This window comes from Pantoea sp. BJFS-204 (genome assembly GCF_049310725.1).
Classification (GTDB): domain Bacteria; phylum Pseudomonadota; class Gammaproteobacteria; order Enterobacterales; family Enterobacteriaceae; genus Pantoea; species Pantoea agglomerans.
Genome location: NZ_JBMOWE010000001.1, coordinates 1153433 through 1266985 on the forward strand (window position 1 = coordinate 1153433; position 113553 = coordinate 1266985).

Here is a 113553-nt window from a genome sequence, read left to right on the forward strand (position 1 = left end):
TCCTCAATTGACAGATGGGACCCGTCATACATCACGGAACTGAATCCGGCATCAATCGCTGTCTGAATTGCCGCTAAATCGGAACAGTGATCGAGATGCAGACAGGTCGGGACATTCATACTCTCTGACAGCGATTTAATGGCATCGACCAGTAATTTATGGCCGAGATATTTTGCCGTGCCGGTGGAGATCTGAATCATTAACGGACTATTGGTTTTCTCTGCCGCTTTAAAATAGGCGGGCAGCATCTCCAGGCAGTGAAGATTAAAAGAACCCACCGCTTTAAAGTCGCGCTGTTTAGCCAGCTGTAACAGATCGGCGAAGTTATAAAGTTTCATGGATTTTTTCCTCTTGAGGTTTTGTGGATTTGCCATTAACAAACCAGGCAAGCGCGGTAACAAAGGCAATAAACAGAGCAACGAACAGCCAGTTATTCTGGAAGGCGTGGCCGAGCACCAGGCCGGTACTGATGACATCTGAGTCACTGAAGGTCACACCGGTGAAGCCATAGCTCTCCAGCATCGGCACCAGGATCGCGGGCAGAATGGTGATAAAGAGGCCGTGGACGAAGCCGCCGATCATCGCGCCGCGCCGTCCGCCCATGGCATTACCAAATACCCCGGCGGTGCCACCGGCAAAGAAGTTGGTCAGCAGGCCAGGCAGAATCATCGCCAGACCAAACATCGGGAAGACGAGCATGCCGACAATTGAGCCGAGCGTGGTGGCGAGAAAGCCAACAATCACCGCGTTCGGGGCATAGGGAAACATCACCGGGCAGTCCAGCGCCGGTTTGGCATCCGGCACGACACGCATGGCGATACCGCGGAAGGCAGGCACCAGCTCGTTCAGCAATAGACGAACGCCGCTGTAGAGCACAAAGACTCCGGCCACGAACTGAATCGACTGCATAAAGGCGTACATCAGGTAGTTCATGCCGTTGCTGTACTGGGCGATAAACGCCGGACCGGCCGCCACAGCGGGGATCAGGTACATCGGCACCATCACCAGCGCCATCGACAGATAGGTATCCTGCAGAAACTTGAAGTTATCGGGCAGCTTCAGATCTTCAGTGGATCGCGATCCTTTGCCGACCACTTTGGCGACCGCCGCCGTGACCAGATAACCAATGGTGCAGAAGTGACCCAGGGCAACATCGTCTGAATCGGTAATACGTCGTACCACCGGCTGCGCCAGCGCAGGCATCACCACGGCCATGATCCCGCCAAAGATACCGCCGGTCAGGATCAGCGGCAGACCGGTCAGCCCCGCTTTATAGCCAATCACCGCGCCAATCGTCGCCATCCACAGCAGGGCCTGGCCGGTGAGGAAGATGTACTTAAAGGGCGTCAGTCGCGCGATGATGATATTGACGATAAAGATCACCAGCAGCGTCAGTGCCACTTCAGACCCCAGCTCACGGTTAGCCAGCCCGGCAATGGCGGCAACATCGGTGATATAGCCGCGCATGCCAAAGCCGTGGGTAAAAATGGTATTGAGGAACGTCAGGGTTCCCACAATAATATTGATACCCGCCATCATAATTAAAAAACCGAGCAGGGTTTTAAAGGTGCCTTCCACCACCTTGCCTGCGGATTTCTTTTGCAGCAGCAGACCAATCAGGGCAATAAAGGCGATCAGAATAGACGCCTGCCCCAGCAGATCTTTTACCAGGAAGTCGATCACACTATTCATGGGCGGCGACCTTTACGTTGCGTTCTTTTAAAAAGGCCAGGATCTTCTGCTCTATTTCCGCTTTATCGGTGAGCCGGTTAAGAATAATGACCCGCTTAATCTGTTCCGGACTGGCGTCGGCATTTAACACATCGGCAAAGGCTTTTTGCGTCAGAATCATGTCCGACTTAAAGGCATTCGCTTCTGAAATGGTGGTGTGATCGATATCGGCCTCAATCTCCAGTTTTTTTAAAACCGCTTTTGCGCTCATCTCAATCGCAAAACTGGATCCTAAGCCACAACCACAGACACATAATATTTTCAGCATGGTTTTCTCCTCACAATATATTGAGTTGTTTAGCGAGTTTGTAATGGTGCCCGTCAATATCGACCAGGCGTTTTTGCATGCTTATTAAATCAATCGGAATCGGTTTATTGCTGCCGTTAATAATGACCGCTTTATTCCGCATGCCTGACTGAATACAACGCACCACTTCACTGGCCATAATGGTGCCCTGATAAATCTCTTCGCAGGTGGGATCACCATTCCGCAGCCCGTAACCGAGGATAGTTTTACGGACGCGTACGCCAATAAGCGGCTCAAGCTGTTTGATTAAGGTGTCGATAGCCCCCTGAAAACCGGGCGAATATTCGCGGGTGTAGCCTTCTGAACAGAGAATGATCACGCTGTTCTGTTCTGCCAGTCGCTGGGTGATGCGCTGCGCCAGCTGTGGCAAAGGAATCTGGCACTCCGGGATCAGCGCAATGTCCGCATTGGATTTAATCGCCGACTGCAGGGTTAATTCGCCGCAGTAGCCGCCGAGTAACTCCAGCATAAATACCCGGCCAGGTAAGGCGCGCCCGGTATTCCGCAGTTTCGCGACCTCTTTTAATACCTGCTCGCAGGCGGTGGAAAAACCCAGGGTGTAATCACTGCCGAAGACATCATTATCGATGGTCATGCCGACGCCGAAACAATTAACGCCAGACTCCGACAGGGTATGGAGAAATTGCAGCGACCCGTCACCGCCCGCCATAATTAACACTTCAATACGGGCGCTTTTCAGCTGGCGGGCAATACATTCATATTCGCTGCGCACCAGTTTCTTTTGCGTGCGTCCCGATTGCATAACCGGAATTGAGGCGATGGCAAAGTCGAGCAGATCACGCTGGCTGATATCACGATGGTTATTTGCCAGCAGGCCGGGAATGCCACCATCAAATATCACGATCTCCGCCTGCGTCAGACGCCCTAACTGGAAGACAAAATTATTAATGCCGGTTACATCACCGCCACTGATCACCATTCCAATTCGCATTTCCCTCACCTCGCTGGCTTAATCTGCTGAGGGCCATTCTTCCGGTTCGTGGGGTTGCTATTTGCAGAGGAGATCACAGTTACGAGCGGTATTTTTTGGGCGGGGTTATTGACAGGGGTGTCTGAACGGCGGTTTTTGAGATCAAAATCACACTATTTGCGGGAAGGCCGATTTGAGTGAAACGATATAAATCAATGAGTTAGTTCAGAGGGCATCTGAATTTTATTTCGCCACACAGCGGCACAGAGTGGCTTATTCCGTGCTGTTGCAAATTTGTGACTTTCGCCTCATTTTTCCCGGTTCCGGGCCAGATAAAGCGTTCACAAAATAGTTGATGAGGAGATATCCCGATTATTTTATGGCAGATAAACAGGCGGGAAGAATAGATTTCAGAGGGGAAGAAGGCGCGGAAAAAACGAATAAGGGACGTAGCTGCAAGCCACTACGCCCCAAAAAGCTTACTTGGCGTAGGCTTCAGTAGACAAAGTCAGAGTGACTTCGTCGCTTACCGCTGGGACATATTTGTCCAGCTTGAAGTCAGAACGCTTGATGGTGCCGGTGGCATCAAAACCAATCGCCTGCTTTTTCACCATCGGATGCTCGCCCTGCTTGTTCAGCGTCGCGTGCAGCGTAACTGGCTTGGTGATCCCTTTCAGGGTCAGGTTGCCTTCAACATCAAATTTGTTGTCGCCCTTCGCCACCACTTTGGTGCTGTGGAAGGTCGCAGTCGGATATTTAGCGGTGTCGAAGTACTCAGCGCCTTTGAATTCTTTGGTCAGCGCAGCCACGTGGCTGTCGATTTTGCTGACTGGCAGGGTCACGTCAACGCGTGATGCCTCTGGATGATCTTTATCAAACACCAGGTTACCGGTTGCATCAGGGATATCAGCGGTAGGGTTTGAGAAGCCGAAGTGGTTCCAGGCAACAATTACCGACGTATGCTCAGGATTCAGCTGGTAGTGCATCGCCTCAGCCTGAGACAACGGGGCGTAGAGGGTGGCAGCGGCTAACAGGGGCAGTGCAATACGTTTGAAGTTTTTCACGGTCAATTCCTTATGCGGACAAAGTGAATTGAGTGTGGTCCAGTTCGCCCGGAATAGACAGTGAAGAGATTTGTAGGTAATTTTCAAATAAATTCAGCAACTTTATACCGGGCGCTACACATTCTCGCCGCCGGTGAACAGCACCCGCCAGCGGCGGCGATCCTGAATCAGCGTGCGGTGAAGCTGTTGCAGATCCGCAAGTGTCAGCGCCTCAATCTGCGCCGCATCCGGTTCTGCCAGGCCATTGTCTGCGCGTAAGCACGCCAGTGGCTGATCCACTTCCCGGCTCAGAAGACGCGCTTTCAGTGCCGCCAGATCGTAACCCGCCAGCGTCTCGTTCAGTGACCGCAGGAAGTTGCGGCAGTAGCGCAGCAGTGACAGCGCGCTGTAATCGGGCGACTGCAGCGCAAACAGCACCCCATCTTCATCGGCACAGCGCATATAGCGGCTGCTCACCACATAACCGATAGGCTGCTCAACGCGATAGCGCTGGAAAAAGCGCGGCTCGTAGATCAGCGCCAGCGCGCGAAGCGCCGCCAGCTGTTCAGGTCGATGCAGCGGGATAAACAGCAGCAGAGCATTGTCCGCGCTGCCGTGTGGCAGGCGCGTCATACCGGTTTGCGTCGTCATGCGCTTTGGCGGCGTGTCAGGGTTAACCGGCAGCGACAGTGCGCTAAGCCGCCGGGCAATCAATGAATGCAGTGCCGCGTTGCCGCCTTTCAGCGCCGCCCGCCAGCAATGTGGCGTAATAGTGGCGGCCAGCTGCCAGGGCAACTGCCGCAGCAGTGCACGAATCGCGATGCTTTCACCCGAAGAAGGCTGCGCCGCCTCAACCGGCAGCGTCAGTGCGGCGACGATCTGGCTCAGCGCCCGGTCAGCCACTGCCTCATCCGGCGTCAGTTGTAGCGTCAGTTGCCACACGCCCTCCACTTCCTGCCAGCTGCCGTTGCCGCCCTGATGACGCAACGCGGCAAACAGCGGACGTAACCGCCGCCCCAGCGCTTCCCCTGTCGCTTCGGTGAACGTTGACCAGAACTCTGGTCGCAGGATCAGCGTCGCCTGCAGGTCGTCAGGCTGATAATGCGGCAATGCCACCGCCTGTGCGGGCAGCGGCTCAGACGTCAAGGCGGTCTCGAACGGATAGAATGTGAAATTCGCCGGAGGTAGCGCCTCAGACGGTGCTGGTTGCCAGGCGGTCAGCGCAAGGCTGAATCCCTGTGTCTGAAGGGTTTCCTCAGCCGGGTGCGACGTGCAGAACAGCAGCGTGCCCGGCGCGTCGGTGAGACGCGCCAGCAGCGGCTGTAACGCAGGCACGGCTTCATCTGGCGCAAAGCCGATTGCGCGCTGGCGTAACTGCTCCATCGGTGACAGTGTCACAAATCGCTGCTGCGCCAGATGGTGATAGTGTTGATGTTGTGGCTTATTCGTCTGGCGCAGTGCCTCCAGATAACGGTCGATCAAGACATTAACGGTTTCGGGTTGATGCGTTTCAACGCCCAGCGCCAGCCAGAGCGCGCCTCCCGCCTGATAGATCCACTTCAGCTCCAGCGACTCCGCCAGCCCCTGCTCACGAAGGGTAGCCAGCAGCGATCCGGGTGCTTCATCCAGCAGAAATTCACGCCATAACGTGACACCGTCACTGTTATCCAGTATCCAGCTGCGCCATAGCGCCCCAGGTGCGGTCTCTGCCAGCTGCCAGCAGGTATCGCTGGTCAGCTGCGGCGGTGGCAGATCCTGTCGCCACTGACCGGAGGGCAGCGCGGCAGCAACGTTACGCGCCAGCTGTTCCAGCTCATCCAGTGAGTGCGGCCCCTGCAGCCAGAGCCGCATATTGCTGGCGAAGTAGTAGCGCTGGTGGAACTGGCGCAGGGCCCGCTGTAGCGCAGAGAGCTCATCGCCAAAACTCGCCCGGCTGCCAATATGGAACCGGTGGAATTCCGCAGGTGACGCGGCGGCGTGCAGCAGTGCCGCTTCAATGCGTGACGGCTGATGACGCTGCAATAGCTGATATTCCGCATCAATCACCGCCACTTCCTGACCGATTGCCTGATTATCAAGCAGCGGATGGCAGACCATATCCTGCAGCCGCGCCAGCCCTTCAGCCAGCAGCGACGGCGTAACCTCAAAAAAGAACGCGCTGCGCCGGGCCAGCGTGGTGGCGTTAACCCTGCCACCCTGCGTCTGAATCCAGCTCATCAACCGGCCCTCATCAGGCCAGCCGGTGCTGCCGGTGAACAGCAGATGTTCAAGCAGATGCGCCAGTCCGGGCCAGCGATCGGGTTCGTCGTGACTCCCCGCGCCCACCTGAATCAGGGCGGCGGCCTGGCTGGCATCGGGCTGATGCACCAGTTCAACCGTCAGACCGTTTATCTCCAGGCAACGCGTTTTCATCAGAGGTTCCGTGTTTTATAGATCAATTGTGAGTTGCTGCGGTTACGGAACTGCAGCTGACCAATTTTAATGTCGCTGCAATCCGCCTCACGCCGGGCGTCAAGGATTTTGCCGTGATGCGGTGATTTGCTGCAGACCGGATCGGTGTTGTCGGCATTGCCGGTCAGCATGTAAGCCTGACAGCGACAGCCGCCAAAATCTTTCTCTTTCTCATCACAGGAGCGGCATGGCTCTGGCATCCAGTCAAAACCGCGATAACGGTTGAAGCCGAATGAGTTATACCAGATATCGTCCAGACTTTGCGTCAGCACTGAGGGAAATTCTACCGGGAGCTGACGCGCACTGTGACACGGCAGCGCGGTGCCCTCTGGCGTAACGCTGAGGAAGATGGCGCCCCAGCCACCCATGCAGGGCTTAGGGCGCTCTTCGTAGTAGTCTGGCGTCACAAACAGCAGGTTGGTCAGATTGCCGGTGGTGCTCATCCGCTCGCGGTAGGTTTTCACCACCGCCTCTGCGCGGGCGATCTGCTCGCGGGTGGGCAGCAGGCCTTCACGGTTAAGCTGCGCCCAGCCGTAGAACTGACAGGTCGCCAGTTCTACGTCATCCGCTTCCAGCTCAATGCAGAGATCGATGATCCTGTCGATCTGGTCGATGTTATGACGATGCAGAACAAAGTTCAGCACCATCGGATAGCCGTGGGCTTTCACCGCTTTCGCCATCTCCAGCTTCTGCTGAAACGCTTTTTTCGAACCGGCCAGCGCCGCATTCAGGGTTTCGTCACTCGCCTGGAAGCTGATCTGGATATGATCCAGCCCCGCCTCGCTGAACGCATCCAGCTTCTTCTCCGTCAGGCCGATGCCCGAGGTGATCAGGTTGGTGTAGAAGCCAAGGTCGCGCGCCGCTTTGATCAGCTCCGGCAGATCTTTACGGACCAGCGGCTCGCCGCCGGAGAATCCGAGCTGCACGCTGCCCATCGCCCGCGCCTGACGAAACACCTCAATCCACTGCTCGGTGGTCAGCTCCTTCTCCTGCTGGGCGAAATCCAGCGGGTTGGAGCAGTAGGGACACTGCAGCGGACAGCGATAGGTCAGCTCGGCCAGCAGCCAGAGCGGCGGATTCACGTCAGGTTTATGCGGGGTCACGGAACTGTATCCACTTCTGTTCATAGGCTGATTGCAGGAACTCTAAAACATCTGCACCCACGCCGCCCGCTTCCGGAAAACGGCTATCCAGCGTTGCGATAATCGCGGCGATATTCTGCTTGCCATCCACCAGCTCAAGGATGGCGGCGGCGGTTTCGTTCAGCTTCGCCATGCCTTCGGGATAGAGCACCACATGAGTATCCTGGGCGGCTTCCCACTGCATACGGTAGCCGCGACGAAACGCGGCAATCGAGTTTTCATTCATCTGTTATACCAGTCGGGTGGTGTGCCACGCCGCTTTATCAGTCACGGTGTGATAAGGCGGACGTTTCAGCTCGTATGCCATGGTCATGGCGTCCAGCATGCTCCATAAAATATCGAGCTTAAACTGCAAAATTTCCAGCATGCGGTTCTGCGTCTCAGCGGTGGTGAAATATTCCAGCGCCAGCGCCAGGCCATGTTCCACATCGCGGTTCGCCTGACCCAGACGACTGCGGAAGTAGAAATAGCCCTCTTCTTTGATCCACGGATAGTGCTGCGGCCAGCTGTCGAGCCGTGACTGGTGGATCTGCGGGGCGAACAGCTCGGTGAGTGAGCTGCAGGCTGCCTCCTGCCAGTTGGCGCGGCGGGCAAAGTTAATATACGCATCCACCGCAAACCGCACGCCTGGTAGCACATGCTGCTCTGAAAGTAGTTCTTCGCGCGTCAGCCCGACCGCCTCGCCCAGCCGCAGCCAGGCCTCAATGCCACCCTCTTCGCCGTTGCTGCCGTCGTGGTCGAGGATGCGCTGCACCCATTTACGGCGGGTAGCCGGATCGGGGCAGTTGGCCATGATCGCCGCATCTTTCAGCGGAATGGTGGTCTGGTAATAGAAACGATTCGCCACCCAGCCCTGAATCTGCTCGCGCGTGGCCTGACCGTTATGCATCGCGATGTGATACGGGTGATGGATATGGTAGTAAGCGCCTTTGTCGCGCAGGGCCTGTTCAAAAGCCTGCGGCGACAGCGTGTCAGTGATCTGCATGTTTTAGCCCTGAAGGTGGATCGCCATTCCGTCCCAGCTCACCTCTATTCCCTGCTCCGTCAGAAACTGACGCTGCGGTGATTGCTCGTTAAGGATCGGATTGGTGTTGTTAATGTGGATCAGAATTTTGCGTTTTGCCGGCAGCGATGCCAGCAGCGCCATCAGCCCCTGCTCTTCCGCCAGCGCCAGATGGCCCATCGCCTTGCCGGTGTTGTGTCCCACGCCGGTGGTCAGCAGCTCATCATCCTGCCAGACGGTGCCATCAATCAGCAGGCAATCCGCTTTTTGCAGCCACGGCAGGATCACCGCATCCGGCTCGCCCAGGCCTGGCGCGTAGAGCAGCGTCTGGCCATTCGCGCGGTTTTCAATAAACAGCGCCACGTTATGGCCCGGCAGCGGCCGGTCGCGATACGGCGAGTAAGGCGGTGCATTACTGATAATCGGAATCGCGGTGAACTGAAGATCATCACAGACATCGACGCTGAACGGCGTCAGTGGCGCAATGGGACGGTGCTGTAAGCCTCCATTCCAGTGGGTGAGCATAGGAAATATCGGGAAGCCGGTGCTGAGGTCACCATGCACTTCCGGCGTGCACCACACCTGATGCGGACAGCCCTCACGCAGGCTCAGCAGCCCGGTGGTGTGATCGATCTGGCTGTCGGTAAGGATAATCGCGCCGATCGCCGTGCCGCGTAACACCCCTTTGTGGGTCAGTTCTGGCGTATGCAGGATCTGCTGGCTGATGTCGGGTGAAGCGTTGCATAACACCCAATCTTCGCCGTTATCGCTGAGGATAATCGACGATTGCGTGCGTGCCTGGGCCTGAATCGTGCCGTTACGCACGCCGTGGCAGTTGGCGCAGTTACAGTTCCACTGCGGAAACCCGCCGCCCGCGGCTGAACCGAGGATTTTGATAAACATAGAGGAAAACCAGAAGTTGAAAAAAAATGCCCGCTCAGAGGGCGGGCAGAACGATTAACGGTTGGAGATGTAGAGAGTCACTTCCAGACCGAGACGCATATCAACGAAAGTTGGTTTTTTCCACATGAGTTACTTCCTCTTGGTTAACAGTAAATGAGCTGCCTGAAATCAGTGTGACCGGCATTGAATGAGACCGCCGTCACAATTTCCAGGCAGATGTTGCGCCAATGGCGCGTCGGGATCAAGCCCGGAACATCAGGAAATTGTTATCACAGCCCGGTCAGATGTAAAACCCGCTGCCAGTTTCCCCATGCCAGTTTCTCTGTCAGTGTCTGATCATAGCCCGCTTCCTGAAAAGCAGCGAGCAATCGCGGCAATCCGCTGACGTCGCCCAGCGCAGCCGGTGGGGTAATCCCGTCGAAATCAGAGCCAAAGGCTACATGGTCGCTGCCCATTATCTTCAACAAGTGATCACAATGCTTAACAATTTCTGTTAATGGCGTGTCAGCGTCGCGTTTACCGTCAGCGCGCAGAAAAGCGTTGCCGAAATTAATGCCGACCAGACCGCCGCTGTCGCGGATTGCCACCAGCTGATCATTCGTCAGATTACGCGGCTGCGGACAGAGAGCATGCGCGTTGGAGTGGCTGGCGACCAGCGGCGCGCTGGAGAGCCGGGCGGTGTCCCAAAAGGCTTTTGTATTCATATGCGACACGTCAATCATCATCTTCAGGTCACTCGCCTGCTGAATCAGCCTCTCTCCGGCGCGGGTCAGGCCTGGCCCGGTGTCGGGCGAGCCAGGAAAGGTGCCGCTAACGCCTTCACCAAAGCGGCTGGCCAGATTCCAGAATGGCCCGATGCTGCGCACCCCCGCCTGCCAGAAGGCGTGCAGCTGTTCGCCCTCCTCATCCAGCGCATCAGCACCTTCGATGTGTGCCACCATCGCCAGTACGCCTGCGGCGCGGCAGGCGGCGATCTCGTCATGGCTGCGGCAGAGTCGCGCCCGCCCGCCTGACGCATCAGCCAGCTGCTGCAGGATCTCAAGCTGTTGCCACATGATCTGAAGCGGTTGAAACGGCTCGTCGGCACGTGCCGGAACGGTGCGGGCAATGTACTCCTGCGGAGGCACAAAGATTGCAAACAGCCCGCCGCCGAGCCCGCCCTGCTGAATGCGCGGAAAATCGAGGTGGCCCCGTTCAATCCCCTGATAAAACGCCTGCGCGGGCGCATCACGATGATGCAGCCAGAGATTAAGCAACAGATCGTTGTGACCGTCAAAAATCAGCATATGAGTCCACCCAAATAAACAGGCGACCATGCTAACCCTGCCCGGCGGATTCACCAAACCAGAGCGCACGCAGGGCCACGCAGGGCCACGCAGGCCACGCAGGTCATGCAGGTCATGCAGGTCATGCAGGTCATGCAGGTCATGCAGGGTATTGTCACTTTTGCGCGTCAGGTTGTCAGCCCTGCGCGCGCGGACCCGGAGGCGTGTCGGCAGACTGGTAAAAAAACCACAGGAGACTCTTATGCTGACCCGACCCGCTGATAAATATCGTCCCTCCCCGCTGATCGCCCTGCCCGATCGCCAGTGGCCCTCACGCCAGCTGACCCAGGCGCCGCGCTGGCTCTCCACCGATTTGCGTGACGGCAATCAGGCGCTGGCAGAACCGATGGATCGGGAACGCAAAATGGCCTTCTGGGATCTGCTGCTGCGCTGCGGGTTCCGGGAGATCGAGGTCGCCTTTCCCTCTGCGTCGCAGACGGATTTCGATTTCGTCCGTGACCTGATTGAGCAGCAGCGTATCCCGGAGGATGTGACGTTACAGGTGCTGACTCAGGCGCGTGAGGACCTGATTGCCCGCACGTTTGTGGCGCTGCAGGGTGTGCCACGCGCCATCGTACATCTCTATAACGCCACCGCGCCGCTGTTTCGCGAGCGGGTATTTAAACAGAGCAAAGCGGAAATCGTGGCGCTGGCCACCGCTGGTGCACGGCAGATCCGCGCCGAATGCGAGGCGCAGCCGGAAACTCAATGGACCTTTGAATATTCGCCAGAGACCTTCTGCTTTACCGAGCCGGAGTTTGTGCTGGAGATCTGCGAGGCGGTAGCCGATGTCTGGCAACCGGACGCCCAGCGCCCGATGATCATTAACCTTCCTGCCACGGTAGAGGTGAATACCCCCAACGTTTATGCCGATCAGATTGAGTTTTTCTGCCGTCACTTCAGCCGCCGTGATGCCGTCTGCATCAGCGTGCATCCGCACAACGATCGCGGCACCGGCGTCGCCTGCGCAGAACTGGCGCTGCTGGCGGGCGCTGACCGGGTCGAGGGCTGTCTGTTTGGTAACGGTGAACGCACCGGCAATGTGGACCTGGTGACGCTGGCGCTAAATCTCTATACCCAGGGCGTTTCGCCCCAGCTCGATTTTAGCCAGATGCATGAGGTGATTGAAGTGGTAACCCGCTGCAACCAGCTGCCGGTTCATCCGCGCCATCCCTATGCGGGCGAGCTGGTCTTCACCGCCTTCTCTGGTTCTCATCAGGATGCAATTAAAAAAGGGGTTGCCATCCGCGCTCAGCAGCAGGAGACAGAGTGGCAGATGCCTTACCTGCCGCTGGACCCGGCCGACATTGGCTGTAGCTATGAGGCGGTGATCCGCGTTAACAGCCAGTCGGGAAAAAGCGGGGCCGCCTGGCTGCTGGAGCAGAATCACGGGTTACAAATGCCGCGAGCGCTGCAGCAGGATTTCAGCCGCTGTGTTCAGCAGGAGACTGACCGGCACGGCGGAGAGATGACGCACTACGCGCTGTGGCAGCTCTTCTGCCGCCAGTATGGCGTCACGCAGCCCGCGGTGGCCTTACAGCGGGCTGACAGCCAGAGTGACAGCGGCGGGCAGACGCAGATTAGCGCCAGCGTGGTGTATCAGACGCAATCGCTGATGCTGACCGGCAGCGGCAACGGCTGGCTGTCGGCGGCGGTCAATGCCCTGCGCAGCGCGTTTGATCTGCATCTGACCATTGAGGACTATCATGAGCATACGCTGGGACGACGCAGTGACAGCCGCTCGGTGGCCTATATCAGCTGCGTGGATGCCCGTGGCGCGCGAGCCTGGGGAGTGAGTATCGACAATGACACCGCCCGCGCCGCCCTGCAGGCGCTGCTCAGCGCGGCAGGCCAGTTTCTGCAGGCGGAAAATAGTCAGTCGGAGAGACGCCCAGCAGACGACGAAACATCGCACTAAACGCGCTGGGACTTTCATAGCCCAGTTCCAGCGCCACCCGCAGCACGGAGTCGCCCTGAGCCAGTCGCGTCAGGGCGATAGCCAGTCGGGCGCGCCGCACCCAGTCGCTGAACTGCAGGCCGGTTTCACGCATAAAATGGCGGGCCAGAGTGCGGCCCGAGACATTCAGGTGGGCACTGGCCCGCAGCAGCGTCCAGCTCTCACCGGGCGTCTGCTGAATCAGCTCGCACAGCGCCTGTAAACGGGGACTGTCGGGCGTTGGCAGCGCAAAGGGCAGCACATCCATGCCGCGGATTTCATCCAGAATCAACTCCATCACCCGCTCGGCCCGACTGCCTGCGGCGTAACGCTCTGGCAGGCTCAGCGCCGTGACAATCAGCTCGCGCAGCAGCGGTGAGATTTGCACCACCTGACAACTGGCGGGCAGATCGGCGCGCGCCAGCGGATCGATAAACAGCGTGCGCGCCGCCACACTGCCGGTAATCTGCAGCGCATGACGGGTAAATGCGGGCAGCCAGACGCCGCGACTCGGCGGCACAATCCAGCTGCCATACTCCGTCTCTACCCTTACCACGCCGCTCAGGGTGTGGATCAGCTGGGCACAGGCGTGCTGGTGCCAGGGTTCGCTGGCACCGTGCAGATAATCGTGCGCCAGCGGCACCAGCGGACGCGTGCTGAAGTCAAAATGCTGCTGACTCATTGCGCCTTCAGGTAGCGGTAGATCACCGCCAGATCCTCTTCACCGTGTCCGGCCTCCACCGCCTGCTGCCAGAGTTGTGCGATATTCTCCAGCGCCGGCAGCGGCGTCTCTGCGGCATCCAGCGCCAGGCGGGCATCTTTCAGCGCCCAGACCAGATGCATCTGCGGCGTGAAGTCGTCGCTGGCGATCATCCCGAGCTTCATTTTTGCATACGGTGCGGCCAGCGGACCGCCCTCCAGCACCTGCCAGAGATCGTCGGTGGAAAAGCCGAACTGCTCTGCCAGCCGGGTACTCTCCGCCAGGCTTTGCATCATGCCAATCAGCCAGCTGTTGATGACCAGCTTCATCCGGGTGCTTTTTCCCGCCTCACCCAGCCACTGGGTACCTTTACTGATGGCAGCAAACACCGCTTCTGCGGCCTGCGCCCGGCTCTGATCGCCGCTGGCCAGCACCAGAATCTGCGCATTCTCTGCTGGCGCTTTGGTGCCGGAGACTGGCGCATCGATCAGTAACAAATCGGGGCGTTTTTCTGCGAAAAAGGCGATCAGCGCGTCGGTTTTTTCTACGCCGATGGTGCCCATCTGGCAGAGCGTCGCGCCCTGCTTAAACGCCTCTTTGACCTGATGCAGCACCTGCTCAGTGGTGTCGCCATCAGACAGCATGGCGATCACGACATCTGCTTCACGCACCGCCTCGGCTGGCGAGTCAGCCAGCTGCAAACCCGCATCCAGCAGATCTTCGCCGCGCGCGCGGGTGCGGTTCCAGCCATGAACGTGAAAGCCTTTTTTCAGCAGGTTTGCGGCAAATGCGTGCCCCATTGCGCCTAATCCCAGAACCGCCACTTCAGGTTGTTTCATGCTGACTCCCGTGAGTTTTTTTGTCTGCATCCGGGTGAATCGGACGCCATATCACTGCAAAAGATGGATTCCAGCCTGGCGGTAAACAGAGAAAAAATCCAGCCCGAAACGATGTACCCCAGCGCATCAAACCCTTACCATATGCGGAAATTGTTCCACCTGGTTCATATCCTCTCTTTTTTCAGGCCACATATAATGAAAATAATCTCTCTGCGCCAGGCGACGCTGTTGATGTTGCCTGCCATTTTGCCGCTGCCGCTGCTGGTGGCGGCGGCGGATAATGACAATACCCTGGTCGTCACGGCCGCACCGCCGGAAACGGGCCTTAACGAACTCGATACGCCTGCGGCCCTGAGCGTGGTCAGTGGCGACGATATGCGCCAGGCAGCGCCGCGCGTTAACCTGTCGGAAAACCTCAGCAGCGTGCCGGGTCTGCAGATCCAGAACAGACAGAATTACGCACAGGACCTGCAGCTGTCGATGCGTGGCTTTGGCTCCCGCTCAACCTACGGCGTACGCGGGCTGCGCATCTATGTGGATGGCATCCCGGCCACCATGCCGGATGGTCAGGCGCAGACCTCCAATATTGATATCGGCTCGATTGATCATGTTGAGGTACTGCGCGGCCCGTTTTCTGCGCTGTATGGCAACGCTTCGGGTGGCGTGATCAATGTCACCACTCAGCAGGGCCAGCAGCCGACCACGCTTGAAGCCAGCAGCTGGTATGGCAGCTACGGCAGCTGGCGCAACAGCGTCAAAGCCAGCGGCGCGACCGGTGACGGCAGCCATGCCGGAGATGTTAACTACACCGTCTCCGCCTCCCGCTTCACCACTCACGGCTATCGTGATCACAGTGCTGCGCAGAAGAACCTTGGCAACGCCCGACTGGGCGTGCGTATTGATGATGTCAGCACCCTGACGCTGCTGTTTAACAGCGTTCACATTGACGCGCAGGATCCCGGCGGCTTAACCGAGGCGCAGTGGCGTGAGAATCCACGTCAGGTGGTCAGCAACGTCCCGCTTTATAACACCCGTAAGACTGTCGATCAGACTCAGGGCGGCCTGCGTTATCAGCGCCAGATGAGTGAAAATGACGACCTCAGCGTGATGCTCTATGCGGGCATGCGCGAAACTACCCAGTTCCAGTCGATCCCTGCAGCCGTGCAGCGCTACCCGTCTCATCCCGGTGGCGTAATCGCCCTGACCCGCCACTATCAGGGCGTCGATACCCGCTGGACCCATCGCGACACGCTGCTGTCGATTCCGGTGGCGCTGACCGGCGGACTCGACTACGAAACCATGACCGAGCGCCGCAAGGGCTATGAAAACTTCACGGTCAGCAACGGGGTGACACAGCTGGGCGAACAGGGCAATCTGCGCCGCAATGAGCGCAACCTGATGTGGACGCTCGATCCCTATCTGCAGACCGCCTGGGAGCTGACCGATAAGCTGTCGCTGGATGCGGGTGTGCGGTTCAGCACCGTTAACTTTGACTCTAATGACTTCTATATTCAGCCCGGTAACGGCGACGACAGCGGTGATGCGCGCTATCACAAATGGCTGCCCGCTGCGGCACTGAAGTATGCCTTTGACCCAGGCTGGAACGCGTGGATCTCCGCCGGTCGCGGCTTTGAAACCCCGACCATTAATGAGCTCTCTTACCGCTCGGATGGCGCGACCGGTCTGAATCTGGGGCTGAAACCGGCCACCAGCGATACGCTGGAGATTGGAAGCAAGAAACGCATCGGCAACGGCCTGATCAGCGCGGCGCTGTTCCAGACCGATACCCAGGATGAGATTGTGGCGGATGCCAGCAGTGGCGGACGCACTACCTATAAAAATGCCGGTCAGACCCGCCGTCGCGGTCTGGAGTTAAGCCTGGATCAGCAGTTTGCCTGGGACTGGCGGCTGAAGATGGCCTACACCCTGCTGGATGCGCGCTATCGCACTAACGCCTGCGGCAGCGACAGCTGTGACGGCAACCGCATTCCTGGTATTGCCCGTAACATGGCTTACGCCGGACTCGGTTATCTGCCGGAACAGGGCTTTTATGCAGGCAGTGAGGTACGTTATCTGAGCCAGATCGCCGCTGAAGATCAGAATAGCGTGAACACCCCGTCCTACACCGTTGCAGCGGTTAACAGTGGCTATAAGTGGCTGGTTGAGAACTGGACACTGGATCTGTTTGGCCGGGTCGATAACCTGTTTGACCGGCACTATGTGGGTTCAGTGATTGTGAATGAGAGTAATGGACGCTACTTCGAATCCGCGCCGGGCCGCAATTACAGCGTCGGTTTAACGCTGGGTTACGCCTTCCGCTAAAACAATTCGGGCCACGGCTGTGGTGGCCCGGATATTACCTTCACACGCGAATCAGGCGCGCGAATTGAATTTCTTTTAAGGATTGATTGTTATGGACAACGAGCTACAAATTGCAATGTCTCCGGTACATCTTGCTGCGGTGCTTTCCGATAAGTCAGTTACTGAATCCGAGGGAATGAGCAACCGTCTTATGGGTGGTCTTGACCTGCTCATGGGTAGTCTGGAGTTGGCTGGTGCAACCGCATTGTGTATGGCTCCCGAACCCACCGGGATAACCAAGGCAGCATGTATTGTCGTTGGTGCTCACAGTATGGATAGCATTAATGCTGCAGCTAACCGGGTGCTGACCGGCCAGAATACCCGAACTGCCACCTACCAGACGGCTGTTGCTCTCGCAAAGAAATTTGGCGCTGACGACACAGCAGCATGGAATATCGGTCTGGCCATAGATGTGGGTGTTCCAGCTGCCTTTGGACTTACTGTTAGTGCAGCCCGTGTTGTATACGTCCGGGCGGGTACGTTTAAAATTGCTGAGCATGAGGCTGTCAGCTCAGTAAGGGCTGGCGGCCACACCATTGCTAAGCACGTCGCAATTTCTGATAATGATTTACTCGCCAGGCTGGCCCTCAGCCCAAATATGCACTCAGTATCATCATATTATTCAGTTCAGATTGCAGAAAAAGCGATCAGCTCAGCCCTGAAAGCTAACCGACTACGGATCATTCATTGGGCGAACTGGGGGAATAACGCCAGTCCTCTGGAACTGGTATATCGTAGCAGGGCTGCTGTGGGTTATGGATTCAGGCAGGGTAAAGCGGCAAAAGAAACCTGTTACGCTGTGCGCGTGGTGCTGCTTAAGCAAACTTAGAACGGGAAACCTTACTATGTTCTCACGTCTTATCCGTGGATGGGGTGATAAACCCGAGAAACAATACCCGGCGCTAACCGGCATGTTAAGAGTGTTTTTAAGCTGCCACCATGACGACTTTGGCAATACCCTCGAAGAAATGCTTCAGAGCTATATTGATCATGACATGCCTGTTATCGAAGCGCGGAATGAAATAAACATCCTGCTTCAGAATGAGGATGATGATTTGAATGTCATTATGTCAGCAATTGCTGATGAAGAGTTTCGTCCGGCCCCCTGGGGAGAAACGTGGCGCAGTTTTTTGATAAGAGCTGTGGCTGCCCTCAACGGGCCACCGTCGCGGTGGCCCGACGCTTAACGTCACACGCCAATCAGGCGCGTGAATTCAGCTGCGCCTTAATATCCTCACAGCTGCCGGTTTCACCCAGGCGCGGGAAGATCAGGTTCACGCTATTGTTGTGCGTGTCGAGGTTGAGATCGGTCATCGCATCGGTCGCCAGCGTGACGTTGTAACCCAGCTCATACGCCTGTCGTGCGGTGGATTCCACGCCGATACTGGTCGCGATACCACAAATAACTACCTGAGTAATGCCGCGCTTTTGCAGCTCATCGTGCAACGCCGTGGCGTGAAACGCACCCCAGGTTTTCTTGGTGACCGTAAGGTCATTTTGCTGTGGGGTCATCGCCGGAACCAGCGTGGCCCAGTCGGCGGGCAATTCGCCGCTGTGACGTGCCTGCTCATTGCGGCCCGGCGCCCCACCAGCCACGTTAACCAGCACAACCGGCAGATCGTGCGCGCGAAACGCCTCAGCCAGTCCGGCACAGCGTTCGATCACCGGCTGCGGTTCATGAACCAGCGGCAGCGCCACAATGCCATGTTGCAGGTCGATAACAATCAGCGCAGTTTTTGCATCAAGTGTGGTTACAGCCATGTTGAATCCTCAGATTTAATAGTCAGTGAGTCGTTGCAGCAGAGGGAGAACGTCGGTCAGTTGCTGCTGTTCTGCCGGACTCAGTCGCGCTTCCAGCGTCCGGACCAGCCAGTCATCGCGCATCGCGCGACTCGACGTAATCACCGCCAGGCTGGACGTCGTGGGAAGATAGCGGGTTTTACGGCCATCATGGGGATCCGGCTCGCCCGTCACCAGTTCTGCCGCCAGTAACCCAGCGACGGTCGCGCCCATTGACTGGGTGCGTACGCCCTCGGCCGCCGCCAGTTGCGTCACCGTCATCGCTCCATCGCGAACCAGATGACCCAGCACCGCGACCTGCGACCAGGTTAATTCGCCAGGCGGTGCTGACTCGCGCAACCGGCGGCCCAGCTTGCCCACCAGCATGCGCAGCATTGCAGCGGATTCAGTCAGATCGCTCATTACACGTCTCCATCGATAAGCGAAAGTATAAAGATACGAAGGTAAACTGTGTAGTTTGCTCAGGTATCAATTTGTAACGTCCGGGCGCTGCAGATAGTGGATCAGACTGTGGAAGCGCAGCGGCGTGCTGAGCGGGTTCCGGTAGCTGTGCAGCACATCGGCCCTGAACTGGAATGCCTCCCCGGCGAGCAGACGTCGCCAGAGGTCACCGACGCCCAGCAGTAGTTCGCCCTCGATGACCACCACCTGCTCCACACAGCCCGCTTCATGGGGCGAAGAATGACTCTGCGCCCCCGCTGCCAGCTCCACCGCCAGCAGATCAAAACGCAGTTGCGGATCGTAAGGCAGCAGCGACCGTACCGACATGTCGGCATTGGGCTGACTGAATCCTGGCGCGGCGCCTGAAGGCAACACGCTGCCGTCGATAAAAAAGGAAAAGGGAACGTTGAAACCGGTGGCAATCTTCCACAGCGTCGCCACGGTGGGACTCGATTCGCCGCGCTCAATCTGGCCCAGCATCGCTTTACTGACGCCGGTTCGCTCCGCCGTCAGCGTCAGGCTCCAGCCATTGGCCTGCCGCAACTGTCTGAGCGCGCTGCTCAGGTGTTGCTGAAAATCCGCCATTTTTTCTCCTGCTTTCTCGTCATCCTGGTGAGTGACGTTATGGCAATAGTGTAACACTTGTGCGTTATAGCGCATCATGCGACCATGTGCGCTATAACGCACAACCTCATAAAGAGTCTGACCATGACGAGAGCGGAACCTCCCCGTTTTACCCTGCCGATGCTGGTTTCCGGCTTCGTGGCTGTGCTGGTGGGCTACAGCAGCAGTGGCGCGATTATCTATCAGATGTTTCAGGCGGCGGGCGCCACGCCCGCGCAGATTGGCGGCTGGCTGTCGGTGCTGGGCATTGCGCAGGGGATCGCCTCGCTGGGCCTGTCACTGCGCTACCGCATGCCGGTGCTGGCTGCCTGGTCAACGCCCGGCGCCGCGCTGCTGGCGACCAGTTTTCACGGCGTTTCGCTGAATGAGGCGGCAGGCGTCTTTGTTTTCGCCAACCTGCTGATCGTATTGTGCGGCGTCACCGGCCTGTTTGCCCGGCTGATGAACTACATTCCCGCTTCACTGGCAGCGGCGATGCTGGCAGGTATTCTGCTGCGCTTCGGGCTGCAGACCTTTGCCGATTTGCAAAGTAACTTTGTACTGTGCGGCAGCATGTGCCTGGCCTGGCTGCTGGCCCGCCGCTGGCTGGCCCGCTATGCAATTCTGGTCACGCTGCTGGTGGGTGTTGCCGTCGCGCTGGCACAGCACGCCATTCACTTTCCGCCGCAGCCGATTAGGCTGACAATGCCGGAAGTGGTGATGCCGCACTTTACGCTCACCACGCTGCTGGGGATCGGCGTGCCCTATTTCCTGGTGACGATGGCGTCACAGAACGCCCCCGGCATCGCCACGCTACAGGCGCACGGCTACCGTCCGCCCGTCTCTTCACTGATGAGCTGGACCGGATTAATTGCGCTGCTGCTGTCGCCATTAGGGGGTTTTTCGGTCTGCGTGGCGGCGATTACGGCGGCCATCTGCATGAGCGATGAGGTCGACCCAAATCCTCAGCAGCGCTGGCGCGCGGCGGCGCTGGCGGGGATCTTCTATCTGCTGGCGGGCGCGTCCGGTGCGCTGATCGCCGTGCTGTTCAGTGCCCTGCCTGTGGTACTGATTGAGGCGCTGGCGGGTCTGGCACTCCTTGCCACGCTGGGTGGCAGCCTCCACCGCGCACTGGATCTGCCTGCCGAACGCGACAGCGCGCTGATCACCTTTCTGATCACCGCATCCGGCGTTTCGCTGCTGGGCATTGGTCCGGCCTTCTGGGGACTGACGGGTGGCGTCATCGCCCACCTGTTGCTGGTGCGCAAATCCGGCTGATTGCGTCATACTCTCTGAAATAGCGGTGGTTTTTCCGTCAGCCGGTGAAAAAAACAGTGGATTTACCCCCTTTTTCTGCCGTTTGATTTGTCATTGCCCCGCGTAAAATCAACCTAATCGTCGATAACACGCGATTTTCTGCCTCAGACAACGACCGATAAGGGCCCAACAGGTGGCAAAAACTTTTCTGCGCAGCGGTAATTTAGATGCAGTTCTGGCGTTAGGTGAAAATGGCCAGCCGGTCTATGCCTCAGCATTGCAAATTCGTGAAACCCTGCGCCTGCGCCGTCAGAGCGCACTGGCAGATTGCCTGGCCATTCCTCAGGCCAATGAACGGGGCGATCGCCTCGACTGGTATGCCCCTTTTAGCGGCCGGGTCAAATCCTGGCTGGGTGCCAGCGATCATGAACGTCGCGCGGCGCTGCAACAGCTCACCGCCTGTCAGCAGGATATGCAGGATCTCAGTACGCGCGCGCGCGCGGCAGAGAACCCATCGATGCGGCTGTTTGGTGCGCTGCTGAGCAAAACCCTGCAATTCCCCGACCAGCAGTATGTCTATCTGGTTGATGGCAAACCGGTCATCACCTTCTGGGGCTTTGTCGATGCCCAGGCGCGTAGCCGCGATGACGCGCTGGCCTGCCTGCGTGACACGCTGGAAGAGAACCTGCCGGTGGCGCTGGTTGAACCGCTGCCTGAGCTGCCTGCCGCGCCGGTCATCGCTGAACCAGTGATGATCGCTGAGCCCGAACCTGAACCTGAACCTATGGCTGAACCGCTGCCGGTTGCAGCACCCGTTGAAGCTCAGCCGGCGACGCCTGTAGCGGCTCGCCGCCGTTTCCGCGTCTGGTATCTGTTACCGCCGGTGGCGATTGCTGCCGCCGTGACGGTGGCCGTGTTGCTGCATCGTTCAGAACCCGTAAAAACACCGGTTGCCACTGCGAAGCCAGCGTCAGCTCCGGCGACGGTATCCACTCCGGCCCCTGCTGCGACTCCGGCACCGGTTGCGGCGACACCGTCCGTCACCCCACCTGCCGAGCAGGCAGCACCGGAAAAACTTCCCGAATCGCAGCCGCAGAAACCGGCCAACACCACCACCGATACCGCACCGGCAACCTCATCTGCTACCCTTGCCACAACGGTGACGGCGCCGGTTCCGGCCAAACCCGATGACCTGATCGTGACGCCGGATGCGGTGCGCGATGGCCAGGTACGGGTGATTGATGGCCGCTGGCGTGTCACTATCGACCAGATGCCGACGCCAACCGGTAAGCCTCCGGTAATGCGCTTCCAGTTTAAAAACGGCAAAGGCAGCGTGCAGATCGCCCAGGGCAATACTACCTGTAAAGCGGATGTCAGCGCGGCCATGACCAGCGCCGGTAACCTGGTGATTGAGAGCCGCTACACGGCGAAGTGCCAGAACAGTTCGCGCTACCGTATGCCACTGCTGGTCTGCCATGCGAGTATCGGCGCCGCAGTGTGTGAAGCGCAGTATGCTGATGACCGGGTCTTCCCGATGACGATTAAGCGTGAGAGTAAATAACGATGCTGGCTCCCCTGATCGATGACAAACAAAAAATTTCGCTGATTGAAAACAGCGGCGTGCAGTTTCTGGATTTCGGCCTGCAACTCTCAGATACCCCGGCGCGCCGCCAGTTTGTGCGCCAGACCGCCAACGGCCCGCTGCTGCGCCTGAACGTCGATGGCAACAGCGGTAAGTTCCTGCTCTATCCGGAAGATGGCGGCGCTGCGGAAGTGGTGCGCCCGGAGTCTGATATCGCGCTGGCGGACTCACTGTCCCTGCTGTCAGCCTGCTGGCTGCCGCTGCCGATGCTGCGCTGTGCCAGCGGACGTCGTTTTATCGGCGGTCCTGAAAACTGGGCGCGGATGCGTCTGGTTGCGCTGCCCGCGCCCGATGCAGCGGGCAATACCCATCGCGTCAGCCTGGCCTTTGATACCCGCTGCGTGGCGGAACAGGATGGCGGTGAACAGCTCGGCCTCAGCACGGCTGATGCACAGAACGGTGTGACCTTTGCGCTCGCCTGGCACAACTACGAGCTGGGTGATTTTCTTGACCTGACCTGGGTTGACGGCTGGCTGCGCGAATCCTTTACCGACCGCGTCTCCGATCGCCGCGAACAGGCGATTAATCAGGCGCTGCGCGAGTTTGAGTATCAGGCGCACTACCTCAATCTGCTGGAGCTGCTGGGCGAACAGCTCGACCTCAGCGAGATCCATGTCCAGGCCGCCACGCTGCAGACCCCGGCGGTCAACGTCGATATCATTCTGGATGTCGGTAACTCCCATACCTGCGGCATTCTGGTGGAAGATCATCCGGAAGAGAGCAACGGCCTGAAGCAGACCTATGAGCTGCAGCTGCGCGATCTGTCGCAGCCGCATCAGGTTTACAACGAGCTGTTTGACAGCCGTCTGGAGTTTGCCGAGACCCGTTTTGGCAAAGCGAATTTCTCGCTGGAGAGCGGTCGTGAGCAGGCCTTTATGTGGCCTTCTTTGACGCGCGTCGGCCGTGAAGCGAGCCGTCTGGCCCTGCAGCGTGTGGGACTGGAAGGCAGCACCGGCCTCTCCAGCCCGCGTCGTTATCTGTGGGATGAGGCGCGCTATCAGCCAGGCTGGCGTTTTAACACGCCCGGCGAACAGACTGAACCGCTGGCCTATGCCGCGCCCTTTACCACCCTGCTCAACGACGAAGGCCAGCCGCTCTCGACGCTGGCACCCGACGATCGTCTGCCGGTCTTTTCTCCGCACTACAGCCGCAGTTCGCTGATGACCTTTATGCTGTGTGAGCTGCTGGCTCAGGCGCTGATGCAGATGAACAGCGCGGCACAGCGTCAGCGGATGCCGCAGAGCCACGCGCCACGTCAGCTGCGCCATGTGATCCTGACGCTGCCGTCAGCGATGCCGAAGCCGGAGCGTGAAATTTTCCGCCGCCGGATGCAGGAAGCGCTGGCGCTGGTCTGGAAAGCGGAAGGCTGGCTGGCTGACGAAGATGACTTTTCACCAGCACTGCCACGTCAGAACCCGAAACCGCTGCCGGATGTGCAGATGGAGTGGGATGAAGCAACCTGTGGTCAGATGGTCTGGCTGTTTAATGAAACCCAGGTCAACTTTGCCGGTCGCGCCGAAGACTTTTTCAGCAGCATGGCCCGTCCGGATCGCCCGCGCGATGCTGACGAACTGCCAGGCAAGAGCCTGCGCATCGCCTCGATTGATATCGGCGGCGGCACTACCGATCTCGCCATCACCCAGTATCGTCTGGATGATGGTCAGGGCAACAACGTCAAAATCACGCCGCGACTGCTGTTCCGCGAGGGTTTTAAAGTCGCGGGCGACGATATCCTGCTGGACGTGATTCAGCTGTGGATTTTACCGGCGCTGCAGCAACATCTGCAGAAAGCGGGCCTGACGCTGGCGGAACCGCTGATGAACAAGCTGTTTGGTCACGACAGCCGCATGGACGGTCAGGCCACGCTGCGTCAGCAGATCACCTTACAACTGTTTATTCCGCTGGCGCAGGCGGTACTGGAACGCTACGAAAACTGGGATCCGCTGGAGAGCCACGCGGAGATCAACGCACTGTTTGGCGAGCTGGTCGATCAGCCGCCGGGCGAAGCGGTACTGGCGTTCGTCAACGGCGAGATTCAGCGCGAGCTGGGCGGTAACAGCCGCTTTGACCTGCTGCAGGTACCGCTGGTGGTGAGCCTGTCACAGCTGCACGGCGAATTTATGCAGCACCGGATGGCGATTATCCCGGCGCTGCGCTCAATGTGTGAAGTGGTGTCGCTCTACCAGTGTGACGTGCTGCTGCTGACCGGTCGCCCGTCGCGCTTCCCGGGCATTCAGGCGCTGGTGCGTCATCTGCAACCGCTGCCGGGCAGCCGTATACTGTCGCTGGAAGGCTATCACACCAGCGACTGGTATCCGTTTAACAAACATGGCCGCATCGACAACCCGAAATCGACCGCGGCGGTCGGCGCGATGCTCTGCCTGCTGGCGCTGGATCTGCGCCTCAGCAGCTTCTGGTTCCGCGCAGGCGATTTTGAACCCTACTCGACGATTCGCTATCTTGGCATGCTCGACGAAAACCAGGCGCTGACGGACGAGAACCTCTGCTACAGCGAAATTGACCTCGACGATCCCGGCTATGTGCTGGATAAAAAGCGCAGTTTCCGTATTCGCGGCAACGTCTGTCTCGGCTTCCGCCAGCTTGATAACGATCGCTGGCCCGCCTCGCCGCTCTATAGCCTGACGCTGAACGACGCTACCCTGGCGCGTAAAGTGGCCGGTGAGAGCGTGCTGCGCATCCGGCTGGCGGTAAAAGCCGGACCCGACGCGTCCGGCCCGGAAAGTCTGGTGCTGAGCGATGCCCGCCTGGATGATGGCACCCGCGTGCCGCTGGAGCAGTTGAGTCTTAAGCTGAATACCCTGTCGGCGACCGGCAATGCCAATGCGCAATACTGGATTGACAGCGGGAGCGTGTGTAAACGATGAAAGCCCTGAAACCCCGTCAGCCGCAAACGCTGGCAAAACGTCTTGGCCTGTTGCAGGACGCCCTGAATAACAGTCTGGCCTGGATTGAGAGCAGCCGTGAGCAGTCGCCGCGTCTGGCGCTGGAAGCAGAAACCCTGACGCTGCAACTGCGCCAGGCGCGCGTGCAGACTCAGGCGCTGGCGCAGCAGGTGGCGCGTCCGGTGACGCTGGCGCTGTTTGGCCAGTCGCAGGCGGGTAAAGCCTGGCTGCTGAACGAAATGGTGGCCGATGCACAGGGCCAGTTAGTGACCCGCATGGGTGATAAACTGCTGAACTGGTTTCAGCATATCAATCCCGGCAACCTCGATTTTGCTACCGCCACCCGTTTCAGCCATCAGCGCGAGCCGCTCTCAAACGAGTGGCCGGTTGAACTGACGCTGCTGAGTGAAGCGGAGATCGTACGGCTGATAGTCGCCTGTGCCGGCGCGACAACGCCCGACACCGCACAGATCGACAGCGCACTGCAGCGCCTGCAGCGTCATCGTCTCGCCACGCCGCTGGCGGGTCTGGAAGGCGATGCGCTGGTGACACTCTGGTCCTGGTGCCGTCGCCGTGCGCACCACGATGCGCGGCTTGATCGTCATTTCTGGCCGCAGGCGGTTGAGCTGGCGCCCTGGCTCAGCGTTGACGACCGGGTACAGCTTTTTTCACTGCTGTGGCCTGGTCAGCCTGAACTGAATGAGATGCTGCGCACCCTGCTGCATCTGCGTCACCAGTTGCGTAACAGCAGCCGGGTGCTTGCTCCACTGAGCCTGCTGACCGACACATCACTGCTGCCGGCCGAGCAGCTGATTGTGCCGGCCAGTGAGCAGGATCAGCAGCAGCTGGTGGAAGTCTGCCCGCTGAATGGTAACCGCATCGGTAAGGCGCAGAACGTGCCACTGGGATTACTGGCGCTGCTGACGCTGGAAGTGCTGGTCCCGCTGAGTTCCACACCGCGAACCGCACTCTATGATGATGCTGATATGCTGGAACTGCCCGCGCCAGGCCAGTCCGGTGACGCGGCAATCCAGGAAGATCGTCAGCGCCTGCAGCAGCAGGATCCGCTGCGTGCCCAACTGCTGGAACAGAAACGTGCCCTGCTGCCCGGTTTTTACGCCGCGCGTCAGGCAATTGATCTGCTGCTGGTCTGTACCGCAGCCAGCCAGCGTCAGGATGCCGACCTCGCCAGCGAAACGCTGCGCGAATGGCAGCGTCAGCAGCCCGCACAGGAATCCGCAGAGAAACCGCGTCTGATCTGGGCGATTACCCCTTTCGATGCCCGCCATCAGCAGGTCAATGTAGATGAAGCGGTGCAGCGTCAGATGGGACAGCCCGGTCAGCACTGGGGATCGATGCTGGCACTGGATCGCGCGGGCGTCGACCGCATGGCGAGCTGGTTGCAGGATGAGATGCAGCCGGAAGCGCGCCGCGACATGCTGCTGGCTCAGCTGGCGCAGATTCAGCACACTGTGGTGGAGCGGCGTTTATTGCCCTGGACCGAAGCGGGTGCCAGCCCGGAACAGGCGGCACGCAAACAGAATATCGCCGATACGCTACTGAAGTGTTTACAGCATCGGACCGGCCTGCATGGCGAGCTGCTGGAACGCCTGCAGCCGCCGCGTGAGGCGCTGCGTCAGCTGTGGCTCAATCAGTCGGCCTTGCAAGGCAGCAAACCGGCCAGTATTCAGGCCCCGGAAAATCAGTTTGGCATCGGGTTTGAATTTGATCTGTTCAGTGAGAGCCCGGCTGAAGCGCCGGTTCAGCCGCGTCAGAGTCTGCAGAGCGCGCAGCAGTATCCGCGTCAGGTGCTGCTGCTGTGGCTGGATCATCTGCGTCAGCTGCCGGAAAACCGCAGCCTGCTGGCGTTGCTGAACGTGGATAAGCCAACGATGGAGTGGCTGGTTGAAGAGCTGATCACGGCCGGATTCCGCACCGATATCGCGCAAAAGCTGCAGCAGGCGCTGCATGAGCCCGATACGCAGAGCGTCAGCCATGAATCACGCGCGGATCGTCAGGTGACGCGGGCGATGACGGTGCTGGGGGATTTTGTGGCCTGGCTCGGCTTTTTACAGCGTCCTGAAAATGAACGCCCTTCCAGCCGCGTTAACCGGGGTCAGGTGATTTTCTCGCGGCCTCCGGCTCCCAGCGTCAGCTTCAGTTCCGGTCAGCGTCTGACCAGACTCTCCGCTGCCCCGGCCAACCACACGGCCTACTATATCTACGACTGGCTGGTGGGGCTGAACCAGGTCATCATTGAGAACAATGGTTACACCGGCGGCGGCGATCTGCCGCTGGCAGCCCGCGAAGCACTGGTTGCGCTGCTCAAGCCGCTACGCGCTTAATCAATGATCAGGCGCAGTTCGCCCTCCAGCGACTGCGCCGCCTCTTCCAGCAGCGCCAGCACCGGCGCTAAATCGGCCTGATGCGCGGCATAGTGCTGCAACCACATTGTCGCAGGCAGCGCCATCCCGCCCGTCAGCCAGTCCCATAACGCATCCAGATTATGTCCGAAGGTCTGCGGACAACCGCTCTGCTCAGCAAACTGCTGATAAAACGCCGCGCGCGTGGTGAGCTGACGCAGGTCAAAGGTCAGATTAAGCATGATCAGGGCACCTGCCTGAAACTGCGGTAGTGATCGGTGGAGAGAAACACCAGCCCGTCAGAGGAGTAGACCAGGCGATCGGCATCGCGATGCCCGCAGCGATAATTCACATCCGCTTCATACCACTGACGCCCCGCACGCGCGGGCAGACGTTTTTCACGGTTCGTAAAGCGATCGCCGCCAATGGCTCTGCCTGGCAACACGTCACACAGGTTGCCTTTGGCCGGATTCCAGCCACGCTTGCGCGCGTCGTTTTTGGTGAGGTAGTAGTCCGGCAGTTGCTGATGCTGCAGCACCCAGCGCGCCACGGTATGGGCGTCAGTCAGGGTGGCGATATCCGCCTGGGCAGGGGCTGAAACGGAATTCAGATAGGGTTTAAGGCCGAAGAAACAGGCCGCGAGGACGAGAAAAAGTCCAATCCAGAGTTTTTTTGACATGATGGCATCCGTGACGACAGGACGCAGATGATACCAGTTTTGCGCGCAGAGAAAAGCGCGGGCCAGACAAGCTGGCCCTGGCGAGGTTATGCTGCGTGCGAATCCCCGCTGTGCCGACGCCATGCACCCGGCGCGACGCCATACTGGCGTTTGAAGCTGCGGTTAAAGGATTGCTGGGAGTCGAAACCTAACGAGATAGCCACATTGAGAATCGGTTCATCAGTGCTGGTCAGGCGGTCGGCTGATTTCTTCAGCTTCTTAACCCGGATGTATTCACCCAGTGGATAACCGGTGTGCTCTTTAAACATGCGCTGCAGGTGCCATTTGGAGTAGCCCGCGCGCTCTGAAACGGTATCCAGATCCAGACGTGCTTCGATGTTGTTATCAATCCAGTCGATTAAATCGTGAATAAAAGCATCACTCATCATTCCAGTCTCTCCTGTCGCCGTGGCGAAAAGTATTAGTATCAGTTGCAGTTACACTTAAGGGTGGCTGACTATGCCATTTAATGCAAGTTTTATTAGTACATTAAATGCCGCACTATTTGTGGGGTTTTAGCTAAGTTGTTCAGGCTTTAATTGCCCTGCCCTAAACCGCACATAAAGTGTATCTGTTATTCTTGCAGTTGCCAGCCACGCAAGCCTACACTCACCGCGATTAATTGCAATCTTAAAAGTTGCAAATATTGGCCTGCAGGCCGCCTGTTTATATCTATCGCGGAATAACAACAATGATTACGAACCGGGTTCGTCAGGGTTTAACCCTCTTAGGGATGGTACTGCTCATCACGCAACTGAGCGGCTGCGATAAAGGTGTGGCGCAAAACGCCGCTCCCCCGCCGCCTGAAGTGAGTGCCGCACCCGTGCTGATCAAACCGGTCAGTCAATGGGACAATTTCAATGGCCGGGTTGAAGCGGTGCAGAGCGTGCAGTTGCGTCCGCGCGTCTCTGGCTACATTGATGCCGTTAACTATCGTGAAGGCGATGAGGTCAGAAAAGGTCAGGTACTGTTTACCATTGATGACCGGAGTTACCGCGCGGCGCTGGAGCAGGCCAAAGCGGAACTGGCCCGGGCGCGCAGTCAGGCGAGTCTGGCCCGCAGCGAATCGGGCCGCAGCGAGAAGCTGATCGGCACGCAGGCGATTTCCCGCGAAGCGTGGGAGCAGCGTCGTTCTGCCGCCAGTCAGGCGCAGGCGGATGTGCTGGCCGCAGAGGCCGCGGTCGATATGGCGCAGCTGAACCTCGACTTCACCCGCGTTACCGCGCCGATTGATGGCCGCGCCAGCCGGGCGATGATCACCGCCGGTAACCTGGTGACCGCCGGCGACAGCGCCAGTGTGTTAACCACGCTGGTGTCGCAGCAGCAGATGTATGTCTATTTCGATGTCGATGAGAACACCTTCCTGAACTATCAGGCGATGGCGCGTCAGGGCCAGCAGCGCCATGCGCTGCCGGTTGAGATTGCGCTGGTCGGCGAACAGGGTTTCCCGCACCAGGGCAAAATTGACTTTCTGGATAACCAGCTGACCGCCAGCACCGGCACCATTCGTATGCGCGCCCTGCTCGACAATCAACAGCGTCAGTTTACGCCTGGCCTGTTTGCCCGCGTGCGTCTGCCCGGCAGCGCGCAGTTCGAGGCTGTGCTGATCGATGATAAAGCGGTATTGACCGACCAGGATCGCAAATATGTCTACGTGGTGGATGGCGAAGGTAAAGCGCAGCGGCGCGATATCCAGCCTGGCGCGATGGTGGATGGTTTGCGCATCGTTAAATCGGGTCTGCAATCCGGCGACAAGGTCATCATCGCCGGTCTGCAAAAAGTATTTATGCCCGGCATGCCGGTCACTGCTCAGCCGGTCGCCATGCGTGCGGCAGCCGCTCAATAACCCGAGGCCGCTATGGACTTTTCCCGCTTTTTTATCGACCGGCCCATTTTTGCTGCGGTGCTATCGATCCTGATTTTTGTGACCGGGGTGATTGCCATCCCACTGCTGCCAGTCAGTGAATATCCCGACGTGGTGCCACCCAGCGTACAGGTGCGCGCCGAGTATCCAGGCGCTAACCCGAAAGTGATTGCGGATTCCGTGGCGACGCCGCTGGAAGAGGCAATCAACGGCGTCGAAAACATGATGTACATGAAGTCAGTGGCCGGTTCTGACGGCGTGCTGGTGACCACCGTCACCTTCCGTCCAGGCACCGATCCTGATCAGGCGCAGGTGCAGGTGCAGAACCGCGTAGCGCAGGCGGAAGCCCGTCTGCCGGAAGATGTGCGTCGGCTGGGGATCACCACCCAGAAGATGTCGCCGACCCTGACGCTGGTCGTCCACATGTTCTCACCGAACAATACCTACGATTCGCTCTACCTGCGTAACTACGCCACCCTCAAGGTGAAAGATGAGCTGGCCCGCCTGCCGGGTGTCGGTCAGATCCAGATTTTCGGCGCAGGCGAGTATGCGATGCGCGTCTGGCTTGATCCCAATAAAGTGGCGGCGCGTGGTCTGACCGCCTCTGACGTGGTGACGGCGATGCAGGAGCAGAACGTGCAGGTCTCTGCCGGTCAGCTGGGTGCCGAGCCGCTGAAAAAACAGAGCGATTTTCTGCTGTCAATCAACACCCAGGGACGACTGGAGAGCGAGCAGCAGTTTGGCGATATCATCCTGAAAACCTCGGAAGATGGTTCGCTGGTGCGGCTGCGCGATGTGGCGCGGATTGAGATGGGCTCGGGCAGCTATGCCCTGCGCTCGCAGCTGAATAACAAAGATGCGGTCGGTATCGGCATCTTCCAGGCACCTGGCGCCAACGCCATCGACCTCTCCAATGCGGTTCGCGCCAAAATGGATGAGCTGGCGACCCGCTTCCCCAACGACGTGAAATGGGCCGCGCCTTACGATCCGACGGTGTTTGTCCGCGACTCGATTAAAGCCGTGGTGCAGACCCTGCTGGAAGCGGTCATTCTGGTCGTGCTGGTGGTGATTCTGTTCCTGCAGACCTGGCGCGCCTCGATCATTCCCCTGCTGGCGGTGCCGGTTTCGATAGTCGGTACCTTTAGCGTGCTCTATCTGCTTGGCTTCTCGCTGAATACGCTGAGCCTGTTCGGGCTGGTGCTGGCGATTGGTATCGTGGTGGATGACGCCATTGTGGTGGTGGAGAACGTCGAACGTAACATTGAGATGGGGCTGTCGCCACGCGCCGCTGCGCATCAGGCGATGCGTGAGGTCTCCGGGCCGATCATCGCCATTGCGCTGGTGCTGTGCGCGGTGTTTGTGCCGATGGCGTTTCTCTCTGGCGTCACCGGGCAGTTCTACAAGCAGTTCGCCACTACCATCGCCATCTCTACAGTGATCTCTGCTATTAACTCGCTGACGCTCTCGCCTGCGCTGGCGGCGATGCTGCTGAAAGATCATCACGCGCCGAAAGACCGGCTGACGCGGATCATTGATGCGCTGTTTGGCTGGCTGTTCCGGCCGTTTAACCGCTTCTTCCAGCGCAGTGCCCATGGTTATGAATCGCTGGTGGGCCGTACGCTGCGTCGCCGTGGCGCCGTGTTTGGCGTCTATATTCTGCTGCTGGCGGGTGCCGGATTTATGTTCCACACCGTGCCGGGTGGATTTATTCCGACGCAGGATAAGCTCTACCTGATTGGTGGCGTGAAGATGCCGGAAGGTTCCTCTCTGGCGCGCACGGATGAAGTGATTCGTAAGATGAGCGAAATCGGTATGCAGACCGAAGGCGTCGCCTATGCGGTCGCGTTCCCTGGCCTGAATGCATTGCAGTTCACCAATACCCCGAACAGCGGCACGGTGTTCTTCGGTCTTAAGCCGTTTAATGAGCGCAAACATACGGCGGCGGAGATCAACGCTGAGATCAATGCGAAGATCGCGCAAATCCAGCAGGGCTTTGGCTTCTCGATTATGCCACCGCCGATTCTGGGGCTGGGCCAGGGCTCGGGCTATTCGCTCTATGTGCAGGACCGCGCAGGTCTGGGTTATGGCGCACTGCAGACGGCGATTAATACGCTTTCGGGCAGCATCATGCAGACGCCAGGGATGCACTTCCCCATTTCCTCTTATCAGGCCAACGTTCCGCAGCTTGATGTGAAGGTAGACCGGGATAAAGCCAAAGCGCAGGGAGTATCGCTGACCGCGCTGTTCAGCACGCTCCAGACCTATCTTGGCTCGTCGTATGTGAATGACTTTAACCGCTTTGGCCGCACCTGGCGGGTGATGGCGCAGGCTGACGGGGATTTCCGCGACAGCATCGAAGATATCGCTAACCTGCGAACCCGAAACGATCGCGGTGAGATGGTGCCGATTGGCAGCATGGTCAACATTACCACCACCTACGGTCCCGACCCGGTGATCCGCTATAACGGCTATCCGGCGGCGGATTTGATTGGTGATGCCGACCCACGCGTGCTCTCCTCGGCGCAGGCGATGAGTCAGCTCGAAGCGATGTCCGGTCAGCTATTGCCAAACGGCATGAACATCGAGTGGACCGATCTGAGTTATCAGCAGTCAACGCAGGGCAATACCGCGCTGATTGTCTTCCCGATGGCCGTGTTGCTGGCGTTCCTGGTGCTGGCCGCGCTGTATGAGAGCTGGACGCTGCCGCTGGCGGTGATCCTGATTGTGCCGATGACCATGCTCTCTGCGCTGTTTGGCGTCTGGCTGACTGGCGGTGACAACAACGTCTTCGTGCAGGTCGGACTGGTGGTGCTGATGGGGCTGGCCTGTAAGAACGCGATTCTGATCGTCGAGTTTGCGCGGGAGCTGGAGATTCAGGGCAAAGGGATTGTGGAAGCGGCGCTGGAAGCGTGTCGCCTGCGTCTGCGTCCGATTGTGATGACCTCCATCGCCTTTATCGCCGGTACAATACCGCTGATTCTGGGTGAAGGCGCGGGTGCAGAGGTCCGCGGCGTTACGGGTATTACGGTCTTCTCCGGCATGCTCGGCGTGACGCTGTTCGGCCTGTTCCTGACGCCGGTGTTCTATGTGGCCCTGCGCAAGCTGGTGACGCGCCGGTCAGGTAGTGCATCGTCCGTGACGGCGTAAACCGTAAAAGTTAAAAGGGGCGACCATATGATCGCCCCTTTTTTTGCCTGTGATTCACTGATTCCAGCAGACCCCACCTTGTAGGCTAACGCCGCTTCAATCTTTCATTCAGCGTTTCAATGATAAACGCATTCAGCGAGGTTTCATTTTGCGCAGCAGCCTGAGACAGGCGCTCTCCCAGCGATTCAGGATAGCGCAGCGTAAAGGTCTTAATTTTTTCCTGCTCAGCATAGGGATTAATGCCGGAGGCTGCACAATCTTCCAGGTATTCGCGCAGCGAAATCTCACCCTCTTTGTACAGCCCCTGTACGCTGTCAGAGACAAAATCACAGTAGCCTGTCAGGCCAGTAAAGCGCCCACGGAACATGTTGAGTTCAGGAACATAGGTGATCACGGCGGGTTGCCCGGCGACATTAGCCAGATCTGAATTATTACTCATCTTTGACCTCCAGCGTTCTGCTTGCGGGCAGATGATCAGGTCCGAATTTCAATCCGGGCTTTGCGTCCCAGCTGAGCCAGCGCCAGTTCCACATTTTCGACTTTCGATGAGTGCTCCACATCCAGTAGTCGATCAACCTGTGGACCATTCACACCCAGCTGGCGTGCCAGATCGACTTTACGGGTGCCGGTTTCAATCATTGCGTTGTAAAGTGCCGCTTTCATTGCCACCAGTACAGGCACAGAGACGATGTACTCTCCTTCCAGCGGTTTACTGGCAACCGGAATCGGACGACGCGTATCCATCTCGAGAGAGATTGCCGTCACCAGTCCATCTTCGGCTTCTGCAAGTGCTTCCTCAACGGTGTCACCGACGGAATGCAGTAACGGCAAATCACGACACGAGACCTCATAGGTATCGGTTTTGGCGTCATGAGTTAATCTGACGGCATAATTAAACATAGAGTTACCTCTCTGATCGGGCTCACAGGCCCAGATCTTTTAAAATTTTTCTGCGCGTACCTTCAGGCATTTCTTTTGCTCCGTGATCCGGAAAAATGGATTGCCTGTCGCCCAGGAAGACCTTGAAATGGCTGCTTCCACTGCGGTGCTTAGTCAAAATAGCGCCCTGCTGAATGAGCCAGCGTCTGAATTCACTGTACTTCATCGCGTTCCCTCGCTGTGTATAACAGCAAGAATAACATTGGTGATAATCAATACAACATTAATGTTGTGATGGATGCTGAATTTTCAAATGTTTATCAGGTTCAGCGTGATAACCGACCCCAATAAAGTGAGTTATTGGCTTATGGCAGATTTGAGGCAGGAAGTTAGTGACCAGCAGGCATAAAAAAAGCCGCTAATCAGCGGCTCTTTTTGCAGAGATCATCAATCTCTTCGGGTTCAGGTTCCGGCACGGCGGTGCAGTTGCTGGTGTCGCGTTTCTTCAGTTCGTTCAGTGCGTCTGCCACGGTGCGTTTTGCCAGCACATCCAGCGACGCCTGCTCGGCTTCATCGGCTATCGACTTGAAGTACCAGCAGAGGTTGGCACTGACCAGACAGCGCGGCGCGACGTCAGGACGCGCGGCCCAGATTTTTTTGTCTTCGATCACTGAGACATAGATATCCCGCAGAGTAATTTCTGCAGCAGGACGGCCCAGATGAATCGAACCGGTACGGCCCAGCGTGGAGACGATAATGCCGTCACGGGTCAGCGGGACCATTAATTTTCGTATGAAACTGGGATTCGCTTCCAGCCCGTAGGCCAGAATCGCGCTGGTAGAGCGTTTTCCCATTTGCTCCGCCATCGCTACGCTCAGAACCATTTGCAAAGCTGTCGGGAAGCGGTAATCAAGCATTTCTTTATCCTGAGTTGCGGTGCATCTTATTGTTTTATTGCCGCATAAGTGAACAATCAATGAGCAATAAATATAACAAACACTGTTGCTTTTTTGAAGCAAACCGGCGGTGACAAGGCACGTATTCACCAAAGGCTGAGGCCCGATAGCACAAGGTGCTTAGCCTGCTAACTGCCCTCTTCCTGCGGAGCAGGAAGAACCGTTCCGTTATGCCGTGGTGGCCGATGCCGCCGGTAATCGCTGCTTCAGCGCAATAACCAGTACCACGTTAAAGATTGCCAGGGCGCAAAGCAACCACAGCGTCGCCGATGCACCCATCTTTTCAAACACATATCCACCTATCAGCGGCGTCAGTGCCTGCCCCATCAACGCCGGGCGGGCCATTTTACCCACCACAATCGCATAGGACTCTGGTTTGACCATCGCCAGCGGTAAAGTTCCCCGCACGATGGCACGTAAGCCATTTCCTGCGCCATACAACACCATGCTCAGCAACGCCATCTGCGGAAACAGTGCCAGCAACAGCAAGCCCAGTGCCACCAGCCCGACGGAAAAAAAGGTGGTACGGATGGGATGACTGCGTTTAAAGGCGATATCGACGAGTCGGGATCCCACCTGACACGGGCCAAGTACGGCGCTGATCGCCAGCGCCGAGGTCAGCGTATGACCACTCGCCTGCAACAAGGCGATAAGCTGCACGGAAATAGCTGTCATGATCACGGACGCCAGAGTGAAAATGGCACACAGCAGCCAGAACAGCGCAGGCGCAATCTCCGCCGTGCCAGGCTGCGGACTCAGTCGTTTCTCCGGCCGCTTAGCGTGACTGTCGGGTAAGGCAAACAGATAGGCAGGCAGCACGCAGATGACCATCAGTGCCGCAATTATCAGCGACGCGTTTCGCCAGCCGAATCCGTGGATTAACAACGCCGTTCCCGGCCAGACCAGCGTGGTGCAGAAGCCAGATATCAGGGTGATACCGGTGATCGCTGCACGCGCCTGACTGCCATAGCAGGTGCCGAGCGTGGCAAACAGTGCGTCATAAAGGCCCATCGCCATACCGATGCCAATAATTACCCAGGCAAACAGAAACAGCGGCAGAGAGTGGCTATAAGCCATGATCACCAGCCCCACCGCCATCACCATGCCACTTAGTGCCAGCAACAGGCGGCCACCGGTGCGGGCGATAATCCTGCCTGCCAGCGGTGACAGCAGGCCCGATACCAGAATCCCGGTCGAGAGTGCGCCATAAATCCACTGCTGTGACCAGCCTGTCTCAGCCGCAATCGGATTCGCCATCACCGCCATCAGGTAGAACGACCCGCCCCATGACAGGATCTGCACCCAGCCCAGGGTAATAATGGCGGCGATGCCGGGTTTATTGTTCTGATTCACAGGCAATCTCCTGGTTAGCAGGCGAACCGTTTTTATAACATGTTCTGCGATAAGCCAAAATGCGTGATGCCCTTTTGACTGGATAGCCATGCAGGTCGCACGGTTTTGAGTACAATCCTTTCAGTATGTTGTAACTATACAACGCTTGCATCCTCGCCAGGCTTCTGCCACATTGTGGACGTTGTAACTATGGAGGCACAACATGACGCGCTACGACTTAGTGGCTGATATGCATCAATGTGTAAATGACCTGGAACTGGCGCTGGGTGAATTGCGTCAGCAGATTGAAGCGCAGCCTCTGCTGATCGCCCGCGTCTTCAGCCTGCCGCCGGTGGTTAAAGGCCGCGAACATGAAGCGATCACCCGGATTGCCGTCGAGCAGCATCTCGGGGAGAGCGCGTTAAAAATGGCGCTTGACCACTACTGCCGCCTGTTTATGCAGCATCAGTCAGAACAGCTGAGCACCAAGGCTGCCGTGCGCTTGCCTGGCGCACTCTGTATCGAATGCGACGCGCAGCAGGAGGCGGAGATCGGCGCACTGGTCGACGTCATCAATCAGCTGAAGGCACGGCTGGAGCAGCTGATTACGGTGGACTCTGGCCTGCCGAGTGAGGCGCGTTTTGAGTTTGTCCACCAGCATTTGCGCGGACTGATCACCCTGAATGCCTATCGCACTATCACCCTGCTGAGCGCACCGGACAGCCTGCGTTTCGGCTGGGCCAACAAGCACATTATCAAGAATCTCAAGCGCGAAGAGGTGATCGCCCAGCTGGAAAAAAGCCTGAAGTCGGGACGTGCAAAAGCGCCGTGGTCACGTGAACAGTGGGCGGAAAAAGTGCAGGAAGAGCTGGCAAGCGTGCGTGCCCTGCCCGCCTCGGCACGATTGAAAATCAAGCGCCCGGTGAAAGTTCAGCCGGTTGCCCGCGTCTGGCGCGCGGATGATCAAAAACAGACTCAGCTGGCCTGTCCTTCTCCGATTCTGGTTATCTGTCGCGATCGCACGCAGGTTCCGCTACTGGGCGAATTGCTTAACTACGATGCCGATAATATTAACCATCGTTATAAACCTGCTGCAGAACCGCTGAATCTTTTGATCCCCAGACTGCATCTGTGGGTCGATTGTCCGATATAAATAAAAAGGCCAGCTTTCGCTGGCCTCTGACTCACTCAAACCTTACGACTTCATGCTGCCGACCATCTCTTCCGGCCGTACCCAGGCATCAAACTCCTCTTCGGTAAGATAACCCAGCTTCAGCGCCGAGCCTTTCAGCGTCAGCCCCTCTTTGTGCGCCTTCTTGGCAATTTCTGCCGCTTTGTCATAGCCAATATGGGTATTCAGCGCCGTCACCAGCATCAGCGATTCGTTAAGCAGTTGATCGATGCGCTCACGCACCGGCTCAATACCGACAGCGCAGTGATGATTAAAGCTGTCCATGCCATCCGCCAGCAGGCGAATTGATTGCAGGAAGTTATGGATTACCATCGGACGGAACACGTTAAGCTCAAAGTTACCGGATGCGCCGCCCATGTTGATCGCCACATCGTTACCCATCACCTGACAGCAGAGCATGGTCATCGCTTCGCACTGGGTCGGGTTAACTTTACCCGGCATGATGGAGCTGCCAGGCTCATTTTCCGGGATGGCGATTTCGCCGATGCCGCAACGCGGGCCGGAAGAGAGCCAGCGCACGTCGTTCGCGATTTTCATCAGCGAGGCGGCCAGCCCTTTCAGCGCGCCATGTGCATGCACCAGCGCATCACAGGTTGCCAGCGCCTCAAATTTATTTGGCGCAGTGACAAACGGCTGCTGCGTGAGATCGGCCAGCGCCTTTGCCACGCGCACCGCATATTCCGGATGGGTGTTCAGGCCGGTGCCTACTGCGGTACCGCCCAGCGCCAGTTCCGCCACGTGCGGAATGCTCTGCTCAATATGCTTCAGGTTATGCTCCAGCATCGCCACCCAGCCGGAAATCTCCTGGCCCAGAGTCAGCGGCGTGGCATCCTGCAGGTGAGTACGGCCAATCTTGACGATATCTTTGAAGGCGTCGGACTTCTGGCTTAAGGTCTTCTTCAGTACCTGAATCTGAGGGATCAGCTGTTCGCGCAAGGCGATAACGGCGGCAACGTGCATCGCCGTCGGGAAGACATCGTTGGAACTCTGGCTCTTGTTCACATCGTCGTTGGGATGAACCAGCCGCGCCATTCCGCGCTCGCCGCCAAGGATTTCACTGGCGCGGTTCGCCAGCACTTCATTCATGTTCATATTGGTCTGGGTGCCGGAACCGGTCTGCCAGATCGCCAGCGGGAATTCATCCGCATGCTTGTCAGCCAGCACCTCATCGGCCGCGCTGACAATCGCCTCGGCGCGGTCAGCGGGCAGCAGTCCCAGATCGCGGTTAACGCTGGCCGCGGCGCGCTTGGTCAATGCCAGTGCATGCACCAGCGCGGTCGGCATTTTTTCGGTTGAGATGCGGAAGTGTTCCAGTGAGCGCTGTGTCTGCGCGCCCCACAGTTTGTCTGCCGGTACGTCGATGGGGCCCATTGAATCTTTCTCAATGCGATTGGCTGCCATGAATACGTCTCCTTCATCTGGTTTTTAAAAGAATGACCGCCCGGTACGTCATTACGATCGACTGCCGGGCGGTCAGGATAGTAATACACAATAATTTAACATTATCAGAGCTTAGCGTCCTTTTGCGCTGGAGATGTATTTTTACCGGCAGTTTCTGCTTTAATACTGGCAATAATTTCCCGTGATAAAGGGTTATACAATGCAAAAAATGAACAATACGCTGCAAAACTACGCATGGGGCAGCAAAACTGCGTTGACTGAGCTTTACGGAATCGCTAATCCACAGGGGCTGCCGATGGCGGAACTCTGGATGGGCGCACATCCGAAAAGCCCCTCCACCGTGATTGACCAGGGCAGCGAGCGTTCGCTGCGTGACGTGATTGATGCCGCGCCTGCCGCCATGCTGGGCGAAGCGGTGGCACAGCGTTTTGGTGAACTGCCCTTCCTGTTCAAAGTGTTGTCTGCCGATCAGCCGCTGTCGATTCAGGTCCATCCCAGCAAACGCGCGGCCGAAGTGGGCTTTGCCCGTGAGAATGCGGCGGGTATTCCGCTGACGGCTGCTGAGCGTAATTATAAAGATGCCAACCACAAGCCGGAGCTGGTCTACGCGCTGACGCCCTTCCAGGCGATGAATGGCTTTCGCACCCTGACGGAGATGGTCTCACTGCTGGAGCCGGTTGCGGGCGCACATCCACAGATAGCCCATTTTCTGCAGCATCCCGATCAGGATACGCTGGCCGCGCTCTTCTCTACCCTGCTGTCACTGGAGGGTGAGGCGAAATCGCTGGCGCTGGGCATCCTGAAATCCGCGGTTGATGCACAACAGGGTGAGCCGTGGCAGACCATTCGCATGATTGCGGCAGAGTATCCTGACGACAGCGGCCTGTTTTCGCCGTTGCTGCTGAACGTAATCACGCTGCAACCGGGCGAGGCGATGTTCCTCTACGCGGAGACCCCGCACGCTTATCTGAAAGGCGTGGCGCTGGAGGTGATGGCAAACTCTGATAACGTGTTGCGGGCCGGTTTAACCCCGAAATATATCGATATCGCCGAGCTGATGGCGAACCTGAAGTTTGAAGAGAAGCCTGCCAGCACCCTGCTGACTGAGCCGGAGCAACAGGGCAACGCGCTGCGCTTCCCGATTCCGGTGGAGGATTTTGCCTTTGCCATTCATACCCTGAACGCAGAGCCACAGCCGCTGGCGCAGCAGAGCGCCGCAGTGCTGTTCTGCATTGAAGGCCAGACGGTGATCGCCAAAGGCGAGCAGCAGGTAACGCTGAAACCAGGTGAATCCTGCTTCATTGCCGCCAGCGAATCCCCCGTAACGGTCGCAGGCACGGGCCGACTGGCGCGGGTATTTAACGACTTAGGGTGAAGCGGCTGACGGAGTGCCTGTTAACTGCTATTATTTCAACCTATTAGCTTTTAAACGCCTGCGGGCGTTTTTCTTCAGTCGCTGGGGTAAACCTGCGGCATAAGCGGACTCAAGGATAAGGACGAATCAGCAATGAAAAAGACCAATGTTGCCGTAGGTGTCATCATCGCACTGGGCGTAGTCTGGACTGGCGCGGCATGGTTCACCGGCAAGCAGATTGAAAGCCACAGGGATGAGCTGGTGCAGAACGCCAATGCCCAGCTGAATGCTTATGCCCCTAACAGCCGACTGAAGATCAGCTATCAGGACTATCAGCGCGGCGTGTTCAGCAGCAAAGTGAATCTGGTGATTCAGGCCAACTCGCAGACGGAAGATAATCCCCTGCTGAAACCAGGCCAGAGCATCATCCTGAACGAAACCATCGATCATGGCCCTTTCCCCTTTGCTCAGCTGAAGCATTTCAATCTGATCCCAAGCATGGCGTCGGTTCATACCGAACTGGCTAACACCGATGCGGTGAAAAAGCTGTTTGAGCTGACCGGCAACAAGTCGCTGATTAATGCCGATACTCGTATCGGCTACAGCGGTGCCACCGATACGGCGCTGCGCGTTCTGCCGGTTGATTATCAGAATGCGCAAAGCGGCGAGCGTCTTGCCACCAATGGGGGCACCTTCAACGTCAGCGCGGATAACAAAGGCGACAAAGTGTCGCTGGACAGTGATGTTGATAGCCTCGCGCTGACCAGTAAAAATGAGATGGGCCAGCCAGTGCTGTTCACCATTAATGGTCTGAAGCTGAGCGGTAACACCCATCTCAGCCCGGAAGGCGTACGTATTGGCGACCAGTCAGTGGATATTGAGAAGGTCAATGCCAGCATCAATGGTCAGGACGCCCTGACGCTGCACAAAATGAAAGGCACCTCCTCTTTCGATAACAGCGCCGGTAAGATTGGCGGCAATATCGACTACAAGGTTGAAGGCATTCAGCTGCAGAAGCAGGATTTTGGTCAGGCAGCGCTGAAGATGAAACTGTCACAGTTTGATGCGCAGGCGGTAAAAGCCTTCTCCGATCGTTATAACGCGCAGATGCAGGAACTGCTGAGCCAGCCTGGCGTCGCGGAAGATCCTATCCGCTACCAGGCGGGTGTGCATCAGATTCTGATGAGCAACCTGCCGATGCTGCTGAAGGGCTCACCTGCGATCAGTATCGCCCCGCTGAGCTGGAAAAATGATAAAGGTGAAAGCACCTTTAACCTGAACGCAAATTTCAACGATCCCTCTGCGGTGACCGGCGAAGCCCAGACACTCAGCGCCATGGTTGATCGGGTACTGAAGAGCCTGGACAGCAAGCTGGTCATCAATATGCCAATGGCGACCGAAACCATGCATAAAGTGGGACTGGCTGAAGGATATCAGGCCGATGACGCACAGAAGCTGGCAGATCAGCAGGTGAAAGGACTGGCGGCGATGGGTCAGATGTTCCGCCTGACCCAGCAGCAGGATAACAATATCGTCACCAGCCTGCAGTATACCAACGGTCAGGTGAACATGAACGGCGACAAAATGACGCTGGAGCAGTTCCTCTCCCGCTATATGCTGGGTATGCCGACCAGCGAAGGGATGCCGCAGTAATTCTCTACTCTTCCTTTAAAGGCGACCTCCGGGTCGCCTTTTTTATGCCGAGCCGCGAATAACCAGCTGCGGCGGCATAATCACGTTCTGCCGGGCGGCATCGGGTTGCGCTATCCGTTGCAGGATACGCTCAGCTGCCACACGGCCAATCTCCCGGGCTGAACTGGTGACAAACGTCAGCGGCGGATCGGTCAGTTCCGCCTGCGGTTCATCGCCAAAGCCCATCAGAGCCAGCTGCTGATCGTAATAACTGTCGACTGCACCCCGCGCGAATGTTCGCCCGGTGCGCAACAGCCCAAAATAGCATCCCAGCGCGGTAGTGGCGTTATAGGCCAGCACGGCAGTCAGCCGCGGATGGTGCTGAAACAGCTGTACCGCGGCGTCAGCCGCCTCTTTTTGCGTGTTACCGCATTCAATAATCCACTCTGGCCGGAACGGCAGCCCATATTGCAGCAGGGTGGCGCAGTAGCCGCCAAGACGTTCTGCCCGGGTCAGTGATGCGCTATGGCCGCCCAGCCAGGCAATGCGCTGATGCCCCTGACGAATCAGGTATTCTGTGGCCAGACGCGCAGCCTGAGCATTATCGGGGCGGATAGCGTCCACCTCCTCCAGGCTACTGGCGCGCGCGGCACAGACTAAGGCCATATTCACCTCTCTGGCCCGTGTCACAATCTGGCTGGCCTTATCGGCACCGCCTCCCAGCACCACGCCATCCACTCCCTGAGCGACCAGTGACTCAAAGCAGCGATGCAGATGCTGTCCCTGGGCGCCGCTCTGCGTCAGGAACAGCAATTTGCCCTGCTTCTCCAGCGCTTCACTCAGACCTGCCGTCATTTCGGCATAAAATGGCTGGCTGAGATCGCGGACGATCAAGCCAATCACGCCACTCTCACCCCCGCGCAACATGGTTGCCGAACGGTTACGTACGAAACCGAGTTGCTCAATGGCCTCGTTCACGCGCGCCATGGTTGCCGCAGAGATCCGTCCTTTGCCGGATAACACCAGCGATACCGTGGTCACCGACACGCCCGCCGCCGCCGCAACATCATTGATGGTGATTTTACTCATCAGATTACTCAACTGAACTACAGCATTAGAAAACAAGGTAAAACGTTACACCTTATGACGTCAGAATTATATCGTCCATGACCTGAAGAGTGTGATTCAGCGCGCATAAGATCCAGGTAAAACGTTTTATCATCCCGCCACTTCACTCAGTGGTCCGTTTATCCAGGAGCGTTCATGTCACCCTCTCACCAAAAAATGTCCGTCTGGGAATTTTTCCAGAGTCTGGGGAAAACCTTTATGCTGCCGGTTGCCCTGCTTTCCTTCTGCGGCATCATGCTCGGGATTGGCAGTTCGCTGAGCAGTCGTGATGTCCTGACCCTGTTACCTGTGCTGGATCACCCCTGGCTGCAATATCTGTTTCTCTGGATGGCCAAACTGGGATCGTTCGCCTTTAGCTATCTGCCGGTGATGTTCGCCATTGCGATTCCGCTGGGTATGGCGCGCGAGAACAAGGGCGTGGCAGCGTTTGCCGGCTTTGTGGGGTATGCCGTGCTAAACCTCAGCATCAACTTCTGGCTAAATATCCACGGCATTCTGCCAACCACCGATGCCGCCGTGCTGAAAGCTAACAACGTTCAGCCGATCCTGGGGATCCCGTCGATCGATACCGGCATTCTGGGCGCGGTAATTGTGGGTATTGTGGTGTTCTGGCTGCATGAGCGCTTTCATAACATCCGACTGCCCGATGCGCTGGCTTTCTTTGGCGGCACCCGGTTTGTACCAATTATCACCACGCTGGTGATTGGCTTACTGGGACTGGTCGTCCCGCTAATCTGGCCTTTTTTCGCGCGGGGTATCACCGGATTAGGCTGGATGATTAACAGCGCGGGTGATTTTGGCCCGATGATCTTTGGAACCGGCGAACGTCTGCTGCTGCCGTTTGGCCTGCAGCATATTCTGGTCGCCATCATGCGCTTTACCGATGCAGGCGGCACACTGGAAGTGTGTGGCAAGAGCGTGAGCGGTGCCTTAACCATTTTCCAGGCGCAGCTCGCCTGCCCGGAAACCCACGGTTTTGCTGAAAGCGCGACCCGCTTCCTGTCACAGGGTAAAATGCCTGCGTTCCTGGGTGGTCTGCCAGGTGCTGCCCTGGCCATCTATCACTGCGCCCGCCCGGAGAATCGTCATAAGATCAAAGGCCTGTTGATCTCTGGCGTGGTGGCCTGCGTGGTTGGCGGCACCACCGAACCTATCGAATTCCTGTTTCTGTTTGTCGCCCCGTTCCTCTATCTGATCCACGCCCTGCTGACCGGCGTTGGCTTCAGCATCATGGCGATACTGGGCGTCACTATCGGCAATACAGACGGCAATATCATCGACTTTGTGGTGTTTGGTGTGCTGCACGGGCTGTCGACCAAATGGTACTGGGTACCCGTTGTTGCAGCGATATGGTTTGTTGGTTACTACCTGATTTTCCGATTCGCCATTCTGCACTTCAATATCAAAACACCGGGACGCGAAGTGGAAAGTGCCAGTGCGGTTGCGCAGCAGGTCAGCAATGCCGGTAAAGGTAAATCTGGCTATAACTCACCGGCTATTCTGGCGGCACTTGGCGGCGTGGAGAATATTACCTCGCTGGATAATTGTCTGACGCGTCTGCGTCTGACCCTGGCGGATATGAGTAAAGTGGATGATGCGGCGCTGAAAGCCAACGGCGCGATAGGTGTGGTCCATCTTAATCAGACCAGCCTGCAGGTGGTTATTGGTCCACAGGTGCAGTCGGTGAAAGATGAACTGTCACACCTGATGAATGTCCCTGCCTGATGTGCCGGAGCCGATAATGTTTAACTTTGACGAAGTCATCGATCGCCGCGGCAGCTGGTCTACCCAGTGGGATTTCGTGGCTGACCGCTTTGGCGTCCCCGATTTGCTGCCGTTTACCATTTCGGATATGGACTTCAGAACCGCGCCAGCGGTTCAGCAGGCGCTGGCCCAGCGCGTAGCACACGGCGTGTTGGGTTACAGTCGCTGGCAGCATGATGATTTTCTTTCCGCCTGCTGCCACTGGATGTCCAGCCGTTTCGGCTACCAGCCCGATGCTGACACGCTGGTTTATGGCCCCTCGGTGATCTATATGGTGGCGCAGATGCTGCGCCGCTGGAGCAATCCGGATGATGAAGTGGTGCTCCACACCCCCGCCTACGATGCTTTTTATAAAACGGTACGCGGCAATCAGCGACAGGTGCTGGAGATGCCGCTGCAGCGGGATAACGGTAGCTGGCGATGTGATATGGCCGCGCTGGAGACGCGGCTGGCGCGCCCGCGTTGCAAAATCCTGTTGCTCTGCAGCCCGCACAATCCCACCGGTAAAGTGTGGACAGCAGCTGAGCTGCAACAGATGGCGGCGCTCTGCGATCGTCACGGCGTGCGGGTGATCAGCGATGAAATCCATATGGATATGGTAGTGGGTAATCAGCCCCATACTCCGTGGGCCAGCGTGGCGCGCAGTGACTGGGCGCTGTTTACCTCGGCGTCGAAAAGCTTCAACGTACCAGGCCTGACCGGTGCGTGGGGAATTATCCCGGATGCGGCAGACAGAGCCGCCTGGTTTCAGGCGCTGAAAAATGCTGACGGCCTTTCTTCTCCGGCCGTGCTGGCCGTCACGGCACACGTTGCCGCCTACCAACAAGGCGCACCCTGGCTGGATGCCCTGCGCAGCTATCTTTATGGTAATTTCATACTGGTTGCCAATCGGCTTAACGCTGAGTTTCCCGCACTGAACTGGCACATTCCCGAGGCGACCTATCTCGCCTGGCTCGATATCAATCCGCTGGGCATTCCTGAAGAGGCCCTGCAACAGGCGCTGATCCAGCAACGGGTCGCAATTATGCCCGGATCGACCTACGGTGATGCAGGCAAAGGGTTTTTGCGTCTTAACGTTGGCTGTCCGCGCAGCAAAGTTGATGAGGGCGTTTCACGCCTGATTGCGGCGATCCATCAGTTGCAGAAGTGATATTAACCGGCGAGGCAACCATTGCTCGCCGGTTATGCGTAATTAAGCAGCATCCGGCGCGGCTGTTGCGCAAATAGCTGGCGCTGTTGCGCAAGATATTTTTATAATGCTCTGCACTTCACCGACAACTGAGCGAGTGCGCCATGATCGATTCTAAAATTCCTCTGACTGATATTCACCGCCACCTTGATGGCAACATCCGTGCACAAACCATTCTCGATTTAGGTCGCCAGTTTAACCTCGCCCTGCCTGCTTCCACGCTGGAAACGCTGCGTCCGCATGTGCAGGTCGGCCAGAATGAGCCTGACCTGGTGAGCTTCCTGCAGAAGCTCGACTGGGGTGTGAAAGTGCTGGGTGATCTGGATGCCTGCCGCCGGATCGCGCAGGAGAATGTCGAAGATGCCGCCCGCGCGGGCATTCACTATGCTGAACTGCGTTTTTCCCCTGGTTATATGGCGATGACCCACAACCTGCCGATTGCCGGTGTGGTTGAAGCGGTAATTGAGGGCGTGCGCGCAGGCCGTCAGCAGCACGATATCGACGTGCGTCTGATCGGTATCATGAGTCGTACCTTTGGCGAAGATGCCTGCCTCAGCGAACTGGAAGCTTTGCTTGCCCATCGCGATCACATCACCGCGGTCGATCTGGCGGGTGATGAGCTGGGCTTCCCGGGCAGCGAGTTCCTGAGCCACTTTACCCAGGCGCGCGATGCCGGTTTCCGCGTGACCGTCCATGCGGGCGAAGCAGCCGGACCCGAGAGCATCTGGCAGGCGATTCGGGAGCTGGGTGCAGAACGTATCGGTCACGGCGTGAAAGCGATTGAAGATCGCGCGCTGATGGATTTCCTGGCGGAGCACCGTATTGGTATTGAATCCTGCCTGACCTCCAACATCCAGACCAGCACCGTGCCATCACTGGCGCAGCATCCGCTGAAGACCTTCCTGGAGCATGGCATTCTGGCGACGATCAACACGGATGATCCGGCGGTTCAGGGCATTGAACTGGCGCATGAGTATCATCACGCCGCTCCGGCTGCCGGTCTGAGCGCGGCGCAGATCCGTCAGGCGCAGGAAAATGGTCTGACGATTGCGTTCCTTAGCGAAGCAGAGAAAGCGGCTCTTCGCGCACGGGTGCAGTAATCCTGAAGCGTAGCGACAAAAAACGGGCCGGATATCCGGCCCGTTTTTATAGTGAGGAGCTCAAGGGACAGGTGGCTTTAAGACCGAGCTTGCACAGGGAACAGGGTCAGATCGGAAAGACGCAAAAGCCGCCATCCATGGCACGCTCGGCCCACGCCATCCGTGGCGTGGGACGCTTTCCTCTTCTGACCCTGTTCCCTGCACGTTAAGTTAGTTAGTTGCGGCCAGAATCGTTCTGAGTGGGTTGTGGCAGCAGAGTGACGGGCCGGATATCCGGCCCGTTTCGCTTTTTTACTTATTGCGTTTTAAGCACCGACCGATTAAACGCGCTTCAGCGACATCGTCTGGCGTTTCTCGGCGGATTGCAGACCTAACTCGATCAGTTCCATCACATGAATCGCCTCTTCCGCTGTCACCGGATTGTTACCACGTCCGGCAATCGCATCGCGGATACCCGCATAGTAAGCGGGATAGTTGCCTGGCTGGGTCAGCTGGGTCGTTTCGGTCAGGGAATCTCCGTCAACCAGCGTCAGAGTGCCATCACGCATGTCATAGCCCCAGTCTTCCTGCGGCGGGAAATCACCTGACTTCAGGCGATCTTCCTGCGGATCAAGACCATATTTGACGTAACTGCCGCGCGTGCCGTGGACGGTATAACGGGCAGATTCTGCCGCGACCAGCATGCTGGCGTGCAGCACGACACGGCGCTGCGGATAAGTCAGCGTCGCGTGGAAGTAGTCGGTGGTCTGCGCGCCCGGACGCATCTCGGCCAGATCAACCGTGATAGCGACCGGCGGGCCAAACAGCTGCAGCGCCTGGTCCAGCAGATGCGGCCCCAGGTCATACCAGATTCCGCTGCCTGCGCCTTTCATTTCACGCCAGCGATTACGCACTTCCAGACGGAAGCGGTCAAAGTGCGATTCGAAGTAGCGCACTTCACCCAGCGTACCGGCCTCAATCAGCGATTTCAGCGTCAGGAAGTCACTGTCCCAGCGGCGGTTGTGGAACACCGACAGCAGCAGCCCCTTGGCTTTCGCCAGCGCATCCAGTTCACGTGCCTGTGACAACGTCACGGTGAAAGGCTTATCGACCACCACATGTTTACCGGCGTTCAGCGCTGCTTTTGCCAGCGGGAAGTGCGTGTCGTTGGGGGTAGGAATAACGATCAGTTGCAGCGTCGGGTCGTCCAGCAGCGCCTGAGGGTCGGCCACTACCTTAACGGCGGGCCAGTCGGCGTGGACTTTGCTGGCGTCGCTACTGGAAATGGCTGCCAGCTCGACGTCCGGCGTCCCCGCAATCAGCGGGGCGTGAAACGTTTTACTGGCAAAACCGTAGCCGATCAGACCAACACGTAATTTATCGCTCATTTGGATTCCTCTCAGAGCCTGATTGACCAGACTCTTAGTTGATAACCTGATTGATTTAAGACTATTAACCAAATGACGACAAGCCGGAATTCCCCGAAAAAACTAAGAGATAGCACTTCGCGCCAGCGGCCAGGCGGTCTGAGCGGCCAGGCTGTCGTGCGCATCCTGATTACGGCGGCGGAAGTCGCTGGGACTGACGCCGACCCGCTTGCGGAACACCCGCGAGAAGTAGAGCTGATCGTCATAGCCCACTTCACGTCCTACCGAGGCGATCGGCTCCTGGGTGGTCTGCAGCAGCAGTTTCGCGCGGATTACACGCTGATCTTCACGCCAGCGCAGCAGGTTCACACCCATCTGCTCGCGGAACAGGTGCGCCAGCCGCGACGGCGACAGACAGACGTGGCGCGCCACCTCTTCAATCTTAACCTCGCTGGCGAGATGGTTGGTGACGTACTGGCAGGCTTCAATCACGCGCGGATCGCGAATTAACTGATGGCTACGAGGATCTTCTTCAACGGCGCGCAGCAGCAGCCGTTCCAGCAGGTTCATCGCCAGCTCTTCCGCAAAGCGACGGCCCGAATTGTGGGTCTGTTCGATACTGGCAAACAGGCGATCAAATTCGCCACGCAGCGATTCAGGCAGCAGCAGTCGTCCCACGCCCTCCTGCTCATCCTGCCAGCGCAGCCAGTCGTGCCAGTAGGCGCGCGGACGGAAATAGACCCAGCGGTGAAACCACTGCGGGCTGTCCGGCGCGCGACCATAATAGTGAGCCGTTTTCGGCTGAAACAGCAGCATTTCGCCAGGTTCGCAGTCAAATGCCCGCTCGCCGTCAAATACCCGCCCTTTACCTTTGATAGTGAGATTCAGAATGTAACCTTTCATGCCGTGCGGGCGATCGATAAAGAAATCGAGCGGACCATCGGCGGTGATCGGCGTCAGCCCCGCCACCAGCCAGGCATTGAATGAATAGCCCGGCAACAAGGGGTTTTGCTGCTCGGCCGGTAATTCGCGGTGATACATAGCGTCCTCACTCAGTCTGTTATTGTTCGGATAGCCCGCAGAGGCTTCTGCCTCTGCGGACCAACGGCTCGCTCAATCAGGCTTTTTTCTGTTTGTAACGGTCAAAAATCACCGCAGCTAACAGTATCAGACCGCGTACCACATACTGTGAGAATGGCGAGATATTCAATAAATTCATCGCATTCTCTACCGTGCCGAGGATCAGCACCCCTGCCACCACATAGGAGATTTTACCGATGCCGCCCTTCAGCGAAACGCCACCCAGCACGCAGGCAGAAATCACCACCAGCTCATAGCCGATGGAGGTCATTGGCTGGCCGCTGGTCATACGTGACGCCAGAATGATGCCCGCCGCCGCTGAAACCAGACCGGAGAGGATAAAGATGATGATGCGGGTGCGCACCACCGGCACACCGGCCAGACGTGCGGCTTCTTCATTGCCGCCAATTGCCAGGGTGTTACGGCCAAAGGTGGTTTTGTTGAGCAGGAAGCCGAAGATCAGCATGGTGGCCAGAGTCAGCCAGATGGGAGCGGGCACGCCAAGCCAGTTGGCAAAGCCCAGTTCGAAGAAGCGCTCATCTTCGATACCGACCGCTTTACCGTCAGAGAAGATATAGGCCAGGCCGCGCACAATCTGCATGGTCGCCAGCGTGGTAATCAGCGCATTGATCTTGAGTCGGGCAATGACAAAGCCGTTGATAAAGCCGGTGATCATACCGAGAACCAGGCCGGCACCCACGCCAATCCACAGGCTTTCGGTCATGTTAATCACCACGGCGGTAACCACACCCGCACAGGCGATGACGGAAGCGACCGACAGGTCAAAATCACCGGAGGCCAGACAGAACAGCATGCCGCAGGCGACCATGCCGGACATCGACATCGCCAGCCCTAAGCCTTTCATATTGATAAACGAGCCGAAGTTCGGCACAAAGATCGCACAGACAATAAACAGCAGTGCAAATACCACCAGCATGCCGAAGTTGTCCCAGATGCGACCTAACTGCAGGCCGCCGCGTGAAGCGGGCTGCGGCGTATTTGAGGTCGTGGATGAAGCCATGATGATCTCCTGTCAGGCCACGGCGGCCGCTTGAGTGGTTTTGGGCATCGCCAGGCTCAGCGTCTGCTGCTCCGTGGCGTCGTCGTGTAGCAGTTCACCGGCAATGGCACCTTCACGCATCACCACGATGCGATCGGCCAGGCCCATCACTTCCGGTAAATCGCTGGAGGCGAACAGCACCGCAATGCCCCGGTTCGCCAGCTGATAAATCAGGTTATAGATTTCATGTTTGGCACCGACATCGATACCGCGCGTTGGCTCATCCAGCAGGATCACCTTCATGTCCTCTGACAGCCAGCGTCCCAGAATCGCCTTCTGCTGGTTGCCGCCGGAAAGGTTCATGATCAGCTGATCGGCGCTGGGCGTTTTGATGTTTAGCGAGCGGATATGGCTGTCGGCATTTTTATTTTCCCAGCCGTTTTTAATCAGGCAGCCCGCAGTAAGGTTATGACGACGGGCGCTGATGTTGATGTTGTCGCGCACCGAATGCACCGGAATAATGCCCTCGGCTTTGCGATCTTCCGGGCAGAGCATGATGCCCGCACGGATGGCATCGATCGGCTCCCGCAGCGGCAGCGGTTTGCCGTCCAGAATCACCTGACCGCCGCGCAGACGCGTGCCGCCAAACAGCCCTTTCAGCAGTTCACTGCGACCGGCACCGACCAGGCCAAACAGACCGACAATTTCACCGGCATGGACTTTCAGCGAAATCGGCGTCCGCACGCCCTTCGCTTCGACCTTATCCAGCTCCAGCCGCACCGCGCCTTTGGCACGCGGTGAATAGCCATAGATATCACCGAGGTTTCGTCCCACCATCGCCTGCACCAGATCGTCGTGATGTGTGTTAGCCATATCGGTAAACGTCCGCACGTAGCGGCCATCTTTAAAGACGGTGATGGCATCGCTGAGGGCGAAGATCTCCTCCATGCGGTGTGAAACGTAGAGCACCACCCGGCCCTCCTCACGGAGCTGACGGATGACGCGGAACAGGTTGTCGATTTCACGCGCTGAAAGTGAGCTGGTTGGCTCATCAAAGGCGATAATACGCGCGTTACGCGCCAGCGCTTTGGCAATCTCCACCATCTGCCACTGCCCCAGCGACAGATATTTCAGCGGCATATCGGGATCGATATCCATGCCGAGATTTTTCAGTTGCAGGCCCGCCTCAAAACGCATCAGCTTACGGTTGACCAGCCCATGTTTGTGCGGGATCTGACCGAGATAGATGTTCTCTGCCACGCTCATTTCCGGCACCAGATGCAGTTCCTGGTAAATAATGGCGACGCCCGCGTCCAGCGCATCGGTGGTGCGCTGAAAGCTCATCGGCTGGCCTTTAATACGAATCTCACCGCCGCTCGGCTGATAACTGCCGCTGAGTATTTTTAACAGCGTCGATTTGCCTGCGCCGTTCTCGCCCATCAGAGCATGGACTTCACCGCCACGGCAGTCGAAAGAGATATCCTGCAACGCTTTGACGCCAGGGAAGGTTTTACTGATGCCATGAAACGACAGAAATGCTGAATCAGTGTTCATGTTTTTCCTCACTCTTTCGCGCCACCGGCCGGTTATGGCGGGCGGCGCGAAATTGGCTATTAAGGATGCCAGGCGACAAACTGCCTGGCAGGCTCAGGGTTACATCAGTCCTTTTTTCGCCAGTTCAGTTTTGAAGTTGTCACGGGTGATCAGCACCACATCGGTAACTTCGGTGAATTTCGGTGGCTCTTCACCTTTGCTGACCCAGTTGTAGAGCATCTGGCTGCTTTTGTAGCCGTGGATATCCGGGCTTGGCAGCAGCGAGCCGTAGAAGCCGGTCGCCTTCTCTTTCGACAGTTCACTGATGGCATCCACGCCGTTGATGCCGATACCGATGACGTCAGCCGCTTTAAAGCCCTGACCTTCGGTCGCGCGCACGCCGCCCAGCACGGTGTTGTCGTTCATGCCGACAATCAGCCAGTGTTTGACTTCAGGATGCTGAACCAGCAGAGAGTTACCGGCGTCAAATGCGCCAGGGATGTCGTTAGATTTAGTCGGGACCTGGTAGATCTGCGCTGCCGGGAAGCCAGCGGCTTTGATGGCGTCCATGGAGCCGCCGGTACGACGACGAGCGGTGTCGAGTTCATTAGCGGTAATTGCCATCACGCCGGTGGTTTTCACATCCCAGCCGCGTTTCTGCATCTCTTTGTAGAGTTCCTGACCCTGACGCTCACCAATTTTGGTCGCAGCCATCATCACCAGCGGCACGGTATCCATTGGTTTGCCTTTGGCGGTGACGAACTGGTCATCGACCGCGATGACTTTCAGACCGTAGCCACGCGCTTTTGCCATGATGGCAGAGCCGAGTTTCGGATCGGGCGTACAGATAACAAAACCTTTCGCGCCGTTAGCCGCCAGGCTGTCGATGGCATTCAGGGTTTTTTCACCATCCGGCACGGCAATTTTAATGACATCAAAGCCAAGATCTTTGCCCGCTTTGTCGGCGAATTTCCATTCAGTCTGGAACCAGGGTTCCTCTGGTTGCTTGACTAAGAATCCCAGCTTCATGGTCTCGGCGATAGCGGATTGTGACATAACCGCTGCCAGGCCGATGGCCGCGAACGCTTTAGTGAATTTATGCATGATGCTCTCCGGTACCAGGTTATTTTTCGCTGCTAATAACGAATCGGTGTAAACGCTACCAGTTTGTTTTGTTTTGTGGGTACAGCCATAAATCAGTGCGTTAGGCTGGCATGTGCTGACAGACTGTCCAGACGCTGGGCTAGTTTTAGCGGTATTAGCGAAGAAAAATGTAGAGCGGTATCACATCTTAAAATCACGACAAAATGATCCATATATTCAGCAAATTTAACCGGACCTTAACTTTTGCAATGGATCACAAAATCACTGCCGATGACAGAAAAGTGCATATTGTCAGCCAGCGATGACTAACTGATTTGGCGCGCCGAACCCAGGATACAGGAGTTAACTAACTACAGGAGATTCCGATGCGTGCTGGAGCCATCACCCTTGGGCTGGACTTTGGTAGTGATTCGGTGCGTGCGCTGGCCGTGGATTGTCATAGCGGCAAAGAGCTGCAGAGTGCGGTGTTCAGCTATCCGCGCTGGCAACAGGGCTTATACAGCGATCCGCACACTAACCGTTTTCGTCACCATCCACAGGATTACATCGACGCCATGGAGCAGGCACTGCTCGGCGTGCTGAATGCACTGAGTGAAGATCAGCGCAACGCCGTGGTCGGCATTGGTGTTGACAGCACCGGTTCGACCCCTGCCCCTATTGACCGCGACGGCAACGTGCTGGCGCTGCGTCCGGAGTTCGCCGACAACCCCAACGCGATGTTTGTGTTGTGGAAAGATCACACCGCTATAGAAGAAGCGGAAGAGATCAATCAGCTGTGCCACAGCGGCCGCTTCCTGGATTACAGCCGCTATATTGGCGGGATTTACTCCTCGGAGTGGTTCTGGGCGAAGATTCTGCACGTATCGCGTGAAGATGCGGCCGTGCGTGACGCCGCTGTCTCCTGGGTCGAACTGTGCGACTGGGTGCCAGCCCTGTTAAGCGGCACCACCGCACCTGACAAATTGCGCCGCGGCCGCTGTGCGGCCGGGCACAAGGCGCTGTGGCACGGCGACTGGAACGGCCTGCCCGATGTGGATTTTCTCAATGCGCTGGACCCGCTGTTAACGCAACAGCTCGACTCTCCCCTGTTTACCGATACCTGGACCGCTGATCTGCCTGTCGGCACGCTTAGCCCTGAATGGGCGCAGCGTCTTGGCCTGACGCAAACCGTGACGCTTTCGGGTGGCGCATTTGACTGCCATATGGGCGCGGTCGGTGGCGGTGCCAAACCCTATACCCTGGTGAAAGTGATCGGCACCTCGACCTGCGACATCCTGATTGCGGATAGTGAAAAGGTCGGCGATCGCGACATCAAAGGCATCTGTGGTCAGGTCGATGGCAGCGTAATGCCAGGCGCTATCGGGCTGGAGGCGGGTCAGTCTGCCTTTGGTGATATCTACGCCTGGTTCAGCCGTTTACTGGGCTGGCCGCTGCAGCTGGCGGCGCAGCAGCATCCGGAGCTGAAGCCTCAGCTGGCTGAGATGCAAAAGAGTCTGATTAAAGATCTGACCGAGGCCTGGGCCGCAAACCCGCAGCTCGACCATCTGCCGGTGGTGCTGGACTGGTTTAACGGTCGCCGCACGCCAAATGCTAATCAGCGGCTGAAAGGGGTGATTACCGACCTCAATCTGGGCACCGATGCCCCCGCCCTGTTTGGTGGTCTGGTCGCCGCCACCGCATTTGGCGCACGCGCAATTATGGAGTGCTTCGAACAGCAGCAGATCCCGGTCGAGAGCATTCTGACCCTGGGCGGCATCGCGCGGAAATCCCCGGCGATTATGCAGGCCTGCTGCGATGTGATGAACCGCCCACTGGATATCGTCGCCTCTGACGAGTGCTGTGCGCTGGGTGCGGCCATTTTCGCCGCCGTCGCCGCCGGTGTGCATGCCAGCGTTCCCGACGCCCAGCAGGTGATGGCCAGCCCGATTGCCGTGACGCTGCAGCCCGATCCGGCGCGCGTCGCACGCTATCAACAACTTTATCAACGCTATCAACAATGGTGCGTGGCGGCTGAACCGCAATACGCCGCACGCCCCGCTTCCGCTAAGAGCCTATCTCAGCAGGCGTAATGTTGCAGGCAGTCTGGACACGGACAGCGCGGAACAATCCGTAGTACACGGAGTACGTGAGGATTACTCGCTACGCTCGCCCTTTCAGGGCCGCCCTGACGGGCGTTCAGGTTGCTAAAGCAGCCTGTGTGAGCACTGCCCAGGTTCAGACTGACAAATAAAATAGCCTATTGAGGTAGGCTCAAAGTAAAGGAGTGATTTTATGGAACAGTCAAACAGCTACAGCGTGTGGTTTGTCATCGGCACGCAGCACCTCTACGGGGCGGAGACGTTACGCCAGGTTGAACAGAATGCACGTCAGGTGGTAGAGGGTTTAAATCAGGCCGGTTTACCGCTGCGTCTGGAGCTGAAACCGCTGGTTAAGTCACCGGATGAAGCGCTGGCTCTGTGTCGCGACGCCAATTATGACAAGGAGTGCGTCGGTATTATTACCTGGCTGCACACCTTCTCCCCGGCCAAAATGTGGATCGGTGGTCTGAGCGTGCTGAATAAGCCGCTGCTGCAATTCCATACCCAGTTCAATGCGGAGATTCCGTGGGACAGCATGGACATGGACTTTATGAACCTGAACCAGACCGCACACGGCGGCCGCGAGTTCGGTTTCATCGGCGCCCGTATGGGCCTGCAGCACAGCGTGGTGACCGGTCACTGGCAGGATAGCGCCAGCCAGCAGCGCCTCGGCAACTGGATGCGTGCAGCACTGACAAAACAGGCCAGTCAGCAGCTGAAAGTTGCGCGTTTTGGCGACAACATGCGTGAAGTGGCCGTGACCGAAGGCGATAAAGTCGCCGCGCAGATTCAGTTCGGTTATTCGGTGAATGGCTGGGGCGTCGGCGATCTGGTTGAGGTGATCAATGGCGTCAGCGATGGCGACGTGAATGCGCTGGTCGATGAATATGAAAGCCTTTATCGCTTTACCGATGTTGCCGCTTCCGGCGGCGAAAAGCGTCAGAACGTGCTGGATGCCGCGCGCATCGAGCTGGGTCTGAAGCGTTTCCTGGAAGCAGAAGGCTGCCACGCTTTCACCACCAACTTCCAGACGCTGCATGGCATGACGCAGTTGCCAGGTCTGGCGGTTCAGCGTCTGATGGGTCAGGGCTATGGCTTCGCAGGTGAAGGTGACTGGAAGACTGCTGCGCTGCTGCGCATTTTCAAAGTACTGGCAGGCGATCGCAAAGGTGGCACCTCCTTTATGGAGGATTACACCTATCACTTCTCACCCGGTAACGATCTGGTTCTCGGCTCGCATATGCTGGAGGTCTGCCCGTCGATTGCCATTGAAGAGAAGCCATTGATCGATGTGCAGTTCCTGGGCATTGGTGATAAAGCCGATCCGGCGCGCATGATTTTCTCAACGCCAGCGGGTCGCGCGATTAACGCCAGCGTAATTGATATGGGTGATCGTTTCCGTCTGCTGGTTAACGTGGTGGATGCTATCGAACAGCCGAAACCGCTGCCGAAGTTGCCGGTTGCGCGCGCACTGTGGAAAGCCCAGCCGTCACTGGCAACGGCATCCGAAGCGTGGATTCTGGGCGGCGGCGCGCACCATACGGTGTTCAGCCAGGCGCTGACGCTGGATGATATGTATCTGTACGGTGAGATGAACGATATCGAAGTGCTGGTGATTGATGAGCACACGCGTTTACCTGCGTTTAAAGACGCACTGCGCTGGAACGAAGCGTATTACCGTTTGAAACGTTAATAACTAAAGGGCGCTGTTCAATTTTTTAATTAACAGCGCTCTTAAGTAAGTTAATGAAACGGCCGACGCAGGATTATGCGGCATCAGTTTTTGATAAATACTGTGCTATTCAGTCGGGAATTGAAAATTCCATGCGGCGAACACCTTAATTTACTGCTCGTTATCTACCCCTTATTAATACTTTCTCGCATGTTTTTAAAAGCAATTATCAAGCCCAACCGGGAAGGAATGGTATGCCTGAAAAGCAAAGCGTCCGTGCCAGGAATGGCGCGGCCGATCCGCATGGATGCGGGAATCCTTTGCGATCAGGCATACCTTTCCTGACCTTTCTCATCAGCCAACAGCAATTTGTATTAATCCACCATCAATAGAAATATCCACTGTCCTGCTTCTTGAAGCGATGCATTAGCCCAACCGGGAAGGAATGGTATGCCTGAAGAGCAAAGCGTCCGCGCCAGGGATGGCGCGGCCGATCCGCATGGATGCGGGAATCCTTTGCGATCAGGCATACCTTTCCTGACCCTGCTCCTTAATCTAAAGCGATTGTTTTTCCTGTCATACAAAAGAGAACCAAAGTCTTTGCTATAACTTAACCCTTTCATGAACTTGCACTTTCCCCCACCAGCCTGTATTGCTTGTAGCCTGACAAAACAAAGGTCGCCAGCGCCATGCACATTGCCGAGCTAAACCAACATCCCGGCTTCGCCGGACAAACCGCACAACTGTTGCACACTGAATGGTCACACCTTCCTGCATGGTCTCACCCGCCTGCCATCCTTGAGCGTTTAAAACAGCGCAATCAGAAACCTTCGGCAGAATTTACTCTTATTGCCACACCGGATGGCGAAACGGTGGTCGCGACCTGTAGCGTCATTCGCTATGAACTGGATGACATTCCGGCACGAGAATTCTGGATTGGTGAGGTGGTGACGGACAAGGCATTCCGGGGTCAGGGCTTGGCAAAAGCGTTAATACAGCAGGCGATTGCGCGAGCCAGACAACAGCAGATGGGTGAACTGTGGCTCTATACACCCGATCAACAGGCGTTCTATCAGCGTTCAGGATGGCAGGCGGTGGAACAGCGGCAAATCGCGGGTGAAGAGGTCACGGTAATGGTGCTGCGCCTTGCGCAGTAAAAGGCGGCTCCTGCGAGCCGCCATTGACCGGAGTACTGAAGAACTCAGGAAGGTAATCGCTTAACGGGCGCGTTCTGCTGACGATCCCAGATGACCGTCAGTAACCGCTGCAGGGCGATAAACGCAAACAGCAGAATTCCGATGGCGATCTTGGTCCACCAGGAACTCAGCGTACCGTCGAAGTTAATCCAGGTCTGAATCAGCCCCTGAATCAACACACCGAACAGCGTGCCCAAAACTGTACCCACACCACCCGACAGCAGCGTGCCGCCAATCACCACTGACGCGATCGCATCCAGCTCTACACCCAGCCCTGCCAGCGCATAACCTGCCGAGGTATAAATTGAGAACACGATCCCGGCCAGCGTCGCCAGCGTGGTGGAAAGCATATAAATCTTAATGGTGGTCGCACGGGTCGAAACGCCCATCAGCTGGGCGGATGTCATATTGCCACCGATGGCGTAAACCCGGTTACCAAAGCGCGTGCGGTGCGCCAGAATAATCCCGCCAAACACCACCACCAGCATAATCACCGCCAGCAGGCTGAGACGCCCACCGCCCGGCACTTTCCACGCCAGACTGGAAAGCATGCTGTAGAACGGATGATCGATAGGAATTGAGTTCTCCGACACCAGATAACTGCATCCGCGCAGGAAAAACATCCCCGCCAGCGTAATGATAAATGCCGGAATCTTCAGCGCATCGATCAGCCAGCCCATCATGGCCCCGAACAGCGCGCCCAGCGACAGAATCAGCGCAAATGCCAGCAAGGGATCGATATGAAAATCACCGATCGCCCGGGCAAGAAACACGCCGGTAAAGGCGATCACGGCACCCACAGACAGATCGATACCGCCCGATAAAATCACGAAGGTCATGCCGACGGCGATAATCCCAAGAAAAGCATTATCGGTCAGGATATTGCAGATTACCCGGGTGGAGGCAAAGCCCGGAAACTGACTCAGACAAAACAGGTAACCCGCCACAAACACCAGCAAGGTGATCATCAGCGGAAGATGACGTTTAATCATGTCGGGCGTCTCCGTTTCAACATCGCAATAAACCGTGGTGACTGCAGCAACAGCACGCACATCACCACCACCGCTTTCACCACCTGATTCAGCTCAGGCGGGAAGCCGGAGAGCAAAATCCCGGTATTCATCGACTGAATAATCAGCGCACCGATCAGCGACAACACCAGATTAAAGCGGCCACCCATCAGCGACGCACCGCCAATCACCACGGCGAGAATCGCATCCAGCTCCAGCCATAATCCGGCGTTATTGGCATCCGCACCGCGAATATCTGCCGCGACGATCAGCCCCGCAACTGCGGCACAAACGCCACTTATGGCGTAGGTTGACATCACCACCAGCCAGCCTGTCACCCCCGCGTTACGGGCCGCGCGCAGGTTAATCCCCACAGCTTCGATAAACAGACCCAGCGCGGTTTTGCGCGTCAGCAACCAGACCGCCAGCGCTACCACCAGCGTGATCCAGACCGGGACCGGCAACATCCACAGCGAGCCGTTACCAAACCAGCCAAGACTGTCACTGTCGAACGTCACAATCTGCCCCTGCGTAATCAGCTGAGCGATACCGCGCCCGGCAACCATCAGGATCAGCGTGGCAACAAATGGCTGAATACGCAGCAGCGCCACCAGCACGCCATTCCATACGCCACAGGCTAAACCGGTTCCCAGCGTGCAGAGAATAATAAACGGCACACCGTGTCCGGCTACGGTCAATGTCGCAGCCGTCGCGCCTGCGATCGCCATCACCGCACCCACGGAAAGATCGATGCCGCCGGTGGCGATCACCAGCGTCATCCCGATCGCCAGCAGGGCAACCGGTGCCGCACGGTTAAGAATATCGATCGGACTGCCGAACAGACGCCCATCCTGCAGATGCACGGCAAAAAAGTTATTGGCCACCAGACTGTCAATCAACAGCACCAACAGCAGCGCGGCGATTTGCGGCATCCCTGGCGGGAGTTTCAGCTTACGACGTGGCGTTTTTTCAGATGTCATAGGGGACTCAAGCATGTTTTACCCCTCCGTCCGCGATAGCATTGACGATCGACGCTACCGAAAGCTGCTCCAGCGGAATTTCTGCCACCTGCTTCAGATCGCGCATAATCAACACCCGATCGGCATAACCGACCAGCTCTTCGAGTTCAGAGGAGATCACCAGCAGCGCCAGACCATCGGCGCACAGGGATTCAATTAAACGGATAATCTCGGCGTGCGCGCCCACATCAATGCCGCGCGTTGGTTCGTCGAGGATTAAAAACTGCGGTTTGGTCACCAGCCAGCGCGACAGCAGCACCTTCTGCTGGTTGCCGCCCGATAACAGCTCCACAGGCTGCTCTGCATGCGGCGTACGAATACCCAGACTCTTAATAAAACGATCGGCAATCGCCTGCTGCTCACGCTTTTTAATTGGCCGTAGCCAGCCGCGCTGCGCCTGCAACGCCAGAATAATATTTTCACGAACCGAGGCCGCGCCGATAATCCCGTCTGTCTTACGGTCTTCCGGGCAAAATCCCATGCCCAGCTGCGAGGCTTTCGCCGGATTAGTAATGCGCTGCACCTTGCCTTTGATCTTCGCTGTTCCTCGGTCGGCACGACGAATACCAAACAACACCTCGGCGGTTTCGGTGCGGCCCGAACCCAGCAGCCCCGCCAGTCCCACGACTTCGCCTGGACGAACTTCCAGGTTAAAGGGCTCAATGGTGCCTTTCCTGCCGTAATCTTCAAACGACACCACCGGCTGATTGCTGCGCAGCGTGCTGCCCTGCCGCTGCAGCGCCGTCTCCAGCAGTTCGCGACCCAGCATCAGCTTAATCAGCTCAATCTGCGGCAGCGTGGCGGTATCGCGGGTGGCGATAAATTGCCCGTTACGCAGCACGGTAATCCGGTCAGTAATGCGGTACACCTGGTCGAGAAAGTGCGTCACAAAAATCAGGCTCATCCCTTTGGCTTTTAACTGCGCCATCAGGGTAAACAGCATCTCAACCTCGCTGGCATCCAGACTGGCTGTCGGCTCATCCAGGATCAAAACCTGGGCGGAAAGATCGACCGCGCGGCAGATGGCGATAATCTGCTGCATCGCCACCGAGTAGTGGCCCAGCGGACGTGTTACATCGAGGGAAAAACCATAATTCCGCATCAGCGCATCGGCCTCCCGCACCATCCGGCGACGGTCAATCATGCCAAAGCGGCGCGGTTCGCGGCCAATATAGAGGTTATCTGCCACCGACATATTCGGCAGCATATTCACTTCCTGATAAACGGTGCCGATACCCATCTCCTGCGCCTGCGCCGTGTTATGCGGCGTAATCGGCTCACCATTCAGGGTGATGGTCCCTGCATCACGGCTGTAAACACCGGTCAGCACTTTAATCAGGGTGGACTTGCCGGCACCGTTCTCCCCCAGCAGCGCCATGATCTCCCCTTTACGGATATCAAAGGAAACATTATTCAGCGCTTTGACGCCGGGAAAACCTTTGCTGACGCCGCTGATGGATAACAGCGGTGTTTCATTTTGCGTGGTCATTCTGCTCACTCCGCCTCACGTCATGAAAAACCGCCCCGTAAGGCGGTCTGCGGCTGGTCTGCGGCTGATCGGTGAATCAGTAACCCATGCCTTTTTTGGTATCCAGCTCCTTCTGCGCGTCGGCAGGCAGGAACAGCTTAGATTCGGTCTTGATCACTTTTGGCGGCAGCGTGCCATCGTTCTTGAATTTTTCCAGCGCATCAAACGCCGGGCCAGCCATGTTTGGCGTCAGCTCCACGTTGGCGTTAGCCTCACCCGCCAGCATCGCTTTATAGATATCCGGTACACCATCAATCGAGCCGGTCAGAATATCTTTGCCCGGTTTCAGGCCAGCTTCTTTAATCGCCTGAATGGCACCGATCGCCATATCATCGTTATGCGCGTAAACCATGCAGATGTTTTTGCCGTTGTTCTCCGCCTTGATAAAGCTCTCCATCACCTCTTTACCCTTACTGCGGGTAAAGTCACCCGACTGCGAGCGGATCACTTTAATGTTTGGATGGTTGCTGATCGCTTCAGCAAAGCCTTTCTTACGATCGATTGCCACGCTGGCACCCACCGTGCCCTGCAGTTCCACCACGTTACACTGCTTGTCACCCACGGTTTTCACCAGCCAGTCGCCAATCAGCTTGCCTTCCAGCACGTTGTCAGCCGTCACCACCGCCTGATAGAGCGATTTGTCTTTTACCACAATGGCGCGGTCCAGCAGGTAAACCGGGATTTTGGCATCTTTGGCTTCTTCCAGTACCGGCTCCCAGCCGGTCTGCACCACCGGTGCGATGAAGATGGCATCAACGCCCTGAGCGATGAATGAACGTACCGCCTTGATCTGATTCTCTTGTTTCTGCTGTCCGTCGGCGATTTTCAGGGTGATTCCGCGTTTTTTGGCTTCGCTTTTCGCTACGTTGGTTTCCGCCGAACGCCAGCCAGATTCCGAACCTACCTGCGAGAAGCCGACCGTCATATCTGCAGCGAGTACCGGGCCGGTTAACGCGGCGCTGACCAGCGTGGTCAGAAGTAAACGTTTCCACATAGTTTTTAATCCTCTGAAAGGCGTTTGCTGTTTAGGGTAGAAAGCCTGCTTAGACTGGACTAAAAAAGCGTGCATAATGGCGACACACTTCACAAAACAGAGCAATTTAAAGGGGTTACGTGTAGTCACACGGTTTGGCTGACGAGGGAGTTATGGATAAAACGGCTGAGTAGAAAAAATCTGCTCGTTAAATAATTGTAATAAACAGAATCGCTTATGCTTACTGCCACTGGAAACGATTACAGCCAGGCGTACAAAACGGGTTATCCGGCCTGCGATGAACAAAAAATGGGATTTGTGATAGTCCGCACAGTAGATCGCTGGCCTGAGTCAGGGGCGAAACGTTTCTCTGGCACTAAGTGCAGAATGGTTAATTTTTTGGGCTAAAAGGGTGAGAAAGAAGCCACTAATGCATTGTCAGCGCTGAATAAGAAAAAAAATAATATTTAACCTCTGCTTTTAAACGCTTTAAGCCGGCTCTGTCCGTAATAAGTTAGTGAGGTGTTTAAGATAGAGACGCTGAGTTGCTGGCTCAGACAATAGTAAAAAAGCCAGATATGGAGTTTTAGTGACTAATAAGGTGCTTTTATCTGATTTTCGCCTTTTTTAAGCCGCATGATCTGGACAGCATAAGCTTGCCCCCTATACTGAGCACTCCTTTGTTACTTCTATCTGTTATGGCAATGATGACTGCGCACGATTACCTGCTTAAATTCCGCAAAGTAAATAATTCAGACAGTCTGGAAAAGCTTTTCGATCATCTTAATTACTCCCTGACGAATGATCTGGAAATCATCAATATGTACCGGGCTGCCGATCACCGACGTGCTGAACTGGTCTCTGGCGGACGGTTATATGATCTCGGCTGTGTCCCTAAAACGGTGTGGCGCTACGTGGTCTGATTTTCGGCTAATTTATCGCTGTTTATCCCGCTGATCTTGTCCGGATGGGCGTGCCCCTCTGGACATGTTATTCTGCTGCGCTTCGACTCCCCGAGACAGGAATAACCACGATGAATGAACAGGTTGCTGCGCCGCGTATTGGTGGCTGGCTTTTGCTGCCGCTGGCCTGGCTGATAATGACCCTGTTAACCACCGTTCTGGTGCTGGCGATGTATCTGACACCACTGTTTAATCCGGAATGGCGTGTGGCGCTGTTTTCTCACGGCAGCACACTCTTCTCTTACTGGGCTATTTCCCTGCTCACCGCCGTGGCGGTCTGGGCTTATAGTCTCTGGATCAGCTGGCTGTTCTTTAAGCGCTCCCACCGCCTGCCGCGTCACTACCTGCTCTGGCTGCTGATTACCGTGCTGCTGGCGCTGAAAACCTTTGCCTTTACGCCGGTTACCGATAGCCGTGCCCTCCAGACATTACTGCTGTCGCTGCTGGCCGCTGCGGTGTTTGCGCCCTACTTCAAACGCTCAAAACGGGTAAAAACGACCTTTATCGCGCCATAACGCTGTGAGTTATGTCAGGAATTTAATTCTGAGTGCGGTCTGCCGCTCAGCAGATGGCGCAGGTGTTGAGATACGCCGCGCTATCAATGATAATAAGCCGCTTTCTGGCTCCCAGGCGAAAAAATGACCGATTATCTGCTTCTCTTTGTTGGCACCGTGCTGGTGAATAACTTCGTATTAGTGAAGTTTCTCGGCCTGTGTCCTTTTATGGGCGTTTCCAAAAAACTGGAAACGGCGATTGGCATGGGCCTCGCCACGACATTCGTCATTACCCTGGCCTCGATCTGCGCATGGCTGGTCAACCATCTGATCCTGCTGCCGCTGGATCTGGTCTATCTGCGTACCATGGCCTATATCCTGGTGATCGCCGTCGTGGTGCAGTTCACCGAAATGGTGGTGCGTAAAACCAGCCCGTCGCTCTATCGTCTGCTGGGTATCTTTCTGCCGCTGATCACCACCAACTGTGCGGTGCTGGGCGTACCTCTGCTGAGCGTCAACCTTAACCACACCTTTATGCAGGCCGCGCTGTATGGTTTCAGTGCCTCTATCGGCTTCTCGCTGGTGATGGTGCTGTTCGCCGGTATGCGCGAGCGGCTGGTGCTGGCCAATGTTCCTGCCCCGTTTAAAGGCAACTCCATCGCCCTGATTACCGCGGGCCTGATGGCGCTGGCGTTTATGGGCTTCAGCGGTCTGGTGAAATTCTGATGACCGCGATCTGGATTGCTGTTGCCGTATTAAGTGCGCTGAGCCTGGTGTTCGGCGCGCTGCTGGGTTACGCCTCGCGCCGCTTTGAAGTCGAAGAAGATCCTATCGTTGAGCAGATTGATGCCATTCTGCCGCAGAGCCAGTGCGGTCAGTGTGGCTATCCGGGCTGTCGCCCCTATGCGGATGCGGTCGGTAACAATGGTGAAGCGATCAATAAATGCGCGCCAGGTGGTGAGCAGACCATGCTCAAGCTGGCAGCCCTGCTTAACGTTGAACCGCAGCCGATTGATGGCGATGAAACGGCGAAAGAGCCGGTACGCACCGTGGCGTTTATTGATGAAGCCAACTGCATTGGCTGCACCAAATGTATTCAGGCTTGTCCGGTAGATGCCATTGTCGGGGCAACCCGCGCCATGCACACCGTGCTGAGCGATGTCTGCACCGGCTGCGATCTCTGTGTCGCGCCCTGCCCGACTGACTGTATTGAAATGCGTCCGGTTGCCACCACGCCAGCTAACTGGAAGTGGGATTTAAATACCATTCCTGTACGGGTGATCCCGGTAGAAACTCATGCTTAATCTGTTTAACTTCCTGAAAAAAGAGAAGGTCTGGGATTTTCAGGGTGGTATTCATCCGCCGGAAATGAAAACCCAGTCCAACGGCACGCCGCTCTCCGAACTGCCGTTGCCGCACCGTTTTATTATCCCACTGAAACAGCATATCGGACATGAAGGTGAGATCTGCGTTGCGCCTGGCGACAAAGTGCTGCGCGGTCAGCCTCTGACATTTGGCACTGGCCGCATGCTGCCAGTCCATGCGCCCACCTCCGGCGTGATTGAAGATATCGGTCAGCATATGACCGCGCACCCTTCTGGTCTCTCTGAGCTTTGCATTTTCCTGACGCCAGATGGCGACGACCGCTGGATGCCGCTGGATCCCTTGCCTGACTACCGTCAGCATCCTCGCGCCGACATTGTTCAACGCATTCACGACGCCGGCATCGCCGGTCTCGGCGGCGCGGGTTTCCCCACCGCCACCAAACTGAAGGGCGGCCTGCGCGGGGTTAAAACCCTGATCATTAATGCGGCGGAGTGCGAGCCTTATATCACCGCTGACGATCGTCTGATGCAGGACTACGCTGCCGAAGTCCTGGAAGGCAGCCGTATTCTCGCCTGGGTGTTACAGGCTGAACAGGTGCTGATTGGCATTGAAGATAACAAGCCTGAAGCCATTGCCGCACTGAAGCAGGCGCTGGGTAGCGAGCGTGATCTGCACATCCGGGTCATCCCGACCAAATATCCCTCCGGCGGTGCCAAGCAGTTGACCCGCATCCTGACCGGGAAGGAAGTGCCGCACGGCGGGCGTTCCTCCGATATCGGCGTGCTGATGCAGAACGTCGGCACCGCCTGGGCGGTTAAGCGGGCCATTATCAATGGTGAACCGATCACCGAACGCGTTGTGACGCTGACCGGCGAGGCGATTGCCCAGCCGCGTAACGTCTGGAGTCGTCTCGGCACCCCGATCAGTCATCTGTTGCACCAGGTCGGGTTCACGCCTGCGCCGCGTCAGATGGTGATCATGGGCGGTCCGCTGATGGGCTTTACCCTGCCATCGCTGGATGTGCCGGTGGTGAAGATCACCAACTGTATTCTGGCCCCGTCTGCCAGTGAGATGGGCAACAACGACGAAGAGCAGTCCTGCATTCGCTGTTCAGCCTGTGCCGATGCCTGTCCGGCCAAACTGCTGCCGCAGCAGCTTTACTGGTACAGCCAGGGCGGCGATCACGATAAAGCGCGCGCTCACCATATTGATGACTGCATCGAATGTGGTGCCTGCGCCTATGTCTGCCCGAGCAATATTCCGCTGGTGCAATATTACCGTCAGGAAAAAGCGGAACTGCGCGCCATCGATCTGGAAGCGAAACGCACGCTGGAAGCCAAAGCACGCTTCGAAGCCCGTCAGGCGCGACTGGAGCGTGAAAAGCAGGCTCGTGAAGCGCGTCATGAAGAGGCGAAGCAACGCGTTGCCCGCACCGATACCAGCGAACTGGCTGCGGCCAAAGCGCGGGTGAAAGCCCGCCAGGCGGCCGAACCGGATGAGGCAACGCTTGAAGCCCAGCGTGAAGCCCGCCATGCGCAGGCGCGTCTGCGTCAGGCCGAGGCGCAGGCTGAAACCCAGCCGGTGACGCGTCAGACCGTCGATCCGCGTAAAGCGGCAGTTGAAGCGGCTATTGCCCGGGCGAAAGCGAAGAAAACAGTGCCGGTTGATGCGGCGGATAACCAGGCTGAGGCCAGTGTCGATCCGCGTAAAGCGGCAGTCGAAGCCGCCATCGCCCGTGCCAAAGCGAAGAAAGCCGCTCAGGCTGAAGGCACCGAGGCACCGCAGGCCGCAACCGACAGCGCTGCAGACGCCGCCGCTGAGACCGATCCGCGTAAAGCCGCGGTTCAGGCTGCCATTGCCCGCGCCAAAGCGAAGAAAGCCGCTCAGGCTGAAGGCACCGAGGCACCACAGGCCGCAACCGACAGCGCTGCAGACGCCGCCGCTGAAAGCGATCCGCGTAAAGCCGCGGTTCAGGCCGCCATCGCCCGCGCTAAAGCGAAGAAAGCCGCACAGGCTGAAAACGCCGAGGCACCACAGGCCGCAGGCGACAGCGCTGCAGAGGCTGCCGCTGAAAGCGATCCGCGTAAAGCAGCGGTTCAGGCCGCCATCGCCCGCGCCAAAGCGAAGAAAGCCGCTCAGGCTGAAGCCGCCGAGGCACCGCAGGCCGCAGGCGACAAAACTGCAGAAGCCGCGCCGGACGCCGTCGCTGAAAGCGATCCGCGTAAAGCCGCGGTTCAGGCCGCCATCGCCCGCGCCAAAGCGAAGAAAGCCGCTCAGGCGGAAAGTGAGGCGGATGCCGCTTCACGTGATGCCGCAGCACTGGCCACCGCCGCGCATTTTGCGGTGGATAAAGCGGAGCAGGCCCAGGAGCAGGCAAACAACGCCAATGCAGAACCTGAACAGGCACCTGAACTGAATCAACCCGATGATGCGCGCAAGGCCGCTATTGCTGCCGCCATCGCCCGTGCCAAAGCGCGTAAAGCGCAGTCGTCTACGACGCTTGAGGATTAAATGGCTTTTCGTATCGCAAGTTCTCCTTACACCCATAATCGCCGCAGCACCGGCAATATCATGCTGCTGGTGGTGCTGGCCGCGGTGCCAGGTTTTGCTGCACAGTGTTATTTCTTTGGCTACGGCACCTTTTTACAGGTCTTTCTGGCGACGCTGACCGCCTGGCTGACAGAGGCAGCGATTCTGCGACTGCGCAAAGCGCCCGTTGCCAGCACCCTCGCGGATAACTCGGCGCTGCTGACCGCCGTCCTGATCGGTATCAGCCTGCCGCCGCTGGCGCCGTGGTGGCTGGTGGTGATCGGTACCCTGTTTGCTGTCGTCATTGCGAAACAACTCTATGGCGGACTGGGTCAGAACCCGTTTAACCCGGCGATGGTGGGCTATGTGGTCCTGCTCATCTCCTTCCCGGTGCAGATGACCAGCTGGTTGCCGCCCGATACGCTTCAGGCGATCAAACCCGGGCTGATGGACAGCCTGAGCATGGTGTTCCAGGGCCACACGCTGGCGGGTGAAACCATGCAGCAGCTACAGATGGGTGTTGATGGCATCAGCCAGGCGACGCCGCTTGATACGTTTAAAACTGGTTTACGCGCGGGGCACAGTGCTGAACATCTGCTGGCGCAGCCGATTTACAGCGGTGTGCTGGCGGGCCTCGGCTGGCAGTGGGTTAACGTGGGTTATCTGGCCGGCGGCCTGTTCCTGCTGTGGAAAAATGCTATCCGCTGGCATGTCCCTGCCGCCATGCTACTGTCACTGGCCTTCTGCGCGACGCTGGGCTGGTTCTTCTCACCAGAATCGCTGAACAGTCCGCTGATTCATCTTTTCTCCGGTGCCACCATGCTGGGTGCGTTCTTCATTGCCACCGATCCGGTGACCGCTTCAACCACCAACCGTGGCCGCCTGGTGTATGGCGCGCTAATTGGACTGCTGGTCTGGCTGATCCGCAGTTTTGGCGGTTATCCCGATGGCGTAGCGTTTGCTGTGCTGCTGGCGAACATCTGCGTGCCGCTCATCGATTACTACACCCAGCCGCGCGTTTACGGCCATCAGAAGGATTAAGCGATGCTGGAGACGATTCGCAAAAACGGGGTTACGCTGGCGATTTTTGCTGCGATCACTACCGCCGCCACGGCAGTGGTAAATACGGTAACCAGGCCGACGGTGGAACATCAGACCCTGTTGCAGCAGAAAAACCTGCTGGACCAGGTGGTGCCTGTTGAGCTTTATGACAACAACATCCAGCAGGACTGTTACGTTGTCACGGATGCAGCGCTGGGCAACAGTGCGCCGCATCATCTCTTCCTGGCGCGTAAAGGCGGCCAGCCGGTCGCGGCTGCGCTGGAGACGACTGCACCTGACGGCTATTCTGGTGCGATACAGATGCTGGTCGGTGCCGATTTCCAGGGTAAAGTATTGGGCGTGCGGGTGATTGAACACCACGAAACGCCCGGTCTGGGGGATAAGATCGAACTGCGTATCTCTGACTGGATCAACAGCTTTAATGGCAAAGTGGTTCATGGTCCGGCGGATAAAGCTTTTGCGGTTAAAAAAGATGGCGGTGAATTCGATCAGTTCACCGGTGCCACCATTACCCCACGCGCGGTGGTCAATGCGACCAAACGCACCGCGCTGTTAATGAAAACGCTTCCGGAGAGACTCTCTTCGTTACCGGTATGTGGAGACGCAAATGAGTGAAGCTAAAAGCCTGCTGGTCGGTGGATTATGGAAGAACAACTCAGCGCTGGTGCAGCTGCTGGGCCTCTGTCCGCTGCTGGCGGTTACGGCAACCGCCACCAACGCGCTGGGTTTAGGTCTGGCGACCACGCTGGTGCTGACCCTGACTAACAGTTTTATTTCCGCCTCGCGCCGCTGGGTGCCATCGGAAATTCGTATCCCGATATATGTGATGATCATCGCCTCGGTAGTGAGCTGTGTACAGATGCTGATCAACGCCTATGCCTATGGTCTTTATCAGTCGCTGGGCATTTTTATCCCGCTGATCGTGACCAACTGCATCGTGGTTGGCCGTGCTGAAGCCGTCGCCTCTAAAAGCAGCATCCCGCTTGCCGCGCTGGATGGCTTCGCCATCGGCATGGGCGCGACCTGCGCCATGGTGGTGCTGGGATCGCTGCGCGAAATTATCGGCAGTGGCACGCTGTTTAACGGTGCCGACCAGCTGCTCGGTCCGTGGGCGAAGTCGCTGCGTATCGAAGTGGTCCATTTCGATTCGCCAATGTTGCTGGCGATGCTGCCGCCAGGTGCCTTTATCGGCCTGGGCATGATGCTGGCCGGAAAATATCTGATCGATCAGAAGATGAAACAGCGGGCAGCACTGCGTGCTCAGGCGGCTGAAACCGCGCCGCCTCAGGACGCTGTCGGGAAACCGGTGTGAATCAGACCAAACGCACCGAAATTCTCCGCCGGCTGCAGCAGAATAATCCGCATCCGACCACCGAACTCAACTTCAGCACGCCGTTTGAGTTGCTGATCGCGGTGCTGCTCTCGGCGCAGGCGACCGATGTCAGCGTGAACAAAGCCACCGCAAAGCTCTATCCGGTGGCCAATACGCCTGCCGCGATGCTGGCGCTGGGTGTGGATGGCGTGAAGGAGTACATTAAAACCATCGGCCTGTTTAACAGCAAAGCGGAAAATGTGATTAAAACCTGCCGCATTCTGCTTGAGCAGCACAACGGCGAAGTGCCGGAAGATCGTGCGGCACTGGAAGCCCTGCCCGGTGTCGGCCGTAAAACCGCCAATGTGGTGCTCAACACCGCCTTTGGCTGGCCGACGATTGCCGTCGATACTCATATCTTTCGCGTCAGCAACCGGACGAAATTTGCGCCGGGTAAGAATGTGGAAGAGGTGGAGCAGAAGCTGCTGAAGGTGGTTCCGGCGGCGTATAAGGTTGATTGCCATCACTGGCTGATTCTGCACGGTCGCTACACCTGCGTAGCGCGTAAACCCCGCTGTGGCTCCTGCCTGATTGAAGATCTCTGCGAGTATCCCGACAAAGTCGAGTGATTGCACTGATGAAAGACCCGCTGCGGCGGGTTTTTTATTATCCGGCGATCACTTCTGCTAACGCGTCTCCTGCCCGATCCCCCTTTTCGCTGCTCTCCCTGTTCGTACGAATAACAGTACAGTTTGTCGGGTTGTTACATTGATGTTGATGATGGAAAATCGCCGCCCCTGACGATAAGAAAATGTTATGACACAGTGAGTAAAGTAATGAACAAAAGCGCTTCTGCCGGAAGCCATCCTCTGCGCCTGTTTCTGGCGCGCCTCTGGCCACATCCGCTGGCAGTGAGTAAAAAGCATGTGGTGATCGCCGGACTGGGTGCCGGTATCGGCTTGATCCTGACCAGCCTGCTGAGCCACTGGGTGCTGGGCGAACTGAACCTGTGGTTTGTCGCGCCGGTCGGTGCCTCGGCGGTTTTACTCTTTGGTTTGCCCGCCAGTCCGCTGGCTCAGCCGTGGGCAATCGTCGGCGGCAACAGCCTGTCAGCGCTGGCGGGCGTTACCGTCAGCCAGCTGATCCCGGATCCTGCCCTTGCCTGCGGCGTCGCAGCCTGTGTGGCGATCCTGTTAATGTTCCAGCTGCGCTGTCTGCATCCGCCCGGCGGTGCCGTTGCGCTGACCGCTATTCTGGGCGGCCCTTCGGTGCAGCAGCTTGGATATCACTTTGTCCTGACGCCGATCCTGCTCAACTCACTGACCCTGGCCCTGCTGGCTCTGCTGTTTAATAATCTGGCCGGTCGTCGCTATCCGCATCCGCTGGCCCCGGAAGAAGTTAAACCCGATCCGGTAGCCATGCCGGTCCCGCTGACGCGTGCGGATCTGCATCAGGCTTTACAGGACGGTGAACTGCTGGATATTGACGAGGATGATTTGCAGGCGCTGCTGCTGCGTGCTGAAGAGATTGCCCAGCGCCGTCAGTTCAGTGGCTGAAACCTGTCTGCCCGCACTGTTACATCTTTCACTGTCGGCGCGACTTCTGGCATTCAGGTCTCCCCTCAACCCTGGTCCTGAGAAGTTGATCGCTGCCACAGTTTTACTCTGCCGCTTCGCCCACGCCACTCCGTAACATACTGATAACACAACCGTCCAGGCCGTACGCCCATCGGCTCCTGGGCGGATGCCCATAGAGCTGGCCTTTTCAGCGCCCTACACTTTGCTCTTCTTTACGTTTCTCATGAGGAAGACCGATGGATAGCGCCTTGTCCCCGCAGCACGATGAGCTGATCGCCTCCGCCATCAAAAAGTTCTTCACCCATATCATCCCGATGCTGGTGGTGATGCTGATCATTAACCAGATTGACCGCGCCAATATTGGCTTTATCAAAGCGGAGTTGCACACCGATGCCGGGATCAGCGCGGCGGCTTTTGGGCTGGGCGCGGGCCTCTTTTTTATCGGCTATGCGCTGTTTGAGGTGCCGAGCAACCTGATGATGAAGCGCTTCGGCGCCCGCGTCTGGCTGACGCGCATCATGATAACCTGGGGACTGGTGGTGGTCCTGACCGGTTTCGTCACCTCACCGATCCAGTTTTACCTGCTGCGTTTTTTACTTGGCGTAGCGGAAGCAGGCTTCTTTCCTGGCGTGCTGTTCTATTTCCGTCAGTGGGTGCCCAATGCCTGGCGCGGCCGCGCCACCGCGATGGTGCTGAGTGCCACCGCTGGTGCCTTTCTCTTCTCCGGCCCCATCACCGGCGCGATTCTGATGATGCACAATTTCCTGGGGATTGCTGGCTGGAAGTGGGTGATGTTTCTCGAAGGCGGTGCGTCGGTGCTGGTCGGCATTCTCGCCGCCTGGGTGCTGGTGTCACGACCTGGCGAGGCGCGCTGGCTGAGTGCCGCGGAGAAACAGGCGCTGGTGCAGCAGCTGCAGAATGAAGAGGCGCAGCGTGACGAGCTTAACCGCGAGCCAGGCAAAATGTCGCTGCTACGTAATCGCAGCCTGCTGTTCTTCTGCGCGATCTTTTTCACTATGACTATGACCGGCTATACGCTGGTGTTCTGGCTGCCGCAGATTATTCAGCGCATTCAGGGCTTCAGCAGTTTTGGCATCGGCATTCTCACCGCCGTGCCCTGGCTGTGCGCCATTATTGCTATTAATCTGCTGAGCCGCTTTTCAGACCGCCACCGCGACAAACTCGATAAAGCGCTGGGTGTCGCCATGCTGGTCGCGGCCTGCGGCACCTTTATGGCCACGCTGGGTTCCCCGTGGTTTGGCTTCCTGGCGATGATCGTGGCCTGTATCGGCTCGAAAGTCAGCGCGACCTTTTTCTGGCCGATGCCACAGGGAGAGCTGCCCGCCTCGATTGTCGCGCCCGGCATTGCGCTGGTGAATTCCGTTGGCAACCTTGGCGGCTTCTTCGCACCGACGGTGTTTGGCTATCTGGAGATGAAGACCGGCTCTACTACCGGCGGTCTCTATGCCCTGACCAGCGTCTCGCTGCTGACCGGGCTGTGGCTGCTGCTGCGCCGCAAGCCATCCCCGCCTTCCCTTGATCCTATGGAGAATCAACATGTCAGACAGTCCAGTCATTAAAACAATGCGGGTAGTGCCGGTCGCCGGATATGACAGCATGCTGCTGAACATTGGCGGCGCACACAACTGCTACTTTACCCGTATCCTGGTGATCCTGACTGACTCGGCTGGCCGTACCGGCGTCGGCGAAAGTCCCTGTCACGCTTCAACGCTGGCGCTGCTTGAGCGCTTTCGTCCGCAGATTGAGGGCAGCGAACTCCTGCGGCTGAATGCCACCATCGCCACGCTGTTTGCCAGCGATGCACGGCACCAGCAGACCGCGCATACCGACGACATTCATATTCCGCAGATGAACCCGGAGAAGTTTTACAACGCCACCGCGGCGATTGAAGCGGCGCTGCTTGATCTGCTGGGACAGCACCTGAATCTGCCGGTTGCCGAGTTACTTGCCAGCGGCAAGCAGCGCGATCGGGTGCCGGTCATTGGCTATCTGTTCTATATCGCCGACCGTAATCTGACCAGCATGAACTATCAGGCGGGCCACGCGGGTGGTGATGCCTGGCTGCAACTGCGTCATGAGAAAGCGATGGACGCGGAAGGCGTGGTGCGGCTGGCGGAGGCGGCAGCGGATCGCTATGGCTTCCGCGATTTCAAACTCAAGGGCGGTGTGCATCACGGCGAAGTGGAAGTGGAGACGGTCAACGCCCTGCTGGCGCGCTTCCCGCAGGCCCGGGTAACGGTTGATCCCAACGCCAGCTGGTCGCTGGATGAGGCCATTTATTATGGCAAACAGCTGGCGGGCCGCATCCCCTATCTGGAAGATCCCTGCGGCGCGGAGCATGGCTATTCCGGTCGGGAAACGCTGGCAGAATTCAGGCGGGCCACCGGCATTCCGGTTGCCACGAATATGATCGCCAATGACTGGCGACAGTTGCAGCATGCGCTGCAGCTGAATGCCATCGACATTCCTCTGGCCGACCCACACTTCTGGACGATGCGTAACGCACACACCGTGGCGCAGCTCTGCCATGAGTGGGGCCTGACCACCGGCTGCCACTCAAACAACCACTTTGACGTGTCGCTGGCGATGGTGGCGCATCTGGGGGCCGCCGCACCCGGTGATCGCCTGACCGCCTTTGATACCCACTGGATCTGGCAGGATGGGCAGCAGCTGACGCAGCGTGCGCCGCAGATTCGGGATGGTTATCTGGAACTGCCAGAGGGGCCAGGGCTGGGGATTACCCTGAATATGGAGCGGGTTGAAGCGGCACATGCGCTCTACAACTCCCTACCGGACAAAAACCGAAACGATGCGCTGGGCATGCAGTTTCTGATCGATAACTGGTCCTTTAACGCAAAACGTCCGGCCATGCTGCGCTGATACACATCATCCTGTGACAGTGTCACAGGATGATTGCGTTTAGCGTTGCGCCAGCGCCGCCTGCATCCAGGCAATCACCAGCGGAGAATCTTTGTCCTGCAGTGCGGCGCGTTCCGACTGAAACAGCGTGGCGACATAGAATGGGTGATCCGGTAGCTCGACGCCACGCACATCGCCCGCGTTGTCCCAGGCAGTAATGCGCAGCGTATTATCGCCCAGCGCTGCACTGAATTCCGGGTTAACACCAAAGTTACAGTGATAACCTTCATCACTCTCCAGCGCGCCATAGGCTCTGGCAATGCGTGACCCGGGTCCGAACCTCACCGCGCCGCGCTGTTCCACCAGCGAGCAGCTCAGCGGGGCAATCACCATCCTTCCCTCGGTGTCTGTCTCGGCATGACTGGCATCCTGCCAGCCCAGTACGTTGCGCGCATATTCGATCAGCGCATACTGGAATCCACCGCAGGAGCCAAGAAAAGGCTTTCCGGTTTCACGCACCCAGCGGAGTGTGTCAAACACGCCGGCATCATTTCGATAGGGGCTACCGGGCACCACCCAGACGGCGTCGCTGAGTTGCAGTTCTGACTCATCCAGTCGGTCAGTGGCGATCCACTCCGCTTCAGCGGTGATATTCAGCCAGCGGGCAGCACGTTCAATAGCAAGGGGGATAGCCTGATGGGCAACCGCATCGGCGCGGTAGTCACCAACCAGAGATAAACGCAGGGGGGACGACATAAACAGATCCTTCTCGGGGAAATGGAGAGGTTACAGTAATGTTAATTTTCTGTCGAGGGCGAGCTGAAAGCGGATTATCGCGATACGTTTTTTAACACGCACGGGCGGCTTTTCACCGGCAGGCTGAGCTGATTTTTATCTTGCCTGCGCCTGCGAGCCCCCTCAGCTCCCGCGTCAGACGAGACGACGCAACCGGTTTCTTTTTTTCCTTTCTGAAATAAATCATCTGTTTGTGCACAGGATCATCATTTGACGTTTTTTGCGGCAATGCCAGGCGTGTAATGTCCGATAATTCGGCAGATTGACTGTGAATTAACCAGCAACCTGCCATTAGTGCTGCCTGATTATCATTCAGCAAACTATTTATCTGGTTAACCGCGCATTAGCAGTTAATGTTAATACTCTCCAGTGCTAGGCGCTTATCCAGCGTTTATGCGCTGCTATTTTCACTACACTCAAAATTAAAAACCAATTAACAGTTTGCTATAAGTTTTTTAACCCAACATTCCAGGGTCGGGCGGGTTGTCAGAAAATTCTTGCCCTGCCGCCCGTAATCAGCCAAATTAGTCGCCGCTTTTCCCTTCTAATAACAATCTTGCGCATGGAAAACTCACATGACGCGGACTTAATTCCTGTCCCGAAACAGGGTATGAAAAAACTGAGGTACATGTGTCAACTGCAAACAAACACACTGATGAGGCTGTCAGTCTCAATGCGTTTAAACAGCCGAAGGCGTTCTACTTAATCTTCTCGATTGAGTTATGGGAACGTTTTGGCTTCTATGGCCTGCAGGCCATTATGGCGGTTTACCTGGTGAAGCAACTGGGGTTGTCTGAATCAGACTCCATTACCCTGTTCTCTTCATTCAGTGCGCTGGTGTATGGCCTGGTCGCGATTGGCGGCTGGCTCGGTGATAAGGTGCTGGGTACCAAACGCGTCATCGTGCTGGGTGTCCTGGTGCTGGCGCTGGGCTATGCGCTGGTGGCGTTCTCCGGTCATAACGTCAGCATTGTCTACATCGGTATGGCGACCATCGCGGTGGGTAGCGGCCTGTTTAAGGCAAACCCCTCTTCGCTGCTCTCTACCTGCTATGACAAAGATGATCCGCGTCTCGACGGTGCTTTCACCATGTTCTATATGTCGATCAACATCGGTTCACTCTTCTCAATGATGCTGACACCGTGGTTAGCGGCGAAATATGGTTATAGCGTAGCCTTCTCACTGTGCGTTATCGGTCTGATCATCACCCTGTTTAACTTCCTGTTCTGCAAACGCATGGTTAAGGATTACGGTTCTAAACCCGATTTCGCTCCGTTGCAGATCGGAAAACTGCTGATGACGCTGGTCGGCATCGTCGTACTGATCGCACTGGCCAACTGGATGCTGCATCACCAGTCTATCGCACGACTGGTGCTGGCGGTGATTGCCCTGGGTATCGTGCTGGTGTTTGCCAAAGAGGCCTTTGCACTGCAGGGTGCGGCACGTCGTAAGATGATTGTTGCCTTCCTGCTGATGGTCGAAGCGATTCTGTTCTTCGTGCTTTATATGCAGATGCCAACGTCACTCAACTTCTTTGCTATCCGCAACGTTGAGCACACCATTCTCGGCATTACTTTTGCCCCCGAGCAGTTCCAGGCGCTGAACCCGTTCTGGATTATGCTGGCCAGTCCGCTGCTGGCGGCGCTCTATAACAAGCTGGGCGATAAACTGCCGATGCCGCACAAGTTTGCCTTTGGTATGGTGCTCTGCTCCGCTGCGTTCCTGGTGCTGCCGGTGGGTGCGAAGTTCGCCAGCGATGCCGGTATCGTTTCCGTTAACTGGCTGATCCTGAGCTATGCGCTGCAGAGTATCGGTGAGCTGATGATCTCTGGCCTCGGCCTGGCGATGGTGGCACAGCTGGTGCCTCAGCGTCTGATGGGCTTTATCATGGGTTCCTGGTTCCTGACTACCGCTGGCGCGGCGGTGATCGCCGGTAAAGTGGCAAACCTGATGGCCGTGCCTGAAAACGTTACCGATCCACTGATTTCGCTGGCGACCTACAGCCGCGTATTCCAGCAGATTGGTATCGTGACGGCGGTGATCGCCCTGCTGATGCTGATTACGGCGCCGATGCTGAACCGCATGGCGCAGGATCCTGACGCGAAAAAAAATAACGTGCAGGCGTAATTCACGCTGCACTTCAGCTAAGCCGGGCTCTGCCCGGCTTTTTTTATGGCTTGCCGCAACGCCCTTCGCAGATCCCTGATCTTTGTCACTGGTAATCCCGCTTTGACTCTTTACTATGCAAGGATCCCATTGCAACAAGGAGTACCTGGTCATGAAACTGTTTTGCAAAGCGGGTGCCTGCTCTCTCTCACCCCATATTGTTATGCGTGAATGCGGACTCGACTTCACTCAGGTGAGTGTTGATCTGGCCACAAAAATCACTGAACGGGGCGATGACTTCCGCCAAATCAATCCTAAAGGCCAGGTGCCCGCGCTGCAGCTCAGCGACGGTTCTGTGCTGACGGAAGGCGTCGCCATTGTTCAGTACCTGGCGGATCTTAAGCCCGATCGCCATCTGCTGGCACCGGTTGGCAGCCTGACGCGTTATCACACCGTGGAGTGGCTCAGCTACATCAGCAGTGAGCTGCATAAAAGCTTTGGGCCACTGTTTCGCCCTGGTTACTCCGATGAGGTGAAAGCGGAGACCCGCAACCAGCTGGAAGCAAAATTCCGCTATGTCGATGAGTCACTGCGCGACAAACAGTGGCTGATGGGGCTGCATTTCAGCGTGGCGGATGCCTATCTGTTTGTGGTGACGCGCTGGGCAAAAGCGCTGGGACTGGATTTATCCGGCTTTACGGCGCTGGGCGCGTGGTTTGATCGTGTCGCGGAACGTCCTGCGGTGCAGGCGGCGCTTAAAGCGGAAGGCTTAGCCTGAGTCAACAGGGCCGGTTATCCGGCCCTGATGCGTTACAGTTTTTCTGCCGCGAAGTGCTGCGTCGGCGTGGCGATGGCATCCTGTGCCGCCACCAGCTGCAGTTCATATTCGCCCATCTGATGGGTTTTCAGCATCACCTCGTATACCGCTGCGGTGACATGCTCCAGCGCATCCTGCAATGATTTGCCGTGCAGCAGATTAACCAGCAGCAGACCGCTGGTGAGATCGCCCACGCCGACCGGCTGACGGACACCGAAATCGACCAGCGGACGGCTGATGTGCCAGGCATCTTCCGCCGTCACCAGCAGCATTTCAAAGCGATCGCTGCGACGACCCGCACGCGCCAGATGCTTCACCAGCACCACGCGTGGTCCCTGGGCAATCAGTGCCCGCGCAGCGTCTACCGCCGCGTCGACGTCCGTGACGGTGCGCTCGCTCAGCATCTCCAGTTCAAGCAGGTTCGGAGCGATAATGTCGCTGGCAGGCATCGCCATTTTACAGTGAAACTCCGCCACACCCGGTGCTACGATGCAGCCTTTCTCCGGATGGCCCATGACCGGATCGCAGAAGTACCAGGCATTCGGGTTGGCCGCTTTGACCTGACGGACAATCTGCAGAATCTGCTCGCCCTGCTCTGCCGATCCCAGATATCCGCTCAGGACCGCGTCACAGGTCTTCAGGCGGTCGATGTCAGCAATGCCTTTAACAATGTCGGTTAAATGCGTTGCAGGCATCACCGTGCCGGTCCAGTGGCCATATTGCGTATGGTTGGAAAACTGCACGGTATTCAGCGGCCAGACGTTTGCGCCCATACGGCGCATCGGAAACTCAGCCGCCGCGTTACCGGCGTGACCAAAAACAACGTGCGACTGAATCGCTAAAATATTTTTCACTTGTTTGCCCTGTCCTGCCTTGCCATAAAAAAGGGCCGGAAACCGGCCCTGAAATCTTACTGCCAGTTAATCAGGCAGTAATGTTTCTTGCCGCGACGCAGCAGCGTATAGCGGTTAAACAGTTTGTCACTGTCGCTAAAGCGGTACTCCGCATCGGACTGCTTTTCACCGTTCAGTGAAACGGCATTGGAGCCGATCATGGTGCGCGCCTGGCCACGGGACGGCACCAGCTCTGCTTTTACCAGCGCCTGCTGCAGATCATCGTCAGCGCCCAGCACGATAGTTGGCATACCATCCTGCGCCAGCTGTTCAAAATCGGCTTCGGTCATTTCGCTCACGGATCCGGAGAAGAGGCTGGCAGTAATGCGTTTCGCCGCAGACAGACCGGCTTCGCCATGCACCAGACGCGTCACCTGCTCAGCCAGCACGTACTGCGCACGTGGCGCGGTGCCGCTGTTTTTATCTTCTTCTTCCAGCGCGTTGATCTCTTCCATGCTCAGGAAGGTGAAGAACTTCAGGAAGCGATAGACGTCAGCATCCGCGGTGTTGATCCAGAACTGATAGAACTTGTACGGGCTGGTTTTCTTCGCATCCAGCCAGACTGCGCCGCCTTCGGTTTTACCGAATTTGGTGCCGTCAGACTTGGTGATCAGCGGAACGGTCAGGCCAAAGACCTGGTTCTGATGCAGACGACGGGTCAGATCGATACCGGAGGTGATGTTGCCCCACTGATCAGAACCGCCAATCTGTAGCGACACACCGTGCAGCTCGTTCAGACAGGCGAAGTCATAGCCCTGCAGCAGATTATAGGAGAACTCGGTAAAGGAGATGCCCTGATCGTCACGGTTCAGACGCTGCTTCACCGCTTCTTTGTTGATCATCTGGTTAACAGAGAAGTGCTTGCCGATATCACGCAGGAAGGTCAGCACGTTCATGCCGCTAAACCAGTCGTAGTTGTTGGCAGCGATGGCGCTGTTGCTGCCGCAATCGAAGTCGAGGAATGGCGCCACCTGCTGGCGGATCTTTTCAACCCATTCGTTGACGGTTTCACTGGTATTAAGTTTACGCTCTGCGGCTTTGAAGCTCGGGTCACCAATCAGGCCGGTTGCACCACCGACCAGCGCCACCGGCTTGTGGCCGGCATCCTGAAAACGCTTCAGGCAGAGCAGCGGTACCAGATGGCCCAAATGCAAGCTGTCAGCAGTGGGGTCAAAGCCGCAATAGAGCGAAATTGGCCCCTGCGCCAGTTTCTCTGTTAACGCGTCTTCATCCGTCACCTGGGCGATTAGGCCCCTCTCCTGCAATTGTTGTATCAGGTTACTGCTGGTCATTACTGACTCCAAATTGATCAGACTGCACCTATGCTGGTACACAGCTTTCCGCTGAGTTGCGGAATCGAAAAAAATCAGGGCTATAGCATAAAGCGCTGACGCTTTCTGTGCCAGCGCTGATAGGGGCGAATCGTGCAGATTCAGGGTGCCAGACGGTCGATTTTCCAGCCGTCGTGATCGCGCTGATAGATGAAACGATCGTGCAGACGATGTTCGCCACCCTGCCAGAACTCCATCGTGTGAAATTTCACCCGGTAGCCACCCCAGAAGCTGGGCAGCGGCACTTCGCCCTGCTGGAACTTCTGTTTAAGCTCCAGGAACTTTCCTTCCAGAATACCGCGTGCCGAAATACGGCTTGACTGCTTCGACACCCAGGCACCAATCTGACTGTCGCGCGGACGACTGTGGAAATATTTCAGCACCTCGAGGGGCGACAGTTTTTCCACTTCACCCAGCACCATCACCTGACGCTCCAGATAGTGCCACGGGAAGTGCAGAGAGATGCGCGGATTGTGCGCCAGCTGCAGCGCCTTACGGCTGCCGAGGTTGGTGTAAAACACCATGCCCTGCGCATCGTAGTGCTTCAGCAGCACGATACGCTGCCATGGCTGGCCCTGCTCATCCACGGTTGCCACGGTCATGGCGGTAGGATCGGGCAGTTTTGCCTCGCAGGCCTGGCTTAGCCACTGTTCAAATAGCGCGATCGGATCGTCCGGCAGATCCTTACGACGCAATCCACCGCGGGTATATTCACGCCGCAGATGGGCAATGGTGTGTAGCGTTTCGCTGTCGCTCATAATGCTCGCCTATTCAGATAACAAGTCAGCTGGCAGGTTGCAGCTCACAATCATTCACGACAATTTTATCGTTACGTTCGATAAATGCGCCGTTTCCTTTGGACCAGAACACATAGGTGTTATCGCTGTAGCGTGCGCCGGACGCGGATACCGTCTGCTTCAGCGTCAGAGGCTGCCCATCCATGATGAAACTGACCTGCTGCTGCGCCTCGTCCAGCGTCACGGTCAGGGGCATGGTTCCGCAGCGATAGTGCAGGGTCTGCGGCGACGGCGGCTGTTTATGCATCAGGCTACAGCCTGACAGCAGTAGCACCGCGGCAACGGTTAATCCTTTCAACATAAGCGGGTCTCCTTCACGAGTGAAGCTGGCATTATAAGAAGGATTGGGCGCGAAGTAAGTGGGAATCCACGCCAATCTGGCAGATGCTGTCACTCAGGCTGAATTATTGCGCCTTTTCAGACGGTTGTCTGAATGCACAGGCCGCGTTCTCAGGCTACGCTCTATAGATCTTAAGCGAGGAAGACAAACATGAAATTTGATAACGAAGATGCATTTAAGCTGGCAGTGGCGTTTATGAACCACAAAGAGAATGCCACCATCGCCAGCAGCTACTTTAAAACCTTTATCGACACCTACCAGAAATTTGACCGCTGGCTGAGCGCATCAGACCCGGTCAGCGCCATGAAAGCAGAAAAAGCGGCCGCCAAAGCGGGCGAAGACTCCATCCTCTGATCCCCTTCTCCACAGGTCCGATAGCCTTCAGGGTATCGGACCTGTGAATCCCGCCAGACATTCACCCCATTGCTCACTATTTCCGCACAGCTATTCTGGCTTTTACGGAAATATCCGCTCTGGCTGCCGTGCTTATTTCCCGCATCAGCATCGATCTTATTTCGGTACAGCGCATCCTCTGCTGAAATGGCCCAGAACGGCTGGGTACATTTGCAATAAATGCTATTTCGCGCCGTCATACCCTCTAATCAGCACCACACACTCCGGTTTTGTTTAAAAAACAGGCAGCGAGACGCGACAGGGCCAGCAAACCTGATAAAGCCGACTATGCTGTAAACGTTCGGATATACTTCATGGAGCAGAAAAAATGAAAATGAAATCCCTGTCAGCCATTGCGTTGCTGGCTCTCTCTTTAGGTACGCTGGCAGGTTGTGCCTCAAACCAGTCGATTAAGACCACCGATGGCCGCACGATTGTCACCGATGGCAAACCGCAGATTGATTCAGATACTGGTCTGGTTTCTTACCGCGATGCTCAGACAGGAAAAACTGAGCAGATCAATCGTAATGAGATCAGTAATATGAGTGAACTCGACAACTAATATAAGGTGAATAAGATGAAAAAAGCGCTGATTTTACCTCTCGCCGCATTGATTGGTATGACCGTATTAACCGGCTGCACCCGTACCAGTTATGCGATTCAGACTAACGATGGACGCACCATTATTAGTGATGGCAAGCCTTCTGAATCGGATGCCGGCCTGCTGGCTTATACCGATGCAAATGGCGTGAAGCAGCAGATTAATAAAGCGGACGTTAAAGCGGTCTCTGAAGTACCGAAGAAATAATCCGATCGCTGTTGCCCGATGAATAAAGCCGCCCACGAGCGGCTTTATTTTTGTCTGCGCCTGGCACGAAGTGGCGCACAGGCCCGGTTTTATTCCCCGGTGGTTTATAAATCAGAAATATCCGCTGCGGCGTGGCCATAATATGGCAGGCAACCGTGCGGATAGTGGTGCAGATAATAATCTGATAACGAAATGCGCCGTTCCGCCCTTATCTGAATTTCCGGCAACTTCCAGCTTTTTTAACCAGCATAATAGCTCAGTTTATTTCTGACGAAAAAACCCAGCCTGTTTTTATGCTTTGATATGAGTGGTTTACCGCCTCGATTAAAGGTTCACTTTATTTTTGGTAAATTTTAATCATAGCGCCCTGCTGTTTCCCACCTTTTAGTCCGGAACGCCTTTAACTAGACTCTTTATATCGCTACTTAATCAGGAGGGTGCAGATGGTTTATCACGACAAAACAACGGGTCATATGATTCTTGGTGAAGCTGCAATTAATCTGGCGTTTGACGAACAGGAGATTACGCTGGTAGCACTGATTCGCCAGCTGAGCGACATGGCCGAACAGGAGCGCAACGATGAGCGGGTCACGCAGATTGCCGATGCGCGCAACTGGCTCAAAGGTTTTATCGAATCCTCAACGCGCGACCGTGCCGAATTAAACTGGCTGGTCGAGACCGGACAGGCACCGGTTTCCCTTAAAGATTATCGTTAGTTATGTGCGGGTCATTGCTGTTTATTTTGGGTGCCGGGCGCGCGCCTGGCCTCACCGCCAGAGACGCTGGGACAGCGTGGCAGTGGAATAGTGCATGTCGGCCAGAATGTGACCAGAACGTGAATTGCAACGCTCTGCACCCGGCTCCTGCGTCCGCCTGAAACGGCTTCCACGCAGATTGATGAGTGCTATTGCTCTGCACTCATCGGCCTGCCATCTGGCCATTAACCGGCCTTCGTCGGCTTCTCTCCACCTGCCGTCACGGTCAGCGCGTCAGCGGCTCCCCGTTTTCAGTCACCTGCAGCGTTTTTGGATGTTTCGCTGTAGTGGTTTCAAACCCACCACGGGCAGCAAAAACAGAACAGCCAATGGCTGCCACAAGTGTCAGTAAGATTGAGGTTTTCACGAAACGCGCCTTAATTTTCTTCGCTACAGGATAAAGCGTGAAAGCCTGGCACATAATCAGATGGGGGGAAAGGAAAGTGCAGAATTTCTCTGTCTGGAAGCCCATGTCCGGGAAGTCTGTTTACTGATTGAGCGGCCTTGCCTGGTTACCCCAGTACTTTCAATGCCAGCGCCAGCGTCTTTTCTTCGTTAGTCACATCGCTGACCTTACCTGCCACCCGCAATCCAAAAGCAATACAGAGAATTAAACCGGCTGCTGCCTCGCTGTCCAGCGTGTTATCGATAGATCCATCCTGTTGCCCCAGCTCCAGCAGCGAGACCAGGAAGCGTTGATTACGCTGAACGACCTCATCAATGCGCTGCGCGAGTGGCTGATCCATCGTCTGCAGCGCAATCGCGCTGGCGACGACCAGACAGCCGCAACGCCCTTCTGTGGCACGTGCCGAATCCAGGTAGAATTGCAATAGCTCGGTTATTTTCCCCCGCCCGCTGGCACAGGGTGCCAGACGACGGTGCAACTCACTATTTCTCAGCAACAGATAGCGTTCGAATACCAGCAGGAAGAGCGAGCGCTTATCTTTAAACGCCTTATAGATGCTGCCTGCGGAGAGATGCATCGCCTCACCCAGATCGTTCATTGAGGCCGCGTGATACCCTTTTTGCCGGAAAACGATCATGGCGTGATCCAGAGCCTGTTCGATCCCGAACTCTCTGGGGCGTCCCCGCTCTTTGTTTTTATACGTTGTGGCTGTCGTGGTCATTGTTACCGGCCTGGGGAGGTGTGTTGCTGTCAAAATCAATGGCGATTCTATCCCAGGCGCGGGTAACAAGCCAGGCCGTCCGCCACCCGTCACGCGCAGACGGCCCGTTATTTCCCGGACGCGTTAGTATGATTCGCCGCCGTCTGGTCTGCGGTGCAAGCCGGACGCGGTTCATTCAGATAAGGATGTTGTCTCTGTGCGGCCTTTTTCCCGCTGCTGGCTGCGCTTCAGCGCGTTTATTTTTATCAGCCATAACGTAAATTGCTTAATAAGCAGGCTGGCGTGGTTTTCATTGTCAGCAAAACATAGAAAGAGTCGGGTTTTTATATTGCTGTTATCGTCGATCGCATAAATCTCATATTCGTCATGATGGCGGGATTTTATGATTGCTGTGAAATGTATTGCGGGCCAGAGCATCACTCTGGCTTCAAACTGCCTGAAATTCATTATATTTACCTGGTAATTTTCTTAAAATACCCGATGAAAAACTGCTCATCGGGTCAGGCAAAGCATAACTTCCTGCCACTTTAATCGCGTGATAAAAAAAGCTTTTAGCAGAGGCCGCGGCTTCAGCAGCAGAGGAACATCGGGTCAGCCTTCACTTAAGCGCAACCACAGGCAGATCGGTTATCCGGGTGGTATAGGCAGGCGACAGCATCTCGCGTTTCATCGACCAGGCTTTGTTGATCCCCTGCCCGGCAAACCACAACTTCCCGCTGCCGAGCTTGTTGACTGTGTCGATCAGCTTCATCAGCTCTTCGCTATTGCGGCGTGGCTGATGTTCGTCAAACAGATCAAACTGAGCCACGCCCTGGCTGAAAAAATCCCCCAGCACGATGCCGGCCTTCATATAGCGATGTCCCTCAATCCAGATATTATCCAGACACGCCATTGCAACTCTGATGATGTCGCGTGTGTCCTGCGTCGGAATCAGCAGTTGCTCCATCGACTGATTGCCATAAAAGGGTTCGTCAGTCGCATGCGGACTGGTGCGCACAAATACCCCTACCTGACGGCAATATTGATTCTCACGGCGCAGCTTCTCCGCCGCGCGCTCGGCATACGCGCAGACAGCCTCGCGCATCTGATCGTAGTCGGAGATACGGCTGCCAAACGAGCGCGAACACATGATTTGCTGTTTTACCGGCGTCACTGACTCCAGCTCCAGGCAGGATTCGCCACGCAGCTCTCTGACAGTGCGCTCCAGCACGACGCTGAACTGTTTGCGGATGGCCTCGGTGCTTTGACCGGCCAGATCTTTTGCCGTCATAACGCCCATAGCGTTGAGCCGTTTGCCGATCCGATGACCCACGCCCCAGACTTCCGCCACATCAATCAGCGCCAGCAGCTTTTTTTGTCGTTCAGGGTTCGACAGGTCGACAATGCCGCCGGTTTTGCTCCACTTTTTGGCCGCAAAATTCGCCAGCTTGGCCAGCGTTTTGGTCTGTGCAATGCCGACGCCCACGGTCAGATGGGTCTCTTTGCCTATTCGTTCTCTGACCTGGCGACCAAAGGTCTCCAGCGCCATACAGTTCTGCACGCCGGTGAGATCCATAAAGGCCTCGTCGATCGAGTAGATCTCCACCGACGGCGCCATCTCTTCCAGTATGGTCATCACCCGATGGCTCATGTCAGCGTAGAGCGCATAATTTGAGCTGAAAACCTGCACCGCGTGACGCGTTAGTTCTTCACGCATTTTAAAATAGGGCGCGCCCATTTTGATGCCGACTTTCTTTGCCTCGGCGCTGCGCGCAATCACGCAGCCGTCGTTGTTCGACAGCACTACTACCGGTTTACCTTTAAGGTCAGGCCGGAAAACGGTTTCACACGACGCGTAAAAGCTGTTTACGTCGACCAGCGCGAACATGGTCAGTGGGTCGCTTTAATAACAAAGGTCACAACGCCAAACACCTCCAGCGCATCTTCGGTCTGGATAGCGATCGGTTTAAATTTGGTATTCATCGGCATCAGTTGCAGGCAGGGATGAAGCTGGAGACGTTTAACGGTGAATTCACCTTCGACCGCGGCGACCACAATATCGCCGTGTGAGGCGGTGAGTGAACTGTCGACCACCAGCATGTCACCATCATTGATGCCCGCCTCAATCATTGACTCGCCGCTGACCCGGACAAAATAGGTGGCGCTGGGGTGCTGGACCATCAGCGCATTGAGATCAATACGTTGTTCGACATAATCCTGCGCCGGGGATGGAAACCCGCACGGCACACGTTCGATATATAGCGGTAAAGGCATAACGGCACGAATGTCCGCAGGTTTAATGAATTCCATAATTTCGCTCCTTTTTCAGATTACTGTATATAAACACAGTAATAGCTAATCCCCCTTTTAATCAAGTGACATGGAACATCTTTAAGCGAAAGGGTTGATGGTAATGCACTTTTTTTTAAACGTTTTTTCGCATTGCCGTCAGAGTAAGCAGAAACGGGTTACTTTCGCCGCACCGCCGGAATAGCGTCGATTTCTTCTTACAGTAAAGAATCTTATAAATTCACCGGCTGATTATTTTTACTTAAGGAAAATCTGACAACGCTTCTCTGGCATTCGGAGAGGTTTGAATATTACGGGCGGGCTGGTTATTCTGCTTTTTTAAGCATGGAGGGATTATGGCAGACGACGATCGAATCAAACATCTGGAAGAGGCAGTTGCGCAGTTAAGGGTTGAGACTACGGTATTAAAAGCGATACTCGGTCAGCAAATTGCGCTGAATAATCTCAATTACAAAGGGAAGTTTGACGATGTACTGGCGGCGCTGGCGAAAGAGTATGCCGAACGCGGTCTGGAAGAGGGCAATAACCAGGCTATCCATGATGCCCTGCGTCAGTATATTAAATATGAGCCACCCGCAATGGAATAAGCGGATTTTCCGGCAGCGTCCGATTGCCGGACTTTACCGGCTCCTGAACGCTGCCACCGCCCTGTCCTGCACCGCCTCCGCAGCAGCCTCAGACGATACCGGTTAGTGTTTAAACCTCGCTGTCACTCTCCAGCGCATCCTGAATCGCGTCGGCCAGATTAGCAACTTCATTCGCCACGGCCTGCAGATCCCAGGCGGTTTTTGAGCCGGTTGCAGAGGTGGAGGCGCTGACGGACTCCTTTGCCACTGACAGAGCAGCAGCCACGGCGACCGAACGTTTATGTTGTTCCTGAGTCATGCCCGCAGGCGGAATTGCGAAATAGTCGTGAACCATGATCATTTCCTTGTGATAAATAAGGGGTCAACCTTAGCCTTCTGCATCAGGCGTGGGAAGTGAATTATGCGGCATGGCCTGTCAGACGGCCAGGATTGCAGCAGCACAATCGCACCCGCCACTTTTCCAGCGCTGAAACCTGTACAACTTTGGCTGAAATCTGCGGAAAAAAGCGATTTTAACGCATTGATGTGTCGTCAGCACAATCCCCAGCATGCTGGTCTGAAAATCGCCACCCCTCTGAAAACCTCACCAACTCACTGTATTTATTCAATTAACCATCGAAAACCTCTTTTTTCACTTTAAACATGCTTTTTATATACACCACCGACCAGTTAAATTTTGTCAAATTTCATTGTACAACTTTGCGATTCTTGTATAACTTTGTCTCGTGATGTTAAATCACTTGTAACGAAAGGTGCTTTGCACCGCATCTGAAGGTGTTGTGGATTTCCACCTTCAGATGCATTTTTTTTGCGTCAGCCGGTGACCGGATCTGAATCGACGCGTTCTTCCCCCCATTTCTTATGAGGCCTGACATGCAAACAACGATGAATACAGAGTCTCAGATTTCTGATTACTTCATGAACTCTGGCACAGCGCTGACCACTGAAAAACAGGTTATCGCCGCAGTCCATGCCGAACTTGCCCATGCGAAAACCCATGTCTCCGATAAAGACATTGTGCTGGGCCTGATTCACCGCCTGGAGAGTGAGCGTGACGTGGTTAAGCAGGATATTTACCGTCAGGCGCTTGAACATGTTCTGCAGCGCGCTTCGGCGACCAGCGACAGCTAAAAATCTGTGTCTGTTATGAGGGAACGCGAATTAGCATGGATGCTTTTCCCGTCCGGAATCAGCCCCTGTTATGGGGCTTTTTTTATTTCTTCTGCTCTGAATCACTTGTCCCCTTCACACCGCTAAGATTGCCTGCCCCACCGGACCAGATATAGCTCCGGAAAACACCGTTTTCGCCATTTATTCAACCTGAAATTCCGGTTAATTGCTGTCGTTTCGCTTTATTTATCCGATATCTGTGTCCAGGCTTTTTCTGCATCCACTGCAAACACAGTCGAGGAAAATAATCATGTTTCATCATTCATCAAAACTTCAATTCCCGGTTCGTGTAGAGAAACCCGATCCAGAATTTGCCATGCTGCTCCAGCAGGCCATCGGCGGCGTCGAAGGTGAGATTCGTGTAGCGATGCAATACTTTTTCCAGGCGATGGGCGCGCGCGGTGATGTGCGGATTCGTGATCTGCTGATCTCGACCGCTACCGAAGAGCTGAGCCATATCGAAATGCTGGGCTACGCCGTGGCGCTTAACCTTGAAGGCGCCCCGCTCTCTTACCAGGAAGCGTCAGCGAAAGATCCGGTGGTTAATGCGATTCTGGGCGGAATGAACCCGCGCCATATCCTCTCTTCCGGTCTGGCAGCAATGCCGGTTAACGCCAACGGCATGCCTTTTGATATGAGTCATATCTATGCGTCCGGCAACGTGGCGGCCGATATGCTGGCTAACGTCACAGCAGAAGCCACGGGCCGCGTACTGGCTACCCGCCTCTACAACATGACGGAAGACAAGGGCATGAAGGACTTCCTCTCCTTCCTGATCGCCCGTGACACCATGCACCAGCAGCAGTGGCTGGCGGTGATCGAAGAGATGGGCGGACTGAACGCGTCGCTGCCGATCCCGAACAGCTTCCCGCAGGAGCATGAGGCGCAGGAGCACTCTTACTACTGTCTGAATACCTCGCTGGATAAACCGCTGCCGGAAGGTCGCTGGAGCAGTGGCCCGGCTTACGATGGCCATGGTCAGTTCAGCGCGAAACAGCAGCCAGAGATTCTGGGTGATGAGCCGCTGCTCGGCAATGCGCGTCCCGGTTCTGGTGCGCAGTCAGAGCAGATTGACGGCATTACGTCACCGAAGCCTTAACTGACACAGGCGTGCCGGTCCGGGCCACACCGTGCGGTGTGACCCGGACCGGTTTTTTTACGCTAACGGATTTTTATGGAGGAATATTCATGTCATCGACTCAACGCCCGCAACCCCCTTTTGCCGAACAGCAACAAACGCCACCGGGTAAAACCGCGGCGATGCAGCCTCAGCCCGATCACGGCGAGCAGAGTTATCAGGGCTCCGGCCGCCTCACGGGGAAAAAAGCCATTATTACCGGTGGCGATTCCGGCATTGGCCGGGCTGTCGCCATTGCCTTTGCCCGGGAAGGGGCCGATGTCCTGATCTCCTATCTTGATGAACATGAGGATGCGCAGGATACCGCCCGGCTGGTTGAAGAAGCGGGACAGAAAGCGGTTCTGGTGCCTGGCGATATTACTGAGGCGTCACACTGCAACGCCCTGGTCGATAAAGCCGTCGAAGCCTTTGGTGAGATTAATATTCTGGTGAACAACGCGGCGTATCAGATGACGCGCGAATCGCTGGATGAGATCAGCGACGAAGAGTTTGACCGGACCATGAAGACCAACCTTTACGCGATGTTTTACATCACTAAAGCGGCAACACGGCATATGCCTGCTGGTGGATCGATCATTAATACGGCCTCGATCAATGCTGACCAGCCGAAACCGAAGCTGCTCGCCTACTCCGCCACCAAAGCAGCCATCGTTAATTTCTCTGGCGGCCTGGCAGCCTTACTAGCTGAAAAAGGTATCCGTGCCAATGCGGTCGCGCCTGGCCCCATCTGGACGCCACTGATCCCGTCGACCATGCCGGTTGAACAGGTGAAGAACTTTGGCAGCGAAGTGCCGCTGCAGCGTGCCGGTCAGCCTGCAGAACTGGCTGCAACCTATGTGATGCTGGCCAGTGATGAAGCCAGCTACATTTCAGGAGCGACCATCGCCGTGACGGGCGGTGTGGCCATTATTTAACGTTCGCCGATTCCCTGGTCGCTTCGGCCAGGGGATTAGCTATCAGCTTCTGCGTTATCCCCCACTGGTAGAGTTGTTCCCGCGCCAGATTCTTCATTTTCACTTCGCACATGATATCGAAATCCTGAAACGACAGTGCCCACGTATTCAGCGTCGGATTAAAGAAGTAATCAGAGTGCGCCCGCAGCTTGCTTTTGCTCACGCCCAGCTGCTGCTGATCGGGCCAGCCCTCCTGCGGAATCATCCCCCCCTGCGAAATCGAATAGTGCAGCACCGGCCGCACGCCGCGCCACGAATCGATCACTCTGGCAACACGCGCGTCATCCGGCTGAATAAACTCACTCTCTTTTACCCAGTGATGGTGAATATCCAGCACCACCGGACAGAGCGGTGCTGCCTGCAGCACGTCATCCAGCGAGCAGGAGATCTCATCATTTTCCACCGTCAGCATCCGCCGCGCTTCCGGGCTGAGCTGATTAAACGACCGTTTGAAACCGTCGAATCCCGCCTTGCCGTTCATATGAATGTTGATTTTAAAATCCTGGAAGGTCTTGCCATATCCCATCAGACAGGCGCAGAGCGTGTGATACTCCACATCCTCCAGCGCGCGCACCACCACATCGGGATTATCGGAGGCGAGCACGGTATATTGTCCTGGATGGAATGAGAGACGGATATGATGCGCCCGCGCCAGCTCGCCACAGCGGGCAAAGAGCGGATAGAGTTCGGGCAGAAATTCGGTGAACAGTGGCGTGGCCTCGGGAACCGTATAGAGCGGTAACAGATCGCTGCCAATACGCATCATCCTGAGTGGCTCAGGTAAGGTGGCCAGATGCTCAAGCGTCAGGTAGAGATTGTTGAGGTTGGTGACGGTAATCTCATAGATCAGCTGATTGCGTTCATCGTGCGATAAACTCAGAAACCGTTTACGGGTGGTGGCGCGAAACGGGAAAAACTGTTTGCCATCGCTGTTGAGATACTTACATGCAAAGCCTAATTTCATGTCTGCTCCTGATTTATGCTTATCAGAAGTGTAACAGGCCCCTGGCGACCAGCCAGTCGCGGGCCGCAGACTCAGGCTGAATAATTACAGGGAGACTCACTATGCAGGGCCATGAGATCCAGCGCATCGCCATTGAAGCGGCTGAGCGGCTGCCCGCCGCTGAATGCAGCTATCCATTCGGGCCGGAACATCAGGTCTATAAAGTGTGTGGAAAAGTGTTTTTACTGCTGACCGAACTACGGGGTGTGCCGATTATCACCCTGAAATGCGAACCGCAGCAGGCGGAGCTGCACCGGGTGATTTATCCCTCGATCACCGCCGGTTATCATATGAATAAACGTCACTGGATCACGGCCTATCCCGGTGACGACCTCTCGCCTGGCTTGATTCAGCAGCTGGTTGAGGATTCGTATCAGCGTGTGGTTAAGGGTATACCCGCCTCGCGCCGCCCGGCCTGGGTGGGATAAAACCCGTGGAGGGGATACGTGTGCACCGGAAAGAAAGTTTGCTTGATAGCAGGCAAGATAAATAGCAGGGCCAGCATTGTTCTGGCACCTGCCGTCATCTCTCAATCAAAGAGAGATCTGGGGATTTTCAACGCCACAGGCACGGGCATAGCGGGCGAGTGTTTCAACTGTGGCTTTATCTGCGCGACGCTCGGTGCGTGACACTGCCGACGGGCTGACACCGAGCGCCTCCGCGACCTGAGCGCTGGTCATTCCGGCGCTTTCCCGCCATTTGGCTAACTGCTCGCGCAGGTGCTCTGCCCGAACTTCTGCCTCGTAATGTTCGCGAACAGCCGGATCAGATAAAATTTCTTTGCGGGCCGTCGTCCACGCAACTGATTTCTTACTCATCGTTTAACATCTCCTCTAAACGGTGCGCCGCTGCCGTCATGACTGCTGCTGGCGTTTTCTTTGTCTCTTTCACAAAAGCTTTCAGGATAAAAATACGTCTGCCTTTCTGGTAAACATACACCGCTCGCCCAATCTCATTGGCCTTCGCCCTGAGCTCAAAAAAACCCGACCCTAACGGTTTGGTATCCGGCTCTCTCAAATCAGTTCCACGGGCAGCCAGTTTATCTATTTGCCGGGCCAGCTTAGCCCGGAGCATCTCTGGCATTGCCTTAATTTCAGTGAGCGCGTCCTTGTGTATCGTTATCTCAAACATAGATCCTCCGTTGGAGTTAAGTTAACTCATGAGTTAACTTAACTCAAGGATCTATATTTCCTCAAACGGGGGAAATGAATCCAGTCGCTATCCTTGCGAAACAGCTCTGATCCGCGGAGCATCTGACACCGGCCCGGCACTCAGTGGTGCAGCATCTCCTCCACGACCTGTGAGTCCATCATCTGGTAAGGATAATAGGTCGGCCAGTTATCCATCTCTGCCAGCAGGGCTTGCTGAGAATCGTTGCCCATAAAGATATGGAAATGGGCAGATTTACGCGGCCCGATGGTGTGGTCGCTGAACTGCACATATTTCGGCGCTTTGCTGCCCGCGTCCTGGCATTCAAACAGGTAGCGCACCCCTTTTTTACCTGAGGCATAGGTCAGGATTTTGTGGCCCGCATACCGGTAGTGGCAGGCGCTGACCTGGTCGCCGATGTGGAACTCCATCACGCCATTTTCAATACCGATGGTATCGACGTCGGTGGCGTAGCCCTTGCGGTAATACGCTTTATACTCCTCTGCCGTTTTGCTGTGATCCTGCTGCGCTTTCTTCTGCCAGACCGGGTCCAGCTCCCCGCTTTGCAGCAGCGGATAAACCGACTGCCACAGGCCATCCCAGTCAGCGAGCGGACGATCTTTCACATCGCTGTCAGCAAAAACCCCTTCTGCCGCTTTCTGCTCCAGGGCTGACAGCGGTTTTCCATGTGCATGCGTGCCGTGTGCCAGCGACGGCTGGCTGACTAACAGTGCGCCCAGTAGCCCAATCCATTTACCTGCATGATTCATCAAAGTCTGATACCCCGGTCAACGTTACAAAATGAAATGTTATGATATAACATTTCTAATCTCAACCGAAAGAGGCGAACGTCAGCATTAATTTTATTAATCGGTTAATGCCCTGCATCAGGCAATGAGCGCCTCCTGCGGCGGCAGATTCTGCATCCTCTGAAAGCACACTATCCGTATAGCAGGCGCGGGCTGGAATGCCGTTAAGCCAGACGGCACAAGGCATGAATAAGCGAAGCGATAATCCGGATTGAGAGATAAGTGCGCATTTCTGGCGGACAAAAAAGGCACAGTCGTCACAGTTAAATGCCCGATTTAACCTCAGTATTGTTCAGGTTGTTCTATATTTAGTGTCGTCGAAAGTAAAATAACAGCTGGAGCATGAATTAATGTCGAAAGAAACAGAGAAGAAACCCCTGAGCGAGCGCGCCCCGACCACCGGTCCGGAATCCTCAGAGCCGGGTCTGGGTTCACTGGCACCAAAAGATGGTTCGCATCAGCCCCCAGCCGAACCGACTCCGCCAGGCAAGCAGCCCACCGCCCCAGGCAGTCTGAAAGCGCCTCAGACGCACAACGCCAAACTTGACCAGCTTGAAGCCAGCCGCAAAAACGGCACCGACCGCGCCCTCACCACCAACCAGGGCACACGCATCGCCAACGATCAAAACTCACTGCGTGCCGGTTCGCGCGGTCCGACGCTGCTGGAAGACTTTATTATGCGTGAGAAAATCACGCACTTTGACCATGAGCGTATCCCGGAACGTATCGTTCACGCCCGTGGCTCAGCCGCACATGGCTATTTTCAGCCTTACCGCTCCCTGAAAGATCTGACCAAAGCGCAGTTCCTCAGCGATCCCGAGCAGACCACGCCGGTTTTCGTGCGTTTTTCTACAGTTCAGGGCGGTGCAGGATCGGCTGATACCGTGCGTGACATTCGCGGTTTCGCCGCCAAGTTCTACACCGAAGAGGGTGTCTTTGACCTGGTGGGCAACAACACGCCGGTGTTCTTTATTCAGGATGCGCATAAATTCCCTGACTTTGTGCATGCCGTTAAGCCGGAACCGCATAACGAAATCCCGCAGGGCCAGAGCGCCCATGACACCTTCTGGGATTACGTCTCTCTGCAGCCGGAAACCATGCACAACGTTATCTGGGCGATGTCTGATCGGGGTATTCCGCGCAGCTATCGCACCATGGAAGGTTTTGGTATTCACACCTTCCGCCTGATTAACGCAGAAGGTAAAGCGACCTTTGTCCGTTTCCACTGGAAGCCGGTGGCCGGTAAAGCGTCGCTGCTGTGGGACGAGTCACAGAAACTGACCGGTCGCGATCCCGATTTCCATCGCCGCGATCTGTGGGAAGCCATTGAAGCGGGGGATTTCCCGGAATATGAACTGGGCCTGCAGCTGATCCCGGAAGAGGATGAGTTCAAATTTGACTTCGATATTCTGGATGCCACCAAGCTGATCCCGGAAGCGCTGGTGCCGGTTGAGATTGTCGGCAAGATGGTACTTAACCGTAACCCGGACAACTTCTTTGCTGAAACCGAGCAGGTGGCGTTCCACCCAGGCCATATCGTGCCGGGCCTCGATTTCTCCAACGATCCGCTGCTGCAGGGTCGTCTGTTCTCCTATACCGATACGCAGATCAGTCGTCTGGGCGGACCGAACTTCCATGAGATCCCGATCAACCGTCCGACCTGCCCGTACCATAACTTCCAGCGTCAGGGCATGCATCGTCAGGATATCGACACCAATCCGGCGAACTACGAGCCGAACTCGATCAACGATAACTGGCCGCGTGAAACCCCACCTGCTGCAGAAGGCGGCGGCTTCGAGAGCTATCAGGAGCGGATTGAGGGCCATAAAGTGCGCGAGCGCAGCCCCTCATTTGGTGAGTACTATGCGCAGCCGCGCCTGTTCTGGCTGAGCCAGACTGAAGTCGAGCAGCAGCACATCATTGGTGCCTACTCGTTTGAACTGAGTAAAGTGGCGCGTGCTTATATCCGTGAGCGTGTGGTGGATCATCTGGCACGCATCGATACTAAACTGGCGCAGGGCGTGGCGGATAACCTGGGACTCGCTCTGACGGATGAGCAGCTCAACATTCAGCCGCCTGCGCCGGTGAATGGCCTGACCAAAGATGACAGCCTGAGCCTCTACGCCATTCCGGATGGCGAGATCAAAGGTCGCCAGGTCGCACTGCTGCTCAGCGATGGTGTGAAGGCGGCTGATGTGCTGGCGATTTTGCAGGCGCTGAAAGCGGTAGGTGTTCACGCCAAACTGCTGGCTCCGCATATGGGCCAGGTGCGCGCCGATGACGGTTCAGTGCTGCCGGTCGATGCGACGTTCGCCGGTCTGCCCTCTCTGACCTTTGATGCGGTGATGGTGCCGGATGGCAATATCGATGCCCTGCTGCTGAGCGGCGATGCCCGTTACTTCCTGCTGGAAGCCTACAAGCACCTCAAGGTGATTGGTCTGGTGGGGGAAGCGCGCCGCTTTAAAGCGCAGTTCGGTCTGGAGGATGTGGATCAGGAAGAAGGTATTGTGCAGGGCGACTCGGCGGAGAGCGCGCTGATGTCTGAGTTCACTCAGGCGATGAAAGCGCACCGCGTCTGGTCGCGCAGCCAGAAGGCACAGTCCGTCCCGGCCTGATGTCAGCGGCACGATGCCGCATGCCGCGTCACAAAATAAAAAACCGCCCTTGGGGCGGTTTTTTTTATCAGAAGGTCTGCCAGTTATCGTTGTCCGCCAGGCGGGCAGGCTGAAGTTTTGGCACGGCAAGGGCTTTCGCCACCGGCGCAGCAGAGAACGCCACCTGCAGAGTGCCGGTTTTGAATACCGATACCGTTTTACGCAGGTAGCTCGCCTGCTCTTCCAGTGAGGCGGCGGCAGTCGCGGACTCCTCCACCAGCGCGGCGTTCTGCTGCGTCACACCATCCATTTCCGAGACCGCTTTGCAGACCTGCTCAATGCCACGGGTCTGTTCAGTCGAGGAGGCCGCAATCTCTTCGATCAGCTGCGTGACACGACTCACCGACGTCACGATGCTCTCCATCGCGACGCCCGCCTGAGAAGCATGACCGGCACCGGTTTTAATTCGCTCGGCTGAGCGGTCGATCAGTCCCCGGATCTCCTGCGCGGCGCTGGCGCTGCGCCCGGCCAGCGAGCGCACTTCACCCGCTACCACTGCAAATCCACGACCCTGCTCACCGGCACGCGCGGCTTCAACGGCGGCGTTCAGCGCCAGAATATTGGTCTGGAAGGCGATACTGTCGATAATGGCGATGATACCGGCAATCTGATTCGAGCTTTCGCTGATCTGATCCATATTGGCGATGACCCGGGCGACAGTCTCACCGCCCTGCATGGCCGTGGCTGAAGCCTCTTTCGCTACCGTGGTCGCCTGCTGCGCATTGTCTGCATTGAGTTTCACCGTTGAGGTGAGCTGCTCCATACTGGCTGCGGTCTGTTCCAGCGCGGCAGCCTGCTGTTCGGTACGGGAAGAGAGATCGGTGCTGCCCGCAGAGATTTCCGCTGCACCGGTAAAGATAGAGCGGGTGGCGTCATCGACCGAGGTAATGGTCACCACCAGCGCATCGCGCATCTGTTGCAGCTCCTGAATCAGCAGGCCCATCTCATTGCGGCCTTCATGCTGAATATCGGAGGTCAGATCGCCGCCTGAAATGGCGCGCATATGGCCGGTCAGCCTGCCCAGTGGGCCAATCAGCAATTTCTGCAGCCCAATCCAGACCGCGACCCCAATCACGCCGGTGATCAGGCCAATAGTCAGCAGCGCCCAGAGCGCATCCGTCAGGCTACGCTGGTTATGCTCCGAGGACGCTTTCATCAGCTGGATGTTCACTGCACGCCAGGCCTCATAGGCACTGTCGAGCTGGTCCTGCGCCGCCTGTGCTTCAAGGTTGCCGTAGCCCGCGTAGTTGCCCTGCTTCAGAAAGGTAATGGAGGCCAGCATGGTGTCACGCATCTGCTGGTAGGCGGTCTGCACCTGCGTCGCCTGGGCTTCACCCTGGCCCTCTTTGCGCGGCAGCGCCTGCCAGGCTTTGAAGTCCGCATCGGCAGCAGCAGCAGACTTTCCAGCCTGCTCCAGCAGCGCAGCCATGGCTGCCAGTGATTTTGGATCCTGCTGATTTTTCAGGAAACGGATTGCCACGCGGTTGATGGTGACGCGGGTTTTAATCAGGGTTTTTACCGCGTCACTCAGATGCTGCTGCTGCAGCGTAAGCTGCTCTGCCGCCACGAAGTTTTTATCGGCTTTTGAGACGCCGTTATAGAACAGAAATCCGGTCAGGGTCAGTAACGCCACAAAGACCACCAGAACAGCAGCGATACCGTGAGTGATTTTAAGATTTTTAAGCATGTCCGCAGGCTCATATCAGAGGAGATAAAGCTGTTATCGGCCAGCGCGGCGTTTATCTGAGTGTTGCACCAGAGAAGGTAACAATCCGCAGGATGGAGGGTGCTGTCAGCGCGCCGTTACGCAAAAAAAGCGGTGCGGCTCAGCCTGAACGCATTCGGCGCTTAACAACCGTCCCCGTGCTGTGGTTGAATTCGCCCCTTATCTTTTTTGCACGTGGTTATCATGCATTACATTCAGAGTCTGATGAGTTTTATTGAGGGAAACAGGGTACTGTCGATCAGCTTCAGCCTGTTGCTGCTGATTATGGCCGGGATGGTCACTCACCTGATCTGCAAATTTTTCATCGTCAAAGTGATCAGGAAGGTCTTTTTCAGCAGCCACAAAAAGGGCGTGCCGCTGGATAAAGATGTCCGCCTCTCTCAGAAGCTGTCAAATTTTGTGCCGGTGATTGTGGTCTACAATTTCCTGCAGTTTATGCCGGGCCTGCCTGAAAATCTGAAAGTGGCGATTCAGACCATCTGCGGCATCCTGTTTTTTGTCTATCTGTCGATCTTCTTCAACGAAGTGCTGGAGATTGTTAACAACTCCTATTCGCGCAAATCAAAACGCAAGAATCACTCGATCAAAGGCTATATCCAGATCGGAAAAATTCTGGTGCATATTATCGCCGCGATCATGATTCTGGCGATTATGTCCAACAAGTCACCGGCGATTATCATCTCCTCGCTGGGTGCGGTCGCCGCGGTGCTGATGCTGATCTTCCAGCATACGCTGTTGTCGCTGGTGGCGAATATTCAGCTCTCCTCTAACGATGTGCTGCAACTGGGCGACTGGATTGAGATGCCGGACAGAAATATCAGTGGTGAAGTGATCGATATTGCTCTGCATACCATCACCATCCGCAACTGGGACAACACCATTTCGCGCATCCCGACCAAGAACTTCCTGACCGAGACCTACACCAACTGGCAGGCGATGTTCTCCTCGGGCGCACGCCGCATCATGCGCAGCTTTTATCTTGATCAGAAGTCGATCACCTTTGTGAATCAGGAGATGCTGCAGGCGATGAGCCAGATCCGCCTCGCTGGCGAATCGATCACTGAGCTGCTGGATGGACGTGATATCAATGCCGTGGGCGACCGCTGGTTTATGGAGAACGGTATCACCAATCTGATGGTGTTCCGTAAATACCTGACCGCCTGGCTGGCGCAGCGTGACGACATTCAGAAAGAGATGTATATCGTGGTGCGACCGCTGAAACCGTCGCCGGATGGATTGCCGGTGGAGATCTACTGCTTCACCTCCTCTATTTTCTGGGCCGATTACGAAAATACTCAGGCAGCGATTTTTGAGTATATCTACGCGATGGCCCGCCACTTTGAGCTGCAGATTTATCAGCATCCGGCAGGATCCGATTTTGCCCGTCTGGCTCAGCCGCGCCCCGACAGCCGGGACGCACAGCAGAGCGGCGGGCAGTAACCAGAATGCGCGGTGGCGATCTGCCGCCGCCGTGATTCACGTTTGCTCAGCGCATTAACTTTTACTCAGCGCATAGTTCAGCACTTTGTCATTTTTCATCTGCACGGTCAGCGTCTGCCCTTCGGTGGTATTCAGGGTGCGCGCCTCGCTGTAGGTCCACTTCAGCAACCGTTGCCCGTCCGGGTAAGGCGTTTCACTGTCAGGCTGACCGAACAGCGCGATCAACTGGGCTTTAGTGGTCTGACCGGCATGAATTTGCTGCAGATTACTGCTGTCCAGCCTGTGTCCGACCCGGTTAGAACAGGCGGAGACCAGCAACAACAACGCGGCTAACAGAACTCTTTTCCTCACGTAACATCCTTCTGAAGTGTTCAGCGCCGCAGGTCATCCGGAGCGACCTGCGCCATCGCGCATAAGCTTATAGCGAATCGGCGCCATCCGGCAGGCTTTTCTGCGCCTGGTTCCTGCTTTCGCCCCGCCGGATGCAGATTCACAGCAATTAACGCAAATTAATGCCTCTCCACCTCCCGCCGCCCTGCGATTGCAACATCTTAGTCTATGATTACTCTCTGTATGCCGCGTGGAAGCGGTCTCACGGCCCGTTTTCCGCCACACCACGCTGAATACCAGTCCGGCTTTCTGACTGAAGAGACGCGCCAGCCCACCTGGCCTCCTGGTCTCGCTGATAGCTTTAAGATTTTTTGACGCTTGCGTCATCGACATCCTTTTCGTGCGGTGGCCACCATCGCGCATTTCCAGGCTAAATGAGGCAACTGAATGGAATCCAAATCTTTTTTTAAAAGTTGGGGCGCTGAACGGGTTGCCAGCGACGAGGTGCGTTTCCGCCTCTGGGCAACCGGTCAGCAACGCGTGACGCTGCGGCTCTCCGGTAAAGACATTGAGATGACGCCGCAGGCTGACGGCTGGTTTGAAACTCAGGTCGCTGGTGTGGCAGCCAATGCCGAATATGATTATGTGCTGGCCGATGGTACAGCGGTGCCCGATCCCGCCGCCCGCGCTCAGAAAGCAGAGGTCAATGGCCCGTCGCTGGTGATCGATCCTGACGCTTATCAGTGGCAGAACACGAGCTGGAAGGGTCGTCCATGGCAGGAGTCGGTGGTCTATGAACTGCACATCGGCACCTTTACGCCTGAGGGCACCTTCCGGGCGGCGATTGAGAAGCTGCCAACGCTGGCTGAAACCGGCATTACCATGATTGAAGTGCTGCCGGTGTCGCAGTTCGGCGGTAATCGCGGCTGGGGCTACGATGGCGTGCTGCTCTATGCACCGCATGCCGCCTACGGTACACCCGATGATTTTAAAGCCTTTATTGACGCAGCACACGGCCACGGTCTGTCGGTAGTGCTGGATATCGTGCTGAACCACTTCGGCCCGGAGGGCAACTATCTGCCGCTGCTCTCACCAGACTTCTTCCACAAAGAGCGCCAGACGCCGTGGGGCGCCGGTATCGCCTATGACGTTGATGCGGTGCGCCGCTATATCGTGGAAGCGCCGCTCTACTGGCTGCAGGAGTTTAATCTGGATGGCCTGCGCTTTGACGCCATCGATCAGATTGACGATCCCAGCGACAAGCATGTGCTGATTGACATTGCTGAGCGCATCCGCGCCACGATTACCGACCGCCCTATTCATCTGACTACCGAAGATTGCCGTAACGTCACCTTCCTGCATCCGCGTGACGAAAACGGGGACGCTCCGCTGTTTACCGGCGAATGGAACGATGACTTCCACAACGCCGTGCATGTGCTGGCAACCGGTGAAAGCCACGCCTATTACCAGGATTTCGCCGACCAGCCGGAACAGCGGGTAGCGCGGGCGCTGGCAGAAGGCTTTGTCTATCAGGGCGAAGTCTCGCCGCAGTCGGGCGAGCCACGCGGCGTGAAAAGCAGCAGCCAGCCGCCGGTCGCCTTTGTCGACTTCATCCAGAACCATGACCAGACGGGCAACCGTGCGCAGGGCGAAAGGCTCATCAGCCTGGCCGGCGCAGAGCGCACCCAGGTGCTGCTGGCGATGTTACTGGTCTCGCCTCATATTCCGCTGCTGTTTATGGGTGAAGAGTATGGCGAAACCCGGCCGTTCCTGTTCTTCACCGATTTCCACGGCGATCTGGCCAAAGCGGTGCGTGAAGGTCGCGCAAGAGAGTTTGAAGGCCATGCCGGTCACGGCGAAACTGTGCCGGATCCCAACGATGTCACCACCTTTGAACAGTCGAAGCTTAACTGGCAGCGAACAGAAACGCCGGAAGGTCAGCAGTGGCTGGCGCTGACGCGTCAGCTGCTGGCCCTGCGTCAGCAACATATCGTGCCGCTGCTGCAGACCGCCGGTGGCGATGCCGGTCAGGTGGTGAAAACGGCGGAAGGTTTACTCGCGGTGCGCTGGGACTTCCCGCAGGGCACGCTGTCACTGGCGCTGAACGTCGGCAACAGCACACAGCCGATCCCCGATCTGCCCGGCGAAACGCTGTTTGCCTGGCCGCAGGCCGCCAGCGAACTGATTCCCAACGCTATCGTGGTTCGCCTGGCTAAGAGAGAAGCAGAATGAATATTCCAACCGCAACGTACCGCATTCAGTTCCGCAACGGCATGACGTTTGACCGTGCGGCGGCGCTGGTGCCCTACCTGAAACAGCTGGGTATCAGCCATCTTTACGCGTCACCGATCTTCAGCGCTACTGCTGAATCGACCCACGGCTATGACGTGACCGACGTTAACCAGATCGAGCCGTCGATTGGCGGCCGTGAAGGATTTGATCGCATGGCTGCTGCGCTGAAAGCGGCCGGGCTGGGACTGATCCTCGACATCGTGCCTAACCATATGGCCGCCTCGCTGGAGAACCCGTGGTGGCGCGACGTCATTGAGCATGGCGAAAAGAGCCGCTATGCGCATTACTTCGATATCGACTGGTCACGCCGCCTGACGCTGCCGTTCCTCGGTGACACCTTTGAGGCGGTGCTGGCCAACGGCGAGATCAGCGTGAAGCGCGATCCGCAGACCGGCAAACCGGCGCTGGCCTACTTCGACAATTTCTATCCACTGGCACCTGATACCTGGCAGGATCGGGAAGAAGCGGTACTCGCCCTCCGCGACGCGGCGGAGATTGCTGAGCTGCATGACCAGCAGCCGTGGCGGCTGATGTCGTGGCGCGATGCGCCCAACGATCTCTCCTACCGTCGCTTCTTTGAAGTCACCGGTCTGGTAGGCGTGCGCGTGGAAGACAAAACGGTCTTCGATGCCGCGCATCAGCTGATCCTGGAACTGGTTCACAGCGGTGCGGTGCAGGGCTTACGCGTCGACCACGTGGATGGCCTGGCCGATCCGCACGGCTATCTGGAACAGTTACGCCAGGCTGCCGGTCCCGACTGCTATCTCACCGTGGAGAAAATCCTGGGTGACAATGAACAGCTGCCTGATGCATGGCCGGTTTCCGGCACCACCGGATATGAATTTATGGCCGCACTCGCCAATCTGCTGGTCGACAGCGATCAGCTGAGCGGACTGCGCAAAGCGTATCAGGCCGTCATCGGTAAAACCGTTGATATGAAAGCGGAGCTACGCGCCGCCAAACTGCTGATGGCAAACCGCAATTTTGCCGGTGAATTTAACCGGTTACTGCAGCTGGCACTGAAGATTGCCGACGCAGAAGGCACGCCACAGCCGGAAGCGGAACTGAAGAATGCGCTGCGTGAACTGCTGGTGGCGTTCCCGGTCTATCGCACCTACGGTACGCCGCAGGGCCTGACGCCAGCCGACACCGCGCTGTTGCAACAGGTGGTCAGCGAGGTGAAAGCCAGTGCCCATGCGCCCGACAGTCAGGCGCTTGATTTCCTGACCCATATTCTGCGCGCAGAGGTTGCCGACTCCGCTCGCGACGATGCCACGCAATTCCGCACCCGCTTCCAGCAGCTGACCGGACCGCTGATGGCGAAATCGGTGGAAGATACCCTCTTCTTCCGTCAGCACATGGCGCTGGCGCTGAATGAAGTCGGCGCTGAACCGCTGGCGCGCCACTTCTCGCTGGATCAGTTTCACGCTGAAATGCAGGCGCGGCGCGAACATCAGCCCGATGCGCTGTCGGGCACTTCCACGCACGACACCAAGCGCGGTGAAGATGCGCGTGCGCGACTCTATACCCTTACCGAAGCGCCGCAACGCTGGGCGGATTGCGTCAACCGCTGGCGGGAGATGAACCACGATCAGGTCGTACGCCTGAAAGATGGTCCGGCACCCGAACCGGCCGTGGAGTGGATGCTGTATGAAGCGCTGGCGGGCGTCTGGCCAACCACCCTGCAGCCGCAGGATGCGGAAGGTCTGGCGGCGCTGGAAGCCCGCTTTGTGGTCTATGTGGAAAAAGCGCTGCGTGAAGCCAAGCTGCGTACCGACTGGGCCGACAACAACGACGCCTATGAGGAGGCAGTGCTGGACTATGCCCGTCACCTGCTTGCGCCCGCCAGCAGCACCTTCCTCAATGATTTCTGCCAGTCGCTGCAACCCTTTATGCGTGCCGGTCTGGTCAACAGTCTGACCCAGACTGTGGTGAAGCTTACGGCGCCTGGCGTACCCGATATTTATCAGGGCAGCGAGGCGCTGGACTTCAGCCTGGTCGATCCCGATAACCGCCGCGAACCCGATTTCGACGCGCTGGCGGCGATGCTTAACGCGCCACAGCACGACGGCAGCGAGGCGCACTGGCTGCGCGGTCAGGTCAATCAGCAGGCGATTGTGAAGCTGCTGACGCTGCGTCAGCAGCAGCCTGCCCTGTTCCGCCACGGTGACTATCTGGCACTGTCGGCAGAGGGCGAGCAGCAGAATAATGTGCTGGCCTTTGCCCGCACCGGACAGGATCAGGCGGTGATAGTGGTTGTGTCACGCCGGGTCTTTAACCAGTTGCCGGCGAATCTCGACCAGCCGCCCGCTGCGCGCTGGGCTGACACGGTCATTGCGCTGCCCACCGCACTGGGCCAGCGCCGCTACCAGGATGTGCTGACCGGTAAAACGGTGGCTGCGGGCGACCAGTTGCCGCTTACCGGGCTGGCATCGCAGTGGTGTGCCGTGCTGGTGGCACAGTGAATTCCGGAAAGAACTTTTTTTATTACGCGTCAATCTGTTCATTGAATAACGAGGCATAAATGTCAAACAGTCAGCGTTTTGAAATTACGGCGGGATACAGCCATTTACTGGGGGCCAACTTTGATGGTCAGGGCGTGAACTTCGCCCTGTTCAGCGCCCACGCCGAGCGGGTTGAACTCTGTCTGTACGATCCCAGCGGTAAAACGGAAATTGCCCGTCTGGAGCTGCCGGAATATACCCATGAAGTATGGCACGGCTATATTCCGGGCCTGCAGCCCGGCGCGCTCTATGGCTATCGCGTTTATGGCCCTTATGACCCGGAAAATGGTCATCGCTTTAACCCGAACAAGCTGCTGCTCGATCCCTACGCCCGTGAACTGGCGGGAGACATCGCGTGGAACGAGGCGCACTTCGCTTACGATCTCTATCATGACGATAAAGATCTGACCTTCGACAGCCGCGACAGCGCGCCGTTTACGCCAAAGTGCCGGGTGATCGATCCCAACGAATTCGACTGGCAGGATAAAAACCGCCCGAATGTGCCGTGGCCGAAAACCGTCATCTATGAAACCCACGTTAAGGGCTTCACGCAGCTCAACACCGCCCTGCCACCTGAAATGCGTGGCACCTTTGACGGCATGAGCCACAAATCGACTGTCGACTACATCAAAAGCCTGGGCATTACCTCGGTCGAACTGCTGCCGGTACACTGGTTCCCGGATGACCAGCACCTGCTGGATAAAGGGCTGAAAAACTTCTGGGGATATAACACGCTGAACTTCTTTGCCCCCGCCACCCGCTACTTCGGGCCGCGCGGCATTCAGGGCTTCCGTGACATGGTGCGAGCCTTCCATGATGCCGGTATTGAGGTGATCCTCGACGTGGTTTACAACCACACCGCCGAGGGGAATGAGCTGGGGCCAACGCTGTCGTTTAAAGGCATCGATAACTTCTCCTATTACCGTACGTTGCCAGACCAGCATCGCTATTACATCAACGACACCGGTACCGGTAACACCGTCAACACCTCGCATCCGCGTGTGCTGCAGATGGTGCTCGATTCGCTGCGTTACTGGTCAGAATCAATGCATATCGACGGCTTCCGTTTCGATCTGGGTACCATTCTCGGTCGCGAGCCTGATGGTTTTGACCCGCGCGGCGGCTTCTTCGATGCCATCATGCAGGACCCGGTCCTGTCGCAGAAAAAGCTGATCGGTGAACCCTGGGATATCGGTCCGGGCGGCTATCAGGTGGGCAGCTTCCCGCCAGGCTGGGCAGAATGGAACGATCAGTATCGCGATACGGTGCGTGACTACTGGAAAGGCAACAACGTCTCCACAGACTTTGCTGCCCGCCTGCTGGGTTCCGGCGATCTCTACGATCAGCATGGTCGTCGTCCATGGGCCAGCGTCAACTTTATCACCGCGCACGATGGCTTCACCCTCAACGATCTGGTGTCGTACAACGACAAACATAACGCGGAGAATGGCGAAGACAACAACGACGGTCACAACGACAACCGCTCTTACAACTACGGAGTTGAAGGCCCGACCGATGATGAAGGCATCAACGCGGTGCGCGAGCGTCAGAAGCGCAACTTCCTCGCCACGCTGATCTTCTCACACGGTACGCCAATGCTGCTGGCGGGCGACGAGTTTGGCCGCAGCCAGATGGGCAACAACAATGGCTACTGCCAGGACAGCGAAATCTCCTGGGTACACTGGGATAACCTGCCGGAATCTGCCGAGGCGCTGCGCGAGTTCACCCGCCAGATCCTGACGTTACGTGCTCAGCAGCCGTTACTGCGCCGTGAAAACTGGCGTGATGGCATGGATATCAAATGGTTTAACGCCGGTGGCGGCTTCCAGCAGGCTGAGCAGTGGGACGAAGGCTCAACGCTGGGGGTTTATATCGGCCGACCGGACCTCCAGACCGAGGAAGGCATCTGGCACGACGTCCTGATGCTGTTCAATCCGTTTGAAGGCAATGTACCGTTCCAGATCCCGCAGTTTGGTGAAGGCGGCTGGGTGCTGGAACTGACCACCAGCGACACCGCGAAGCGCGGTCTGGTGATCACCAAGGAGAAGGATTTCGAACTGGAAGGACGCAGCTTCGCCCTGTTCAGACGTCCATAGCCGCTGACCCGATTAAAAAGCAGTCATCTGGCGCAGCGCATTTCGCGCTGCGCTTGTGTTTCTGGCGATCGCTGCCAGGCTTAACCGGTTGTTAACAGTGAGAATTGATGCTGAAAAGGAGGCATAATGTCCAGATTTACGCAGAAAGTTGTGGTTGTGACAGGTGCCGGATCCGGCATTGGCGAAGCCAGCGCAAAACGCTTCGCTGAAGAGGGTGCATCAGTGGTGCTGGTGGGCCGTACCGCGCAGAAACTGGAAGAGACGCTGGCCGACATGACGCCAGGCGATCACCTGGTGGCTGCCTGCGACGTCTCAGAAGCCGCACAGGTTAAACAGCTGTCAGAAACCGTGCTGAAGAAGTATGGCCGTGTTGACGTGCTGGTAAATAATGCCGGCGTCATCGTGCAGGGCCGCATTCATGAAGTCGACCTCGACGCATGGAAAACCCTGATGAAAACTGACCTTGATGGGGTTTTCCACGGCGTACACTATTTCATGCCTGCCCTGTTAAAGAGCAAAGGCAACGTGGTTAACATCTCTTCCGTTTCCGGTTTAGGCGGCGACTGGGGCATGAGCATCTACAACGCGGCTAAAGGGGCGATTACCAACTTCACCCGTGCGCTGGCGATGGACTACGGCGCAGATGGCGTACGAGTCAATGCAATCTGTCCCGGCTTTACCTTTACCGATCTGACCGAAGATGCCAAACAGGATCAGGCGCTGCTGGAGCGCTTTTACGACCGTATTCCACTGCGCCGGGCCGGTGAAGCGGATGATATCGCCCGTGCCATTCTCTTTATTGCCAGCGATGAAGCCAGTTATATTACCGGCGTTAATCTGCCGGTTGATGGCGGAATTACCGCTTCAAATGGCCAGCCTAAACAGGCTTAAATAAAGAACAGGGCAGCGTCTTTACGCTGCCTTTTTTTATTCTAACCGGCCCGCAGCATTAATTCCCTTTATTATCCTTCTGCCACAGCAGAACAATAACTGCCTGCATACAAATTAATGTTTTGGCGTATGGCGGGTTGGCGTTGCCGCGCGTGCCGGTTTAATTGCCGTGCTGCTGGTCGGGCAAATAAAAGTGCTCAGGCAGGCATTACAGAGTATGGCATTAGCGTGATGGACTTTCGCCACGGCCAGCGCCTGCTGGCGGGTATAAAGCGAACCAATAAAAACGCGTTTATCGTTCTTTGACAGATTAACGCAACCTTCTTTGTGTAAAATCCATCCACCCATGGGACGCGGGCACAGATAATAGTAGCTGGCTTTGAGCATGGTAGTCATCCTGATAGTTGCTGTATGTATCTTAAAAAACGAACCAAAATTCGTAAGAGGTTTTTTTTGTAATCTGAAGCTTTATTAAACTAACTGAGAATTATCCCTAAAACCACTTTATTGCGTGAGTCTGGCTGACTTTGAGAATATGCCCTTTTTCATTGCTTATGTCGCTTCAGGCATTCCACGCGCTGTAACGCCCTCACCCTCACTGTCGCCCCGCTTACATTTATACTGCTAATGCATCATTAAAAAAGCAAAAATAAAAACAATACCTTAAAAACAATACCTTATAAAATCAACCTGCGCGCCAGGGGTGACGCGCTACTCAGATATGATTAGAGCAGAAGCTGAAAAATATCATCCCCGCAGGGGTATTTATGAGTATTGATAAACTGAACCTGAATAAGAGTGAAAGTGGTGCACAGCGTGCCTTTAAGCGGAACGCCAGCTCCCCTGGCATCAGGGATTTATCAATACCAGCGGGCGTAATTAACAGCGACCGGCTTGAAAAAGTAAAACGATCGGTTTACTTTTAAAGCATGAAAAAGAGAAACGATATCATCCAGGCCGCCGAGCGGCTCTTCTACACCCACGGTTTCCACGCCACCAGCACCGACAATATCTGTCGCGAAGCGGGCGTCTCTACCCGCACGCTCTATCATCACTTCGCCTCACGCGAAGCGCTGACCGCAGCGGTACTCGACGCGCGCGAGCAGCGCTTTATGGCCGATCTGCTGCCACCGCAACAGCCTGATGCGATAGCGCATCTGTTCAGGGTGCTGGGCGAGTGGACGGCAGCGAACGGTGCCCGTGGCTGCTTCTTTCTTAAAGCCTGGGGAGAGTATGCCGAGCGGGACAGTGAACTGGCCGCTCAGGCGCTAGCCTTCCGGGCCACGATGCGGGCTTATATCACCCATTGTGTGACGCATCTGCGCGGTGCTGAAGATAAGTCGCTGAGTGATGCTATCTGGATACTCTTTGAGGGTGCCATTACCACGGCGCTGATTACCGGTCCTGCCGCTGCTCAACAGGCGGCGCAGGTCGTCAGTCAGTTACTTCAGAACAGGGCGACAGGATGAGATCGCCCATCGCGCTGGCGCTGACCGGCTTCAGCCTGATCGCCGTGACCTATGGCATGGCGCGCTTCTCATGGGGATTGATGCTGCCCGCTATCTCAGCGGAGATCCCCTTCAACCCGCAGCAGGCGGGTATGCTGTCAGCCTGCAGCTTTGTGGCATATTGCCTCACCATTCTTACCGCAGCCGCGCTGGCGGATCGCTATGGCACCCGGCTGACGGCGCTGCTGGCCTCACTCAGTGCGACGGCGGGTCTGCTGCTGCTTGCCTGTGCCTCATCAACGTTGCTGCTGGCGGCCGGACTCTTTATTGCCGGATTGAGTGCCGGTCTGGCTTCACCTGCCCTGGCGGCGGCGGTCAGCGATCGAATCCCTGCTGTGGGTCAGCCGCGCATCAATACCCTGATCAATGCCGGCACCAGCGCGGGCATTATCCTGACGGTAGTCATCCTGAGCGTTCTGCCCGGCGGCTGGCGTGCCGCCTGTCTGCTGTTCGCTTTGCTGTCGCTGGCCTGTGTACTGCCGGTGATGCGCGTGTTATCAGGTCACGCCGCCAGTCGCCCCACCAGAGTGCGTCACTGGCACCAGCGGCTGTATCGCCGCTCCATGCATCGTCTGATGAGTATTGCGTTGATTTCGGGTCTGGTCAGTGCTGCCTGGTGGAGCTTTGGGTCAGCGCTGCTGCGACAGCATGTCGGTGTTGATGAGGAGACCGCCCGCTTACTCTGGCTGATTGCCGGAGGCGCAGGCATCGTGGGTGCGGCAACCGGCCCGGTCGCTGCCCGTATCGGGCTGAAGGGTGTATACCGGCTCTCACTGTGCGGGATGGCAGTGCCACTGCTGGTGCTGGCCTGGAGTCGGGGCGAATCCACCGGCTTAGCGATCGCGGTTGCCTGCTGTGGCGCAGGTTACGTCACGCTATCGGGCGTGCTGCTGGTGTGGGGCGCACGCGCCACTGCTGAAGATCCGGCGACCGGCGTCGGCATCCTGTTTTTTATGCTGGCGGTGGGCCAGGTAGCGGGATCGCTGCTGTTTGGTCAGCTCTACGCCTCTTTGGGTGCCAGTACGGCATTGACGCTGTTTGCGGTCAGCGCCCTGCTGTTGCTGTTTATTGCACCCGCGCAGAACAGCAGCGAGTCGGCTAAATAAGCAGGCGTAAACGAATGGGTTGGCAGAAAACAGGGAAGTTAGAAATAGCGTCGATGCTATTTACCAGACAGTGCCAATATTATCGCCCGGGGAATGAGGAAATATTACGCAGGTGTTATGGCTGAAGCGATAAACTCATCGCGGCGTCCGTTCAGATCGCGCGGATATTTTTAATGCGTGGATTTATTTTCTGCTGAAGTAAATCTTCTTCGGGACCCAGATAATAAGGCACAGCACACTGCTTACCATCTTTGGTAAAAATAATCTGGTTATCATGCAGGAATAACGCAGTAAAATGGCCCAGTACCACACCATTTAATTCAAAGCAGTGATTTCTTGCTGCACGCAGCCCCTGCTTACTATTCAGAAAATCAACAAATCGCATCACGCTGCGCCTCCAGTTAATAAATCAACCCCATCAGAACCGCGAAGATAATAGCCTTAATGCCGGCCCGGATCATCCGGCTGACGCTGTTTTCAGAATAGGCTTAATTACCATTCAGTAGTGGCACTAAACCGACGTGATTTTTTATCTGCTTCCTGCCAGGAATAATCCTGCCGAACAACGCACTCATAAAATTTCATAAGCGCGTAATATTTATATTGCGCCCTCACATCGCCCGCTATACCGTTGTTTTTCCACCAGGTGCAGACTTTCGGGGCAAAACCGCATAATGGAAATTTTTGAGGCAGATGAACGCCACATCACGGCGATTCAGCAGATCTACGCCTGGCATGTCCTTAACGGCACCGGCTCATTTGAGACAGTGCCGCCCGACGCGGCAGAGATTGGCGAGCGGATGCAGAAGATTCAGCAGGCGGGCCTGCCGTGGTTTATCGCTGTCAGCGACGGAGAAGTACGTGGGTTCTGCTATCTGACGCCTTATCGCCCGCGCCATGCCTACCGGCATACGCTGGAGGACTCAATTTATATCGATCCCGGATTTCAGAAGCGCGGAGCCGGTTCGCGCCTGTTAAACCATGTAATCCGCTGGGCTGAGCAGGCAGGGTTCCGCCAGTTGATCGCCAACGTCGGCGACAGCGAGAACCAGGGCTCGATTGCCGTACATCGCGCCGCAGGCTTTGAGATGACAGGTATCCTGCGCTCGGTAGGTTTTAAACAGGGTCGCTGGCTGGATACCGTTTTTATGCAGCGCTCTCTGGGAACGGGCAATACCACGCTGCCGGTTGATTAAAACAGAGTCAGAGTGAGAAAGACGTACTGGCCCTCGTTTTCCCCGGAAGAAGCTTCTGGTAAGGTGCCATAACAAAAAATAAAAAATTCCGGAAACCTTTATGTTGTCGACAATCATCTATCGCAGCCACATTACTGAACATGTGCCGCTTGAGATCCTGAATGGTTTGGCGCGGAAAGCGAATAAAATCAATAAATCCTCAAGCGTCACCGGAATTTTATTATTCAATGGCACGCATTTTTTCCAGCTGCTGGAAGGTCCGGAGGCGGCGGTCAATGCAGTTTACAGCCGGATTTGCCAGGATCCACGCCACCATAATCTGGTCGAACTGCTGCGCGATTACGCCCCGGCACGCCGTTTTGGCCACGTCGGTATGGAGCTGTTCGATCTGCGGCTGCATGATAAAGAGACGGTACTGGAGGCGGTGCTGGCAAAGTGCACCACAAAGTATCAGCTGACCTATGCCGATCGCGCACTGCAGTTCCTGCGCACCTTTGTCGAAGCGCGGGAAAAAGAGAACTATTTTGAGATCCCGGCCGCCAGCGGCTGGACGTTTATCTGTGACGAGTCAGAACAGCGTGAAGGCAACGCATCGCTGGTGGCTGCGGATGAGGTCAGCTTTGCTTTTCAGCCGATCGTTGACCCCTTCGCCTGCGAAATCGTCTCGCTGGAAGCGCTGCTGCGCGGCCCGCAGGGTGAACCGCCGCTCGACTATTTTGCCCGACTGTCACGTGAGCAGCTCTATCAGCTCGATCTGAGGTCGAAAAAGATCGCCTTCGCCCAGGCGAAGCAGCTGGGGATTGAGGGAATGACTCTGTCGATCAATCTGCTGCCGATGACGCTGGTGGAAGTGCCCGACGCCGTCCCGTTTTTGCTGGATGAGATTGCTGCGCAGGGACTGGTGCCAGAGCAGATCATGGTTGAATTCACCGAGAATGAAATTATCTCGCAGCCTGAGGCCTTTGAAGCCGCCATCAGGCAGCTGAAGGCGGCCGGCATCAGCCTGGCGCTGGATGATTTCGGTGCCGGTTTTGCCGGCCTGTCGCTGCTGACGCGCATTCAGCCCGACAAGATTAAAATCGACCGTACCATCATCGCTGATGTGCATAAAAGTGGGCCGAAGCAGGCGATCATTCATGCCATTCTGAAATGCTGCTCCTCGCTGGAGATCGGTGTTATCGCCGAGGGTATTGAACAGCCGGAAGAGTGGATGTGGCTTGAAGCGGCAGGCGTGACCCAGTTTCAGGGCTTTCTGTTCTCAAAACCTGTACTCAATGGCGTTGCGGCCGTAGCCTGGCCGGAGCTGCTCTGACCGCCTCTGCGATTTGGATGAATTTGCGATTTCCTGCCTTGCTGGATCACCCGGTGGCTGCTAAATAGTTAACAGCCCCGGGGGATCATCTTTCTGTCATCTTCCCGCGGCAGAGTCAGTCATTACCCAGTCAGTGATTAAATGTTTAGCAGTCAGATGTTCAGTGTTTAGGCCAGCGCTACGCGCCATGCGTGCGACGTGACTCCAGGGACAGCATTTG

At 56.7% G+C, this 113553-nt stretch carries 108 protein-coding genes (1 of these 108 running past the window's edge); 53 read left to right on the forward strand and 55 right to left on the reverse strand.

Annotated features, from left to right (window positions below; genetic code table 11):
* The 12 genes from ACO6VX_RS05260 to ACO6VX_RS05315 form a co-directional block, all read right to left on the reverse strand.
* Window positions 1-338, reverse strand: the beginning of a protein-coding gene (locus tag ACO6VX_RS05260) for a class II fructose-bisphosphate aldolase (protein WP_422457837.1). It extends 505 nt beyond the left edge of the window; 338 of the gene's 843 nt are visible here — the first part of the coding sequence; its start codon is at window positions 336-338; its stop codon lies beyond the left edge, outside the window.
* Window positions 325-1692 (reverse strand): PTS sugar transporter subunit IIC, encoded by a 1368-nt coding sequence (locus ACO6VX_RS05265; RefSeq protein WP_008925155.1) that lies wholly within the window; start codon window positions 1690-1692, stop codon window positions 325-327. Before ACO6VX_RS05265 ends, ACO6VX_RS05260 begins: the two co-directional genes overlap by 14 nt.
* Window positions 1685-1999, reverse strand: a complete 315-nt coding sequence (locus ACO6VX_RS05270) for a PTS sugar transporter subunit IIB (protein WP_010245062.1) — start codon at window positions 1997-1999, stop codon at window positions 1685-1687. Before ACO6VX_RS05270 ends, ACO6VX_RS05265 begins: the two co-directional genes overlap by 8 nt.
* A gap of 10 nt (window positions 2000-2009) precedes the next feature.
* A complete protein-coding gene (locus ACO6VX_RS05275; protein WP_022625681.1) occupies window positions 2010-2990 on the reverse strand; it encodes a 6-phosphofructokinase in 981 nt (326 codons plus the stop codon).
* A gap of 458 nt (window positions 2991-3448) precedes the next feature.
* Window positions 3449-4033 (reverse strand): YceI family protein, encoded by a 585-nt coding sequence (locus tag ACO6VX_RS05280; RefSeq protein WP_010245067.1) that lies wholly within the window; start codon window positions 4031-4033, stop codon window positions 3449-3451.
* A 114-nt stretch (window positions 4034-4147) separates the two neighbouring features.
* Window positions 4148-6424, reverse strand: a complete 2277-nt coding sequence (gene pqqF, locus ACO6VX_RS05285) for a pyrroloquinoline quinone biosynthesis protein PqqF (protein WP_284672250.1) — start codon at window positions 6422-6424, stop codon at window positions 4148-4150.
* Window positions 6424-7590: a pyrroloquinoline quinone biosynthesis protein PqqE gene (gene pqqE / locus ACO6VX_RS05290; RefSeq protein ID WP_161793189.1), complete on the reverse strand. Its 1167-nt coding sequence runs from the start codon at window positions 7588-7590 to the stop codon at window positions 6424-6426. Before pqqE ends, pqqF begins: the two co-directional genes overlap by 1 nt.
* Window positions 7553-7831: a pyrroloquinoline quinone biosynthesis peptide chaperone PqqD gene (pqqD, locus tag ACO6VX_RS05295; protein ID WP_045140374.1), complete on the reverse strand. Its 279-nt coding sequence runs from the start codon at window positions 7829-7831 to the stop codon at window positions 7553-7555. The genes pqqE and pqqD overlap by 38 nt, the downstream gene beginning before the upstream one ends.
* A gap of 3 nt (window positions 7832-7834) precedes the next feature.
* A complete protein-coding gene (gene pqqC / locus ACO6VX_RS05300) occupies window positions 7835-8590 on the reverse strand; it encodes a pyrroloquinoline-quinone synthase PqqC (RefSeq protein WP_010245074.1) in 756 nt (251 codons plus the stop codon).
* Window positions 8591-8593: 3 nt separating this feature from the next.
* On the reverse strand, window positions 8594-9511 hold the full coding sequence (gene pqqB, locus ACO6VX_RS05305; protein WP_060680172.1) for a pyrroloquinoline quinone biosynthesis protein PqqB: 918 nt from the start codon (window positions 9509-9511) through the stop codon (window positions 8594-8596).
* Between the two features lie 54 nt (window positions 9512-9565).
* Window positions 9566-9637 (reverse strand): pyrroloquinoline quinone precursor peptide PqqA, encoded by a 72-nt coding sequence (gene pqqA, locus ACO6VX_RS05310; RefSeq protein WP_010245082.1) that lies wholly within the window; start codon window positions 9635-9637, stop codon window positions 9566-9568.
* A 143-nt stretch (window positions 9638-9780) separates the two neighbouring features.
* Entirely contained in the window at window positions 9781-10797 is a 1017-nt protein-coding gene (locus tag ACO6VX_RS05315; protein WP_422457841.1) for a dipeptidase, read from the reverse strand.
* Window positions 10798-11038: 241 nt separating this feature from the next.
* Between ACO6VX_RS05315 and leuA the strand changes: the two genes are divergently transcribed.
* Complete coding sequence (gene leuA / locus ACO6VX_RS05320) at window positions 11039-12754, forward strand: 2-isopropylmalate synthase (RefSeq protein WP_422457842.1); 1716 nt, start codon at window positions 11039-11041, stop codon at window positions 12752-12754.
* Here the strand turns inward: leuA and ACO6VX_RS05325 are convergent.
* Complete coding sequence (locus tag ACO6VX_RS05325) at window positions 12675-13454, reverse strand: AraC family transcriptional regulator (RefSeq protein WP_010245094.1); 780 nt, start codon at window positions 13452-13454, stop codon at window positions 12675-12677. The genes leuA and ACO6VX_RS05325 overlap by 80 nt on opposite strands.
* Complete coding sequence (locus ACO6VX_RS05330) at window positions 13451-14341, reverse strand: NAD(P)-dependent oxidoreductase (RefSeq protein WP_071785072.1); 891 nt, start codon at window positions 14339-14341, stop codon at window positions 13451-13453. The genes ACO6VX_RS05325 and ACO6VX_RS05330 overlap by 4 nt, the downstream gene beginning before the upstream one ends.
* A 165-nt stretch (window positions 14342-14506) precedes the next feature.
* On the opposite strand from ACO6VX_RS05330, the gene pqqU reads away from it, so the two are divergent.
* The 3 genes from pqqU to ACO6VX_RS05345 all read left to right on the forward strand — a co-directional run bounded on the left by pqqU (window position 14507) and on the right by ACO6VX_RS05345 (window position 17859).
* Window positions 14507-16633: a TonB-dependent receptor PqqU gene (gene pqqU / locus ACO6VX_RS05335; protein ID WP_422457844.1), complete on the forward strand. Its 2127-nt coding sequence runs from the start codon at window positions 14507-14509 to the stop codon at window positions 16631-16633.
* A 91-nt stretch (window positions 16634-16724) separates the two neighbouring features.
* Window positions 16725-17501 carry an RNase A-like domain-containing protein gene (locus ACO6VX_RS05340; RefSeq protein WP_249654558.1) on the forward strand — a complete coding sequence of 259 codons (777 nt, stop codon included), beginning with the start codon at window positions 16725-16727 and terminating at the stop codon, window positions 17499-17501.
* Window positions 17502-17517: 16 nt separating this feature from the next.
* The gene (locus ACO6VX_RS05345) at window positions 17518-17859 is read left to right on the forward strand and encodes a contact-dependent growth inhibition system immunity protein (protein ID WP_010245256.1); all 342 of its coding nucleotides are present in this window, start codon (window positions 17518-17520) and stop codon (window positions 17857-17859) included.
* Window positions 17860-17872: 13 nt separating this feature from the next.
* Here the strand turns inward: ACO6VX_RS05345 and ACO6VX_RS05350 are convergent, their stop codons facing one another.
* From ACO6VX_RS05350 to ACO6VX_RS05360, 3 genes are all read right to left on the reverse strand, one after another.
* On the reverse strand, window positions 17873-18433 hold the full coding sequence (locus ACO6VX_RS05350; protein ID WP_010245270.1) for an isochorismatase family protein: 561 nt from the start codon (window positions 18431-18433) through the stop codon (window positions 17873-17875).
* 15 nt (window positions 18434-18448) lie between these two features.
* On the reverse strand, window positions 18449-18874 hold the full coding sequence (locus tag ACO6VX_RS05355) for a MarR family winged helix-turn-helix transcriptional regulator (RefSeq protein WP_010245273.1): 426 nt from the start codon (window positions 18872-18874) through the stop codon (window positions 18449-18451).
* 66 nt (window positions 18875-18940) lie between these two features.
* Window positions 18941-19498 carry a helix-turn-helix domain-containing protein gene (locus tag ACO6VX_RS05360; RefSeq protein WP_060680161.1) on the reverse strand — a complete coding sequence of 186 codons (558 nt, stop codon included), beginning with the start codon at window positions 19496-19498 and terminating at the stop codon, window positions 18941-18943.
* Window positions 19499-19582: 84 nt separating this feature from the next.
* Here ACO6VX_RS05360 and ACO6VX_RS05365 point away from each other — a divergent pair, with 84 nt between their 5' ends.
* The 4 genes from ACO6VX_RS05365 (at window position 19583) to ACO6VX_RS05380 (ending at window position 27663) form a co-directional block, all read left to right on the forward strand.
* Window positions 19583-20794, forward strand: coding sequence for a benzoate/H(+) symporter BenE family transporter (locus tag ACO6VX_RS05365; RefSeq protein ID WP_306802812.1), 1212 nt, complete (start codon window positions 19583-19585; stop codon window positions 20792-20794).
* A 172-nt stretch (window positions 20795-20966) separates the two neighbouring features.
* The gene (locus tag ACO6VX_RS05370) at window positions 20967-22334 is read left to right on the forward strand and encodes an SrfA family protein (RefSeq protein WP_022625694.1); all 1368 of its coding nucleotides are present in this window, start codon (window positions 20967-20969) and stop codon (window positions 22332-22334) included.
* Window positions 22335-22336: 2 nt separating this feature from the next.
* Window positions 22337-25300 (forward strand): virulence factor SrfB, encoded by a 2964-nt coding sequence (locus ACO6VX_RS05375; RefSeq protein ID WP_422457847.1) that lies wholly within the window; start codon window positions 22337-22339, stop codon window positions 25298-25300.
* On the forward strand, window positions 25297-27663 hold the full coding sequence (locus ACO6VX_RS05380) for a virulence factor SrfC family protein (RefSeq protein WP_346462029.1): 2367 nt from the start codon (window positions 25297-25299) through the stop codon (window positions 27661-27663). Before ACO6VX_RS05375 ends, ACO6VX_RS05380 begins: the two co-directional genes overlap by 4 nt.
* On the opposite strand, the gene ACO6VX_RS05385 is transcribed toward ACO6VX_RS05380, so the two are convergent.
* The 3 genes from ACO6VX_RS05385 to ACO6VX_RS05395 form a co-directional block, all read right to left on the reverse strand.
* Complete coding sequence (locus tag ACO6VX_RS05385; protein WP_010670099.1) at window positions 27660-27923, reverse strand: barstar family protein; 264 nt, start codon at window positions 27921-27923, stop codon at window positions 27660-27662. The genes ACO6VX_RS05380 and ACO6VX_RS05385 overlap by 4 nt on opposite strands.
* A 2-nt stretch (window positions 27924-27925) precedes the next feature.
* On the reverse strand, window positions 27926-28360 hold the full coding sequence (locus ACO6VX_RS05390) for a ribonuclease domain-containing protein (RefSeq protein WP_277971639.1): 435 nt from the start codon (window positions 28358-28360) through the stop codon (window positions 27926-27928).
* Window positions 28361-28446: 86 nt separating this feature from the next.
* The gene (locus ACO6VX_RS05395; RefSeq protein ID WP_009090299.1) at window positions 28447-28788 is read right to left on the reverse strand and encodes a helix-turn-helix domain-containing protein; all 342 of its coding nucleotides are present in this window, start codon (window positions 28786-28788) and stop codon (window positions 28447-28449) included.
* A gap of 302 nt (window positions 28789-29090) precedes the next feature.
* Here ACO6VX_RS05395 and ACO6VX_RS05400 point away from each other — a divergent pair, with 302 nt between their 5' ends.
* Together ACO6VX_RS05400 and oqxB are read left to right on the forward strand one after the other, a co-directional pair.
* A complete protein-coding gene (locus ACO6VX_RS05400; RefSeq protein ID WP_010245312.1) occupies window positions 29091-30245 on the forward strand; it encodes an efflux RND transporter periplasmic adaptor subunit in 1155 nt (384 codons plus the stop codon).
* A 12-nt stretch (window positions 30246-30257) separates the two neighbouring features.
* Entirely contained in the window at window positions 30258-33410 is a 3153-nt protein-coding gene (gene oqxB, locus ACO6VX_RS05405; protein WP_031593601.1) for a multidrug efflux RND transporter permease subunit OqxB, read from the forward strand.
* 85 nt (window positions 33411-33495) lie between these two features.
* Here oqxB and ACO6VX_RS05410 read toward each other — a convergent pair whose 3' ends face one another.
* The 5 genes from ACO6VX_RS05410 to ACO6VX_RS05430 all read right to left on the reverse strand — a co-directional run bounded on the left by ACO6VX_RS05410 (window position 33496) and on the right by ACO6VX_RS05430 (window position 36598).
* A complete protein-coding gene (locus tag ACO6VX_RS05410; protein WP_033771714.1) occupies window positions 33496-33849 on the reverse strand; it encodes a type II toxin-antitoxin system HicB family antitoxin in 354 nt (117 codons plus the stop codon).
* Window positions 33850-33884: 35 nt separating this feature from the next.
* Window positions 33885-34310: a type II toxin-antitoxin system HicB family antitoxin gene (locus ACO6VX_RS05415; RefSeq protein WP_010245317.1), complete on the reverse strand. Its 426-nt coding sequence runs from the start codon at window positions 34308-34310 to the stop codon at window positions 33885-33887.
* Between the two features lie 22 nt (window positions 34311-34332).
* Window positions 34333-34515 carry a type II toxin-antitoxin system HicA family toxin gene (locus ACO6VX_RS05420; RefSeq protein WP_010245321.1) on the reverse strand — a complete coding sequence of 61 codons (183 nt, stop codon included), beginning with the start codon at window positions 34513-34515 and terminating at the stop codon, window positions 34333-34335.
* Window positions 34516-34711: 196 nt separating this feature from the next.
* Window positions 34712-35206 (reverse strand): RrF2 family transcriptional regulator, encoded by a 495-nt coding sequence (locus ACO6VX_RS05425; RefSeq protein WP_010245324.1) that lies wholly within the window; start codon window positions 35204-35206, stop codon window positions 34712-34714.
* A 207-nt stretch (window positions 35207-35413) separates the two neighbouring features.
* The gene (locus ACO6VX_RS05430) at window positions 35414-36598 is read right to left on the reverse strand and encodes an MFS transporter (RefSeq protein ID WP_422457852.1); all 1185 of its coding nucleotides are present in this window, start codon (window positions 36596-36598) and stop codon (window positions 35414-35416) included.
* Between the two features lie 202 nt (window positions 36599-36800).
* Between ACO6VX_RS05430 and tus the strand changes: the two genes are divergently transcribed.
* On the forward strand, window positions 36801-37730 hold the full coding sequence (tus, locus tag ACO6VX_RS05435; RefSeq protein WP_422457854.1) for a DNA replication terminus site-binding protein: 930 nt from the start codon (window positions 36801-36803) through the stop codon (window positions 37728-37730).
* 42 nt (window positions 37731-37772) lie between these two features.
* On the opposite strand, the gene fumC is transcribed toward tus, so the two are convergent.
* Window positions 37773-39170, reverse strand: a complete 1398-nt coding sequence (fumC, locus tag ACO6VX_RS05440; RefSeq protein ID WP_010245332.1) for a class II fumarate hydratase — start codon at window positions 39168-39170, stop codon at window positions 37773-37775.
* Between the two features lie 199 nt (window positions 39171-39369).
* On the opposite strand from fumC, the gene manA reads away from it, so the two are divergent.
* Together manA and ACO6VX_RS05450 are read left to right on the forward strand one after the other, a co-directional pair.
* A complete protein-coding gene (gene manA / locus ACO6VX_RS05445) occupies window positions 39370-40545 on the forward strand; it encodes a mannose-6-phosphate isomerase (protein WP_010670091.1) in 1176 nt (391 codons plus the stop codon).
* A gap of 132 nt (window positions 40546-40677) precedes the next feature.
* Complete coding sequence (locus ACO6VX_RS05450) at window positions 40678-42177, forward strand: YdgA family protein (RefSeq protein ID WP_010245343.1); 1500 nt, start codon at window positions 40678-40680, stop codon at window positions 42175-42177.
* 42 nt (window positions 42178-42219) lie between these two features.
* On the opposite strand, the gene malI is transcribed toward ACO6VX_RS05450, so the two are convergent.
* Window positions 42220-43245 carry a Mal regulon transcriptional regulator MalI gene (gene malI / locus ACO6VX_RS05455; RefSeq protein ID WP_033779241.1) on the reverse strand — a complete coding sequence of 342 codons (1026 nt, stop codon included), beginning with the start codon at window positions 43243-43245 and terminating at the stop codon, window positions 42220-42222.
* A 174-nt stretch (window positions 43246-43419) separates the two neighbouring features.
* Here malI and malX point away from each other — a divergent pair, with 174 nt between their 5' ends.
* The 3 genes from malX to add all read left to right on the forward strand — a co-directional run bounded on the left by malX (window position 43420) and on the right by add (window position 47337).
* A complete protein-coding gene (gene malX, locus ACO6VX_RS05460; protein ID WP_422457858.1) occupies window positions 43420-45009 on the forward strand; it encodes a maltose/glucose-specific PTS transporter subunit IIBC in 1590 nt (529 codons plus the stop codon).
* 16 nt (window positions 45010-45025) lie between these two features.
* Window positions 45026-46198 carry a MalY/PatB family protein gene (locus ACO6VX_RS05465; RefSeq protein ID WP_346525999.1) on the forward strand — a complete coding sequence of 391 codons (1173 nt, stop codon included), beginning with the start codon at window positions 45026-45028 and terminating at the stop codon, window positions 46196-46198.
* Between the two features lie 143 nt (window positions 46199-46341).
* Entirely contained in the window at window positions 46342-47337 is a 996-nt protein-coding gene (gene add / locus ACO6VX_RS05470) for an adenosine deaminase (RefSeq protein WP_045140385.1), read from the forward strand.
* A 320-nt stretch (window positions 47338-47657) separates the two neighbouring features.
* On the opposite strand, the gene ACO6VX_RS05475 is transcribed toward add, so the two are convergent.
* The 5 genes from ACO6VX_RS05475 to ACO6VX_RS05495 form a co-directional block, all read right to left on the reverse strand.
* Window positions 47658-48704, reverse strand: a complete 1047-nt coding sequence (locus ACO6VX_RS05475; RefSeq protein WP_010670085.1) for an oxidoreductase — start codon at window positions 48702-48704, stop codon at window positions 47658-47660.
* A gap of 102 nt (window positions 48705-48806) precedes the next feature.
* A complete protein-coding gene (gene araC / locus ACO6VX_RS05480; RefSeq protein ID WP_003853440.1) occupies window positions 48807-49724 on the reverse strand; it encodes an arabinose operon transcriptional regulator AraC in 918 nt (305 codons plus the stop codon).
* Window positions 49725-49800: 76 nt separating this feature from the next.
* Window positions 49801-50784 (reverse strand): L-arabinose ABC transporter permease AraH, encoded by a 984-nt coding sequence (araH, locus tag ACO6VX_RS05485; protein ID WP_010245363.1) that lies wholly within the window; start codon window positions 50782-50784, stop codon window positions 49801-49803.
* 12 nt (window positions 50785-50796) lie between these two features.
* Window positions 50797-52317 (reverse strand): L-arabinose ABC transporter ATP-binding protein AraG, encoded by a 1521-nt coding sequence (gene araG / locus ACO6VX_RS05490; RefSeq protein ID WP_010245364.1) that lies wholly within the window; start codon window positions 52315-52317, stop codon window positions 50797-50799.
* Between the two features lie 99 nt (window positions 52318-52416).
* A complete protein-coding gene (locus ACO6VX_RS05495; RefSeq protein WP_010245365.1) occupies window positions 52417-53400 on the reverse strand; it encodes an arabinose ABC transporter substrate-binding protein in 984 nt (327 codons plus the stop codon).
* Between the two features lie 365 nt (window positions 53401-53765).
* Between ACO6VX_RS05495 and ACO6VX_RS05500 the strand changes: the two genes are divergently transcribed.
* The 3 genes from ACO6VX_RS05500 to ACO6VX_RS05510 all read left to right on the forward strand — a co-directional run bounded on the left by ACO6VX_RS05500 (window position 53766) and on the right by ACO6VX_RS05510 (window position 58307).
* Window positions 53766-55469: a ribulokinase gene (locus tag ACO6VX_RS05500; protein ID WP_033757547.1), complete on the forward strand. Its 1704-nt coding sequence runs from the start codon at window positions 53766-53768 to the stop codon at window positions 55467-55469.
* 202 nt (window positions 55470-55671) lie between these two features.
* A complete protein-coding gene (gene araA / locus ACO6VX_RS05505) occupies window positions 55672-57171 on the forward strand; it encodes an L-arabinose isomerase (RefSeq protein WP_010670082.1) in 1500 nt (499 codons plus the stop codon).
* Window positions 57172-57839: 668 nt separating this feature from the next.
* On the forward strand, window positions 57840-58307 hold the full coding sequence (locus tag ACO6VX_RS05510) for a GNAT family N-acetyltransferase (protein ID WP_422457861.1): 468 nt from the start codon (window positions 57840-57842) through the stop codon (window positions 58305-58307).
* A gap of 44 nt (window positions 58308-58351) precedes the next feature.
* On the opposite strand, the gene yjfF is transcribed toward ACO6VX_RS05510, so the two are convergent.
* The 4 genes from yjfF to ytfQ form a co-directional block, all read right to left on the reverse strand.
* A complete protein-coding gene (gene yjfF / locus ACO6VX_RS05515; RefSeq protein ID WP_010670080.1) occupies window positions 58352-59338 on the reverse strand; it encodes a galactofuranose ABC transporter, permease protein YjfF in 987 nt (328 codons plus the stop codon).
* The gene (ytfT, locus tag ACO6VX_RS05520) at window positions 59335-60351 is read right to left on the reverse strand and encodes a galactofuranose ABC transporter, ATP-binding protein YtfT (RefSeq protein ID WP_010245375.1); all 1017 of its coding nucleotides are present in this window, start codon (window positions 60349-60351) and stop codon (window positions 59335-59337) included. The genes yjfF and ytfT overlap by 4 nt, the downstream gene beginning before the upstream one ends.
* Entirely contained in the window at window positions 60344-61864 is a 1521-nt protein-coding gene (locus ACO6VX_RS05525) for a sugar ABC transporter ATP-binding protein (RefSeq protein ID WP_010245377.1), read from the reverse strand. The genes ytfT and ACO6VX_RS05525 overlap by 8 nt, the downstream gene beginning before the upstream one ends.
* A 76-nt stretch (window positions 61865-61940) precedes the next feature.
* Complete coding sequence (ytfQ, locus tag ACO6VX_RS05530; RefSeq protein ID WP_163639420.1) at window positions 61941-62897, reverse strand: galactofuranose ABC transporter, galactofuranose-binding protein YtfQ; 957 nt, start codon at window positions 62895-62897, stop codon at window positions 61941-61943.
* 686 nt (window positions 62898-63583) lie between these two features.
* Here ytfQ and ydgT point away from each other — a divergent pair.
* The 12 genes from ydgT to ACO6VX_RS05590 all read left to right on the forward strand — a co-directional run bounded on the left by ydgT (window position 63584) and on the right by ACO6VX_RS05590 (window position 75039).
* Window positions 63584-63799, forward strand: a complete 216-nt coding sequence (ydgT, locus tag ACO6VX_RS05535; RefSeq protein WP_003853427.1) for a transcription modulator YdgT — start codon at window positions 63584-63586, stop codon at window positions 63797-63799.
* A 110-nt stretch (window positions 63800-63909) separates the two neighbouring features.
* Window positions 63910-64353 (forward strand): DUF2569 domain-containing protein, encoded by a 444-nt coding sequence (locus tag ACO6VX_RS05540; protein ID WP_163639422.1) that lies wholly within the window; start codon window positions 63910-63912, stop codon window positions 64351-64353.
* 123 nt (window positions 64354-64476) lie between these two features.
* Window positions 64477-65058, forward strand: coding sequence for an electron transport complex subunit RsxA (gene rsxA, locus ACO6VX_RS05545; protein WP_003853423.1), 582 nt, complete (start codon window positions 64477-64479; stop codon window positions 65056-65058).
* Window positions 65058-65636: an electron transport complex subunit RsxB gene (rsxB, locus tag ACO6VX_RS05550; RefSeq protein ID WP_010245386.1), complete on the forward strand. Its 579-nt coding sequence runs from the start codon at window positions 65058-65060 to the stop codon at window positions 65634-65636. The genes rsxA and rsxB overlap by 1 nt, the downstream gene beginning before the upstream one ends.
* Complete coding sequence (rsxC, locus tag ACO6VX_RS05555) at window positions 65629-68169, forward strand: electron transport complex subunit RsxC (protein WP_163639425.1); 2541 nt, start codon at window positions 65629-65631, stop codon at window positions 68167-68169. Before rsxB ends, rsxC begins: the two co-directional genes overlap by 8 nt.
* A complete protein-coding gene (gene rsxD / locus ACO6VX_RS05560) occupies window positions 68170-69228 on the forward strand; it encodes an electron transport complex subunit RsxD (protein WP_422457866.1) in 1059 nt (352 codons plus the stop codon).
* A gap of 3 nt (window positions 69229-69231) precedes the next feature.
* Window positions 69232-69864, forward strand: a complete 633-nt coding sequence (gene rsxG / locus ACO6VX_RS05565) for an electron transport complex subunit RsxG (RefSeq protein ID WP_010670075.1) — start codon at window positions 69232-69234, stop codon at window positions 69862-69864.
* On the forward strand, window positions 69857-70561 hold the full coding sequence (locus ACO6VX_RS05570; RefSeq protein ID WP_010245400.1) for an electron transport complex subunit E: 705 nt from the start codon (window positions 69857-69859) through the stop codon (window positions 70559-70561). Before rsxG ends, ACO6VX_RS05570 begins: the two co-directional genes overlap by 8 nt.
* Window positions 70558-71190 carry an endonuclease III gene (gene nth, locus ACO6VX_RS05575; RefSeq protein WP_010245402.1) on the forward strand — a complete coding sequence of 211 codons (633 nt, stop codon included), beginning with the start codon at window positions 70558-70560 and terminating at the stop codon, window positions 71188-71190. Before ACO6VX_RS05570 ends, nth begins: the two co-directional genes overlap by 4 nt.
* A 207-nt stretch (window positions 71191-71397) precedes the next feature.
* Window positions 71398-72117, forward strand: a complete 720-nt coding sequence (locus ACO6VX_RS05580; protein WP_010670074.1) for an HPP family protein — start codon at window positions 71398-71400, stop codon at window positions 72115-72117.
* Window positions 72118-72374: 257 nt separating this feature from the next.
* Window positions 72375-73718: an MFS transporter gene (locus ACO6VX_RS05585; RefSeq protein ID WP_033771684.1), complete on the forward strand. Its 1344-nt coding sequence runs from the start codon at window positions 72375-72377 to the stop codon at window positions 73716-73718.
* Window positions 73696-75039: an enolase C-terminal domain-like protein gene (locus tag ACO6VX_RS05590; RefSeq protein WP_422457870.1), complete on the forward strand. Its 1344-nt coding sequence runs from the start codon at window positions 73696-73698 to the stop codon at window positions 75037-75039. Before ACO6VX_RS05585 ends, ACO6VX_RS05590 begins: the two co-directional genes overlap by 23 nt.
* A gap of 39 nt (window positions 75040-75078) precedes the next feature.
* Here ACO6VX_RS05590 and ACO6VX_RS05595 read toward each other — a convergent pair whose 3' ends face one another.
* On the reverse strand, window positions 75079-75774 hold the full coding sequence (locus ACO6VX_RS05595; RefSeq protein ID WP_010670071.1) for a CTP synthase C-terminal region-related (seleno)protein: 696 nt from the start codon (window positions 75772-75774) through the stop codon (window positions 75079-75081).
* A gap of 669 nt (window positions 75775-76443) precedes the next feature.
* On the opposite strand from ACO6VX_RS05595, the gene dtpA reads away from it, so the two are divergent.
* Complete coding sequence (dtpA, locus tag ACO6VX_RS05600; RefSeq protein WP_010245419.1) at window positions 76444-77940, forward strand: dipeptide/tripeptide permease DtpA; 1497 nt, start codon at window positions 76444-76446, stop codon at window positions 77938-77940.
* Between the two features lie 151 nt (window positions 77941-78091).
* Window positions 78092-78697, forward strand: a complete 606-nt coding sequence (gstA, locus tag ACO6VX_RS05605) for a glutathione transferase GstA (protein ID WP_158149342.1) — start codon at window positions 78092-78094, stop codon at window positions 78695-78697.
* A gap of 32 nt (window positions 78698-78729) precedes the next feature.
* On the opposite strand, the gene pdxY is transcribed toward gstA, so the two are convergent.
* From pdxY to ACO6VX_RS05625, 4 genes are all read right to left on the reverse strand, one after another.
* Window positions 78730-79590 carry a pyridoxal kinase PdxY gene (pdxY, locus tag ACO6VX_RS05610; RefSeq protein WP_010245428.1) on the reverse strand — a complete coding sequence of 287 codons (861 nt, stop codon included), beginning with the start codon at window positions 79588-79590 and terminating at the stop codon, window positions 78730-78732.
* A gap of 56 nt (window positions 79591-79646) precedes the next feature.
* The gene (gene tyrS, locus ACO6VX_RS05615; protein ID WP_422457873.1) at window positions 79647-80921 is read right to left on the reverse strand and encodes a tyrosine--tRNA ligase; all 1275 of its coding nucleotides are present in this window, start codon (window positions 80919-80921) and stop codon (window positions 79647-79649) included.
* A 140-nt stretch (window positions 80922-81061) separates the two neighbouring features.
* Complete coding sequence (gene pdxH, locus ACO6VX_RS05620) at window positions 81062-81718, reverse strand: pyridoxamine 5'-phosphate oxidase (RefSeq protein WP_010245431.1); 657 nt, start codon at window positions 81716-81718, stop codon at window positions 81062-81064.
* Window positions 81719-81743: 25 nt separating this feature from the next.
* Entirely contained in the window at window positions 81744-82058 is a 315-nt protein-coding gene (locus tag ACO6VX_RS05625; protein WP_010245432.1) for an MliC family protein, read from the reverse strand.
* Window positions 82059-82247: 189 nt separating this feature from the next.
* Between ACO6VX_RS05625 and ACO6VX_RS05630 the strand changes: the two genes are divergently transcribed.
* The 4 genes from ACO6VX_RS05630 to ACO6VX_RS05645 all read left to right on the forward strand — a co-directional run bounded on the left by ACO6VX_RS05630 (window position 82248) and on the right by ACO6VX_RS05645 (window position 84014).
* On the forward strand, window positions 82248-82451 hold the full coding sequence (locus ACO6VX_RS05630) for a hypothetical protein (protein WP_003848989.1): 204 nt from the start codon (window positions 82248-82250) through the stop codon (window positions 82449-82451).
* Window positions 82452-82818: 367 nt separating this feature from the next.
* A complete protein-coding gene (locus tag ACO6VX_RS05635) occupies window positions 82819-83052 on the forward strand; it encodes a YgdI/YgdR family lipoprotein (protein WP_010245442.1) in 234 nt (77 codons plus the stop codon).
* A 15-nt stretch (window positions 83053-83067) separates the two neighbouring features.
* Window positions 83068-83298 (forward strand): YgdI/YgdR family lipoprotein, encoded by a 231-nt coding sequence (locus tag ACO6VX_RS05640; RefSeq protein ID WP_010245445.1) that lies wholly within the window; start codon window positions 83068-83070, stop codon window positions 83296-83298.
* Between the two features lie 443 nt (window positions 83299-83741).
* The gene (locus ACO6VX_RS05645; RefSeq protein WP_187493079.1) at window positions 83742-84014 is read left to right on the forward strand and encodes a hypothetical protein; all 273 of its coding nucleotides are present in this window, start codon (window positions 83742-83744) and stop codon (window positions 84012-84014) included.
* Window positions 84015-84279: 265 nt separating this feature from the next.
* Here the strand turns inward: ACO6VX_RS05645 and ACO6VX_RS05650 are convergent, their stop codons facing one another.
* From ACO6VX_RS05650 to umuD, 5 genes are all read right to left on the reverse strand, one after another.
* Window positions 84280-84420 (reverse strand): hypothetical protein, encoded by a 141-nt coding sequence (locus tag ACO6VX_RS05650; protein WP_223563798.1) that lies wholly within the window; start codon window positions 84418-84420, stop codon window positions 84280-84282.
* A 145-nt stretch (window positions 84421-84565) separates the two neighbouring features.
* Complete coding sequence (locus ACO6VX_RS05655) at window positions 84566-85180, reverse strand: TetR/AcrR family transcriptional regulator (RefSeq protein WP_022625720.1); 615 nt, start codon at window positions 85178-85180, stop codon at window positions 84566-84568.
* Window positions 85181-85351: 171 nt separating this feature from the next.
* Entirely contained in the window at window positions 85352-85627 is a 276-nt protein-coding gene (locus ACO6VX_RS05660) for a hypothetical protein (RefSeq protein WP_045140392.1), read from the reverse strand.
* A 151-nt stretch (window positions 85628-85778) separates the two neighbouring features.
* Window positions 85779-87047, reverse strand: a complete 1269-nt coding sequence (gene umuC / locus ACO6VX_RS05665; protein WP_422457878.1) for a translesion error-prone DNA polymerase V subunit UmuC — start codon at window positions 87045-87047, stop codon at window positions 85779-85781.
* 2 nt (window positions 87048-87049) lie between these two features.
* Window positions 87050-87469: a translesion error-prone DNA polymerase V autoproteolytic subunit gene (gene umuD / locus ACO6VX_RS05670; protein ID WP_010245460.1), complete on the reverse strand. Its 420-nt coding sequence runs from the start codon at window positions 87467-87469 to the stop codon at window positions 87050-87052.
* Between the two features lie 335 nt (window positions 87470-87804).
* Here umuD and ACO6VX_RS05675 point away from each other — a divergent pair, with 335 nt between their 5' ends.
* Complete coding sequence (locus ACO6VX_RS05675) at window positions 87805-88056, forward strand: hypothetical protein (protein WP_010670062.1); 252 nt, start codon at window positions 87805-87807, stop codon at window positions 88054-88056.
* Window positions 88057-88165: 109 nt separating this feature from the next.
* Here the strand turns inward: ACO6VX_RS05675 and ACO6VX_RS05680 are convergent, their stop codons facing one another.
* Window positions 88166-88390 (reverse strand): hypothetical protein, encoded by a 225-nt coding sequence (locus ACO6VX_RS05680; RefSeq protein ID WP_010245468.1) that lies wholly within the window; start codon window positions 88388-88390, stop codon window positions 88166-88168.
* 539 nt (window positions 88391-88929) lie between these two features.
* On the opposite strand from ACO6VX_RS05680, the gene ACO6VX_RS05685 reads away from it, so the two are divergent.
* From ACO6VX_RS05685 to ACO6VX_RS05695, 3 genes are all read left to right on the forward strand, one after another.
* Window positions 88930-89187, forward strand: coding sequence for a biofilm development regulator YmgB/AriR family protein (locus ACO6VX_RS05685; protein ID WP_022625723.1), 258 nt, complete (start codon window positions 88930-88932; stop codon window positions 89185-89187).
* 289 nt (window positions 89188-89476) lie between these two features.
* Window positions 89477-90325: a manganese catalase family protein gene (locus tag ACO6VX_RS05690; protein ID WP_010670061.1), complete on the forward strand. Its 849-nt coding sequence runs from the start codon at window positions 89477-89479 to the stop codon at window positions 90323-90325.
* A gap of 89 nt (window positions 90326-90414) precedes the next feature.
* Entirely contained in the window at window positions 90415-91278 is an 864-nt protein-coding gene (locus ACO6VX_RS05695; protein ID WP_191921232.1) for a glucose 1-dehydrogenase, read from the forward strand.
* Here ACO6VX_RS05695 and ACO6VX_RS05700 read toward each other — a convergent pair.
* Window positions 91271-92281 carry a UV damage endonuclease UvsE gene (locus ACO6VX_RS05700; protein ID WP_422457881.1) on the reverse strand — a complete coding sequence of 337 codons (1011 nt, stop codon included), beginning with the start codon at window positions 92279-92281 and terminating at the stop codon, window positions 91271-91273. The genes ACO6VX_RS05695 and ACO6VX_RS05700 overlap by 8 nt on opposite strands.
* Window positions 92282-92382: 101 nt before the next feature.
* Here ACO6VX_RS05700 and ACO6VX_RS05705 point away from each other — a divergent pair, with 101 nt between their 5' ends.
* Window positions 92383-92748: an MmcQ/YjbR family DNA-binding protein gene (locus ACO6VX_RS05705; protein WP_010245482.1), complete on the forward strand. Its 366-nt coding sequence runs from the start codon at window positions 92383-92385 to the stop codon at window positions 92746-92748.
* Between the two features lie 105 nt (window positions 92749-92853).
* Here ACO6VX_RS05705 and ACO6VX_RS05710 read toward each other — a convergent pair whose 3' ends face one another.
* The 3 genes from ACO6VX_RS05710 to zinT all read right to left on the reverse strand — a co-directional run bounded on the left by ACO6VX_RS05710 (window position 92854) and on the right by zinT (window position 94239).
* On the reverse strand, window positions 92854-93138 hold the full coding sequence (locus tag ACO6VX_RS05710) for a helix-turn-helix domain-containing protein (protein ID WP_010245485.1): 285 nt from the start codon (window positions 93136-93138) through the stop codon (window positions 92854-92856).
* The gene (locus ACO6VX_RS05715; protein ID WP_010245489.1) at window positions 93131-93451 is read right to left on the reverse strand and encodes a type II toxin-antitoxin system RelE/ParE family toxin; all 321 of its coding nucleotides are present in this window, start codon (window positions 93449-93451) and stop codon (window positions 93131-93133) included. Before ACO6VX_RS05715 ends, ACO6VX_RS05710 begins: the two co-directional genes overlap by 8 nt.
* 140 nt (window positions 93452-93591) lie before the next feature.
* Window positions 93592-94239 carry a metal-binding protein ZinT gene (gene zinT / locus ACO6VX_RS05720; protein WP_187510996.1) on the reverse strand — a complete coding sequence of 216 codons (648 nt, stop codon included), beginning with the start codon at window positions 94237-94239 and terminating at the stop codon, window positions 93592-93594.
* A gap of 389 nt (window positions 94240-94628) precedes the next feature.
* Between zinT and katE the strand changes: the two genes are divergently transcribed.
* Entirely contained in the window at window positions 94629-96893 is a 2265-nt protein-coding gene (gene katE / locus ACO6VX_RS05725) for a catalase HPII (RefSeq protein WP_422457884.1), read from the forward strand.
* 67 nt (window positions 96894-96960) lie between these two features.
* Here katE and ACO6VX_RS05730 read toward each other — a convergent pair whose 3' ends face one another.
* Window positions 96961-98619 carry a methyl-accepting chemotaxis protein gene (locus ACO6VX_RS05730; protein WP_111533759.1) on the reverse strand — a complete coding sequence of 553 codons (1659 nt, stop codon included), beginning with the start codon at window positions 98617-98619 and terminating at the stop codon, window positions 96961-96963.
* A gap of 222 nt (window positions 98620-98841) precedes the next feature.
* Here ACO6VX_RS05730 and ACO6VX_RS05735 point away from each other — a divergent pair, with 222 nt between their 5' ends.
* A complete protein-coding gene (locus tag ACO6VX_RS05735; protein WP_010245507.1) occupies window positions 98842-100098 on the forward strand; it encodes a mechanosensitive ion channel family protein in 1257 nt (418 codons plus the stop codon).
* A 54-nt stretch (window positions 100099-100152) separates the two neighbouring features.
* Here ACO6VX_RS05735 and ACO6VX_RS05740 read toward each other — a convergent pair whose 3' ends face one another.
* The gene (locus ACO6VX_RS05740) at window positions 100153-100449 is read right to left on the reverse strand and encodes a hypothetical protein (protein WP_033767119.1); all 297 of its coding nucleotides are present in this window, start codon (window positions 100447-100449) and stop codon (window positions 100153-100155) included.
* A 426-nt stretch (window positions 100450-100875) separates the two neighbouring features.
* On the opposite strand from ACO6VX_RS05740, the gene treZ reads away from it, so the two are divergent.
* The 4 genes from treZ (at window position 100876) to ACO6VX_RS05760 (ending at window position 108211) form a co-directional block, all read left to right on the forward strand.
* A complete protein-coding gene (gene treZ / locus ACO6VX_RS05745; RefSeq protein WP_422457887.1) occupies window positions 100876-102660 on the forward strand; it encodes a malto-oligosyltrehalose trehalohydrolase in 1785 nt (594 codons plus the stop codon).
* Window positions 102657-105185, forward strand: coding sequence for a malto-oligosyltrehalose synthase (treY, locus tag ACO6VX_RS05750; RefSeq protein ID WP_422457889.1), 2529 nt, complete (start codon window positions 102657-102659; stop codon window positions 105183-105185). The genes treZ and treY overlap by 4 nt, the downstream gene beginning before the upstream one ends.
* A gap of 59 nt (window positions 105186-105244) precedes the next feature.
* Window positions 105245-107320: a glycogen debranching protein GlgX gene (gene glgX / locus ACO6VX_RS05755; protein ID WP_010245519.1), complete on the forward strand. Its 2076-nt coding sequence runs from the start codon at window positions 105245-105247 to the stop codon at window positions 107318-107320.
* Window positions 107321-107446: 126 nt separating this feature from the next.
* A complete protein-coding gene (locus ACO6VX_RS05760) occupies window positions 107447-108211 on the forward strand; it encodes an SDR family NAD(P)-dependent oxidoreductase (protein ID WP_010245522.1) in 765 nt (254 codons plus the stop codon).
* 114 nt (window positions 108212-108325) lie between these two features.
* Here the strand turns inward: ACO6VX_RS05760 and ACO6VX_RS05765 are convergent, their stop codons facing one another.
* Window positions 108326-108598, reverse strand: a complete 273-nt coding sequence (locus ACO6VX_RS05765) for a hypothetical protein (RefSeq protein ID WP_010245525.1) — start codon at window positions 108596-108598, stop codon at window positions 108326-108328.
* 380 nt (window positions 108599-108978) lie between these two features.
* Here ACO6VX_RS05765 and ACO6VX_RS05770 point away from each other — a divergent pair, with 380 nt between their 5' ends.
* Genes ACO6VX_RS05770 through ACO6VX_RS05780 form a run of 3 tightly spaced genes read left to right on the forward strand, consistent with a single transcriptional unit; the run spans window position 108979 to window position 110825 of the window.
* Window positions 108979-109137, forward strand: coding sequence for a hypothetical protein (locus ACO6VX_RS05770; protein WP_022625733.1), 159 nt, complete (start codon window positions 108979-108981; stop codon window positions 109135-109137).
* 3 nt (window positions 109138-109140) lie between these two features.
* Window positions 109141-109680 (forward strand): TetR/AcrR family transcriptional regulator, encoded by a 540-nt coding sequence (locus tag ACO6VX_RS05775; protein WP_033757510.1) that lies wholly within the window; start codon window positions 109141-109143, stop codon window positions 109678-109680.
* Window positions 109677-110825 carry an MFS transporter gene (locus ACO6VX_RS05780; RefSeq protein ID WP_346450235.1) on the forward strand — a complete coding sequence of 383 codons (1149 nt, stop codon included), beginning with the start codon at window positions 109677-109679 and terminating at the stop codon, window positions 110823-110825. The genes ACO6VX_RS05775 and ACO6VX_RS05780 overlap by 4 nt, the downstream gene beginning before the upstream one ends.
* 151 nt (window positions 110826-110976) lie before the next feature.
* Here the strand turns inward: ACO6VX_RS05780 and ACO6VX_RS05785 are convergent, their stop codons facing one another.
* Complete coding sequence (locus ACO6VX_RS05785) at window positions 110977-111210, reverse strand: hypothetical protein (RefSeq protein WP_010670048.1); 234 nt, start codon at window positions 111208-111210, stop codon at window positions 110977-110979.
* 289 nt (window positions 111211-111499) lie between these two features.
* Between ACO6VX_RS05785 and ACO6VX_RS05790 the strand changes: the two genes are divergently transcribed.
* The gene (locus tag ACO6VX_RS05790; RefSeq protein WP_404563017.1) at window positions 111500-112021 is read left to right on the forward strand and encodes a GNAT family N-acetyltransferase; all 522 of its coding nucleotides are present in this window, start codon (window positions 111500-111502) and stop codon (window positions 112019-112021) included.
* A 100-nt stretch (window positions 112022-112121) separates the two neighbouring features.
* Complete coding sequence (locus ACO6VX_RS05795; RefSeq protein WP_320503469.1) at window positions 112122-113333, forward strand: diguanylate phosphodiesterase; 1212 nt, start codon at window positions 112122-112124, stop codon at window positions 113331-113333.
* Window positions 113334-113553 lie beyond the last annotated feature (220 nt).

Bases quoted from the DNA above. Each gene is read 5' to 3' on its own strand.
- ACO6VX_RS05265 (WP_008925155.1), bottom strand. From the start codon at position 1,692: ATGAATAGTGTGATCGACTTCCTGGTAAAAGATCTGCTGGGGCAGGCG.
- ACO6VX_RS05270 (WP_010245062.1), bottom strand. From the start codon at position 1,999: ATGCTGAAAATATTATGTGTCTGTGGTTGTGGCTTAGGATCCAGTTTT.
- ACO6VX_RS05275 (WP_022625681.1), bottom strand. From the start codon at position 2,990: ATGCGAATTGGAATGGTGATCAGTGGCGGTGATGTAACCGGCATTAAT.
- pqqF (WP_284672250.1), bottom strand. From the start codon at position 6,424: ATGAAAACGCGTTGCCTGGAGATAAACGGTCTGACGGTTGAACTGGTG.
- pqqE (WP_161793189.1), bottom strand. From the start codon at position 7,590: ATGAACAGAAGTGGATACAGTTCCGTGACCCCGCATAAACCTGACGTG.
- pqqD (WP_045140374.1), bottom strand. From the start codon at position 7,831: ATGAATGAAAACTCGATTGCCGCGTTTCGTCGCGGCTACCGTATGCAG.
- pqqC (WP_010245074.1), bottom strand. From the start codon at position 8,590: ATGCAGATCACTGACACGCTGTCGCCGCAGGCTTTTGAACAGGCCCTG.
- pqqB (WP_060680172.1), bottom strand. From the start codon at position 9,511: ATGTTTATCAAAATCCTCGGTTCAGCCGCGGGCGGCGGGTTTCCGCAG.
- ACO6VX_RS05315 (WP_422457841.1), bottom strand. From the start codon at position 10,797: ATGCTGATTTTTGACGGTCACAACGATCTGTTGCTTAATCTCTGGCTG.
- leuA (WP_422457842.1), top strand. From the start codon at position 11,039: ATGCTGACCCGACCCGCTGATAAATATCGTCCCTCCCCGCTGATCGCC.
- ACO6VX_RS05325 (WP_010245094.1), bottom strand. From the start codon at position 13,454: ATGAGTCAGCAGCATTTTGACTTCAGCACGCGTCCGCTGGTGCCGCTG.
- ACO6VX_RS05330 (WP_071785072.1), bottom strand. From the start codon at position 14,341: ATGCAGACAAAAAAACTCACGGGAGTCAGCATGAAACAACCTGAAGTG.
- pqqU (WP_422457844.1), top strand. From the start codon at position 14,507: ATGAAAATAATCTCTCTGCGCCAGGCGACGCTGTTGATGTTGCCTGCC.
- ACO6VX_RS05340 (WP_249654558.1), top strand. From the start codon at position 16,725: ATGGACAACGAGCTACAAATTGCAATGTCTCCGGTACATCTTGCTGCG.
- ACO6VX_RS05345 (WP_010245256.1), top strand. From the start codon at position 17,518: ATGTTCTCACGTCTTATCCGTGGATGGGGTGATAAACCCGAGAAACAA.
- ACO6VX_RS05350 (WP_010245270.1), bottom strand. From the start codon at position 18,433: ATGGCTGTAACCACACTTGATGCAAAAACTGCGCTGATTGTTATCGAC.
- ACO6VX_RS05355 (WP_010245273.1), bottom strand. From the start codon at position 18,874: ATGAGCGATCTGACTGAATCCGCTGCAATGCTGCGCATGCTGGTGGGC.
- ACO6VX_RS05360 (WP_060680161.1), bottom strand. From the start codon at position 19,498: ATGGCGGATTTTCAGCAACACCTGAGCAGCGCGCTCAGACAGTTGCGG.
- ACO6VX_RS05365 (WP_306802812.1), top strand. From the start codon at position 19,583: ATGTGCGCTATAACGCACAACCTCATAAAGAGTCTGACCATGACGAGA.
- ACO6VX_RS05375 (WP_422457847.1), top strand. From the start codon at position 22,337: ATGCTGGCTCCCCTGATCGATGACAAACAAAAAATTTCGCTGATTGAA.
- ACO6VX_RS05380 (WP_346462029.1), top strand. From the start codon at position 25,297: ATGAAAGCCCTGAAACCCCGTCAGCCGCAAACGCTGGCAAAACGTCTT.
- ACO6VX_RS05385 (WP_010670099.1), bottom strand. From the start codon at position 27,923: ATGCTTAATCTGACCTTTGACCTGCGTCAGCTCACCACGCGCGCGGCG.
- ACO6VX_RS05390 (WP_277971639.1), bottom strand. From the start codon at position 28,360: ATGTCAAAAAAACTCTGGATTGGACTTTTTCTCGTCCTCGCGGCCTGT.
- ACO6VX_RS05395 (WP_009090299.1), bottom strand. From the start codon at position 28,788: ATGATGAGTGATGCTTTTATTCACGATTTAATCGACTGGATTGATAAC.
- ACO6VX_RS05400 (WP_010245312.1), top strand. From the start codon at position 29,091: ATGATTACGAACCGGGTTCGTCAGGGTTTAACCCTCTTAGGGATGGTA.
- oqxB (WP_031593601.1), top strand. From the start codon at position 30,258: ATGGACTTTTCCCGCTTTTTTATCGACCGGCCCATTTTTGCTGCGGTG.
- ACO6VX_RS05410 (WP_033771714.1), bottom strand. From the start codon at position 33,849: ATGAGTAATAATTCAGATCTGGCTAATGTCGCCGGGCAACCCGCCGTG.
- ACO6VX_RS05415 (WP_010245317.1), bottom strand. From the start codon at position 34,310: ATGTTTAATTATGCCGTCAGATTAACTCATGACGCCAAAACCGATACC.
- ACO6VX_RS05420 (WP_010245321.1), bottom strand. From the start codon at position 34,515: ATGAAGTACAGTGAATTCAGACGCTGGCTCATTCAGCAGGGCGCTATT.
- ACO6VX_RS05425 (WP_010245324.1), bottom strand. From the start codon at position 35,206: ATGCTTGATTACCGCTTCCCGACAGCTTTGCAAATGGTTCTGAGCGTA.
- tus (WP_422457854.1), top strand. From the start codon at position 36,801: ATGACGCGCTACGACTTAGTGGCTGATATGCATCAATGTGTAAATGAC.
- fumC (WP_010245332.1), bottom strand. From the start codon at position 39,170: ATGGCAGCCAATCGCATTGAGAAAGATTCAATGGGCCCCATCGACGTA.
- manA (WP_010670091.1), top strand. From the start codon at position 39,370: ATGCAAAAAATGAACAATACGCTGCAAAACTACGCATGGGGCAGCAAA.
- ACO6VX_RS05450 (WP_010245343.1), top strand. From the start codon at position 40,678: ATGAAAAAGACCAATGTTGCCGTAGGTGTCATCATCGCACTGGGCGTA.
- malI (WP_033779241.1), bottom strand. From the start codon at position 43,245: ATGAGTAAAATCACCATCAATGATGTTGCGGCGGCGGCGGGCGTGTCG.
- malX (WP_422457858.1), top strand. From the start codon at position 43,420: ATGTCACCCTCTCACCAAAAAATGTCCGTCTGGGAATTTTTCCAGAGT.
- ACO6VX_RS05465 (WP_346525999.1), top strand. From the start codon at position 45,026: ATGTTTAACTTTGACGAAGTCATCGATCGCCGCGGCAGCTGGTCTACC.
- add (WP_045140385.1), top strand. From the start codon at position 46,342: ATGATCGATTCTAAAATTCCTCTGACTGATATTCACCGCCACCTTGAT.
- ACO6VX_RS05475 (WP_010670085.1), bottom strand. From the start codon at position 48,704: ATGAGCGATAAATTACGTGTTGGTCTGATCGGCTACGGTTTTGCCAGT.
- araC (WP_003853440.1), bottom strand. From the start codon at position 49,724: ATGTATCACCGCGAATTACCGGCCGAGCAGCAAAACCCCTTGTTGCCG.
- araH (WP_010245363.1), bottom strand. From the start codon at position 50,784: ATGGCTTCATCCACGACCTCAAATACGCCGCAGCCCGCTTCACGCGGC.
- araG (WP_010245364.1), bottom strand. From the start codon at position 52,317: ATGAACACTGATTCAGCATTTCTGTCGTTTCATGGCATCAGTAAAACC.
- ACO6VX_RS05495 (WP_010245365.1), bottom strand. From the start codon at position 53,400: ATGCATAAATTCACTAAAGCGTTCGCGGCCATCGGCCTGGCAGCGGTT.
- ACO6VX_RS05500 (WP_033757547.1), top strand. From the start codon at position 53,766: ATGCGTGCTGGAGCCATCACCCTTGGGCTGGACTTTGGTAGTGATTCG.
- araA (WP_010670082.1), top strand. From the start codon at position 55,672: ATGGAACAGTCAAACAGCTACAGCGTGTGGTTTGTCATCGGCACGCAG.
- ACO6VX_RS05510 (WP_422457861.1), top strand. From the start codon at position 57,840: ATGCACATTGCCGAGCTAAACCAACATCCCGGCTTCGCCGGACAAACC.
- yjfF (WP_010670080.1), bottom strand. From the start codon at position 59,338: ATGATTAAACGTCATCTTCCGCTGATGATCACCTTGCTGGTGTTTGTG.
- ytfT (WP_010245375.1), bottom strand. From the start codon at position 60,351: ATGCTTGAGTCCCCTATGACATCTGAAAAAACGCCACGTCGTAAGCTG.
- ACO6VX_RS05525 (WP_010245377.1), bottom strand. From the start codon at position 61,864: ATGACCACGCAAAATGAAACACCGCTGTTATCCATCAGCGGCGTCAGC.
- ytfQ (WP_163639420.1), bottom strand. From the start codon at position 62,897: ATGTGGAAACGTTTACTTCTGACCACGCTGGTCAGCGCCGCGTTAACC.
- ydgT (WP_003853427.1), top strand. From the start codon at position 63,584: ATGACTGCGCACGATTACCTGCTTAAATTCCGCAAAGTAAATAATTCA.
- ACO6VX_RS05540 (WP_163639422.1), top strand. From the start codon at position 63,910: ATGAATGAACAGGTTGCTGCGCCGCGTATTGGTGGCTGGCTTTTGCTG.
- rsxA (WP_003853423.1), top strand. From the start codon at position 64,477: ATGACCGATTATCTGCTTCTCTTTGTTGGCACCGTGCTGGTGAATAAC.
- rsxB (WP_010245386.1), top strand. From the start codon at position 65,058: ATGACCGCGATCTGGATTGCTGTTGCCGTATTAAGTGCGCTGAGCCTG.
- rsxC (WP_163639425.1), top strand. From the start codon at position 65,629: ATGCTTAATCTGTTTAACTTCCTGAAAAAAGAGAAGGTCTGGGATTTT.
- rsxD (WP_422457866.1), top strand. From the start codon at position 68,170: ATGGCTTTTCGTATCGCAAGTTCTCCTTACACCCATAATCGCCGCAGC.
- rsxG (WP_010670075.1), top strand. From the start codon at position 69,232: ATGCTGGAGACGATTCGCAAAAACGGGGTTACGCTGGCGATTTTTGCT.
- ACO6VX_RS05570 (WP_010245400.1), top strand. From the start codon at position 69,857: ATGAGTGAAGCTAAAAGCCTGCTGGTCGGTGGATTATGGAAGAACAAC.
- ACO6VX_RS05580 (WP_010670074.1), top strand. From the start codon at position 71,398: ATGAACAAAAGCGCTTCTGCCGGAAGCCATCCTCTGCGCCTGTTTCTG.
- ACO6VX_RS05585 (WP_033771684.1), top strand. From the start codon at position 72,375: ATGGATAGCGCCTTGTCCCCGCAGCACGATGAGCTGATCGCCTCCGCC.
- ACO6VX_RS05590 (WP_422457870.1), top strand. From the start codon at position 73,696: ATGTCAGACAGTCCAGTCATTAAAACAATGCGGGTAGTGCCGGTCGCC.
- ACO6VX_RS05595 (WP_010670071.1), bottom strand. From the start codon at position 75,774: ATGTCGTCCCCCCTGCGTTTATCTCTGGTTGGTGACTACCGCGCCGAT.
- gstA (WP_158149342.1), top strand. From the start codon at position 78,092: ATGAAACTGTTTTGCAAAGCGGGTGCCTGCTCTCTCTCACCCCATATT.
- tyrS (WP_422457873.1), bottom strand. From the start codon at position 80,921: ATGACCAGCAGTAACCTGATACAACAATTGCAGGAGAGGGGCCTAATC.
- pdxH (WP_010245431.1), bottom strand. From the start codon at position 81,718: ATGAGCGACAGCGAAACGCTACACACCATTGCCCATCTGCGGCGTGAA.
- ACO6VX_RS05625 (WP_010245432.1), bottom strand. From the start codon at position 82,058: ATGTTGAAAGGATTAACCGTTGCCGCGGTGCTACTGCTGTCAGGCTGT.
- ACO6VX_RS05630 (WP_003848989.1), top strand. From the start codon at position 82,248: ATGAAATTTGATAACGAAGATGCATTTAAGCTGGCAGTGGCGTTTATG.
- ACO6VX_RS05635 (WP_010245442.1), top strand. From the start codon at position 82,819: ATGAAAATGAAATCCCTGTCAGCCATTGCGTTGCTGGCTCTCTCTTTA.
- ACO6VX_RS05640 (WP_010245445.1), top strand. From the start codon at position 83,068: ATGAAAAAAGCGCTGATTTTACCTCTCGCCGCATTGATTGGTATGACC.
- ACO6VX_RS05645 (WP_187493079.1), top strand. From the start codon at position 83,742: ATGGTTTATCACGACAAAACAACGGGTCATATGATTCTTGGTGAAGCT.
- ACO6VX_RS05655 (WP_022625720.1), bottom strand. From the start codon at position 85,180: ATGACCACGACAGCCACAACGTATAAAAACAAAGAGCGGGGACGCCCC.
- ACO6VX_RS05660 (WP_045140392.1), bottom strand. From the start codon at position 85,627: ATGAATTTCAGGCAGTTTGAAGCCAGAGTGATGCTCTGGCCCGCAATA.
- umuC (WP_422457878.1), bottom strand. From the start codon at position 87,047: ATGTTCGCGCTGGTCGACGTAAACAGCTTTTACGCGTCGTGTGAAACC.
- umuD (WP_010245460.1), bottom strand. From the start codon at position 87,469: ATGGAATTCATTAAACCTGCGGACATTCGTGCCGTTATGCCTTTACCG.
- ACO6VX_RS05675 (WP_010670062.1), top strand. From the start codon at position 87,805: ATGGCAGACGACGATCGAATCAAACATCTGGAAGAGGCAGTTGCGCAG.
- ACO6VX_RS05680 (WP_010245468.1), bottom strand. From the start codon at position 88,390: ATGGTTCACGACTATTTCGCAATTCCGCCTGCGGGCATGACTCAGGAA.
- ACO6VX_RS05685 (WP_022625723.1), top strand. From the start codon at position 88,930: ATGCAAACAACGATGAATACAGAGTCTCAGATTTCTGATTACTTCATG.
- ACO6VX_RS05690 (WP_010670061.1), top strand. From the start codon at position 89,477: ATGTTTCATCATTCATCAAAACTTCAATTCCCGGTTCGTGTAGAGAAA.
- ACO6VX_RS05695 (WP_191921232.1), top strand. From the start codon at position 90,415: ATGTCATCGACTCAACGCCCGCAACCCCCTTTTGCCGAACAGCAACAA.
- ACO6VX_RS05700 (WP_422457881.1), bottom strand. From the start codon at position 92,281: ATGAAATTAGGCTTTGCATGTAAGTATCTCAACAGCGATGGCAAACAG.
- ACO6VX_RS05705 (WP_010245482.1), top strand. From the start codon at position 92,383: ATGCAGGGCCATGAGATCCAGCGCATCGCCATTGAAGCGGCTGAGCGG.
- ACO6VX_RS05710 (WP_010245485.1), bottom strand. From the start codon at position 93,138: ATGAGTAAGAAATCAGTTGCGTGGACGACGGCCCGCAAAGAAATTTTA.
- ACO6VX_RS05715 (WP_010245489.1), bottom strand. From the start codon at position 93,451: ATGTTTGAGATAACGATACACAAGGACGCGCTCACTGAAATTAAGGCA.
- zinT (WP_187510996.1), bottom strand. From the start codon at position 94,239: ATGAATCATGCAGGTAAATGGATTGGGCTACTGGGCGCACTGTTAGTC.
- katE (WP_422457884.1), top strand. From the start codon at position 94,629: ATGTCGAAAGAAACAGAGAAGAAACCCCTGAGCGAGCGCGCCCCGACC.
- ACO6VX_RS05730 (WP_111533759.1), bottom strand. From the start codon at position 98,619: ATGCTTAAAAATCTTAAAATCACTCACGGTATCGCTGCTGTTCTGGTG.
- ACO6VX_RS05735 (WP_010245507.1), top strand. From the start codon at position 98,842: ATGCATTACATTCAGAGTCTGATGAGTTTTATTGAGGGAAACAGGGTA.
- treZ (WP_422457887.1), top strand. From the start codon at position 100,876: ATGGAATCCAAATCTTTTTTTAAAAGTTGGGGCGCTGAACGGGTTGCC.
- treY (WP_422457889.1), top strand. From the start codon at position 102,657: ATGAATATTCCAACCGCAACGTACCGCATTCAGTTCCGCAACGGCATG.
- glgX (WP_010245519.1), top strand. From the start codon at position 105,245: ATGTCAAACAGTCAGCGTTTTGAAATTACGGCGGGATACAGCCATTTA.
- ACO6VX_RS05760 (WP_010245522.1), top strand. From the start codon at position 107,447: ATGTCCAGATTTACGCAGAAAGTTGTGGTTGTGACAGGTGCCGGATCC.
- ACO6VX_RS05765 (WP_010245525.1), bottom strand. From the start codon at position 108,598: ATGCTCAAAGCCAGCTACTATTATCTGTGCCCGCGTCCCATGGGTGGA.
- ACO6VX_RS05770 (WP_022625733.1), top strand. From the start codon at position 108,979: ATGAGTATTGATAAACTGAACCTGAATAAGAGTGAAAGTGGTGCACAG.
- ACO6VX_RS05775 (WP_033757510.1), top strand. From the start codon at position 109,141: ATGAAAAAGAGAAACGATATCATCCAGGCCGCCGAGCGGCTCTTCTAC.
- ACO6VX_RS05780 (WP_346450235.1), top strand. From the start codon at position 109,677: ATGAGATCGCCCATCGCGCTGGCGCTGACCGGCTTCAGCCTGATCGCC.
- ACO6VX_RS05785 (WP_010670048.1), bottom strand. From the start codon at position 111,210: ATGCGATTTGTTGATTTTCTGAATAGTAAGCAGGGGCTGCGTGCAGCA.
- ACO6VX_RS05790 (WP_404563017.1), top strand. From the start codon at position 111,500: ATGGAAATTTTTGAGGCAGATGAACGCCACATCACGGCGATTCAGCAG.
- ACO6VX_RS05795 (WP_320503469.1), top strand. From the start codon at position 112,122: ATGTTGTCGACAATCATCTATCGCAGCCACATTACTGAACATGTGCCG.